The organism is Empedobacter falsenii, assembly GCF_013488205.1.
Classification (GTDB): domain Bacteria; phylum Bacteroidota; class Bacteroidia; order Flavobacteriales; family Weeksellaceae; genus Empedobacter; species Empedobacter falsenii_C.
In genome coordinates this window covers 1,796,274-1,911,616 of sequence record NZ_CP040908.1, presented here as the reverse complement: position 1 = coordinate 1,911,616, position 115,343 = coordinate 1,796,274, and the positions used below count along the sequence as shown (strand labels likewise).

At 30.6% G+C, this 115,343-nt stretch carries 111 protein-coding genes and 2 riboswitches (2 of these 113 cut by a window edge); of the genes, 47 read left to right on the top strand and 64 right to left on the bottom strand.

Going from position 1 to position 115,343, the window contains the following annotated elements:
• Together FH779_RS08870 and FH779_RS08865 are read left to right on the top strand one after the other, a co-directional pair.
• Positions 1-419: the 3' portion of an antitoxin Xre/MbcA/ParS toxin-binding domain-containing protein gene (locus FH779_RS08870; protein WP_038334185.1), read on the top strand. Its footprint begins 16 nt before the window's first position; the window shows 419 of its 435 coding nt (coding positions 17-435); the start codon falls outside the window, past its left edge; it ends in the stop codon at positions 417-419.
• Positions 420-421: 2 nt separating this feature from the next.
• Complete coding sequence (locus FH779_RS08865) at positions 422-874, top strand: RES family NAD+ phosphorylase (RefSeq protein WP_180904386.1); 453 nt, start codon at positions 422-424, stop codon at positions 872-874.
• Positions 875-932: 58 nt separating this feature from the next.
• Here FH779_RS08865 and FH779_RS08860 read toward each other — a convergent pair whose 3' ends face one another.
• From FH779_RS08860 to FH779_RS08850, 3 genes are all read right to left on the bottom strand, one after another.
• Positions 933-3,335, bottom strand: coding sequence for a heavy metal translocating P-type ATPase (locus tag FH779_RS08860; RefSeq protein WP_180904385.1), 2,403 nt, complete (start codon positions 3,333-3,335; stop codon positions 933-935).
• Positions 3,336-3,437: 102 nt separating this feature from the next.
• On the bottom strand, positions 3,438-4,760 hold the full coding sequence (locus tag FH779_RS08855; RefSeq protein WP_180904384.1) for a sensor histidine kinase: 1,323 nt from the start codon (positions 4,758-4,760) through the stop codon (positions 3,438-3,440).
• Complete coding sequence (locus FH779_RS08850) at positions 4,760-6,106, bottom strand: sigma-54-dependent transcriptional regulator (protein WP_180906826.1); 1,347 nt, start codon at positions 6,104-6,106, stop codon at positions 4,760-4,762. The genes FH779_RS08855 and FH779_RS08850 overlap by 1 nt, the downstream gene beginning before the upstream one ends.
• A 191-nt stretch (positions 6,107-6,297) precedes the next feature.
• Here FH779_RS08850 and FH779_RS08845 point away from each other — a divergent pair, with 191 nt between their 5' ends.
• The 6 genes from FH779_RS08845 to FH779_RS08820 are packed head-to-tail and all read left to right on the top strand — an operon-like array spanning position 6,298 to position 15,229.
• A complete protein-coding gene (locus tag FH779_RS08845) occupies positions 6,298-7,539 on the top strand; it encodes an efflux RND transporter periplasmic adaptor subunit (protein ID WP_180904383.1) in 1,242 nt (413 codons plus the stop codon).
• 4 nt (positions 7,540-7,543) lie between these two features.
• Positions 7,544-8,254 (top strand): ABC transporter ATP-binding protein, encoded by a 711-nt coding sequence (locus tag FH779_RS08840; RefSeq protein ID WP_180904382.1) that lies wholly within the window; start codon positions 7,544-7,546, stop codon positions 8,252-8,254.
• 11 nt (positions 8,255-8,265) lie between these two features.
• Complete coding sequence (locus tag FH779_RS08835) at positions 8,266-9,084, top strand: GIN domain-containing protein (RefSeq protein ID WP_180904381.1); 819 nt, start codon at positions 8,266-8,268, stop codon at positions 9,082-9,084.
• A 22-nt stretch (positions 9,085-9,106) separates the two neighbouring features.
• Positions 9,107-11,527: an ABC transporter permease gene (locus tag FH779_RS08830; RefSeq protein WP_180904380.1), complete on the top strand. Its 2,421-nt coding sequence runs from the start codon at positions 9,107-9,109 to the stop codon at positions 11,525-11,527.
• A 2-nt stretch (positions 11,528-11,529) separates the two neighbouring features.
• A complete protein-coding gene (locus FH779_RS08825) occupies positions 11,530-13,929 on the top strand; it encodes an ABC transporter permease (protein ID WP_180904379.1) in 2,400 nt (799 codons plus the stop codon).
• Between the two features lie 10 nt (positions 13,930-13,939).
• Positions 13,940-15,229: a TolC family protein gene (locus FH779_RS08820; RefSeq protein WP_180904378.1), complete on the top strand. Its 1,290-nt coding sequence runs from the start codon at positions 13,940-13,942 to the stop codon at positions 15,227-15,229.
• A 57-nt stretch (positions 15,230-15,286) separates the two neighbouring features.
• Here the strand turns inward: FH779_RS08820 and FH779_RS08815 are convergent, their stop codons facing one another.
• The 4 genes from FH779_RS08815 to FH779_RS08800 are packed head-to-tail and all read right to left on the bottom strand — an operon-like array spanning position 15,287 to position 22,110.
• Positions 15,287-16,435, bottom strand: coding sequence for a cytochrome-c peroxidase (locus FH779_RS08815; RefSeq protein WP_180906825.1), 1,149 nt, complete (start codon positions 16,433-16,435; stop codon positions 15,287-15,289).
• A gap of 7 nt (positions 16,436-16,442) precedes the next feature.
• Positions 16,443-18,041, bottom strand: coding sequence for a DUF6850 family outer membrane beta-barrel protein (locus FH779_RS08810; protein WP_180904377.1), 1,599 nt, complete (start codon positions 18,039-18,041; stop codon positions 16,443-16,445).
• A gap of 13 nt (positions 18,042-18,054) precedes the next feature.
• Positions 18,055-19,383 carry a DUF4876 domain-containing protein gene (locus FH779_RS08805; RefSeq protein WP_180904376.1) on the bottom strand — a complete coding sequence of 443 codons (1,329 nt, stop codon included), beginning with the start codon at positions 19,381-19,383 and terminating at the stop codon, positions 18,055-18,057.
• A gap of 27 nt (positions 19,384-19,410) precedes the next feature.
• The gene (locus FH779_RS08800) at positions 19,411-22,110 is read right to left on the bottom strand and encodes a TonB-dependent receptor (RefSeq protein ID WP_180904375.1); all 2,700 of its coding nucleotides are present in this window, start codon (positions 22,108-22,110) and stop codon (positions 19,411-19,413) included.
• 166 nt (positions 22,111-22,276) lie between these two features.
• On the opposite strand from FH779_RS08800, the gene FH779_RS08795 reads away from it, so the two are divergent.
• Complete coding sequence (locus FH779_RS08795) at positions 22,277-22,672, top strand: NUDIX domain-containing protein (RefSeq protein ID WP_180904374.1); 396 nt, start codon at positions 22,277-22,279, stop codon at positions 22,670-22,672.
• 255 nt (positions 22,673-22,927) lie between these two features.
• On the opposite strand, the gene ffh is transcribed toward FH779_RS08795, so the two are convergent.
• On the bottom strand, positions 22,928-24,289 hold the full coding sequence (gene ffh / locus FH779_RS08790) for a signal recognition particle protein (protein ID WP_038334138.1): 1,362 nt from the start codon (positions 24,287-24,289) through the stop codon (positions 22,928-22,930).
• A gap of 116 nt (positions 24,290-24,405) precedes the next feature.
• Between ffh and FH779_RS08785 the strand changes: the two genes are divergently transcribed.
• Positions 24,406-24,768 carry a hypothetical protein gene (locus tag FH779_RS08785; protein WP_180904373.1) on the top strand — a complete coding sequence of 121 codons (363 nt, stop codon included), beginning with the start codon at positions 24,406-24,408 and terminating at the stop codon, positions 24,766-24,768.
• Positions 24,769-24,822: 54 nt separating this feature from the next.
• Here FH779_RS08785 and hemB read toward each other — a convergent pair whose 3' ends face one another.
• Complete coding sequence (gene hemB / locus FH779_RS08780; protein ID WP_038334133.1) at positions 24,823-25,818, bottom strand: porphobilinogen synthase; 996 nt, start codon at positions 25,816-25,818, stop codon at positions 24,823-24,825.
• Between the two features lie 252 nt (positions 25,819-26,070).
• Between hemB and trmD the strand changes: the two genes are divergently transcribed.
• Both trmD and FH779_RS08770 read left to right on the top strand, forming a co-directional pair.
• Positions 26,071-26,757, top strand: a complete 687-nt coding sequence (gene trmD / locus FH779_RS08775; RefSeq protein ID WP_115000229.1) for a tRNA (guanosine(37)-N1)-methyltransferase TrmD — start codon at positions 26,071-26,073, stop codon at positions 26,755-26,757.
• Positions 26,758-26,829: 72 nt separating this feature from the next.
• Positions 26,830-27,939, top strand: a complete 1,110-nt coding sequence (locus FH779_RS08770) for a DUF6438 domain-containing protein (protein WP_180904372.1) — start codon at positions 26,830-26,832, stop codon at positions 27,937-27,939.
• A gap of 36 nt (positions 27,940-27,975) precedes the next feature.
• Here the strand turns inward: FH779_RS08770 and FH779_RS08765 are convergent, their stop codons facing one another.
• The 3 genes from FH779_RS08765 to FH779_RS08755 all read right to left on the bottom strand — a co-directional run bounded on the left by FH779_RS08765 (position 27,976) and on the right by FH779_RS08755 (position 29,949).
• The gene (locus FH779_RS08765; protein WP_125349375.1) at positions 27,976-28,761 is read right to left on the bottom strand and encodes an alpha/beta fold hydrolase; all 786 of its coding nucleotides are present in this window, start codon (positions 28,759-28,761) and stop codon (positions 27,976-27,978) included.
• 76 nt (positions 28,762-28,837) lie between these two features.
• Positions 28,838-29,539: a peptide deformylase gene (gene def, locus FH779_RS08760; protein ID WP_180904371.1), complete on the bottom strand. Its 702-nt coding sequence runs from the start codon at positions 29,537-29,539 to the stop codon at positions 28,838-28,840.
• A complete protein-coding gene (locus tag FH779_RS08755) occupies positions 29,536-29,949 on the bottom strand; it encodes a DoxX family protein (RefSeq protein ID WP_180904370.1) in 414 nt (137 codons plus the stop codon). The genes def and FH779_RS08755 overlap by 4 nt, the downstream gene beginning before the upstream one ends.
• 122 nt (positions 29,950-30,071) lie before the next feature.
• On the opposite strand from FH779_RS08755, the gene FH779_RS08750 reads away from it, so the two are divergent.
• The 4 genes from FH779_RS08750 to FH779_RS08735 all read left to right on the top strand — a co-directional run bounded on the left by FH779_RS08750 (position 30,072) and on the right by FH779_RS08735 (position 33,512).
• On the top strand, positions 30,072-30,887 hold the full coding sequence (locus FH779_RS08750; protein ID WP_180904369.1) for a hypothetical protein: 816 nt from the start codon (positions 30,072-30,074) through the stop codon (positions 30,885-30,887).
• A gap of 96 nt (positions 30,888-30,983) precedes the next feature.
• Entirely contained in the window at positions 30,984-31,412 is a 429-nt protein-coding gene (locus FH779_RS08745; RefSeq protein WP_038335800.1) for a hypothetical protein, read from the top strand.
• Positions 31,413-31,485: 73 nt separating this feature from the next.
• On the top strand, positions 31,486-32,751 hold the full coding sequence (locus FH779_RS08740; protein WP_180904368.1) for a putative DNA modification/repair radical SAM protein: 1,266 nt from the start codon (positions 31,486-31,488) through the stop codon (positions 32,749-32,751).
• Positions 32,751-33,512 carry a TIGR03915 family putative DNA repair protein gene (locus FH779_RS08735; RefSeq protein WP_180904367.1) on the top strand — a complete coding sequence of 254 codons (762 nt, stop codon included), beginning with the start codon at positions 32,751-32,753 and terminating at the stop codon, positions 33,510-33,512. Before FH779_RS08740 ends, FH779_RS08735 begins: the two co-directional genes overlap by 1 nt.
• Before the next feature lie 35 nt (positions 33,513-33,547).
• On the opposite strand, the gene ctlX is transcribed toward FH779_RS08735, so the two are convergent.
• The 6 genes from ctlX to FH779_RS08705 form a co-directional block, all read right to left on the bottom strand.
• Entirely contained in the window at positions 33,548-34,486 is a 939-nt protein-coding gene (gene ctlX / locus FH779_RS08730; RefSeq protein ID WP_038335795.1) for a citrulline utilization hydrolase CtlX, read from the bottom strand.
• Position 34,487: 1 nt separating this feature from the next.
• Positions 34,488-35,402 (bottom strand): dimethylarginine dimethylaminohydrolase family protein, encoded by a 915-nt coding sequence (locus tag FH779_RS08725; protein WP_180904366.1) that lies wholly within the window; start codon positions 35,400-35,402, stop codon positions 34,488-34,490.
• Positions 35,403-35,480: 78 nt separating this feature from the next.
• Entirely contained in the window at positions 35,481-36,458 is a 978-nt protein-coding gene (locus tag FH779_RS08720; RefSeq protein WP_180904365.1) for an amidohydrolase family protein, read from the bottom strand.
• A gap of 127 nt (positions 36,459-36,585) precedes the next feature.
• Entirely contained in the window at positions 36,586-36,885 is a 300-nt protein-coding gene (locus tag FH779_RS08715; RefSeq protein WP_180904364.1) for a hypothetical protein, read from the bottom strand.
• A 39-nt stretch (positions 36,886-36,924) separates the two neighbouring features.
• The gene (locus FH779_RS08710; RefSeq protein ID WP_180904363.1) at positions 36,925-37,194 is read right to left on the bottom strand and encodes a hypothetical protein; all 270 of its coding nucleotides are present in this window, start codon (positions 37,192-37,194) and stop codon (positions 36,925-36,927) included.
• 43 nt (positions 37,195-37,237) lie between these two features.
• On the bottom strand, positions 37,238-39,472 hold the full coding sequence (locus tag FH779_RS08705; protein ID WP_180904362.1) for a RelA/SpoT family protein: 2,235 nt from the start codon (positions 39,470-39,472) through the stop codon (positions 37,238-37,240).
• Between the two features lie 361 nt (positions 39,473-39,833).
• Between FH779_RS08705 and FH779_RS08700 the strand changes: the two genes are divergently transcribed.
• From FH779_RS08700 to FH779_RS08695, 3 genes are all read left to right on the top strand, one after another.
• Complete coding sequence (locus tag FH779_RS08700; RefSeq protein ID WP_317168995.1) at positions 39,834-41,363, top strand: AMP-binding protein; 1,530 nt, start codon at positions 39,834-39,836, stop codon at positions 41,361-41,363.
• A gap of 42 nt (positions 41,364-41,405) precedes the next feature.
• On the top strand, positions 41,406-41,741 hold the full coding sequence (locus FH779_RS17680; RefSeq protein WP_317168994.1) for an AMP-binding enzyme: 336 nt from the start codon (positions 41,406-41,408) through the stop codon (positions 41,739-41,741).
• A gap of 95 nt (positions 41,742-41,836) precedes the next feature.
• On the top strand, positions 41,837-43,708 hold the full coding sequence (locus FH779_RS08695) for an Nramp family divalent metal transporter (RefSeq protein WP_180906767.1): 1,872 nt from the start codon (positions 41,837-41,839) through the stop codon (positions 43,706-43,708).
• Between the two features lie 6 nt (positions 43,709-43,714).
• Here the strand turns inward: FH779_RS08695 and FH779_RS08690 are convergent, their stop codons facing one another.
• The 4 genes from FH779_RS08690 to recG all read right to left on the bottom strand — a co-directional run bounded on the left by FH779_RS08690 (position 43,715) and on the right by recG (position 48,507).
• On the bottom strand, positions 43,715-44,233 hold the full coding sequence (locus tag FH779_RS08690; RefSeq protein ID WP_180906766.1) for an ankyrin repeat domain-containing protein: 519 nt from the start codon (positions 44,231-44,233) through the stop codon (positions 43,715-43,717).
• A 61-nt stretch (positions 44,234-44,294) separates the two neighbouring features.
• Positions 44,295-45,818: a catalase gene (locus FH779_RS08685; RefSeq protein WP_180906765.1), complete on the bottom strand. Its 1,524-nt coding sequence runs from the start codon at positions 45,816-45,818 to the stop codon at positions 44,295-44,297.
• A gap of 240 nt (positions 45,819-46,058) precedes the next feature.
• Positions 46,059-46,223, bottom strand: a complete 165-nt coding sequence (locus FH779_RS08680; protein ID WP_180906764.1) for a hypothetical protein — start codon at positions 46,221-46,223, stop codon at positions 46,059-46,061.
• 178 nt (positions 46,224-46,401) lie between these two features.
• A complete protein-coding gene (gene recG, locus FH779_RS08675; protein WP_180906763.1) occupies positions 46,402-48,507 on the bottom strand; it encodes an ATP-dependent DNA helicase RecG in 2,106 nt (701 codons plus the stop codon).
• 111 nt (positions 48,508-48,618) lie between these two features.
• On the opposite strand from recG, the gene FH779_RS08670 reads away from it, so the two are divergent.
• Together FH779_RS08670 and FH779_RS08665 are read left to right on the top strand one after the other, a co-directional pair.
• A complete protein-coding gene (locus tag FH779_RS08670; RefSeq protein WP_180906762.1) occupies positions 48,619-49,212 on the top strand; it encodes a thioredoxin family protein in 594 nt (197 codons plus the stop codon).
• Positions 49,213-49,282: 70 nt separating this feature from the next.
• Positions 49,283-49,843 carry a TlpA family protein disulfide reductase gene (locus tag FH779_RS08665; protein ID WP_180906761.1) on the top strand — a complete coding sequence of 187 codons (561 nt, stop codon included), beginning with the start codon at positions 49,283-49,285 and terminating at the stop codon, positions 49,841-49,843.
• Positions 49,844-49,921: 78 nt separating this feature from the next.
• Here FH779_RS08665 and FH779_RS08660 read toward each other — a convergent pair whose 3' ends face one another.
• Entirely contained in the window at positions 49,922-50,473 is a 552-nt protein-coding gene (locus FH779_RS08660; RefSeq protein ID WP_180906760.1) for a DUF1697 domain-containing protein, read from the bottom strand.
• A gap of 139 nt (positions 50,474-50,612) precedes the next feature.
• Here FH779_RS08660 and FH779_RS08655 point away from each other — a divergent pair, with 139 nt between their 5' ends.
• A complete protein-coding gene (locus FH779_RS08655; protein ID WP_180906759.1) occupies positions 50,613-51,185 on the top strand; it encodes a TMEM175 family protein in 573 nt (190 codons plus the stop codon).
• Here FH779_RS08655 and FH779_RS08650 read toward each other — a convergent pair whose 3' ends face one another.
• The 3 genes from FH779_RS08650 to FH779_RS08640 form a co-directional block, all read right to left on the bottom strand.
• Positions 51,186-52,250 (bottom strand): NAD(P)H-dependent flavin oxidoreductase, encoded by a 1,065-nt coding sequence (locus FH779_RS08650; protein WP_180906758.1) that lies wholly within the window; start codon positions 52,248-52,250, stop codon positions 51,186-51,188.
• Positions 52,251-52,256: 6 nt separating this feature from the next.
• A complete protein-coding gene (locus FH779_RS08645; RefSeq protein ID WP_180906757.1) occupies positions 52,257-52,556 on the bottom strand; it encodes a DUF3861 domain-containing protein in 300 nt (99 codons plus the stop codon).
• A gap of 128 nt (positions 52,557-52,684) precedes the next feature.
• Complete coding sequence (locus FH779_RS08640; protein ID WP_180906756.1) at positions 52,685-53,434, bottom strand: GLPGLI family protein; 750 nt, start codon at positions 53,432-53,434, stop codon at positions 52,685-52,687.
• A gap of 192 nt (positions 53,435-53,626) precedes the next feature.
• On the opposite strand from FH779_RS08640, the gene FH779_RS08635 reads away from it, so the two are divergent.
• Positions 53,627-54,076, top strand: coding sequence for a hypothetical protein (locus FH779_RS08635; protein WP_180906755.1), 450 nt, complete (start codon positions 53,627-53,629; stop codon positions 54,074-54,076).
• On the opposite strand, the gene FH779_RS08630 is transcribed toward FH779_RS08635, so the two are convergent.
• Positions 54,073-54,519: a hypothetical protein gene (locus FH779_RS08630; protein WP_180906754.1), complete on the bottom strand. Its 447-nt coding sequence runs from the start codon at positions 54,517-54,519 to the stop codon at positions 54,073-54,075. The two genes, FH779_RS08635 and FH779_RS08630, sit on opposite strands and share 4 nt — an antisense overlap.
• A gap of 23 nt (positions 54,520-54,542) precedes the next feature.
• On the bottom strand, positions 54,543-55,025 hold the full coding sequence (locus FH779_RS08625) for a hypothetical protein (protein WP_052217819.1): 483 nt from the start codon (positions 55,023-55,025) through the stop codon (positions 54,543-54,545).
• A gap of 175 nt (positions 55,026-55,200) precedes the next feature.
• Here FH779_RS08625 and FH779_RS08620 point away from each other — a divergent pair, with 175 nt between their 5' ends.
• Both FH779_RS08620 and FH779_RS08615 read left to right on the top strand, forming a co-directional pair.
• Positions 55,201-55,752 (top strand): YfiT family bacillithiol transferase, encoded by a 552-nt coding sequence (locus FH779_RS08620; protein ID WP_180906753.1) that lies wholly within the window; start codon positions 55,201-55,203, stop codon positions 55,750-55,752.
• Between the two features lie 3 nt (positions 55,753-55,755).
• Complete coding sequence (locus FH779_RS08615; protein ID WP_180906752.1) at positions 55,756-56,100, top strand: hypothetical protein; 345 nt, start codon at positions 55,756-55,758, stop codon at positions 56,098-56,100.
• A gap of 60 nt (positions 56,101-56,160) precedes the next feature.
• On the opposite strand, the gene FH779_RS08610 is transcribed toward FH779_RS08615, so the two are convergent.
• Positions 56,161-56,382, bottom strand: a complete 222-nt coding sequence (locus FH779_RS08610) for a heavy-metal-associated domain-containing protein (protein ID WP_180906751.1) — start codon at positions 56,380-56,382, stop codon at positions 56,161-56,163.
• 149 nt (positions 56,383-56,531) lie between these two features.
• Between FH779_RS08610 and FH779_RS08605 the strand changes: the two genes are divergently transcribed.
• Entirely contained in the window at positions 56,532-57,854 is a 1,323-nt protein-coding gene (locus FH779_RS08605) for a solute carrier family 23 protein (protein ID WP_180906750.1), read from the top strand.
• 107 nt (positions 57,855-57,961) lie between these two features.
• On the opposite strand, the gene FH779_RS08600 is transcribed toward FH779_RS08605, so the two are convergent.
• Positions 57,962-59,011, bottom strand: a complete 1,050-nt coding sequence (locus FH779_RS08600) for a 2Fe-2S iron-sulfur cluster-binding protein (protein WP_038335761.1) — start codon at positions 59,009-59,011, stop codon at positions 57,962-57,964.
• 99 nt (positions 59,012-59,110) lie between these two features.
• Between FH779_RS08600 and FH779_RS08595 the strand changes: the two genes are divergently transcribed.
• Together FH779_RS08595 and FH779_RS08590 are read left to right on the top strand one after the other, a co-directional pair.
• Positions 59,111-59,476 (top strand): methylglyoxal synthase, encoded by a 366-nt coding sequence (locus FH779_RS08595; RefSeq protein WP_038335760.1) that lies wholly within the window; start codon positions 59,111-59,113, stop codon positions 59,474-59,476.
• A 110-nt stretch (positions 59,477-59,586) separates the two neighbouring features.
• Complete coding sequence (locus tag FH779_RS08590; protein WP_052217816.1) at positions 59,587-59,961, top strand: hypothetical protein; 375 nt, start codon at positions 59,587-59,589, stop codon at positions 59,959-59,961.
• Between the two features lie 53 nt (positions 59,962-60,014).
• On the opposite strand, the gene FH779_RS08585 is transcribed toward FH779_RS08590, so the two are convergent.
• The 3 genes from FH779_RS08585 to FH779_RS08575 all read right to left on the bottom strand — a co-directional run bounded on the left by FH779_RS08585 (position 60,015) and on the right by FH779_RS08575 (position 61,658).
• Positions 60,015-60,446: a DUF3592 domain-containing protein gene (locus FH779_RS08585; protein ID WP_152606146.1), complete on the bottom strand. Its 432-nt coding sequence runs from the start codon at positions 60,444-60,446 to the stop codon at positions 60,015-60,017.
• Positions 60,447-60,540: 94 nt separating this feature from the next.
• On the bottom strand, positions 60,541-61,197 hold the full coding sequence (locus FH779_RS08580; protein ID WP_038335757.1) for an NAD(P)-dependent oxidoreductase: 657 nt from the start codon (positions 61,195-61,197) through the stop codon (positions 60,541-60,543).
• A gap of 53 nt (positions 61,198-61,250) precedes the next feature.
• A complete protein-coding gene (locus tag FH779_RS08575; protein WP_038335755.1) occupies positions 61,251-61,658 on the bottom strand; it encodes an RrF2 family transcriptional regulator in 408 nt (135 codons plus the stop codon).
• A 108-nt stretch (positions 61,659-61,766) separates the two neighbouring features.
• Between FH779_RS08575 and FH779_RS08570 the strand changes: the two genes are divergently transcribed.
• From FH779_RS08570 to FH779_RS08560, 3 genes are all read left to right on the top strand, one after another.
• Entirely contained in the window at positions 61,767-62,342 is a 576-nt protein-coding gene (locus FH779_RS08570; protein WP_038335750.1) for a Crp/Fnr family transcriptional regulator, read from the top strand.
• Positions 62,335-62,934 carry a hypothetical protein gene (locus FH779_RS08565; protein ID WP_038335749.1) on the top strand — a complete coding sequence of 200 codons (600 nt, stop codon included), beginning with the start codon at positions 62,335-62,337 and terminating at the stop codon, positions 62,932-62,934. Before FH779_RS08570 ends, FH779_RS08565 begins: the two co-directional genes overlap by 8 nt.
• Positions 62,935-63,014: 80 nt before the next feature.
• Entirely contained in the window at positions 63,015-63,770 is a 756-nt protein-coding gene (locus FH779_RS08560) for a DUF4241 domain-containing protein (protein WP_038335748.1), read from the top strand.
• 311 nt (positions 63,771-64,081) lie between these two features.
• On the opposite strand, the gene FH779_RS08555 is transcribed toward FH779_RS08560, so the two are convergent.
• The 4 genes from FH779_RS08555 to FH779_RS08540 all read right to left on the bottom strand — a co-directional run bounded on the left by FH779_RS08555 (position 64,082) and on the right by FH779_RS08540 (position 69,455).
• A complete protein-coding gene (locus FH779_RS08555; protein WP_180906749.1) occupies positions 64,082-66,148 on the bottom strand; it encodes a protein-disulfide reductase DsbD family protein in 2,067 nt (688 codons plus the stop codon).
• Positions 66,142-67,449 carry a tRNA lysidine(34) synthetase TilS gene (gene tilS, locus FH779_RS08550; RefSeq protein WP_180906748.1) on the bottom strand — a complete coding sequence of 436 codons (1,308 nt, stop codon included), beginning with the start codon at positions 67,447-67,449 and terminating at the stop codon, positions 66,142-66,144. Before tilS ends, FH779_RS08555 begins: the two co-directional genes overlap by 7 nt.
• Before the next feature lie 111 nt (positions 67,450-67,560).
• Positions 67,561-67,968: an RrF2 family transcriptional regulator gene (locus FH779_RS08545; RefSeq protein WP_038334449.1), complete on the bottom strand. Its 408-nt coding sequence runs from the start codon at positions 67,966-67,968 to the stop codon at positions 67,561-67,563.
• A gap of 77 nt (positions 67,969-68,045) precedes the next feature.
• The gene (locus FH779_RS08540; protein ID WP_180906747.1) at positions 68,046-69,455 is read right to left on the bottom strand and encodes an aldehyde dehydrogenase family protein; all 1,410 of its coding nucleotides are present in this window, start codon (positions 69,453-69,455) and stop codon (positions 68,046-68,048) included.
• A 63-nt stretch (positions 69,456-69,518) separates the two neighbouring features.
• Between FH779_RS08540 and FH779_RS08535 the strand changes: the two genes are divergently transcribed.
• A complete protein-coding gene (locus FH779_RS08535; RefSeq protein ID WP_180906746.1) occupies positions 69,519-69,953 on the top strand; it encodes a hypothetical protein in 435 nt (144 codons plus the stop codon).
• A gap of 4 nt (positions 69,954-69,957) precedes the next feature.
• Here FH779_RS08535 and FH779_RS08530 read toward each other — a convergent pair whose 3' ends face one another.
• Positions 69,958-70,596, bottom strand: coding sequence for a LysE family transporter (locus FH779_RS08530; protein WP_180906745.1), 639 nt, complete (start codon positions 70,594-70,596; stop codon positions 69,958-69,960).
• 142 nt (positions 70,597-70,738) lie between these two features.
• Between FH779_RS08530 and FH779_RS08525 the strand changes: the two genes are divergently transcribed.
• The gene (locus FH779_RS08525) at positions 70,739-71,566 is read left to right on the top strand and encodes a hypothetical protein (RefSeq protein ID WP_180906744.1); all 828 of its coding nucleotides are present in this window, start codon (positions 70,739-70,741) and stop codon (positions 71,564-71,566) included.
• Positions 71,567-71,617: 51 nt separating this feature from the next.
• On the opposite strand, the gene FH779_RS08520 is transcribed toward FH779_RS08525, so the two are convergent.
• On the bottom strand, positions 71,618-74,239 hold the full coding sequence (locus FH779_RS08520; RefSeq protein WP_180906743.1) for a valine--tRNA ligase: 2,622 nt from the start codon (positions 74,237-74,239) through the stop codon (positions 71,618-71,620).
• Positions 74,240-74,409: 170 nt separating this feature from the next.
• Here FH779_RS08520 and FH779_RS08515 point away from each other — a divergent pair, with 170 nt between their 5' ends.
• A complete protein-coding gene (locus FH779_RS08515; protein WP_038334454.1) occupies positions 74,410-74,775 on the top strand; it encodes a DUF1573 domain-containing protein in 366 nt (121 codons plus the stop codon).
• A gap of 12 nt (positions 74,776-74,787) precedes the next feature.
• Here FH779_RS08515 and FH779_RS08510 read toward each other — a convergent pair whose 3' ends face one another.
• Together FH779_RS08510 and FH779_RS08505 are read right to left on the bottom strand one after the other, a co-directional pair.
• Positions 74,788-76,380, bottom strand: a complete 1,593-nt coding sequence (locus tag FH779_RS08510) for an LIC_10190 family membrane protein (protein ID WP_180906742.1) — start codon at positions 76,378-76,380, stop codon at positions 74,788-74,790.
• Positions 76,381-76,385: 5 nt separating this feature from the next.
• Positions 76,386-77,042: a metal-dependent transcriptional regulator gene (locus FH779_RS08505; RefSeq protein ID WP_180906741.1), complete on the bottom strand. Its 657-nt coding sequence runs from the start codon at positions 77,040-77,042 to the stop codon at positions 76,386-76,388.
• 106 nt (positions 77,043-77,148) lie between these two features.
• Here FH779_RS08505 and FH779_RS08500 point away from each other — a divergent pair, with 106 nt between their 5' ends.
• Entirely contained in the window at positions 77,149-79,203 is a 2,055-nt protein-coding gene (locus FH779_RS08500) for a TonB-dependent receptor plug domain-containing protein (RefSeq protein ID WP_180906740.1), read from the top strand.
• Between the two features lie 140 nt (positions 79,204-79,343).
• On the top strand, positions 79,344-79,649 hold the full coding sequence (locus FH779_RS08495) for a hypothetical protein (RefSeq protein ID WP_244958050.1): 306 nt from the start codon (positions 79,344-79,346) through the stop codon (positions 79,647-79,649).
• A gap of 56 nt (positions 79,650-79,705) precedes the next feature.
• Here the strand turns inward: FH779_RS08495 and FH779_RS08490 are convergent, their stop codons facing one another.
• Positions 79,706-80,887: a homoserine dehydrogenase gene (locus tag FH779_RS08490; protein ID WP_180906738.1), complete on the bottom strand. Its 1,182-nt coding sequence runs from the start codon at positions 80,885-80,887 to the stop codon at positions 79,706-79,708.
• A 126-nt stretch (positions 80,888-81,013) separates the two neighbouring features.
• Positions 81,014-81,112: riboswitch (SAM riboswitch) on the bottom strand.
• A 445-nt stretch (positions 81,113-81,557) separates the two neighbouring features.
• A riboswitch (SAM riboswitch) is annotated at positions 81,558-81,656 on the top strand.
• Positions 81,657-81,699: 43 nt separating this feature from the next.
• Here FH779_RS08490 and FH779_RS08485 point away from each other — a divergent pair.
• The 3 genes from FH779_RS08485 (at position 81,700) to metF (ending at position 86,664) form a co-directional block, all read left to right on the top strand.
• A complete protein-coding gene (locus tag FH779_RS08485; protein WP_180906737.1) occupies positions 81,700-82,698 on the top strand; it encodes a homocysteine S-methyltransferase family protein in 999 nt (332 codons plus the stop codon).
• Positions 82,686-85,349, top strand: a complete 2,664-nt coding sequence (gene metH / locus FH779_RS08480) for a methionine synthase (protein ID WP_180906736.1) — start codon at positions 82,686-82,688, stop codon at positions 85,347-85,349. Before FH779_RS08485 ends, metH begins: the two co-directional genes overlap by 13 nt.
• 358 nt (positions 85,350-85,707) lie before the next feature.
• Entirely contained in the window at positions 85,708-86,664 is a 957-nt protein-coding gene (gene metF / locus FH779_RS08475) for a methylenetetrahydrofolate reductase [NAD(P)H] (protein WP_180906735.1), read from the top strand.
• Positions 86,665-86,724: 60 nt separating this feature from the next.
• Here metF and FH779_RS08470 read toward each other — a convergent pair whose 3' ends face one another.
• The 4 genes from FH779_RS08470 to FH779_RS08455 all read right to left on the bottom strand — a co-directional run bounded on the left by FH779_RS08470 (position 86,725) and on the right by FH779_RS08455 (position 89,970).
• Entirely contained in the window at positions 86,725-87,135 is a 411-nt protein-coding gene (locus tag FH779_RS08470; protein ID WP_180906734.1) for a hypothetical protein, read from the bottom strand.
• The gene (locus tag FH779_RS08465; RefSeq protein ID WP_180906733.1) at positions 87,101-87,559 is read right to left on the bottom strand and encodes a hypothetical protein; all 459 of its coding nucleotides are present in this window, start codon (positions 87,557-87,559) and stop codon (positions 87,101-87,103) included. Before FH779_RS08465 ends, FH779_RS08470 begins: the two co-directional genes overlap by 35 nt.
• A gap of 173 nt (positions 87,560-87,732) precedes the next feature.
• On the bottom strand, positions 87,733-88,947 hold the full coding sequence (locus tag FH779_RS08460; RefSeq protein ID WP_180906732.1) for an MFS transporter: 1,215 nt from the start codon (positions 88,945-88,947) through the stop codon (positions 87,733-87,735).
• Positions 88,948-89,034: 87 nt separating this feature from the next.
• Entirely contained in the window at positions 89,035-89,970 is a 936-nt protein-coding gene (locus tag FH779_RS08455; RefSeq protein ID WP_317169030.1) for a helix-turn-helix domain-containing protein, read from the bottom strand.
• Between the two features lie 287 nt (positions 89,971-90,257).
• Between FH779_RS08455 and FH779_RS17675 the strand changes: the two genes are divergently transcribed.
• On the top strand, positions 90,258-90,608 hold the full coding sequence (locus FH779_RS17675) for a class I SAM-dependent methyltransferase (protein WP_317169029.1): 351 nt from the start codon (positions 90,258-90,260) through the stop codon (positions 90,606-90,608).
• A complete protein-coding gene (locus tag FH779_RS17670; protein WP_317169028.1) occupies positions 90,539-91,024 on the top strand; it encodes a hypothetical protein in 486 nt (161 codons plus the stop codon). The genes FH779_RS17675 and FH779_RS17670 overlap by 70 nt, the downstream gene beginning before the upstream one ends.
• A 46-nt stretch (positions 91,025-91,070) precedes the next feature.
• Here the strand turns inward: FH779_RS17670 and FH779_RS08445 are convergent, their stop codons facing one another.
• From FH779_RS08445 to FH779_RS08435, 3 genes are read right to left on the bottom strand one after another with little or no spacing between them, the layout of a single operon-like run.
• Entirely contained in the window at positions 91,071-92,258 is a 1,188-nt protein-coding gene (locus FH779_RS08445) for an aspartate aminotransferase family protein (protein ID WP_180906731.1), read from the bottom strand.
• Position 92,259: 1 nt separating this feature from the next.
• The gene (locus tag FH779_RS08440) at positions 92,260-92,817 is read right to left on the bottom strand and encodes a hypothetical protein (protein WP_180906730.1); all 558 of its coding nucleotides are present in this window, start codon (positions 92,815-92,817) and stop codon (positions 92,260-92,262) included.
• Positions 92,818-92,856: 39 nt separating this feature from the next.
• Positions 92,857-94,530 carry an OstA-like protein gene (locus tag FH779_RS08435; RefSeq protein WP_244958049.1) on the bottom strand — a complete coding sequence of 558 codons (1,674 nt, stop codon included), beginning with the start codon at positions 94,528-94,530 and terminating at the stop codon, positions 92,857-92,859.
• A gap of 244 nt (positions 94,531-94,774) precedes the next feature.
• On the opposite strand from FH779_RS08435, the gene FH779_RS08430 reads away from it, so the two are divergent.
• The gene (locus tag FH779_RS08430; protein ID WP_180906729.1) at positions 94,775-95,695 is read left to right on the top strand and encodes a Dyp-type peroxidase; all 921 of its coding nucleotides are present in this window, start codon (positions 94,775-94,777) and stop codon (positions 95,693-95,695) included.
• Between the two features lie 61 nt (positions 95,696-95,756).
• On the opposite strand, the gene FH779_RS08425 is transcribed toward FH779_RS08430, so the two are convergent.
• Positions 95,757-96,209: a Fur family transcriptional regulator gene (locus tag FH779_RS08425; protein ID WP_038331681.1), complete on the bottom strand. Its 453-nt coding sequence runs from the start codon at positions 96,207-96,209 to the stop codon at positions 95,757-95,759.
• A 195-nt stretch (positions 96,210-96,404) separates the two neighbouring features.
• Between FH779_RS08425 and FH779_RS08420 the strand changes: the two genes are divergently transcribed.
• Both FH779_RS08420 and FH779_RS08415 read left to right on the top strand, forming a co-directional pair.
• A complete protein-coding gene (locus FH779_RS08420) occupies positions 96,405-98,747 on the top strand; it encodes an ATP-dependent helicase (RefSeq protein ID WP_180906728.1) in 2,343 nt (780 codons plus the stop codon).
• Positions 98,748-98,980: 233 nt separating this feature from the next.
• Positions 98,981-100,444, top strand: a complete 1,464-nt coding sequence (locus FH779_RS08415) for an alanine/glycine:cation symporter family protein (protein WP_180906727.1) — start codon at positions 98,981-98,983, stop codon at positions 100,442-100,444.
• A gap of 52 nt (positions 100,445-100,496) precedes the next feature.
• On the opposite strand, the gene FH779_RS08410 is transcribed toward FH779_RS08415, so the two are convergent.
• From FH779_RS08410 to FH779_RS08360, 11 genes are all read right to left on the bottom strand, one after another.
• Entirely contained in the window at positions 100,497-101,015 is a 519-nt protein-coding gene (locus FH779_RS08410) for a YceI family protein (protein ID WP_180906726.1), read from the bottom strand.
• Between the two features lie 37 nt (positions 101,016-101,052).
• A complete protein-coding gene (gene ygiD, locus FH779_RS08405) occupies positions 101,053-101,871 on the bottom strand; it encodes a 4,5-DOPA-extradiol-dioxygenase (RefSeq protein ID WP_244958048.1) in 819 nt (272 codons plus the stop codon).
• A gap of 27 nt (positions 101,872-101,898) precedes the next feature.
• Positions 101,899-102,471 carry a YceI family protein gene (locus tag FH779_RS08400; RefSeq protein ID WP_180906725.1) on the bottom strand — a complete coding sequence of 191 codons (573 nt, stop codon included), beginning with the start codon at positions 102,469-102,471 and terminating at the stop codon, positions 101,899-101,901.
• A 216-nt stretch (positions 102,472-102,687) separates the two neighbouring features.
• A complete protein-coding gene (locus FH779_RS08395; protein WP_125350083.1) occupies positions 102,688-102,987 on the bottom strand; it encodes a hypothetical protein in 300 nt (99 codons plus the stop codon).
• A 6-nt stretch (positions 102,988-102,993) separates the two neighbouring features.
• A complete protein-coding gene (gene map, locus FH779_RS08390) occupies positions 102,994-103,755 on the bottom strand; it encodes a type I methionyl aminopeptidase (RefSeq protein ID WP_180906724.1) in 762 nt (253 codons plus the stop codon).
• 136 nt (positions 103,756-103,891) lie between these two features.
• The gene (locus FH779_RS08385) at positions 103,892-104,149 is read right to left on the bottom strand and encodes a Txe/YoeB family addiction module toxin (protein ID WP_180906723.1); all 258 of its coding nucleotides are present in this window, start codon (positions 104,147-104,149) and stop codon (positions 103,892-103,894) included.
• Positions 104,150-104,368: a type II toxin-antitoxin system Phd/YefM family antitoxin gene (locus FH779_RS08380; protein WP_244958055.1), complete on the bottom strand. Its 219-nt coding sequence runs from the start codon at positions 104,366-104,368 to the stop codon at positions 104,150-104,152.
• Between the two features lie 155 nt (positions 104,369-104,523).
• A complete protein-coding gene (locus FH779_RS08375; protein WP_180906722.1) occupies positions 104,524-104,820 on the bottom strand; it encodes a Dabb family protein in 297 nt (98 codons plus the stop codon).
• Positions 104,821-104,833: 13 nt separating this feature from the next.
• Complete coding sequence (locus FH779_RS08370) at positions 104,834-106,141, bottom strand: DEAD/DEAH box helicase (protein WP_180906721.1); 1,308 nt, start codon at positions 106,139-106,141, stop codon at positions 104,834-104,836.
• Between the two features lie 27 nt (positions 106,142-106,168).
• The gene (locus FH779_RS08365; protein WP_180906720.1) at positions 106,169-106,702 is read right to left on the bottom strand and encodes an STM3941 family protein; all 534 of its coding nucleotides are present in this window, start codon (positions 106,700-106,702) and stop codon (positions 106,169-106,171) included.
• 85 nt (positions 106,703-106,787) lie between these two features.
• Entirely contained in the window at positions 106,788-108,551 is a 1,764-nt protein-coding gene (locus FH779_RS08360) for an AMP-dependent synthetase/ligase (protein ID WP_180906719.1), read from the bottom strand.
• A 121-nt stretch (positions 108,552-108,672) separates the two neighbouring features.
• Between FH779_RS08360 and FH779_RS08355 the strand changes: the two genes are divergently transcribed.
• Complete coding sequence (locus FH779_RS08355; protein ID WP_180906718.1) at positions 108,673-109,059, top strand: hypothetical protein; 387 nt, start codon at positions 108,673-108,675, stop codon at positions 109,057-109,059.
• Between the two features lie 36 nt (positions 109,060-109,095).
• Here FH779_RS08355 and FH779_RS08350 read toward each other — a convergent pair whose 3' ends face one another.
• From FH779_RS08350 to FH779_RS08340, 3 genes are all read right to left on the bottom strand, one after another.
• On the bottom strand, positions 109,096-110,871 hold the full coding sequence (locus FH779_RS08350) for an AMP-dependent synthetase/ligase (protein ID WP_180906717.1): 1,776 nt from the start codon (positions 110,869-110,871) through the stop codon (positions 109,096-109,098).
• 130 nt (positions 110,872-111,001) lie between these two features.
• Positions 111,002-112,768 carry an AMP-dependent synthetase/ligase gene (locus FH779_RS08345; RefSeq protein ID WP_180906716.1) on the bottom strand — a complete coding sequence of 589 codons (1,767 nt, stop codon included), beginning with the start codon at positions 112,766-112,768 and terminating at the stop codon, positions 111,002-111,004.
• Between the two features lie 105 nt (positions 112,769-112,873).
• On the bottom strand, positions 112,874-113,527 hold the full coding sequence (locus FH779_RS08340) for a class I SAM-dependent methyltransferase (protein ID WP_180906715.1): 654 nt from the start codon (positions 113,525-113,527) through the stop codon (positions 112,874-112,876).
• Between the two features lie 107 nt (positions 113,528-113,634).
• Here FH779_RS08340 and FH779_RS08335 point away from each other — a divergent pair, with 107 nt between their 5' ends.
• Both FH779_RS08335 and FH779_RS08330 read left to right on the top strand, forming a co-directional pair.
• Positions 113,635-114,216 carry a DUF6642 family protein gene (locus FH779_RS08335; protein ID WP_180906714.1) on the top strand — a complete coding sequence of 194 codons (582 nt, stop codon included), beginning with the start codon at positions 113,635-113,637 and terminating at the stop codon, positions 114,214-114,216.
• Between the two features lie 64 nt (positions 114,217-114,280).
• Positions 114,281-115,343 carry the 5' portion of an alkaline phosphatase gene (locus FH779_RS08330; RefSeq protein WP_180906713.1) on the top strand. Its footprint extends 338 nt past the window's final position, so the window shows 1,063 of its 1,401 coding nt (coding positions 1-1,063); its start codon is at positions 114,281-114,283; the stop codon falls past the right edge of the window.

The window sequence follows — 115,343 nt, the reverse complement described above, 5'->3', positions numbered from 1 at the left end:
TAAAAAAATACGAACAAATCATAAATGAAATCCCTGAAGTAAGAGATTTTACGAGTGTTTATTTTTACGTAAATCGTTATAATATTGATCAAAAATACATTCAATATCTTGATGAATTATCAACGCTAAAAGACGAAATAATCTCAAGTTGGTTAAATATCACAACGCGTACCTACAGAAATTACAAAACAAAAGATGTATCTCTTAAAGACAATACAAAAGAGCATATTGTTTTATTGATTTCTTTATACAAGCACGGTTTGGAGGTTTTCAATACAAAAGATGATTTTGAGAAATGGTTAACAACGCCTAATGTTTTGTTAGATAAAAAATCGCCAGCAGATTTTCTTGATACAGTTTCAGGTCTCAAATTTATCGATAATCGTTTGACTGCGATAGAATACGGAGAAAACGTCTAACAATGTTAGTTTACAATATTCGTAAAGCGAAATATTCAAAATCATTACAAGCTTCTGGAGTTGCCAACAGATGGAATAAAAATGATGAATTTGTTATTTATGCAGGAAGTTCTCGCGCGCTTTCAACCTTAGAATTGGTGGTGCATAGAAGTTCTATTAGCATTGATAACTCGTACAAATTATTAGTGATAGAAATTGATTGCGAAGAAGATGAAATTTATGAAATTAAAAAGTCTAAATTACCTAGGAATTGGCAATCTGTAGAGGCTTATCCCGAGTTACAAGAGATTGGTTCTGCTTGGTATCAGGATTTTAAATATTTGGTTATCAAAGTTCCATCGTCAATCATTCCAAAAGAATATAATTATTTAATCAATACAAAACATCCTGATTTTTCTTCAAAGGTTAAAATCAAAGAATTAGAAGATTATAATTGGGATGATCGTTTGTTATAAAACACAAAAAAATCGACTAAATATTTAGCCGATTTTTTTATGAATATTTTAAAGTTTTTTAAATCTTTTTATACTTTAACAATAAACTATTTGTTACAACACTTACACTACTCAAAGCCATTGCAGCACCAGCAATCATAGGATCTAACAAAAATCCATTAATTGGATAAAGTACTCCAGCAGCGATTGGAATTCCGATTACATTGTAAATAAATGCCCAGAATAAATTTTGATGAATTGTTTTGACCGTTTGCGTAGATAAATTAATTGCATGATCTATTTTTGTCAAATCTCCTCCAATCAACGTAACTTCTGCCACATCAATCGCAATATCAGAACCATTACCCATTGCAATCGAAACATCTGCCTGAGCCAACGCTGCACTATCATTAATTCCATCACCAACCATTGCAACAACTTTTCCTTTTTGTTGCAAATCTTTGATAATATTCATTTTATCATTTGGTAAAGCATTTGCGACCACTTGATCAATTCCGACTTGTTTTGCAATTGCATTTGCCGAAAACTCGTTGTCACCAGTTACCATCCAAACTTCAATTCCTTTTTCATGAAAAGCTTTAATAGCTTCAACAGAAGTTGCTTTTATTTCATCAGAAATTCCAATTAATCCCAAAACTTTTTCATCATTTCCAAAGAAAGAAGTGGTATAATTTTTAGTCGAAAAATCTTGAATAGCTTGTTCAACCTTTTCATCAATCTGAATATTTAATTCATTTATCCAACTTGTTTTTCCAACATAATAAACTTTATCTAAAATATTAGCTTTCAAACCTTTTCCAGATACATCTTCAATTTTTAGTTCAGGTAAAATATCTTGCTCTCCAATATGTTCTGTAATCGCTTTTGCTAAAGGATGTTGCGAATTATTTTCGATTGTATAAAGTACATTTTTAGCAGAATCATCAAACCAAATCAATTCTTGTACTTTCGGTTTTCCTTCGGTAATTGTTCCTGTTTTATCTAAAATAATTGTATCAATTTTCTTCGCTAATTCTAAACTTTCGGCATTTTTGATCAAAATTCCTTGTTCAGCACCTTTTCCCATTCCAACCATAATTGCAGTTGGGGTTGCTAAACCAAGCGCACAAGGACAAGCAATAACCAAAACGGTAATCATCGATAAAAGCGCCATTGTAAAAGCATTTTCTTGACCTACAACTAACCAAGTAATGAACGTTAGAATTGCAATAATAATTACAATCGGGACAAAAACACCTGCAATTTTGTCTACCAATTGTTGAACTGGCGCTTTACTTCCTTGTGCATTTTTAACCGATTGAATAATTTGAGCCAAAAGTGTATCATTCCCTACTTTCAAGGCTTTATATTGAATAGGAGAGTTTTGGTTTAAAGTTCCTGAAAAAACATTCGCATCAATTCCTTTTTCGACTGGAATTGGTTCTCCTGTCAATGAACTTTCATCGATAAAAGATTCTCCCGAAACAATAATTCCATCAACCGCAATTTTATCTCCAGGTTTTGCAACAATCAAATCACCAATTTGTACATCTTCAATTTTCACTTCAACCTGATTTCCATCTATTACAACTAATACAGTATTAGGTTGTAATCCGATTAATTTCTTGATCGCTTCGGAAGTATTTCCTTTCGCACGTTCTTCCATCAATTTACCAATCAAGATAAAAACGATGATTAAACCAGCAGCTTCAAAATAAGGATGCGCGTGCAAACCTTTGCTGTGCCAATATTCTGGAAATAATGTATTGAAAACACTAAAAATATAAGCAACACTAGTGCTTAGCGCGACTAAAGTGTCCATATTAGCCGATTTATTTTTCAATTGTTTCCAAGCACCTACGAAAAATTGTTGTCCAAAAATGAAAAGAATTGGCGTAGAAAATGCCCACATAATGTAATTTCCGTAAGGCATATCCATAAAAAACATTCCAACAATAAATAAAGGAACTCCAAAAATTAAAGCCCAAATTACTCTATTTTTCAGCGTTTTGTATTTTTCTTCGTGAAGTTGTTCTATTTCTTCATCTTGATTTTTAGACTCATCAATCACCAAATCATATCCAACTTCTACTAAAGCATTTTTCAAATTTTCTGGAGAAACAAGAGTAGGAATATACTCGATTTTTCCCATTCCATTTCCATAATTCACTTCTGCATTTACGACACCCAATTGACGATTAAGATTCGCTTGAGAACTACTCGCACACGAAGCACACGTCATATTGAGAACGGGATAAGATTTTTCGACAGAATCTATTTTGAAGTTATTTTGCTTTAAAGTTTCATAGATTTTAGGGGAAACTTTCCATAATTTTTTTGCCGAAACGTTAATCGTTTTAGCATCTAAATTCACAGTATATTCATCAAGATTTTCTATTTCAGAAAGTAATTTATTGATGAGTTCAACATCTTTTTCTGAATTCAAATTGATAATCGGTATAGTAAGTGTTTGTGCATTCATAACAGTAATTTTCTAGGACAAATTTCCAAAGATTATGGCGAGAAAGTATTATATAATTAGAAGTTAAAGTTACACTTTTTACCAATTGTTCAGCTTCTTCAGTTACTTTAAAATTATATTAAAACGTTTTACACCATCATTTTGTTGATAATACAAATAACCTTTGTGCGCTTCTATAATGTTTTTGGAAAGTGTTAAGCCAATTCCTGCACCATCTTTTCGAGTTGTATAAAAAGGTAAAAATATTTTGGAAATGATTTCTTCATCAATCAATTGTCCAGAATCTTGAATAATAATTTGCAATCGATTATCAGTTTGTTTCGATGAAATTTCAATAGATTTAGTTTCTACATTTTCTAATGAATAAATCGCATTTTTGATTAAGTTAATCAAAACTTGTTCAAATAAGATACGATCAATTTCAACTTCAATATTTTGTGGAATTAAATTCTGAAAAACAATATTTTTTTGATGAAATTCAGCCGAAAAAGATTGTTCAATTCCTTGGACAATTTCATATAAATTTTGAGTTGATTTAACAGGGTTTGGTAACATGGTCAATTGGCGATATTGCTCTACAAATGTCTGTAAATGCTGACTTCTATTCATAATTGTGTCTAAACTCAAACGAATATCATCATAATCATTCTTATCTAAATTGTCAGTTTCAAAATAAGTTTTTGTGGTATTTGCTAATGAATAAATCGGCGTCAAAGAATTGATAATTTCATGCGCAATGACTTTCATAATATTCATCCAAGCCTCTTTTTCAGTGGAATCAATCACACGTTGAATCGAATCGATAAAAATAATCGCATATTCATCATGCGCAATCAACGTTTTTGTGTTCTGAATCAGATAAGTTTGTCGCTCTTCATCATTAATTTGTATGTCAATTGTACTTTTAAAATCATCAAATTCTTTATTTTCTAAAGTTTCACAAAACTGTGGAATCAATTTTTTTAGATAATTCCACGAACTTGATTTTGGAACGCTAAATATTAGTTGAAAATGATGATTGATAAATATAATTTTTCGATCATTTTCTTCTTTTTTAAGAATCAAAAAACCAAACGGAACGGCATTCAATAATTGATGATAAATGATTTCTTTAGACGAATTTAAAACGTGTTCTTCTTTAATTTTATGATATAATTTTAATGCAGAATTGTCTTTTTTATATTGATTTTGATTAATATTTAAGCTAAAGTCATTGTACAATAAAGCATCTATAATTTTCTGATTTTTAGAAAGATAATTTTTAGAAAAATGAATTATTTCCGTAATCGAAACAATTGTAATAATACATACAAATGTAAATGAAAACCAATAATTTTTGATTCCAATAAAAGCCAACATAAACAAAACAAATGCTAAAAAAAGTATTCTGAATACTAACTGAAAAATAAGAGAATTGCGTTTCATTATTTATAATTCGTAATGTTATATTTTTCTAATTTTCGATATAAAGCAGCACGAGAAACACCTAAATTTTCGGCTGTTTTACTAATATTTCCTTCAAAAAAATGTAAACGTTCTACAATTTTATTTCGCTCTATTTCGTTCAAATTATTTGAATTATCTGTAATTTTTTGAGGAATAAATGTTGTGAAACCTAAATTTTCAATCGTAATTTCATTTTCTTCAGCCAAAATAACCGCACGTTCAATTCTATTTTGCAATTCTCGAATGTTTCCGTTCCAATCGTAGTTTTCTAATTGATACAAAATTTGTTCATTAATAACTGGTTTTTCGACCTCATATTTATCAGCATAAAGTTCTAAAAAATAATCAATCAAAGGTTTAATATCTTCTTTTCGTTCACTAAGATTCGGCATTGTAACCGAAATTGTATTGATTCGATAATATAAATCTTCTCTAAAATGACCTTCTTTTACTGAATTTTCAAGATTCACATTCGTAGCAACAATTATACGAACATCAACTTTTCTTGGTGAACTTTCTCCCAAACGAATAATTTCTTTATTCTGAATGACTTGCAAAAGTTTTGCTTGCAAATGATTTGGTAAATTTCCAATTTCATCTAAAAAAATCGTTCCATTATTTGCAGCTTCAAATCGACCAATTGTATCTTCTTTCGCATCGGTAAACGCACCTTTTTTATATCCAAACAACTCACTTTCAAATAAATTCTCATTCAAAGAACCTAAATCAACATGAATAAATTTTTCATTATTTCGAGTAGAATTTTCGTGAATTGATTTTGCCAAAATTGATTTACCTGTTCCATTTTCACCTAAAATTAAGATTGTTGCATCAGTTTTTGCAATTTTATTGGTGATTTTATACACTTTTTCGATACTCGGAGAATTTCCATAAAAAAACTTATTTTCTTTCGATTCTTTTATTTGCTTCGATTTTCTACGCTGTTTTATCTCTTCTTTTATAAGATCAACCAACTTATCATTATCCCAAGGTTTTAAAATATAATCAATCGCACCCAATTTTAAACCTTCAACTGCAGTTTCTACACTTCCATAGGAAGTCATCAAAATTACTTTCGTTTTTGGTTGCGCATGTTGAATCTCTTTCAGCCAAAAAATTCCTTCTTTTCCATCTTCATAACCTGTTCTAAAATTCATGTCCATTAAAACAACATCAATTTCATTTTCTACCAAGATTTGTGGAATCTTTTTAGGATCAGAACAAGTGATAATAGTTTCGAATTGACGTTTCAAAAGTAGACGACTTGCAATTAATATTTCTTCTTGATCGTCTAAAATCAGTATAGTGGCTAAAGTTTTCTTCATATTCAGTTTTGTCATGTGTCCGTTTCTGAACAAATAAGTGTTCGCTTTCGGACAGTCTATTTTTTATATAATTTTTTAAAAGAATTGATTTCAACGCTTTAAGAAATTATAAATTTTAGGCACATTTATTACGTATTGATAATTAGTAAAATAACCATAAATAAACGGCTGTTTGGTAAATTTAATAAATAATGGATACGAAAATCAATCAAAAAAATAAAAAATATAAACGCCTCGGAATAATTGCTGCAACGACCATTATTTTAGGTGGTTCGAGTTTTTATTTGATGAATCCACCGCGAACTTTAACTGTAAGTGCAAATGAATTGATGATAAAAGACGTTTCTGAAGATTATTTTGAAGATTTTGTTGTTTTTCAGGCACAAATAGAACCAATTAATTCAATCTTTATCAATGTGATAGAAGGTGGTTCTGTTCAAGAAATATTTGTAGAAAATGGAGAAATGGTCACAAAAGGTTTGCCAATTGCACGATTATACAATCCGAATACGGAACTTAATTTTTTGACACAAGAAACGGCAATTATCGAGCAAATGAATCAATTAAATGTTGCAAAATTATCTATTCGGAATCAAGAATTGGATCTATCAAAGGATTTTGTAGGAATTGAACACGATTTTAATCAATCAAAATTAGATTATGAATTGAACCAAAAACTGTATGATAGGGAAGTGTTAGCGAAAAATGAATGGGAAAATACAAAGGAAAAAATGCGCTACCAGCAAGAACGAAAAGCAATTATTCAGAAAAGTTTGGTTAAGGAACGTGAATCAAATTCGATTCAATTAAAACAAATTAATGAAGCTTTATCTATCATGCAAAAAAGTTTGGTAACACTTCGAAAAAACAAACAAAATTTTTTGGTTCTAGCGCCTGAAACTGGTCGTTTAAGCTCTTTTGAAGCGACATTAGGACAATCAATAGAAGCAGGAAAAAGTATTGGAAAAGTGGATATTCTAAGCGGATATAAATTAGTTGCAATGGTAGATGAATATTATTTGGATCGAATACAGGAAAATCAATATGGACAAATCGAAATTAAAGGAAAAATCATAAAAGTAAAAGTGACTAAGATTTCTCCAGAAATAAAAAGTGGAAAATTTAAAACAGAATTAGAATTTATTGATAAAATTCCTGAAAATTTACAAGAAGGTTTATCCGTAGGAGTAAAGTTGATTTTATCCGAAAAAGAAAAGAAATTAGTTATTCCGAAAGGATCCTTTTATACAACGACACAAGGGAAGTGGATTTTTGTTATCAATAACGATAAAGCAATACGTAGAAAAATTGAATTAGGTAGAGAAAATCCGAGTGTTTACGAAGTGATTTCAGGATTAAAAACAAATGAAAAAGTAATTATTTCGAATTACGAAGATTATAAAGAAGTACAAGAATTAACAATAAAAAAATAACATCATGATTAAAATAGAAAACTTATCAAAAATATTTATTACAGAAGATGTTCAAACAAAAGCTTTGAATGGGATTAATTTAACAATCAATTCTGGAGAATTTATTTCCATCATGGGACCTTCGGGTTGTGGAAAATCTACATTATTGAATATTATTGGATTATTGGATTCTTTCAATGGAGGAAGTTATGCGTTGAATAATCTTGAAATGTCTAATGCAAACGAATCGAAACGTTCTCAAGTTAGAAAAGAAAATATAGGATTTATTTTCCAAAATTTCAACTTAATTGATGAATTATCAGTTTATGATAACATCGAATTGCCTTTGATTTATTCTAAAGTTTCGAGCTCAGAACGAAAAAAACGAGTACAAGAAATTGCAGAAAAATTAAATATTGTTCATCGTTTACAACATTATCCACAGCAACTTTCTGGTGGTCAACAACAACGTGTTGCAGTTGCAAGAGCCTTGGTGATTAATCCTAAAATAATTTTGGCTGATGAACCAACAGGAAATTTGGATAGTATCAATGGAAATGAAGTGATGGAGCTTTTGACCGATTTACATGCGCAAGGTTCTACAATTTTGATGGTAACGCATTCAGCTCATGACGCGGCTTATTCTGATAAAATTATTACCATGAAAGATGGTGAAATTCTTTCTGAAAAAATGAATCAGAAAAATGTAAATGTTTTTGAGAAAACTAAAATTTAAATTGACAAACCATGAAAAATTATATTCTTCTATTGTTCAATTTGACAACAATCTTATTGAATGCTCAAGTTACAGAATCAAGAAATATTGAAAATTTTAACGAAATTATAGGTAAATCAGGCGTAAATATCAATTATTATAACTCAGATTCTCCAAAAGTAATTGTCGAGACAGATAAAAAAGAAAATTTAAATTACATTATTACAAGTACAAAAAATAATGTTTTAGAAGTTTATATAGATACTAAAAACCAACCAAATGTTACAATTTCAAAGATTGATATAAGTGTTTATGGTATAGCTTTAGAAAAGATTTCGATGACTTCTGGCTCAAAAATTTCGTTTGAAGATAATTTTAAATCAAATGTATTGAGAATTAAAGAAACTTCAGGAGCACAAATCGTTTTTAAATCTCTAAAAACCGATCATTTAGAGATTGATTTGTCGTCTGGTGCTCAATTGAATGGAAATATCACCTCTAAAACTATAACTTCTAAAATGAGTTCTGGATCTATTTGGGAATCAAAAATCAATTCAGAAAATACAACGATTAATATCTCAAATGGAGCAATAGTTTCTTTAAAAGGAGAAACTAAACAATTAGATATAAAGGCGACAAGTGGATCCATTTCAGACTTGAAAAAACTGAATGCAACAAGAGCAAATTTGATAGCAAATAATGCTTCTTCAATTACAAGTTGGGTTTCAGAAAAACTTTTAGTAGATGCAAATACGGCTAGTAAAATTACGATAAAAGGTTTACCAACTGATATAACAATTCAGCGTGATAAGCTTTCTAAAGTTTTGAATGAAAATGGTGATTCTTATTAATTCGAAAAAAATAATATAATCGATGCTAAAAAATTGGTTTAAAATATATTTAAGAAATACGATCAAGAACAAAGGGTTTACATTTCTTACAATTCTTGGTTTAGCTATCGGAATTGCTGGTGTTATTTTTTCGACTTTATATTGGAAAGATGAAACGAGTTACGATAAATGGAATCCAAATATTGATCGCGTATTTGAAACATTAACTGTATTTCAAAAAGGTGGTGAAACTTGGCCTACAAGTGTTGAACCTTTGCCTCGTTACTTAAAAGAAAAATCAGATAAGATAGAAAGTTATTGCTGGTTTGAAGGTTGGTATGGACAAGAAACTTTTTACGTAGATAATAAAAAAGTTTATGTTACTGGAATTACTAGTACAGATCAGAATTTTTTTGATTTTATTCCATTCAAGTTTGTAAAAGGAAGTGTAGATGATTTTCGAAAAAATAGATATGGTGTTGCATTAGAAGAAAAAGAAGCAGCTAAAATTTTTGGTACTGAAAATCCTGTTGGAAAAACTTTGACAACTTTTGATGGTAGAAAAATGCCTATTTATGGAGTTTTTAAAACAAACAAGTATACTAGTTTTCAACCTAAAATGGTTATTTCAAATATCTATACGCGTTTAGAAGACACAAAAGATCAATGGGGTAATTATGGTTCTGGATTATTTATCAAATTAAAAAATACTGCTGATAAAGAAGAAGTTGAAAAATTAGGAACACAACTTTTTTATGAAAATAATACTTTAAAAAATGCAAAAAACGAAGGGATACCTGTAAAAGAATTTGTAAAGATTTATGAACCAGTAACAGTAAAGTTTCAATCATTAAACGACTCAAGATTAAATGCAAAATTTTCTCGATTACCAGAAGGAATGGGAAACAAACTATTCTTACAAATCAATTTAGGGTTATCTTATTTAATCTTAATCTTATCGATTATCAATTATATAAATCTTTCGACTGCACAAGCAATTAGAAGAGCGAAAGAAGTTGGAATAAGAAAAGTTGTTGGTGCTACAAAAAGAAATATTGTTTTACAATTTATCATAGAAACTACAATAACTACAGTTTTGTCATTTATTGTTGCATTAGCTTTTGTTGAAGTTTTTTTGCCTACATATAATCAATTAATTGATAAAAATTTAGAATTGTATATTACTTCGTTTATTCCATATTTGATTGTAATTTTTGTAATCGTAGTTGTTATTGCTGGAATTTTTCCTGCTATTTATGTTTCAAATTTTAAAGAACTGAACGTTTTAAAAGGTAATTTTTCAAGAAGTAAAAATGGAATTTGGTTACGAAATGGAATGTTGATTTTACAATTTTCAATTGCTACATTCTTTATTGTAGCAGGAACTCTTGTTATTCAACAAATGAATTACATTTCAAAAAAAGATTTAGGTTTCTCAGGTAATCAAGTAATCAGTATTCCATTTAAAAGACAAGATTTAGCTGATAAAAAGTTTGATTTTTATAACAGTTTCAAACAAGATTTACTAAAAATTAAAGGTGTACAAGCTGTAAATGCTACTGCATTCAAGTTTGGTTCTCTTGGAGCTATGTCTAATACAAGTTTTCGAGTAAAAGAAAAACAATTGGTGACAGATAATATGGGAATTGATTTTGGTTTTTTGGATATGATGAAAATTCAATTGAAAGAAGGAAGAGATTTAAATCCAATGATTTCGTCCGATACAATTTCGAATGTATTAATAAATGAAACCGCGAAAAAATATTTTGGAGAAACGTTGAAACTGAATGATGAATTTGAATGGAATGGACAAAAATTGAAGCTTATTGGTGTAACAAAAGATTTCAATTTAGGAGAACCGCAAAATAAAATACGACCAATGATGTTTTTCCATTTTAAAGTTGTTGATTGGTTATCGTACAATTTACAAGATGTTTTGGTTAAGGTAGATACTGATAATACAAAACAGACCATAGATAATATCGAGAAGTTTTGGAAAGCTAAAGTTGATCAAGATTATCCTTTCGAATATGAATTTGTAGACAAACAGTTTGCGCGTTCGTATGAAAATTACACAAAACAAGAAAAGATGTTCAAGATCTTAAATGTTATTGTGATAACAATCGCATTATTTGGATTGTTTGCGCTTTCGTCATACACAATCGAACGTAAATACAAAGAAATAGCCATTCGTAAAGTTTTAGGCGCAGAAACGTCTTCTTTACTACGAATTTTATCCAAACAATATATCTATTTCGCATTCATAGGTTTTGCTCTTGCGATTTTACCAAGTTATTTTCTGATGCAAAAATGGTTAGAAAACTTTGCTTATCGCATTGATATTTCAATCTGGATTTATGTATTTGCTTTCATTTTATTATTGAGTTTAACCTTAATTGTTGTTTTAATAAAAGCTTATTCTGCTACTCGAATCAATAGTTTAAATTATCTGAAATACGAATAAATATGCTTAATAATTGGCTTAAAATATATTTTAGAAATACAATCAAGAACAAAGGATTTACATTTCTTACGATTCTTGGCTTGGCAATCGGAATTGCTGGTGTCATTTTTTCGACCTTGTATTGGAAAGATGAAACGAGTTACGATCAATGGAATCCTGAAAAAGATAGAATTTTTGAATTAATCACATTTTTAAAACCTGACTTACAAATAGCTTCTACAACTGGTCCAATGGCGGAGTTGGTAAAAGAAAAATCGGATAAAATTGAAGAAACTTTGTTCTATCAACCTGGTTATTCATCAGAACTTTATATCATTAATCAGAAGAAAGAATTATTAAATAAAATTGCAATCACAGGGAATAATTTCTTCGATTTTTTTCCATTTGATTTTGTCCAAGGAAATAAAGAACAATTCAAGAATAATAGAAATGCAGTTGCGATTGAAGAGCAAGAAGCAAAACGAATTTTTGGAAATGAAAATCCTATCAATAAACAAATCAAAAATCTTAATGGAGAAATTTTAACCATTTATGGTGTTTATCAATTGAAAAATAATTCAGGGTTTTTACCTAAATATGTAATTTCTTCACCAAATCTCAATATTGATGATTGGAATAATTTTACCTATGCTTTATTGATTAAATTAAAAAATCCTAATGATAAAGAAGTTGTAGAAAAATCTATTAATAAGATTTATTATGAAAATATTGTACAGAGATATGCTAAATTAAGAGGAATTTCTGTCGATGAATACATTAAAACATCGGGGTTAACGAAAGGATATTTACAACCAATAACAGATAGTCGTTTGAAAGCAGAAGTGACAGGATTTCCAGAAGACAAAGGAAATCTTAATTTCCTGAAAATTAATCTGGGTTTGTCAATTCTAATTTTATTGCTTTCAATTATCAATTACATCAATCTTTCGACAGCACAAACTATTCGTCGCGCGAAAGAGGTTGGAATCCGAAAAGTTTTAGGAGCTTCAAAGCAAAATGTCATTTGGCAATTTTTGTTCGAAACTGCGATTACAACGTTTTTTTCTGTTCTTTTAGCACTTACATTGGTAGAAATAGGATTGTCAAGTTATAATATATTGATTAATAAAAATTTATCAATTAATCTCATTGAATTTGTTCCTTATCTAGTTTTAATTTTTTTAATCGTTATTCTTTTTGCCGGTATTTTTCCTGCGATTTATGTTTCAAATTTTAAAGAATTGAATGTTTTGAAAGGGAATTTCTCAAGAAGCAAAAATGGAATTTGGATTAGAAATTTGATGTTAATTATTCAGTTTACAATTGCTACTTTCTTTATTGTTGCTGGAAGTTTAGTGACAGAACAAGTAAATTATATGAGTAAAAAAGATCTTGGTTTTTCTGGTGATCAAATTATAAATCTTACGTTGAGAAGATATGATTTAGGAGAAAAACGTTTAGATTTTTATAAAGTAATCAAACAAGATTTATTGAAGATAAAAGGAGTGAAAAATGTAAATGCTACAGCATTTAAGTTTGGAAATAATGCAATGAATTCTTCTACAATGAGATTTCAGGATAAAAGTATTCAAATTCAAAATGTTCCAGTTGATTACAATTTCTTATCAATGATGAAAGTTAAGCTGAAAAACGGAAGAGATTTCAATTCAAAAATCACTTCAGATATGGTTAATAACATCATTTTGAACGAAACAGCGATGAATGAATTAGGAAATTTATCAATTGGAGATCAAGTTGATTGGAACGAATATAAGTTTAATATTATTGGAGTTGTAAAAGATTTCAATATTGGTAGTCCAGAAAATAAAATTCCTCCAATGATGCTTATCAACGTAAATACAGTCGATTGGTTGCAAAATAATCTTAGTCAAATTTATATCAAAGTTGATGCAGAAAATACAAGCGAAACAATTGCTGCAATCGAGAAGTTTTGGAAAGCCAAAGTTGATCAAGATTATCCGTTCGAATATGAATTTATCGACAAACAGTTTGCACGTTCGTATGAAAATTACACAAAACAAGAAAAAATGTTCAAGATATTGAATGTTATTGTGATAACAATCGCATTATTTGGATTGTTTGCACTTTCTTCATACACAATCGAACGTAAATACAAAGAAATCGCCATTCGAAAAGTTTTAGGCGCAGAAACATCTTCTTTACTACGAATTTTATCAAAACAATACATCTATTTCGCATTTATAGGTTTTGCACTTGCAATTTTACCAAGTTATTTTTTGATGCAAAAATGGTTAGAAAACTTTGCTTATCGCATTGATATCTCAATCTGGATTTATGTGTTTGCTTTTGTTTTATTATTGAGTTTAACCTTAATTGTTGTTTTAATAAAAGCTTATTCTGCTACTCGAATCAATAGTTTAAATTACCTGAAATACGAATAATTCTCTGTTTATGAATGCTAAATATTTTTTATTAATGGTTGTGCTTTTCTCATTTTTGGGAAAAGCGCAAAACCTAACGTTAGAAGATTGTTTGAATTTAGGGAGAGAAAATCAACCTGATTTTAAAATTCAGTCGATAAAAATTGATCAAAAAGTGAAAACAAAACGTTCTTTTGCTTCGCAATTTTTACCAACTATTGATGCTTCAGTTTCTCATGCATATAATTTTGGTTCATCAATTGACCCTTCAACTAACACAAGAGAACCTTCTAATATTCAATCAGATAATTTATCAATTAATGCTCAAATTAATTTGTTTGATTTTTCTAAATTAAATCAAACAACAATTCAAAACTATGATATCGAATTAGAAAAACTTGAATTGAAAACAATTCAAAATCAATATGATTTGTTGGTTTTAGAAAAATATATGGCGGTTTTGGCTTTGCAAGAATGGCAAAATGTTTTGAAATCTCAAATGGAAAATTCTCAGATACAATTTGTTCGAATTTCGAAAGAAGTAAAAGAAGGGAAGCGTCCGAAAAGTGATTTTTATGATATTCAAGTTATCGTTCTTCAAGAACAAAATGATTTAGAAAAATCTAAACATGATGAAATTATAAGTAAAACTGAATTGATTCAATTACTGAATATTACAAGTGTTTCACCAGAAAATATGGTGTTACAACAACCTTTATTAGATGAAATAAATCTGAATGAATTCAATTTTTCAACTTATCCATCTATTGAAAAATTTGAGTTGAATACAAAGAAAATCAATGAAGAATATAAGCAGTTATTTGGGAAATATGTACCAAGTTTATTTTTAAATTATTCATACGGAACTTTTTATGCGCAGAAAATTAAGAGTTTAGCAGATACAAATTTTCAATTTGGAAATCAATTAAAAGACAACAAAAGCCAATATATTGGATTGAATCTTTCTATTCCGATTTATTCGAGAGGAAATACAGCGCAACAACGTGAATTGAAAAAAATTGAATTGCAATTGAATGAAGCGCAAAAAAATAAAGAAGAAAAACGTTTAAATGATTTGGTCAATCTTGAATTAAAAAAACTGAATTTATTGGAAGATTTGACGAAATCTTTAATTGAAATTGTAAAAGCTTCTGAACAATCTTTTCAAACTACAGAAACAAAATATAAGTTTGATAAAGTTGATGCTTCGGTTTACAAATCGTCTAAAAATCAAGTATTGCAATCAAAATACAATGAACTCAATAATAATTTGAGTCAAGTATTTATTCAAAATCAATTAAAAATTTTAGTTGATAATTAAACTATCCAGAACAAAAAACGACTCAATAAATTGAGTCGTTTTGCTATTTATAAGTTGTTATTTATTTGGTAATTGCGGTGGACGCATTTTGTATTGATTCTGTTTCAAACTCATCAAAAAAGCTTCTAACGCATCCATTTCCGAAGCAGTTAAATTCAATTTCTGAACTAACTCTGTTGTTTTTGGAAATAATGAATCATTTTTCTGTTTTTCATTTGGTTGAAAATGAAACATTCCGGCATTGTACATATTGATTACGCCACGAATTGTAGGGAAAAGTCCGTTGTGCATATAAGGTGCATTTTGAGGAACTTCTCGTAATGAAGGTGTTTTGAATTCACCAACATTTTTAGCCAATTTAGTTGTATTGTATAAACCTAAATCTTCGTATTCTCGACCATAATATGTCAAACCAATATTATGAAATTTATTATCCGAAAAATACGCTGTATTATGACAATTGATGCAACGCGCTTTTGTGCGGAAAAGATGTAAACCTTCAATTTCTTGATCAGTTAATTCATCCGATTTTCCTGCAATAAATTTATCAAATCTATTTTTTGGAGATAAAATTGTACGTTCAAAGGTTGCAATCGCTTTTGTAATACGGTCATTCGTTACTTTTTCGTCTCCAAAAGCGGCTTTAAATAATTCTTTGTAACCATTAATTTCAGCAATTCTTTTTGTTGCAAAATCAATGTGATGATTCATTTCTTTTTTATCACGTATCGGAAATTCAGCTTGTTCTTCCAATGTTTTTGCACGACCATCCCAAAACATTACTTTTGAGTAAGCAACATTCATCAAACTCGGCGAATTACGCGCTCCCAATTGACGATCTTCACCATAAGGCACACGACGACCATCGCCCCAATTCAACTCAGGATCGTGGCAATTTGCACAAGAAATTTGATTTGAATTTGATAAACGAGGATCAAAAAATAAGGATTTTCCTAACTCAGCTTTCTCTTTAGAATATGGATTATCTTTAGGAAAAGGAACTTCGCCTAATGTACCAATATCTTCAAAACCATCTTTCAAAACACTTTCGTCCACAGTTGGTTTTGGCCATTTTGACTGATCTCCGCTACTATACAATGTACGTAATTCGGTAACTGTATAACCTTGATCGATTATTTTGTTACTGTTAAACGCATAAAATAGAGTAGTCGCACCAAATGCAACGATTGGAAGCATTTTTTTCATCTTCATTCTAATAATTTAATTGAATTCCGAAATTCATTAAATACGTATTATCTGTATTGATTTCGGAAAAATTGCTCTTATTTGTTGCAAATATACCTTTTAACTGCGTATATAGTTCGATAGTTTTGTAGTTTTTTACCGGTAAAATATAACGAATGGACGTTGAAGCATCAAAATGATTGGTTGTATTGTACGCATAATCATAAGCCGCAACATTGTTGTAAAAAGTATCTTCGTTGATTCCAGTCATTTTTGTATAATCAAAATAAGAATCCAACAATGCATAATAATTAAAAGCTAAACCGACATTTAATTTCGAATTATTCTTCAACATCAAATCTTTATTTCCATAAATACCAACATCCAACGATTTAATTTTCATGTCGTAAATCGCTAAAGCATCATAATATTTGTTCTGATTATAGCTTGTTTTGAAACCAAGAAAATAATTCATTTTTGTAAGATCACGATTTGCTAAATTAACATCTAAAATTAGATTTTGTAAGCGATTTTGATAATTCATTCCGCCAATAGAAACATCGTAATTTTCGCCATCTTTTCTCGAAAAATCTAAACGTGCATTGATTGTATTGTTATCAAATTTTGTCATAAAATTCGCATAAGCAAAATGCTCGTTGGTATCCCAAACATAGATAAAGAACTTATCTTCTTTGGTTTTGCTATCATACATTCGCTGTTGATTTTCTTGGTAATTGTAACCTAAAATCAACCTTGTATTGTCTGAACTAAATTGATATCCACCACCGATTTTTGAAATGATATTTCGTGTAAAATATTCGTAGATTGTTTTTTCGTTATTAATTGAATTTCTCAATGGGTTATTAATTTCGCGACCATAACCTGCCATGTAACGCAAATAGGTACTCGAATTTTCTTCTACATCTTGATTTCTACCTTTATACTTTAGACTATAATCTTTATCTTTTCGACCATATGCACCCAAAACAAAAATCTGATGTCCATCAAAAATTTGATAACCAACTTGAATTTCTCCAACCAATTGATTGTTTTTAATCTCTGGACGAGGATCTAATTTACGCGCCATTTTGTTGACATTCAATTCGGCTTTAGCAGCTAATGTTAAGTTTCCAAAATTTTTCGAAACTCCACCACGAATCAAATATTGTTGATTATCCCAATCTGCTGCACGCGGAACGTAGAAATATTGAGGAGAAAGCACTTGTTGTTCATCTGTACGCTCGTCAGAAAGATTCCATGATAAATTTTTTTCATTGAATTTCTGTAGGTCAATCATTCCAAAAATTCTAAAACCATTTTCTGTTGTGTACAAACCTTCGCTCAAAAAACCATAACGATTTGTTTCTTCGGCTGTTTGTTTACGCGCAAATTGATTGTTTTTATGACTGAAATAAATTCCAGTATGCGTATAATCTTTAATCGGTAAAGAATGTGTCGCAACAGGTAATTGCCAATTTAAATCCTTTATAACTTGTTCAGCTTCGTTAGAAGTTACTTTTATCGAATCATTTTCTTGTGCAAATGATGTACTTCCGAAAAGTAAACACGCAAAAGAAACAATTTTCAACAATTTGTTATCGTATGTTGTTAAATCAATTGATTTCATGTTTTTTTAATTTCTATTGCGCAAAAATCTTTGGTTCAGCTTTGATGTTTACAAAATCGTTTGTAGAATTGTTTGTATCCTTCAAAATTATACGACCATTAATTGTTTTTTGAGTTTTACGAATAATGGATGTTGATGTATAAGAACCCGCTGTTAAATAAGCATAACCAGCATCTTGTTTATTTTGTAGTTTTTTAGGAACCAATTTAGTTCCCATATCTTGAGTTGTTTCTACAGCATCTAAAATAAAATCATTCGGCAATTGTAAATATTGATACGTTGTTTTATTTGACGGATTTTTTACCTTACCAAAACCATTTATTTCATTTTCATCAGCTCTAAAAAGAATATAAGCTTGACGACCTAAATTGTCTAATAATAAATCTTTATTTCCATTTGCCCACCACACAATATCTAAATCGGGAACAGCAGGATTTTGAATATCATACGAATATTGAGAACCTAAATAACTCGTCATATTTACCTCAAAATCGGCGTTTGATAAGTCGACCGTTAACTCTGGTTTTAGAATTTCGATCACTTTACCATTTGCATCGGTATAATTTCCTTTATGATTTATCGCCGTTTGCGCAATTGTTATACTTTGACCTGGTTGAACTGGATAAGTCGTTCCATTTCCTGGAATACGAACCGCATTCGAAACATAAACATAGCCCGTATTCGCTTCAGCACCTTTTGTATTTCCTTCACCTTTGGACCAATCTAATTGCCCATTTGCTTGAGAATATGATTGAGATTCGACTGTATTAGCACCAAATAATTGCGCAAAAATTAAACCATCTGCATAAATTACTTCATTCGAATTGTTGTAAATCTCAATAAATTGATCTCTAAACAAAGCGCCTTCTTTGATATCAGAACCTCCGTAATAGATTTGTTTTAAAATTAAACCACCAATTATTTTAGCCGAATTCAACTCGATAGCAATTGAAATATTTGAAGAATTTACACTCACATTTTGCGCAGATCCATTAAATTCAATATTATCTTCTGTTCCAGCATCATATCCAAATAAAGTTTCAAACTCTGTTGGAGTCAAGGAAAAACTAACATTCACTGAATATGTTCCTGGAATTAATTGAGGAAAAACCGCTTCACCATTACTGTTGGTAACTGCTTCATACGTCATTCCTGTTTGTGTATTTTTAAGAATTGTTTTCGCATTTACAGGTAATTTTGAAGCATCAAAATCACTATCAAAAGTAACCTTTGTTGTAAATGTAACGGGTTGAACCGCTGAATTTCCAAAATCATCATCAGAACAAGAATTAAATAATAAACTTGCTAAAATAGGAGTGAGAAGTATATATTTTTTTAACATAATAATCTTTTTTGAAATTGTTTAGAATTAGAAAGTATATTCAATTTTACCTCCCAATGAAAATTTTGCTATTTTTGAAACAATTCTTTCACCAGAATCGTTGATATAAGTAGGTTTTAAGCCTAAAACATTTGTTGTATAAACAGATACTTTGAATCCATTTAAGAAATCTTTGGAAATACGTAAATGGAAATTATGCAATGAATTTTGTAATTCTGCTAATGTTTTTTGTGGCGCTTTAATCAAATGTCCGTACAAATCTGTATTTCCTTGATCTTCGACAGGAATTGCATGATAAACAGAATTTTCATCCAAATATCCTATTGGATTTCTATTGTTGTATTTATCATGATTTTGAATAAAAATGTGTTCTGTACGAAGAGATAAAATCAATCCAACTTTTTTCAAATGATAATTAAAATTTGTTCCAAACATTAAAGCTTCATCATTCGATTTTGGATTATAATAGACAGCATATTTTTCTTTTGCTAAAACATTTGTAGAAGCTTCATATTCATAAACAGGCTTATTATTTGTTGTTTTTGTGTACGAACCATTCACCGAAATATCTAAATTTAAAGGTTTGATTCGGTTAAAATTCATAAACATTTCGATACCTTTATCCTTCGATTCTAAGTTATTTTCTAAAGTATTATAAATAATTTGATAAGCTTCTTTTCCAGTTACAGAATAGGTTGGAGTAGAAGTAGACGTGTCCACACTAATTGTAGAACCTTCTAAAGTTGCTGCATGATAAACTTTTGAAATACCATCTTTCAATTGATTATAATATCCTGTTACATTTAATGATCCGAAAGGCAAATTAACATCAAAACCTATTTCTGAATTGTAAGATCTACTTGGTTTCAAATTTAAATTATTTCCTTCCAAAAGAAACGTTTCAATCCAGCCATATTGTTTATTATTGACATAATAAATTCCGTCTCCCAACAAACGATCATAAATTCGATCACCTGTAAATAACTGATTTAACGAAGGTGCTTTAGAAGCAATTCCGTATCCACCACGAATTCTAAACACTTTATTGAACGCGTAAGATGTATTTATACGCGGTTGAAATGTGTTATTTCCATATTGATTATCAAATCTAAAACCTAAATCTAATTTGAAAACATTATCATTTTCGCCAAACTTCACAATTCTATCTTCTGCGTAAACAGACAATTGCCATTGAGTTTTGGTGTTTTTGAAATTATAATCACGATAACCCAAACCTCCTTTTGCACCGCTTAATGTATAATAGTTAGGCGTTGTATTTTCGTCTGTATATGTTCCACGACCTTTATTAGAACTTGATCGAGAAGATAAACCAACAGAAAAGGTATGGTTCCAATTGTTTTTAGATTCGTAATTTTTTACACCTTCTATATTCAAGAAAGTAGACATGGGAATTCCTTCTACATTTTTGACAAACCTATATTGATTTGGTAAAAATATCGCATCAGAAATTCCATTTTCCGTAGAAGTTGTAACTGCAGCAGTTGCTACATTATTCCAACGTTCTTCTTTCGAATTTTGCTTTTCATAACTTATGTTTGCATCAACATTTAAAGCGTCAATCCAATCTTTTTTCAAGTTCCATTTCAGATTATTAGATAATCGAATTGAGAACTTATCATTCTTTATTTTAGGATCCGAAATATCATCTGGATCATATTTTATTTTATCATTATTGATTGCAAAACTTCCTTCTAAAGTATTAACCAACGTATTGATTTTGTTCGATGATTTCCACGCTGCATTTGTCGTAATACGATTATAGGATTTCAAATTATCTCGAACATCTTCATTAGAAGCCAAATAATTACCCGACAAACTCAAGAAATTTCTATCATTAAGCTTGAAACCTTTTGATACATTATATTCTGTCGTCGCATCTAACATCGAAATAGAAGCGCGTAGGGGAGTTGCACCAACTTTAGAATTGATGATGATTAATCCTGAAGTTAAATCTCCATATTTTGCAGGAGCAATTCCTTGAATAATCTTTACTTCATCGATATTAGCTGTTGTAATTTGACGCAAATCGACACCATAACTTGGATTGTTAAAATCATTGAAACCACCACCAGATAAAGAAGTAAACGCTTGCATATTTTCGTTGTTCGAAATTGGAATATCATTGACTACAATCGACGTCCCAAATGCTTTATTCTGAAAATAATCTTTACGATCATTATTTGTATTACTCGACAAACTTCCTGATAATCCCAAATTATTTGAAGAAATCGCAGTTCTAAAAACAACATTTTTGAATTCGTTGTTGTTAAAATCCATTGTAACTTGTCCTGGTAATTGTTGCAAAACTTCGTTTAACGAAAACGCTTGCACATTTTCTATCGCTTCTTTACCAAGCGTAATTTCTGAATATTCTTTTTTCTTTTTCGGGAAAATATTAACCTGTTCTAATCGTAAAGTTTGATTATAAAGAATAATCGAAACGTTATTCTCTGAAGAATCTACAACAATTTCTTGTGTTTCTTTTCCTTTTTGAGAAAAAGACAAATTAGTATTCTCGTTCGTTAATTCGATTGTAAAAATTCCGTCAGAATTAGTTTGTGTCCATCTTTTACTTTGTGGATCTTGAACCTGTACGTTAGATAATTTTTTACCATTTTCGTCGGTTACAGTTCCGGTAATAATTCGTTGTGCATTTACAAAACCAAATGTACCCAATAGTGAGAGCGCTAATAAACCTTTTTTCATCAATAAGAAAATTGTGGTGCAAATTTATTTTAAATTAATCTAAATAGCAATAGAATAAAAATCATATTTTAATAAAACATTAAATATTAATCAAAAGAAGTAATGTTATCGGATCTAAGATTATGTTAAATAGAAAATGATTAAATTTATACAAAGATGAAAAGAAGTGTATAAAGAATATTTAGTTCCAATTTCCATAAAAGGAATAATTAGAATAAATGGTAAATATTTATTGGTTAAGAATAATCGAAATGAATGGGAATTACCTGGAGGAAGATTAGAACCAAATGAATTGCCAGAAGAAACTCTTGAACGTGAAATTTATGAAGAATTAAATATAAAGTTTAAAGTTTCAAAAATTGTTGATTCTTGGGTTTTTGAGGTTGTTCCAAATAAAACTGTATTTATTGTAGCATATTTAATTGATGCAAATAGTATTGAACATTCAAATTTTGGATTATTTAATCTAGAAGAATTAGAACATATGGATATTCCGAAAGGATATCTAAATTCTATAAAAAATATATATATAGGAGATTGTTTACTTTCCTACTTAACATAATAAAGATTATTAACATTAATATTTCATAGAAATAATAATGTTATAATATATATTATGTTAAATTGAATAATAAAGTCTACCTATTTATGATAATCAATAAGCTTTTGGTGAAACTGGTTTTTATAATTTGCAAACATTAAAAAATAATAATAATCTAGCTTATCATATATTGTTCATATTATATTGAATCTATATTTAGTTTGAAATAAAAAAACCTCCAATAATTTGGAGGTTTTTAGTTATATATAATTGTTATTACATTTTTGGCATTCCTGGGAATCCACCTGCTGGCATATTTTTAGACATTGTTTCCATCATCTTTTTACCATTTGCAGAATTCATAAATTTCATCATTTTACCCATTTCAGAGAATTGTTTCAATAATTGATTCACTTCTTGTAAAGATGTTCCTGAACCAGCTGCAATTCTTTTCTTACGAGAATTATCGATAATATTTGGATTTTGACGCTCTTTTTTTGTCATTGAGTGAATAATCGCTTCAACACCTTTAAAAGCATTGTCGTCAATATCTACATCTTTCAACGCTTTTCCTGCACCAGGAATCATTCCAACCAAATCTTTCATATTACCCATACGTTTGATTTGTTGAATTTGTTTTAAGAAATCATCAAAATCGAAGCTATTTTTTGCAATTTTCTTTTGTAAACGTTTTGCTTCTTCTTCGTCAAATTGTTCTTGAGCACGCTCTACTAACGAAACAACGTCACCCATTCCCAAAATACGATCTGCCATACGTTCTGGATAGAAAACATCTAAAGCTTCCATTTTCTCACCAGTTGAAATAAATTTGATTGGCTTGTCAACAACAGTTCTAATCGTTAATGCAGCTCCACCACGTGTATCACCGTCTAATTTTGTTAAAACAACTCCATTATAATTCAATACTTCATTGAAGGCTTTTGCAGTATTCACCGCATCTTGCCCTGTCATAGAATCTACAACAAATAAAGTTTCGGTAGGATTAACTGTTTGGTGAACGCGACGAATTTCATCCATCATTTGTTCGTCAATCGCTAAACGACCAGCTGTATCGACGATAATTACATTATTTCCGTTTTGTTTTGCTTGTGCAATTGCTGATTGAGCTATTTCTACAGGATTTTTGTTTTCTAAATCAGCATAAACATCCACACCAATTTGCTCTCCTAAAACTTGCAACTGATTGATGGCAGCTGGACGATAAACGTCACCAGCAACTAATAATACTTTTTTGTTTTTCTTAGTTTTTAGGAAATTAGCTAATTTACCAGAAAAAGTTGTTTTACCAGAACCTTGTAAACCAGCAATTAAAATAATTGTAGGATTATCGTCTACTTTCAGTTCAGTAACCTCACCTCCCATTAATTTTGCTAATTCATCATGAACAATTTTTACCATTAATTGTCCAGGATTAAGCGATGTAATTACGTTTTCACCTAAAGCTTTTTCTTTTACTGTATTTGTAAAATCTTTTGCAACTTTATAACTAACATCGGCATCAACAAGGGCTCTACGCACTTCTTTTACGGTTTCTGCAACGTTAATTTCTGTAATTTGTCCTTTTCCTTTTAAGGTATGTAATGCTTTATCTAATTTATCCTGAAGATTTTGAAACATTTTGAGTCAATTTTAGGACACAAATATAAAAAAATTATACCGAATAATATAAAATCACACAACAAGGGTTTTAATTAAGTTATAATGATTAACTTGTGTGCTCAAATTTTGGTTGAATGAAAAAAGGTTTAGTACTATTTTTATTCTTTGTTACTGGGGTGGTTTTCAGTCAAACAAAGAATAATAAAACTTATTATTTTTTTTCCATCGCTTATGGACAAGATAATGAAGTTTATGTAACAGATGTTTATGAAGCAAGCATCGATAACAAAGATATCTATGGCAAACTGGCAGATAGATATACAAAGTTTCAGAATTATTTATTAAAAAATGGAACGATTAGTTCTTTAAAAGAAATTCAAACGGGTTACGAAAAGAATTATCAGAAAAAAGAACAAGCAGAAGCTGAACAAAAATACTTTCTATCTACATTAGAAAAACAACAATTTACAGCGAAAATGATTAATTATTCGCTTTAAAACACAAAAAACCACTTCAAATGAAGTGGTTTTTTATTTCTATTTTGAACTAATTTATTGATCATTTAATAATCGCGCAGCTTCTTTTGCAAAGTAAGTTGAAATCAGGTCTGCTCCAGCTCTTTTGAAACAAGTTAAAGACTCTAAAATAACTTTATCATTATCTAACCAACCTTTTTCTACAGCAGCTTTTATCATCGCATATTCACCTGAAACCTGATAAACAGAAACTGGAACTTGTAAATTATCTTTCACTAGTTTCACAATATCTAAATAAGCCATTCCTGGTTTTACCATCAAAATATCTGCACCTTCTTCTACATCTGCAATTGCTTCGCGCAACGCTTCTTGTGAATTATGGTAATCCATTTGATAGGTTTTTTTATCTTTCGGAATTTCTTGAGAATCAACTGGTGCAGAATCTAAAGCAGTACGGAAAGGTCCATAAAAAGACGATGCATATTTCGCAGCATACGTCATAATTCCTACATTATGAAAACCGTTTTCCTCCAACGCAGCACGCATCGCTCCTATTCGACCGTCCATCATATCAGAAGGAGCAACAAAATCGGCACCTGCTTCTGCATGAGATAACGTCATTTTTACCAAAGCATCAACAGTTTCATCATTAATAACTTCTCCATTTTTGATGATTCCATCGTGACCATAAATTGAATATGGATCTAAGGCAACATCAGGCATTACAATCATTTCTGGAACAGCATCTTTAATCGCTTTGATTGTATTTTGCATCAATCCGTTTGGATTCCAAGCCTCTTTACCTGTGTTATCTTTTAAATTATCACTAACTTTACAATATATGTTAACTGATTTTATACCTAAATCCCAAATTTCTTTTACTTCTTTTACAGTATTGTCAAGAGATTGGCGATAAATACCTGGCATTGCAGCAATTTCTTCCTTCACACCTTCTCCTTCAGCCATAAAAATTGGTAAAATAAAATCGTTTGGTGACAAATGATTTTCGCGAATCATACTACGAATTGATTCATTTTTGCGTAGTCGTCTATGTCTGTTATATAAAAACATTTGATTAAAATTTTAGACAAATTTACTCGATTTCATTTGAATAAGGCTAATGAATAATATCAATTATATTTATTAATTTTAAAAGAAAATCAATCATTTGAATAATCACTTAAAATATTTATCATTCATTATATTATTTGGATTAATTTCTTGCAAAATCACAAGAAGAATTTATTAATTCTGTTAAAACAATCAAATTCAAAAAATAGATTTAAACTTGCGCAAACGTAGCTAAACAAATATCTTTGTAGCATGCGAATAGATATTATCACTGTTTTACCCGAATTATTAGTTAGTCCATTTTCTGCCTCGATTATGAAACGTGCGCAAGACAAAGGTTTAGCTGAAATTCATGTTCACGATTTGAGAGATTTTGGAAAAGGACGTTATCGTCATGTAGATGATTATCCGTACGGAGGAACTTCTGGAATGGTGATTATGTGCGAGCCTTTGGACAAAATGATTTCGAAATTGAAAGATGAACGTACGTATGATGAAATTATTTATTTGACGCCAGATGGTGAAACGTTGAATCAAACAATTGCGAATGATTTATCGTTGAAAGGAAATCTTATGATGATTTGTGGACATTACAAAGGTATCGATCAACGTATTCGAGATATGTATGTTACAAGAGAAATTTCGATTGGTGATTATGTACTTTCGGGTGGTGAATTTGGTGCAATTATTTTGGCTGATTCTATTATTCGATTGTTACCTGGAGTAATTGGTGATGAGACTTCTGCCCTTTCAGATTCGTTTCAAGATGATTTGTTGGCGCCACCAATTTACACACGTCCAGCCGAATATAAAGGTCTTAAAGTTCCTGATGTTTTACTTTCTGGTAACTTTCCTAAAATAGAGGAATGGCTACATGAACAAGCAATTGAACGTACAAAAGAGCGTCGCCCAGATTTGTTGGAAAAAAGATCAAAATAAACTAAAAAAGCTTCTAATTAGGAAGCTTTTTTTCATAAATAATTTATTGTATCTTAATTCAATATATTATTTATGAAATACATCTATTTTTTTATACTTATATTATCTTTTAATTCTTGTAAAAATAATTCCGAAGCTGACAATAAATTATTAGAACAAATACAAGGTGTCTGGTCAACTAAAATGGTAGTTTTAGATCCAGTTATTTATAAATTCGATCAGGATTCAATATATAATAATAAAGGATATTATGATGGTATCTATGAAACTTATGGAATTCGAGAGCATAAAAAATTTATACCTACTAAATTTTTAGGTAATTCAATCAAATTCTATGTAAGAGATTCAACAGTTCATTATTTTGATTCTATCAATAGACCAAAACCATTTTTTAAAATTTTATCAATAAATAAAGAAGAAATGGTTATCAAATATAATAATGATTCTAGTCTTGATACACTTGGAAGAAGAGATAATAATACCAAAACTCCATTAGATTATGATCAAATTATCTATACGACAAGTGGTTGTTATGGAAGTTGTAGTATAATAAATATCGCTATTCAAAAAAATGGAACTATTATTAGTGCTAATGAAGCTTTTAATGGAAAAAAGGGCGTTTTTGAAGGTAAATTAGATAAAAAATTTCATCAATTTTTAGAGCAGAAAATTAATGACGCAGAATTACTTTCATTAAAAGATAATTATGAAGAACAAATTACAGATCAATCAGAAGATTTGTTACTTGTCATAAAGAAGGATAAAATTATAAAATCGATACGTGTTTATGCTTATCCTATAAATTCTTCTTATTCGAGTTTGGAATTAGCTCTTATTTATTCAGGTTCTATAATGAATGATCAAAAGAAATACCATGAATCTGAATACTTCCCACTACTCAGTTTAATCAATATTAATGGAAAACAATTAAGCAAAGCACAAACTTTCTTATTTTGGACAGAATTAATGAAGCATCCTTCAAATAAAATATCAATAAAAAATCAACAAACTTATAAAACAGAATTTTATTACTATTATTTTGGTGAAGAATTAGGAGAAATTAATCCTTGTAAATTACTTACTATAAAAGGAAATGGTCAACAATTTGAATTAACTTTTGAAAATAATCAAAAACATTATTACGATTTAGGATATAATTTTATACAACGATATATAGACTAAAAAAAGCTTCCTAATTGGAAGCTTTTTTAATATTTTTTATTTAATTCGATGAATATATTCAATTACTTTATCGTTAAAAATTTGTGGTTGATCGACATTCACGACATGTCCACAATCTTCGATAACAATCAATTCTGAATGTTTAGTATGTGCTTTTGTTAATTCCTGAATCGAAGGCAAAAACATATGATCTTCTGCTCCCATCACATATAAAGTCGGAATATTCAATTCAACTTTTCGAAACCATTTTAGCAATGGATTTACATCCGCAGTAAGTTTAAACCATTTCAAAAATTCTTTTTGATACAATTTTTTCGCTTCATTGATAAATAATAACCTTGATTCCTTGTGCGTATTTTTTGGCATTATAGCGAAAGCAAAAATTCGATACAAGATCAAATAAGGCAACATATGTTTGAAAGTATTTCCAACATTAATCAAAAATTGACATTGAAAATTAATTTTCATAATTGCACCTCCCATCACCATTGATTTGAATCGCTCCGAATAATCTTCTGCCAATTGTCGAATTACAATCGTTCCCAAAGACATCCCAACAAAATGCGTTTTATCAATATTTAAATGATCTAAAACATCAATGACATCTTTTGAAACCGATTTGAAAGTATAACGTTTTTCGAAAAGCGCTTTCAAGTTTTTCTTAGAACGTCCGTGTCCTCTCAAATCCATTAACAAAACATTAAAATGTTTGCGAAATTCACGCAATTGTTTGAACCAAATCGTAGAACTTCCTCCTGCTCCATGAACAAAAGTAACCCATTCTGTACTCGTTGGATGATTATATGTAGTGTATGCTAACAATTTTCTAAATAAGTTTTTCGCAAAATTAAACTAAAAACTATGCCAAACATAATAATTACTAGGTTTTAAGAAATTTTTAATCTTCATCATCGTCGTCATCTATAAAAGAACCAGTCTTTTTCAAGTAAAAAACATCGTTCATTACTTCTGCTTTCACATAATTTAGCTCTTCTTGCTCTTTCATTCGATCCGTAAATAACGTTCCTGTTAAATGATCGTATTCGTGCTGAAAAATAACCGCTGTAAAACCTTCTACCGTTTCATCATGAAAATTTCCATCCAAATCATAATACTCCAATCGAAGAACCAAGCTTCTAAACACTTTTCCGAAAATATCAGGAATCGACAAACAACCTTCGCGACCGTGACGAACAATGTCCGAATACCAAGTAATTTTTGGATTGATAATAAACTCAAAAGGTTCACCTTCTTTATCAAAACGTTGTACCCAAACCGCGTTGCGATTAATCCCAATTTGTGGAGCTGCAATTCCAACACCTTTACTTGCTTCGTCTTGTACAGTCGCATACATACGATCGGCCAATAATTTGATTAACGGATCTTTTGGATCAATATCAATAGAAGTTGATTTTAAGATTTTTGTATCTGCATCCGAAGTCGTTAATAAAACACGAAAAGGATCATAGGAATTCTTTTCTTTTATTAATGTCGTTTCTGTCTTTGTTAATGGCGTATAAACAATGTTTTTCATATTTTTTGATTGAGCAAATAATGCAGAAGAACAAATCAATAAGCTATAGGTTAATGTTTTTATCATTTTTTAAGGATCAATTTGTCTAAAGAATATTTTCCTGCGCCTGATAAAAATATAACTAAATAATTGATTAAATAGAATAATCCCAATTCTTTTTTACCAAAATCATGATCTGCATGCACGATAAATACAGCAACTAACATCGTAATGATAAGTGGAATAACGGCTAAACGAGTAAATAATCCGACCAAAACTAAAAAAGCACAAAGAATTTCTGCAAAAACCGTTAAACCCAAAGATATTTCTGGTCCAAGTCCAATTGGATCACCAAATTCAAAATTACCATTGATTAATTTTTGCAATTTTCCGAATCCATGTGTAAACATAAATCCACCAGCAGCTAAACGTACTAATAACAATGACAAATCGATAAATGCAGGTTGATTACCTAAAAGTTTAAATTTTGTGCTCATTTTTTTATTTTTTTTCAAATATAAGTTCTAGTTTTTACGTTCACCTTTAAATAGATCAAGAAATTTACATTTTTGGATTAATTTTGGTTAATCTTTCTATTCAAGAATAAAAAATACAACATATGTTAAAAAACATTGCCTTAATTACCATATTATTTTCAGGTTTTGCATTTGCTCAAAAATCTGAATTACAACAAAATGATGTTTTAGGAAATCCAACTTTTATCGAAGAATCGATGCAAAAAGCACGTATTCGCATGAAGTTTATCGAAGGTTATGAAACCGAATATTACACAAAATCAACGTATAATAAAGATGGAAATCCAACAAAACGTGATTATTTTGATGAAGCTGGAAATAAAACTTTTGCTGAAACATTTAATTACAATGAATCAAATAAATTGATTTCGAGAGAAATGAAAAACAATGACGAAAGTTTAGTTTTCAATTTTGATTACGAATATACAACAGATGGTTATATCGTGACGAAAAGCGAAAATGATGTCAATGTTTCTAAAACGGAATATAAATTAGATCAAAATCAGAATGTAACTTACGAAAGAGAAACTAATTTATTGGAAGATTCGGATGTTTTTATAGAGAAAACGTTTCAATATCAAAATGGATTTTTAGTCAAAACATTGGTGAAATATAATCAAGGAACTTATACGTTGAATTATAAAAATGACGCAAAAGGCAATCCAATAGAGGAAACTTATGTAGACAAAGACAATAAACAAGTCAATAAATATGTTCGAAAATTTGATGAAAACAATAATATTATCGAAGAAACAGTGCTTGATGAAACAGGAAAAGTAAAGAATATTTCCACGATTAAATATCAATACGATAATCACAAAAATTGGATCAAACGAACACAATTCGTCAAAGATATTGATCAACCAATTTCAAATACAACAAGAACAATACGTTATTAGAAATACAAGAGCCAAGTTAATTTGGCTCTTTTTTATTTGATTATTTAACTAAATGTTTTTAAATTTATTCAAATCAATTATTTAACTTCATCTATTATGATCAATAATGTGCAAGAATTTAATCGACTTTTTCAGTTATATCAAAAAGATAATCGTTTCAATTTGTACATAAATGATTATCCTAAAAATGAATTTTTGATTCAATTTTATTCAGATGAAATTGAAGATTTAAATTTGGAATATGTTGATATTAATTCAAATTCTATCAAAAAAATACATGATTATCGTGCAAAATTAAGTGATTTTTTTCAACCCGAAGAACTTCCAACATTAGAGATTAAATCAATTTCAGGTTATTTTAGTCATTTTGATTTCTATTTTATGACCAATGAAAAAACCTTTTTATTTAACTATATTCACCGCGATTTTTTGTCTCAATTAATTGATATTCTTCTTGCTGAATTAGATTGTAATTTTATCAGCCGATTAAAGACTGAACTTTTAATCAATTTAGAATATGATTAATTTTTTTGTTAAACTTTTTTCAGCGACATTGTTTGACTTTTAAAAGAATTCTTTTTGCATAAAGCAAAGTAAAATGAATTTTGATCGAATTAATGAAAAGTTGAGCATCTTAGCAGATGCAGCGAAGTATGATGTTTCGTGTTCATCGAGCGGAAGTAAAAGACAAAACCAAAACAAAGGCTTAGGAAATGCATCTATGTCGGGGATTTGCCATTCGTTTACAGAAGATGGTCGATGCGTTTCTTTACTCAAAATTCTATTAACGAATCATTGTATTTATGATTGTGCTTTTTGCGTTTCTCGAAAAAGTAATGATGTAAAACGTGCTGCTTTTACAGTGCAAGAAGTGGTTGATTTAACGATTAATTTTTATCGTCGAAATTATATTGAAGGTTTATTCTTAAGTTCTGGAATTTTCAAAAATACTGATTTCACGATGGAACGCTTGCTTTTGATTGCGAAAAAGTTACGTCTTGAAGAGAATTTTAATGGATATATTCATCTCAAAACGATTCCTGGAGCGAGTGATGAATTATTGAAAGAAGCTGGTTTATATGCTGATCGAATGTCCATAAATCTCGAAATGCCAACAGAAGAAGGACTTAAATTAGTTGCACCAGAAAAATCACACGAAGATGTAAAAAAACCTTTAGGATTTATTCATCAACAACGAGTTGAGTTTAATGCTGAACGAAAATTAATCAAATCTACTCCAACCTTTGTTCCTGCTGGGCAATCTACACAAATGGTAATTGGTGCAACGCCCGAAAATGATATGCAAATTATGTATACAGCAAATCAATATTACAATGATTTCCAGTTGAAACGTGTATATTATTCAGGTTTTATTCCAATCAATCACAATGATAATATGTTTCCGTCTATCGGAACTCAACCACCTTTGTTACGAGAGAATAGACTGTATCAAACAGATTGGTTAATGCGTTTTTATCAATTTGATGTTACGGAGATTCTTAATCAACAAAATCCTCATTTGGATACTGATATCGATCCAAAATTGAGCTATGCTTTACGAAATTTACATCTTTATCCGATTGATATTAATACAGCCGATTATCATTTAATTCTACGAATTCCGGGAATTGGTGTTCAATCTGCGAAGAAAATTGTTACAGCTCGAAAATTTGGAAAAATCTATTCTTATCAATTAAAACATCTTGGAATTGCTTACAATAGAGCAAAATTTTTCATGACGTGTGCAGATGATCAATTTCAACAAAAAGATTTGCTTGGTTCGCAAATTAAAAATAGAATTTTGAGTTTTAGTAAAAGTAAATATCTTAAAAATCAGCCAAATCAATTAAATCTTTTTGACTAGTGGAAATTTATGTTTTTGATAATAGTTTTGAAGGTTTTTTAACGCTGATTTTTGATTATTATGTTAGAAAACCGAAGCAAATAAAAGTAGTTTCTGAAAGAGATTTTTTACCGTCGATGTTTGATGAAGTTTATACTGTGATTACAGATGAAGCAAAAGCAAAAAGAGTACATAAAAAACTAAAAGACAAACTAAATAAAACCAGTTACAAAGCTGTACAAGCTGTTTTCTTGTCAGAAGAACCTAAAGCTTATGAAAAGCTGTTTTATTATTGTTGTTTAATTATAAATGAAACAGCTGCAGTTCAATTAAATTATGGAAATGATTATGTTTTTTATGTCATGAAAATGTATCGATCAGTTCATAGAGAAAAGCATCATCATGAAGCATTTATCCGTTTTGAAAAGATTAATCAAGATTTATTTTTTGCGAAAACTGATCCAAAATATAATGTTTTACCTTTAATTATTAATCATTTCAGAAAAAGATATGCTGACCAGAATTGGATTATTTACGATACGATTCGAAAATATGGAATTTATTATGAAAAATCTTTTGGAAATATTCAACAAATACAATTAAATTTTACACCAAAATCTTCAACTACTCCAACTGAATACATTGATGTAAATGAGAATTTGTACCAAGAATTATGGAAATCTTATTTTAATTCGACAACAATCGAAGCAAGAAAAAATTCGAAGTTACAAATCCAAATGATGCCTAAACGTTTTTGGAAACACTTAACAGAATATAACTAAAAAAGGCTACGAAATTCGTAACCTTTTGCATATTATTACTTTTTTGGTAAGAAAACTTCCGCCATCATACAACGAGCACTTCCTCCTCCTAATTTTTCAATCAAATCTATCTTAACAGGTAAGATTGGATTATAAGCCTCAATTTTAGAAATTTGTTCTTGATTAAGTGAATTATAAGCCGTTTGCGACATTACCAAATATGATTGTCCTAAACCGCCAACTTGCAACATATTCCCAGCAAATTGATGCATTTGTGCTTCTGTAATTGCAATTATTTCTTTTCCAGCTTCTAACAAATACTCACAAACCGCTTTCTTTTCTTTTTTATCATCTATAGAATCCAAACAAATAATCGCATATTTATCTGCAATACACATCATTACATTGGTATGATAAATAGGTTTGCGTTCTCCATTTACAGTTTGATTCGCATGAAAAATAACTGGTGTATATTCTAATTCCTCACAAAATTCAATCAATAAATCTTCGTCAGTTCGTTGAGAAATACATGCATAAGCCAATTCATGTTCACGATCAAGAATAATACTTCCTGTTCCTTCCAAGAAAATTTCGTCTTCTTCTGCCGATGTAAAATCAATCACATCATCTATATGAAAACCTTTTTCTTCCAACAAACTCAACACATCTTCCTCACGACGCTCTTCTCTTCTATTTTTTGCAAACATAGGATATAACACAACATTTCCGTTATCGTGAAAAGAAATCCAATTGTTTGGGAAGATTGAATCTGGCGTATGTGGCGAAGCAGTATCTTTGATCGTGATAACATTTACACCTTTTGAACGCAAAGCAGAAACCATTCCTTGAAATTCTTCTAATGCTTCTTTCTGAATATCTTCTTGAGAGTCTGTTGTTTCCGTTTGGAAATAATTGTTAACAGCCGTTTCTGGATTGTAATAAAAAGCTGTTGGCTCAACCATTAAAATAGTTGAAGTATATTGTTTTTGTTTCATGTTATTTTCTAATTAATGGCATTGTAGAACATCTTAATAAACCTCCCATTTTAGAGACTTCGCGATAATTAATTCGTTCCACTTTTATGTTCCATACATTTTCTAAATGATCATTTAAACGCGTAAAATTTTTCTCAGAAACAACAACTTCAGGAGAAATTGAAAACACATTAGGATTCATCCAATACATTTCTTCTTTTGTCACTTCGAATAAATTTTCTTTCCCAAAAATATCGACAATTTGCTGATATTCATTCCCAAATAAAAAGCCGTCTTTATAAATAATTGCTTTGTCTTTCCCAACAGGATTGAATGTACAATCTAAATGTAAAATTCCTTCATATGGATTTTCATCATTCTTTTTTAATTCAAAATCCAAGACTTTTTTATTGGGAAATTTGGCTTTGATATACTCTACAAATTCAACATTTGTACGTCCTGTTTTATAATTTTTGAAATCAGCTTGTTTGTACGTTCCAACAAAAATATAATCGTTATACAAAATCACATCACCACCTTCTACATAAACTTCTTCTGGTAAAGCATTGATTTTATTTCCTTTGAATTGACGTTTTATTTCGCGATAGGCTTGTAATTCTTCTAAACGATCTGGAATAATATTAGAGATAAAGAATTCATCATCAATTACAAAACCGACATCACGAGAAAAAACTTGATTACAATCTTCGATCAATGTTGGACGTAAAACTTCAACATTATATTTCTTCAAAACTTGTTCAAATTCTGACATTTCCGCAATCAAATCTTCTTCTTTTGGATAATCGTTATTCTTTACGGTTTCATAAGATTTGGCATCGAACGTCTGATCAAGTGTAGGATTAGCTCCGTTAGATTCTGCTCGACCCAAGACTACAGTTTGCAGTTGAGCCGTTTCATTCTGTACATTTAATCGCATAATTTATTGTGGTTTTTAATTTTGTGTTCCAAAAAAAATCCCGCAATTGCGAGATTTAATTTTGTATAAATATACATTTTATTTTTGAATTCCTAAAGCTTTCAAGCCATTTACTGTTGCAATATTCGAAAGTTGTTCCACATCATAAAAGTGGCAAGACTCTAGCATTACACGCAGTTCTGTTAATAAATGACCATCAGAAAAAGGTTTATAAATATCATTAATATTATCTGTTCCGAAAGCAACATTAATTCCTCTTGGAATCATTTCATCTACTGGCGTTACTGAATTGTGCGAAGGCGCCAAACGCTCTGTACGATTATGATCAATCCATGCAGTTGGACAAGAAACAATGTGCATATCTGCTTTTTTGATTAAATCATATAATTCGTAACGATATTTTCTTGGATGAGCTGCTACAGAAATTGAGTGAACCGCAGAAACTTTTCCTTGCATTCCGTGTTCGATCGTTTTCAATGCTAATTGCTCCGTTTCTTTTTCTTCGTCTGTATTAAATTGATCAACATGAACGTGAACCAATTTATTTTTTGATTTTGCAGTTGATAATAAAATATCTAAATGCTCATCTTCTCTACCGAAATCTTTTGCAGGTAAACCTCCGATAATATCCACAAAGTCAGAAGACATATCAAACCATTCGCGCGCTTTAGGATCAATAACTCCTTTCAACACTTGGTTTGCAAAACGCATTTCGATGTCTTTTCCATAATTATCTTTTAAGCGTTGAGCCGCTTGTATACTACGATCTTCAATTACTTCGTCTGCATCAATAAAAGAACCAATTGCTTGACAACCTTGCTCTAACATGAAATTAATTGCTTTTTCCATGCGGAAATAAATATCATCAACAGATGAATTGCGTTTCATATCATCAACTAAATGCCATTTTTCTTTTAGGTAAGAATTAGATAATGCGAAAGTGTCCGAAGTCAATGAATAAGCTCTGTCTAAGTGTGAATGCGTATTAACCCAACCTCCTTTTTCGTTGATTTTTTCAAGTACTTCTTCAATTGGATTATAGTTTTGTTTGTTCATCGTGAGTTTGTTTGTTTTCGGGATGTAAAATTAACAAGATTATTCAAGAGAAATGAAGCGATATTATCAAAAAGATTTCTGTAACTTTGTGCCTTTGTTAGTAACTTCAGCGAATAAAAAAGTCCAACTAAATGTTGGACTTTTTTGTTTGTTTATTTTTTTTAAGAAAAAGTTCTATTTTACCATCTGGATATTTTGAATTAGGCTTTGTAAACTTTACATGATCTACTAAATCCATATTTATTGCAATAAAACTTGCATAATCAACATCTTTTCCGTCAATTGAATAACCTATTTTTAAATCTTTTTTTGGTTTACAAATGATTAATTTAGAATTTTTAATTCCAGGAATTGTGTCATTCAAAGTTTTAGATTGTGCAAAACTCAACATTGGGAGAAATACAAAAGCTAATAATAGTTTTTTCATATCATTAATATTTGTTCCATGATTTCTCAAACTTTTATGTTATGATTCTTTCTCTTTTTTGGAAACAATATCAATTTTCCCGTTTGGATATTTTTTGTCTGTTTTGATAACAGTAATATATTTAATATCATCTGAATTCATTTTAGTAAAAATACTTTTATCTACTCTTTCTCCATCTAGAAAAACTGCGGGATCATTTGATTCTTTAATAACCGAACTATCAAAAATTCCTTTACGTGGAGATTCATTTACATCTTGTGCAAAACTCAACATTGGAAGAAATACAAAAGCTAATAATAGTTTTTTCATAAATAGTTAATTTATATAAAGTTAAACAAATATTTTATATAAACTAATTTTTATATGTTCGTTTTACAGATTGAATTCCTTCAATATTCTTCAATTCCATCATGATTTTTTCTAATTCGGCTTTATTTTTAACAGAAACCGTAATCTTTCCATCAAAAATACCAGCATCCTCAGATAAATTAATACTATGCATGTTTAACGAGTTATTTTTTGAAATAACTAACGTAATATCACTCACCATTCCAGCGCGATCCAATCCTTGCAGCTCAATCAACGCTTTGAACTCTTGTTGAGAAGAATCAATCCATTTTGCTTTTATAATTCTGTACGCATAATTTGCTTGCAAAGAAACTGAATTTGGACAATCTACTTTATGTACTTTTATTCCTTTTGAAACTGTGATAAAACCATATACTTTGTCACCCGGAATTGGATTACAACAACTCGCTAATTCGTAATCTAAACGTTCTTCATCATTCCCAAAAACAAGACTATCTAATTTAGTTTTGTCGACAGAAATATCATCTTTTTTAGTCGTATTGAATGTTGATTTTCTGAAACGGTTAATCAATCCAGTAAAGCCTGTATTTCGTTCTGCAAATTTTCGTAAATCATTATTGTCAATAATTCCCATTGCAACATTATAAAATACATCTTGACTCGAACTTAACTTAAAGTATTGCTGTAACTGATTAATCGTATTTTCACTAAAATCAACCTTTAAATGTCTTAATTTACGTTGAATAATTTCTTTTCCATCTTCTGCAACTTTACGTTTATCTGAGTTTAAAGAAGCTTTAATTTTACTTCTCGCTTTACTCGTCACAACATATTCTAACCACTCTAATTTTGGTTTTTGTTGCGTTGAAGTAATGATTTCTACTTGATCTCCACTTTGTAATTGATGCGACAATGGATACAATTTTCCATTCACTTTCGCCCCCAAACAATGGTCACCAACATTGGTGTGAATAGAGTAAGCAAAATCCAACGAACTCGCTCCTTTTGGCAACGAATGCAAGTCTCCTTTTGGTGTAAAAACATAAATCTCTTTGGAATACAAATTGAATTTGAAATTATCCATAAATTCAATCGCATCCTTGGTATCTTCTTGCTCCAACATTTCACGAACTTGATGAATCCATTCATCAACTTTCGTTTCATCGTCTGATACATTTTCTTTGTATTTATAATGCGCAGCGATACCCATTTCAGCAACTTCATCCATTCTTTCGGAACGAATTTGTACTTCCACCCAACGCGCTTGTGGTCCCATAACCGTTACATGAAGCGATTCATAACCCGTTGTTTTTGGTTGAGAAATCCAGTCGCGCATACGTTTTGGATTTGGAATAAATAAATCCGTCACCAACGAATAAATTTTCCAAGCTAAGAATTTTTCATTCTTTTTATCCGAACGATAAATTACACGAATCGCAAATAAATCGAACACTTCCTCGAAAGGAATTCCTTGATTAACCGTTTTTCGATAAATTGAATTGATTGATTTTGAACGACCTTTTATCTCAAATTCTAAACCTTCGGCTTCAAGTTTTTCTGAAATAGTCTTACAGAAATCATCAATGTATTTTTTTCTTTCGGCTTCTGTTTCTGTTAGTTTGTGTTCAATATTAAAATACGCATCTGGTTTAGTGTATTTCAAACTCAAATCTTCCAATTCTGATTTGATGTTATACAATCCCATTCTGTGAGCCAAAGGCGCATATATAAAAATGGTTTCGGATGCTATTTTTAACTGTTTATCCTCACGCATACTTTCTAACGTACGCATATTGTGTAAACGATCTGCAATTTTGATCAAAATCACACGAACATCTTCAGATAAAGTCAGTAATAATTTTTTATAATTTTCTGATTGTATCGAAACATCTTGTTTATTTAAGACAGCAATTTTTGTTAATCCATCTATAATTTTTGCAATCTTTTTTCCAAAAAGTTTCTCAATATCTTCTAACGTATATTCTGTATCTTCTACTACATCATGCATTAAAGCCGCAGAAATTGATGTAGCGCCAAGCCCAATTTCGTCAGCAACAATTTTGGCAACAGCAATCGGATGATAAATATATGGTTCGCCTGTTTTTCTGCGCTGATCTTTGTGCGCATCAACAGCCAAATCAAAAGCTTTACGAATCAGCTTTTTATCTTCATCTGATAAAGTGACATATGTATTTTGAAGCATCTCTTTATAACGTCTCGTTATCTCAATGTTCTCTCTCTCTAATTGTTCGTCTGTAATAACATGAGGCGTATCCATCTTTCTTATGTTTTTGTTGATTTAGAAAAAAGCTTTAATTCCCTTTATTTAACTGCTTTCTTCGAAGGATTAAATATACAATATTTTATTTTTTATAGACTATAATATTCAACTGATTTTATCGTGTATTTTAAGTCTTTATTTTTAATCAATCTAATTTGTAACGTACTTTTTACACTATTAATTTAACAATAAAAGTTGATTAATACAATCTGATTTTATCAATTTACAATTAAATACTGCTTTTTATTGTATAGTTGATAAATAATTAACTGTCCTAAAACAAACATTTTAAACTTTATTATTAATTCTAAACATTTTTCTAACTTAACAAAACAAATAAAACACAACACACACATAAATGGATTACAAAACTTTATACTCAAAAAGTATTGAAGAACCTGAACTTTTTTGGAAAGAAGAAGCGCAGAAATTAGCATGGTCAACTTACCCTGAACAAATCTTGAAACAAAATGAAAACGGATATTATTCGTGGTTTATTGACGGAAAAATAAACATGAGCCGTTTGGCTTTGGAGGAAAATATAAAAGCTGGACGTGGAGAACAATTTGCTTTAATTTACGATTCTCCTGTTACAGAAGTTGTTCAAAAAATTACATACAATCAGCTTTTAGAAAAAGTGAGTCGTTTTGCTGGAGGTCTTATATCGTTAGGATTATCAAAAGGTGATACAGCAATTATTTATATGCCAATGATTCCAGAAGCAATTGTTGCGATGCTTGCTTGTGCGAGAATTGGTGTAATACATTCTGTTGTTTTTGGAGGTTTTGCTGCTCCAGAATTAGCTATTCGTATTGATGATGCTCAACCTGATGTAATTATTTCTGCATCTTATGGAGTAGAAATTAATCGTCAAATTAACTATAAACCATTGATTGATGAAGCGATTGAATTAACACTTTACAAGCCAAAAAACATTATCATTTTTGAGCGACCAAATCACACCGATGATTTATCAGCAGATAACGTTCATACCTATGGTGAAATGTATCAACATCAACCTGTAGAACCTATCGAAGTTCCGAGTACGCATCCATTATATATTTTATATACTTCCGGAACAACTTCTACGCCTAAAGGCGTTGTACGCGATACTGGAGGTTATGCAACTGCTCTGAATTCGACAATGAAATATTTTTACGATTTAGAACCAGGTGATACAATTCTTACTGCAAGCGATATTGGTTGGGTTGTTGGGCATTCTTATATCGTTTATGCGCCGTTAATTTATGGTATTACAACGGTTATTTATGAAGGAAAACCGATCAAAACTCCTGATGCAGGTGCTTTTTGGAGAATGGTTGAAGAACATAAAATCAAAAATATTTTTACAGCTCCAACAGCAATTAGAGCAATTCGAAAAGAAGATCCAGAAGGAAAATTATTCCAAAAATATGATACATCAAGTCTGAAACGTTTATTCTTAGCAGGAGAACGTTGTGATACATCTACTTATTATTGGTTAAAAGAAATTTCAAAATTACCAGTTATCGATCATTGGTGGCAAACAGAAAGCGGTTGGCCAATGTTAGGAATTTGTGCTGGAGTCGAAAATATAATGCCTGAACCTGGTGCAGCTGGATTGCCTGTTTTTGGCTATAATATTAAAATTGTTGACGACGAAGGTCAAGAAAATGATAGGCGAGAAGAAGGTTCTATTGTTATTCAACTTCCACTTCCTCCAGGTTGTATGACAAGTTTATGGCGAAATGAACACCGATTTATAAAAGGTTATTTTCAACAATTTCCAAATCATTATTTGACTGGTGATGGAGGTTTTAAAGACGAAAATGGTTTTGTATTTATTACAGGTCGAACGGATGATATTATTAATGTTGCTGGTCATCGATTAAGTACTGCAACAATGTAAGAATTAGTTTCTTCTCATCCTGATATTACTGAATGTGCGGTTGTGGGAATTAAAGATGAATTGAAAGGCCAAATTCCAATAGGGTTGATTGTTACAAAAGAAAATGCATCGAAATCGGAAGAAGAAATCGAAAAAGATTTGATTGCTTTATTACGCAAAGAAATTGGCGGAATTGCTTGTTTCAAAACATCTATAATAGTTAGCCGATTACCAAAAACGCGAAGCGGAAAAATATTACGCAAAACTTTATCTCAAATTGCAGACGGAACACCATTCACAATTCCTTCTACAATTGATGATCCTACAGTTTTAGATGAATTAATTCACGAATTTTCAAGAAGAAATGTTGGCGTAGCTTTTACAACTTCGTCAATATAATCCATTTATTCATTCACTATTTCTAAAGCAGTATTCTTAGGATTACTGCTTTTTTTGTTCATTTTTACATAAATTTGAATTAGAAATATCATTCAATGCCAAATCAATCAAAATCATTAGAAGATGTGCACGAAAGTGTTCAAATCAAAAAAGGAAAGTTTAGAAAAATCCTAAGTTTTTTTGGACCAGCCTACTTAATAAGCGTTGGTTATATGGATCCGGGGAACTGGGCAACCGATTTAGCGGGCGGTAGTCAATTTGGTTATACTTTGATTTGGGTTTTGTTGATGAGTAACATAATGGCTTTGTTATTACAAAGTTTGTGTACACGTTTGGGAATTGTTCGACGAAAAGATTTGGCGCAATGTAACCGAGAAACCTATCCGAAAGGAATGAATCTTGTTCTGTATATTTTAGCCGAAATAGCCATTGCAGCCTGTGATCTAGCAGAGATTTTAGGTATGGCAATTGGTCTAAATTTACTTTTTGGAATTGATTTAATTTATGGTGTTTTAATCAGTTTCTTAGACACTTTCCTTCTACTTTATCTTCAAAAATTAGGTATGCGCAAAATGGAACTTTTCATTGTTGGTTTAATCACGATGATTGGTTTATGTTTTTTGACGGAAATGTTTTTAGCAAAACCAGATTTTGGAGAAGTTGCAAAAGGATTTATTCCATCTATTCCAAATAGCGCTGCATTGTACATCAGTATTGGGATTATTGGAGCAACTGTAATGCCACATAATCTTTATTTACATTCTGCACTCGTCCAAACGCGGCAAATAAAACGCGATGATTTTTCAATCAAAAAAGCACTCAAATATAACTTTTGGGATAGTGCAATTGCTCTAAATTTAGCTTTTTTTGTCAATGCTGCAATCTTAATTTTAGCTTCATCCGTATTCCATAAAAACGGCTATCACGATGTTGCTGAACTTAGCGATGCTTATAGATTATTAGGTACAACTTTAGGAACAGATTTGGCTCCAAAATTATTTGCAGTTGCTCTAATTTTAGCTGGACAAAGTTCAACAGTTACAGGAACTTTAGCAGGACAAATTGTGATGGAAGGATATTTACATTTGCGTATTAATCCTGTTTTGAGAAGAATTTTAACTCGATTATTAGCCGTTGTTCCAGCTGTTGTGGTTATTCTTATTTTTGGCGAAAAAGAAGTTGGATCTTTATTGATTTTCAGTCAAGTTATTCTAAGTATGCAATTGGCTTTTGCAGTAATTCCATTGATTCATTTTGTGAGTGATAAAGCGAAAATGGGGAATTTTGCAATCAATACAACAACCAAATTTTTTGCATGGACAATCGCTTTTATTATTTCATTTCTGAATGCGCAATTAGTGTATGAAGAGGTGAATAAATGGATGGCAAATAGTGAATCTTATACTTTAAACATTTTTCTTGTAGCATTAGAAATCGGACTTTTAGTATTATTGTTGCTGACATTTTTTATTCCAATTATGTTGAAGAAAAATGAAGAAAATCAAAAAGAAATTCATGAACCATTTGAGAAGTTTACGTTAGAAGAAATCTCAAATCAACATTTCAAAAAGATTGTGGTTGCGTTAGATTTTTCGAAAACGGATCGAAAAGTTATCAATTATGCGACGCAATTAGCGACTACTGAATCTACCATTATTTTGGTTCATATTGTTGAAAGTGCTTCTGCAAAATATACGGGAGAGCGTACGAATGATGAAGAATCTTTATCAGATTTGAAACGTTTGGAACAATATGCAGAAATCATTCGTCCTTTGTTTAATGAAACTAAAATCGAACTAGGTTACAATAATCGAATCAATTCGATTGCTGAAATTTGTAAACGAAATCAAGCAGATTTGTTGATTGTTGGTTCGCACGGACACCAAGGTTTTATGGATTTTATTTTTGGCGAAACGATTAATAAATTAAGACATCGCGTTAATATTCCGGTGTTTATTGCGAAATAATAAAAATTATTTGATCGATAATAACTCGATCATTTCTTTATTTTCTTGTAAAATAGCATGATCTAAAGCAGTTTTACCATTATTATCTTTAATGTTTAAATCTGCACCAGCTTCAATTAATTTTTTGGCAATTTCGTTTTGACCAAATGTTACTGCAAAAATCAAAGCAGAAGCTCCATTAAAATTCACTTGATTGACATCAGCTTTATTCGCAATTAGTAAATTTGCCATTTCAAGAAATCCTCTAAAAGCTGCACCCATCAACGCATTATTTCCAGATAAATCTTGCGCATTAGGATTTGCTCCTTTTGATAATAATACTTTCGCAGCGTCTGAACTGTTATTATAAATCGCTAAAATTAAAGGTGTAAATCCACGTTGATTTGCTTCATTTACATGTTTTCCATTCGAAATTAATTCTTCTATTTGCTTCACATTATTTTCTCTCGCCGCACTAAACAAATCTTGTGCATAAATTGAAGAAAAACTGAATAGAAATAAGGCTAAAAATATATACTTTTTCATGATAATATTGATTTTATGAAAGTCATGGAGCCAAACTCAATCGACTCCAATCCAATAGAAATTATTTTGGTAAATATTGCTTTACATCGCTCATAGAAGTATTTGTAGCCTTCATCAAACGTGTTCCATATTCTGTATTTGCTTGGTAAAAATGTGCAATCATTTTATGAACAATTACTTTATTTTTAACCGAATTTAAAGCTCCAGATAAATTTTTGATTAAGTTATCTTGATCTTTTTTAGAGAATGATTTGTACAAATCTCCAGCTTGTACAAAGTTATTTTCTTTATCAATGACATGCTGAGTTGTTATAGCTCCTGCAGGAAAAACAGATTTTGAATACTTGAATTTTGCATTATCTACAACCTCAGGAAGATTAGTTGAAGGTTGATAATTTACATCACCTTTTTGCTCACGGATCGACATATAACCGTCTTGATTATATGTTTTTACACTATTTTTTGGTGCATTAACAGGAATTTGTTGGAAATTACCCGTTAAACGATGACGTTGTGTATCAGAATAGGAAAACAAACGACCTTGTAACAATTTATCTTCAGAAGCTTCAATTCCTGGAACCAACGTAGCTGGAGCAAATGCTGCTTGCTCAACTTGTTGAAAATAATTCGTTGGATTCTCATTCAATGTCATTGTTCCAACTTTAACTAACTTTACAACAGATTCTGGCCAAATTTTCGTTACATCAACAGGATTGAAATCTAATTTATCAAAATCTTCTCGTTTCAATAATTGAACATATAAATCCCATTTCGGAAAGTTTCCTTTGTCGATTTCATTACGTAAATCTAATGTTGCATGTTCTATTTCAGTCGATTGAATTTTATTCGCTTCTTCTTGTGTTAAATTTTTCGTTTCTTGTTGAGGAACCCATTTGTATTTCACATAAGTTACTTCACCTTTTGCATTTACCCATTTGTAAGCATGTACACCATTTCCTTCCATTTGACGAAAATTTGCAGGAATTCCATAATCTGAAAACAACCACGTTAACATATGCGTAGACTCTGGTAAATTAGAGAAAAAATCAAATACACGATTTGGATCAGATGCGCCATTTGTTACAGGAGATGGCCTGAAAGCATGCACCATATCTGGGAATTTGATCGCATCTCGAATAAAGAAAACAGGTAAATTGTTTCCAACTAAATCGTAATTTCCTAGTTCTGTGTAAAATTTAACAGCAAATCCACGTGGATCACGATAAGTTTCTGGCGAACCTTGTTGATGCGTTACAGTTGAAAAACGTACAAATAATGGTGTTTTTTTACCAGCTGTTGACAAGAAATCAGCCATTGTCACATCAGAAAAATCTTTATCAGCTACAAATTCTCCGAAAGCTCCAGCTCCACGCGCATGAACAACACGTTCTGGAATACGTTCGCGATCAAATGCTGCTAATTTTTCAATTAAATGAATGTCCTCCAACAAAACTTGTCCGTTATTTCCGATTGTTTTAGAATTTTGATTATCTCCAACTGGAGCGCCTGTGTTTGTTGTTAATTGTTGGGCAAATCCAATCGTAGAAAGGAATGCTAAACTTAATACTAAACTTCTTTTGATCATAATTATAGTTTTATTCTTTATTTATCATTTTAAGACAGAGCAAAACTAAATCTGTTATAATTATAAATCAAATCTATAAAATCTATTAGATATAATTAATTTTTATAATAATTATAACCCAATCCTTTACAAGGAAGAAAAAGGTGATATATTATTTCGCAATAAATGAATAAATAAAAATGATGAAGAATTTTAGAAATAAAAAAAAACCACTTATTTAGCGGTTTTGAGAGATATTATTTAATTTTTTCTAAATCGTTGAAAAGACATAGAAGGTTTAATTTTTATCGATTCATTAGCTATTAATACCATTAAATTCAAATGCTGATTGAACATCCATAGTGAATTTCCTTCAACCTCTACTCCTTGTGGAGTTCTGATAAGTTCTAAATTTATGTACATCATAATCTATAATTTTTTGGTTGACGCTAATATTGTGTTAAAAATAATTTTTAATGTTAATTTCATTTAACACAACTGATAAAATTAAAAGTTTCTAATAAAATTCAGTATTTTGTATTTGTTTTTTAATAAACATAAATTATACCAAAAAATATACAAATGGTTTCCTTCATGTTAAATTTTAAGAAATTTGACTCCAACCAACTTTATCTTTATGATTTTCAATAAAATATTTTTTTGTTGGCTCATAAATCGAAGAAGAAAGTGTCGGATCTTGTGAAAGAATAGCTTCTACACATTTTCTTGCAGCATACAAAACTTCTTTGTCTTTCGCTAAATCAGCAATTTTAAGATTGAGAACTCCACTTTGTTGCGTTCCCATCATATCACCAGGACCGCGCAATTCCAAGTCAACTTCTGCTACCTGAAAACCATCATTAGTTTCACACATTGTCTGAATTCTACGTTTCGAAACTTCATTCAATTTCCCTCCCGTCATCAAAATACAATACGATTGTTCCGCTCCACGACCTACGCGGCCACGAAGTTGATGCAATTGAGAAAGTCCAAAACGTTCAGAATTTTCAATAATCATCACCGACGCATTTGGGACATTAACACCTACTTCTATCACAGTTGTCGCCACCAAAATTTGAGTTTCATTATTTTTGAAACGATTCATTTCAAATTCTTTATCCGCAGGTTTTTGACGACCATGCACAATACTTATCGCATATTCTGACAACGGAAAAGCACGAGAAATACTCTCGTAACCATCCATCAAATCTTTCAATTCTAACTTTGCTGATTCTTCAATCAGTGGATAAACCACATAAATTTGACGACCTTTCGCAATCTCATCTTTCATAAATTTGAAAACGCTTAAACGATGCGCATCTGTTTTATGAAGTGTTTTGATAGGTTTTCGTCCTTTTGGCAATTCATCAATCACCGAAACATCCAAATCGCCATACATTGTCATCGAAAGTGTACGTGGAATTGGCGTGGCTGTCATCACTAAAATATGTGGTGGAAGTTTAGCTTTTCTCCAAAATTTAGCACGTTGAGCGACTCCAAAACGATGCTGTTCATCAATAATAGCTAATCCCAAATTCTGAAAAATCACATTATCTTCTAACAAAGCATGCGTCCCGATAATTATTTTAAGGTTTCCATTTTCAAGGTTTTCTAAAATTGGTTGACGTTTTTTCTTTGTCACCGAACCAGTCAATAATTCAACTGAAACATCCAAACCATTCAGCAATTCTGTAATGCTTTCGTAATGTTGTTGTGCAAGAATTTCGGTTGGCGCAATTAAAGCCGCCTGAAAACCATTGTCAACTGCAATCAACATCGTTAACAACGCAACCATCGTTTTTCCAGAACCAACATCACCTTGCAACAAACGATTCATTTGCGCAGGTTGACGAAGATCAAAACGAATTTCTTTTATCACTCTTTTTTGTGCATTTGTCAATTCAAAAGGTAAATATTCATTGTAAAATGTATTGAAATAATGACCAATTTCTGGAAAAGGATTACTTCTATTCTTTTGTTTATTGACTGCTTTTTGAGAGAGATTAGCAAGATTTAGAAAGAAAAATTCTTCAAATTTTAGACGTCGAATTGCCGCATTTAATTCTGTTACATCTTTTGGAAAATGAATTGCTTTTAAGGCTTCATTTCTTCCAACTAATTTATAATGATCGAGAACATTTAATGGTAAATTCTCAGGAATATCATTATTTTCAGCAAAAAGATTCATCATCATTTTCTGAAGAACACGATTCGTTATTCCTTTTTTTGTCAACTTTTCGGTACTCGGATAAACTGGAAATAATCCAAGCGGAATATTTTTAGCATCTTCAACTAATTCAATTTCAGGATGTGTGATACTGAAATTATTATTGAATACATTTGGTTTTCCGTAAATGACAACTTCTTTGAAAAGATCATTTCTCAATTTCTCCTTTTGCCAAGAAGAAACTTTGAACCAAACCAATTCTAAAGTTCCTGTCCCATCTTGAAATTTCCCAACCAAACGTTTTACTTTTCCTTGATTAATTTCTTCTAAACTAACAATTTTACCTTTCAATTGAATTTCGGCAGCTGTTGAAGAAATTTCAGAAATTTTATAGAATTTTGATTTATCAACATAACGAAAAGGAAAATGTTGTATCAAATCTTCGTATCTAAAAATTCTGAATTCACTTTGCAATGTTTTAGCACGCTCAGGTCCAGCACCTTTTAAATATTCTATTGTTTTTTTTAATGGATTTTGATACATTTTTCTACTTTCGAAAGTCGCAATTTACCAATTTTTAACGACAAACAATGTCATCATTGTTACAAAATAAGCTCGTAGAATTGCATTATATTTGTAACAAATTAGAATCAAATGAATTTAACAGAATACATCAACAAAGGTTTATCATACGAAGATTATATCACACGCGTTGAAGATGATTTGGAAAACGAAATCGAAAACGATGATCCGAAAGAATATGTACAATATTATGCTTTGGGATTGCAACGCATGAACAGAATTTTTAAAACATTCAAATTAAATCCTGCGCAAGAAACACGCGTTAAATCAACTTCAAATAATTTAAAATTATTAGTCATTACAGAAGGTTGGTGTGGAGATGCATCTCAAATTTTACCTGTTGTAGAGAAATTGGCAAATGCGCTTCAAGTTTCGACGCATTATGTTTTACGTGATGAGAACTTGGAGTTGATGGAAAAATACAAAACAAATGGAGCGGCTTCTATTCCAATTATTATTGGAGTGAATGAAGAAAATGAAGAAGCTTTCCGTTTTGGTCCTCGTCCACAAGCTGGAATGGAAATGTTGGCGCGTTTCAAAAGTAATCCTGATACGTATTCGGCAGATGATTTTCACGAAGATTTACAAAAATATTACAACAACAATAAAGGTGAAGACATTGTAAATGAAATTTTAGATTTGATTGACGAAAACATCGGTAATTAATCATTTTTTTCAATTTGTTCAACTTGTTATTTGTTCGCATCTTTGTGTAAGATTTTATTGAAAAAGAAAAATGAAAGGAAATAAGCAAATTATTTTTGCCATCGTTGTAGTTGTCGCTTTAGTCGCTATTATGTTTACGCCAATTGGGACATTTTTTAAAGGTAAAATGGAAGACAATAGCCACGTTGCAGGCTCTGATATAGAATTAACAGAAAGTGATTATGATATTGATTTAATTGGTCATAACGGCGCTGCGAATACAAACTTGATTGATTTCAAGAAAAGTGGTGAAGTTGTTTTCCTAAATTTTTGGGGAAGCTGGTGTCCTCCTTGTGTTGCAGAAATGCCAACAATTCAGAAATTGTATGAAGCAAAAGGACAAAAAGTAAAATTTGTATTGATTGCAATTCAGGATAAACCAACGGTTTTTAATCCGTTTTTGCAAAAAAATAATTATACAATGCCAGTTTACGAGCCAAATAGTCCAATTTCAAATAATATGTTACCAAAGGTTTTTCCAACAACATATATTTTAAATAAGAAAGGTGAAGTTGTGTTGAAAGAAACAAAAACAAGAGATTGGAATGATAAAGAAATTAATGATTTATTAGATAAATTAATCGCTGAATAATTTTATTCAAAAACATAAAAAAGCCGTTATTAATTGATTAATAACGGTTTTTTTTATATCTGTAAGTTAACTCTCTTTTTAATTTTCTCTCATCAACGCTAATTGCAATAAAGCAGTTGTTGTATTTTGATTACGGGTTGTAGCACTTACATTTAGTAATTTTTCGAAAAAATTATTGGTCAATTTTGTTTTTCCATAACCAGAAGGACAATATAAATAAACAACATCATCAGCAACAAAATATTGTTCATCTTCAGTTTTTGAACTTTCAACTTTTTCAGTATTTATTTCCTCAGGTTTATTTGCCAAAAACGTATAATGCAAAAACTCTTTATCAATGCTCAAATCCTTTAAGAATGGATTATTTTCAATAATGTTTTTTAATTTTTCGATGGTAAGAATCAAAACTGGAACTTCAAAAGATAGACTTTCAACAATTTTATCGTGAATTAAATCTCCAATTTCTTTGATATCAGTCAAATTTGTCGAAAAAACCGCATTACCACTTTGCACATAAGTCGTCACATTTTCCAGTCTAAGTTCCTCCAAAAGTTTGGTCAAAACATCCATTTTGATGATTTTTTTACCACTTACATTTATACCTCTCAGGATTGCAATAAAAGTATTCATAAAACTATCTCTATTTACGAGAAACTTTGTTTAAAATTATGAAAATAAATATAATAGAAATTTTAAAACAAATCCCTAATTGTTACAATAATTTTGATAAATTAGCATCATTCTGAATAATAAAAAACTAATAAAACCTATGACTACAAATAGATTAGAAGCTTTTAGCGACGGCGTTCTTGCTATTATTATTACCATTATGGTTTTGGATTTGAAAGTTCCTCTTGGAGATGATATCATGAGTTTGAAACCTTATATCCCAAAATTTCTGAATTATTTGTTCAGTTTTATTTATGTTGGAATTTATTGGAACAATCATCATCATCTTTTTCAGGCAATTGAAAAAGTAAACGGCGGAATTTTATGGAGTAATTTACATCTACTTTTTTGGTTGTCTTTGCTACCTGTTTCGACTGGTTGGATGGGCGAAAATTACGACTCAACTTTTCCTGTTGCTTTTTATGGATTTGTCCTATTTATGAGTAGTGTAGCATTTATGATTATTGAAAAAATTGCTATAAAACAAGAAGGAAAGGAATCTGTTATTGGAAAATCTCTGAGTAGAAGTTTAAAAGAAAAGACCTCTAGTATTGGTTATTTAGTTGGAATCGGAATTTCATTTATAAAACCCGAAATTGGTATTATTATTTATGCTTTAATCGCTTTATTATGGCTGATTCCAGATAGAAGAATTGAAAAATCGATGCGATAATTATTGATAATCCTCTACAGAATCAATTAATTTTTGAAGAAGATTTGATGTAGAATCTTCTTCAAAATTTTTAAAAGATTGTCCTAACCATAAATTTGTAAACGCTGTATTTTTTTTTGATTTAGAAGCGTTTCTCAACGCATTTGTTAATTTATTTTGATAAGGATAAGGTAAAACAAACTCAGAATTTTCAAACAAACGAATAAATTCATTCTCAATTCCTCGTGCATATCTTCCAGAAAAACTTTTTGTCAAGATAATTTCATTTTCTTTCACATTTTTTAATCGCTCTTTTTCGAACGATTTTAAAGCACTTTCATTGGAACACAAAAACAAACTACCAATCTGAAAAGCGTATGCACCCAGCTGTTTAGCCGCCAAAAGTGTTTTCGCATCATAAATTCCACCAGCAAAAATCAACGGCTTTTTCACAACATCTTTTACTTGCGAAAACAATGAAAAGCCACCAATTTGAGGCAAAATATCTGGATTGAAAGTTCCACGATGTCCACCAGCTTCAATTCCTTGTACACAAATCACATCAATATTTGATTTTTCCAATTGTATCGCTTCATCCAGCGTTGTACAAGTCCCTATTAATGTTACGTTATGTTCTTTAAGACGATTAATAGAATCATCATCCAAATTACCAAAAGTAAAGCTCAAAATTTTACATTTTTCTTGTAAAATTACGTCTATTTGCTCCTTATAACCATTTGGTTTTACAGCTTCAATTTCAGGAAAAACAACTTCAAAGTTTTGTTGATGCGAAAGCTCAATTAACTTATTTTTTATTGCGTTATACCTTTGCTTTAATTCTGGTGTGATTTCAGGAATATCGTTTGCAAAAATATTGACAGCAAAAGGTTTATTCGTTATTTTTTTTGTTTGATAGATTCGCTTCAACGAATTCTCTGCATCCAAATCGGCAATTGGCAAAGAACCTAAACAGTTACAATTACTTGCTGCAGCAACCATTTCTGATGTCGTTACTCCAAACATTGGCGCTTGAATAATCGGATATTTTACGCCAAATAATGCTGTTAATTCATTTTGCCAAACCATCTTTTATTACTTTAAATTTTCTTTCAATTTAGGCATAAAAGCTTTAATCGCAGGAATTAAATCCTCAAAAATTGGATTGTTTTTATTCTTCATTACCACTTCCAAAAATAACTTCAAACCTATTGCAAATTCCACTGATTGATTTTCATTTTCGAACGGATTTTTAGATTTTATCATTTCAATAATCTTAAAAATCTCATCATGATTCATAAAATCTAAAACAATTGGAGCTTGTAATGGCGCATCTTTGTCTAATAATTCGGTCTGTTCTAATGTTAATTTGTAGTGATTTCCTTTCTTTGTCATAAATCTAATTTTTCCAAAAGTAACAGATTAGAATTATCAAAAATTAAAATGATTATTCGTTTAATTGATTGATTAAATCAATAATATTTATTCAAAAAAAGAGCCACATTTCTGCAACTCTTCTATTGTTATTTATCAACTCCTTGATTTACTTGCTTATGACGTTCATTCATTGCTTTCATTTCCGCCATAAATTCTTTGTCTGTCACAACTTTTCCCTTTGTTGGCAAAGTAATCACAACATCTTTATCTAAAATTTCGATTTCTTTCATCGTAAAAACAGCCTTGAATTCATCTGTTGACATTTCTGCTTTCACAATCAAACCTGGTAAATTAGCATAACGATAAGGACCATCTCTATAAGGCAAACTCGTTGTATACCATGCAATCACCTCTTTTCCATCCTCGTCTATTCCAATTGCTTTTGTTGCATTATAACCTGCTATTTCTGTTTTTTCTTTTGTTATTTTCCATTGATAATCAAAGATTTTATCCTTAATCAAAAAGGTTTTCACACCAAAATCTTTCACATTATAAAATTCATTTTTTTCATAATCTTTATATTGTGGATTTGCTTCTGCAGCAATAATCATCTGCGCAATAGAATTATCATTGGATTGATTGTTATCAATTTTAATTTCAGGTTTGAAAGAAGACATTTTTCCATTACTTTCCAATACAAATTTCACCGAAATTCCGCGATCTATTTCACTTTTGAAACTCGCATGATACGCAGCAGGAATACTACTTTTGACTTTATCAAAATCTAAAATAAAATCTGTGTTGTAGATTACTTTTATGTTCTCCTTTTTAGCTTGTGCAAACGAAGCAATACAAGAAATAGTTGTAAAACATACCGAAAATATAAGTTTTTTCATGTTATAATAATTTATGGTTTTGTTAGTTTCAAAAGTAAAGAATCAAATGAGATGAATTTGTTAAATATGACACAATAAATCATATCATATTCATAAAATATAATTAGAAAATTTAACAATTTCCTAAAGTTGAGAATTATATAAATTGAAGGAATAAATATTACATTTAAAATATATTGACGACCAAAATTTATGAAATTACAAAAAGGAATTACAGGTTTTGACACCACTCCTAATTACACAATAGAAGATTTAGAGAAAATTCTGAAAGGAATCAAATATCCATTTACCAAGACAGAAGTTGTTCTGAAAGTGAATGATTCATCTAACTTTTATCAAATTAAAATTAATTATCAAAAGACAAAACAAGATTTTTATTTGATTGTAAATTCTACTTATTTAATTTTTGCTTGTGTTGAAAAAAATAGATGTTTCGATTTGAAATTTATTGACTTTCCTGTTGAATTAATTTCACAATTAAAAGCCGAAGTAAATTCAAGTTTGATCCTTCTAAATCCAAAAGAATTAAACAAAAAAGTAGAAGTTTCTGATTTAGAATTATTAGGAGAATCAGAAATAAAACAAATTAATTATTGGAAAAGTAAAACATTGGGAGAGATAGTTTTCAATTGCTTTGATTAAACTTTACGTTTAATAATTCTATTACGTTTTCTTTTCTTGAAAATAATTCGAATTAGACGATAACCATAGGTCACCTTTTTATTTTTTGTAATAATTGGGAATGCCATTGTACACATCAATGAGATGCAAGCAGTTGTACCTAACGCACCTCCATAACCATTGAAAACTTTGCTTGTATAATGCAATAAAACTGCAAATAAAATTGGAGAAAAAACCAACGAAAAATAACTGATACTTATGGTTGATGATACCATTCCAATGAAAGTTCCACCGATTACATACAACGGAATATTTTTGGTATAAAACTCAGGTAAAATTGTCGGAAAGAAATAAAAAAATCCGCCAACAATCATCGCAATCATTGCAGAAGCACGAACTGGACCTTGTTTGAAACGAATATTTAATTCGTACGTTGTTAATGAAGCTATTATTGAACACATCATTAATATTAAAAATTCAGTAATCATTAGCCAATAATTAATTTAAACAACAACATACTCAATAAAACTCCGATAAATGCTAACGTTCCCAGCTTTCCTCCTACACCAACAAATAAAGATTTTGTAGCAAAAAATAACAAGGCTGTAAAAACTCCAGCCGTAATAATCATCCAATAAACATACTGAAAATCAAGCGAAGTCATTCCAATGAAAGCACCACAATATATAGGTCCTGCAATTTGTTTTAGATATTCTGAACGAGGATTAAACTTCGTTAAAAATGAACCTAAAGTTCCGATAATTCCAGCTGAAAAAACGCCTCCTAAACCAAGTTGATTATTGATTAAATACGTTATAATTGCAGCTATAGGAATCCATAAAACTAATGTTTTTCGATCAAATGAATATTCGTGATGATGCAACGGAAATTTGCGGTAAACAATTAGCAATAAAGCACAAATCGCAACAATAATATATGGCACAACATAATGTTCTATTCGCTCGTTCATTATCGCAAATAGAAACAAAAACTGAATTACGAAAATAATCAGTATGGTAACAAATTTTATGATGCGTTTGGTTTGCACAATTATTTTTTGAAGTTGCAAAGTTAGTGACTCGTTCTAACAAAATAGAATAATTTTTATCAGTAAAGTTGTAAAATTTATTAAATTTAAGAACAATATGAAAACACTAGAAAATTTAAAATATCCGATCGGTAAATTTGAAATTCCAGCATCATTTAATAAAGAATCTATTGAACAATGGATTTCAACAATTCGTGAATTTCCACAAAAAATTCAGAATGAAATTACCTCTCTTTCAGAAGCTGAATTAGAACAACAATATCGTCCAGAAGGCTGGACAATTAGACAAGTTGTGCATCATTGTGCAGATAGCCATATGAATAGTTTTATTCGTTTTAAACTGGCTTTAACCGAAGATGTTCCGACAATAAAACCTTACGAGGAAAATATTTGGGCTGAATTAGAAGATTCTAAAAATCTTGACGTCAACATTTCAGTCAATTTGCTATTTGCGCTGCATCAACGTTGGGTTGTTTTGTTAAATTCGTTTGTTGAAAGCGATTGGGAGAAAAAATTTCGTCATCCAGAAACAAATCAATTGATTGATTTAAAAACAAATCTTGCGATTTATGCTTGGCATTGCAATCATCATTTGGCGCACATACAGCAAGCTAAAAAAGTTAATGTATCTTTACAAAATATTTTATAACCCATGAAATACATCAATTATTTTCTATTATTTTTATCTACAATCATTAGTGTTTTTCTGTTTTTTGTAAGCGCTAATCAAATTGAACTTGTTCCGAATAAAAATGAAGGTTATAAAGGTGAACAAATTATGCTGATTGAAAAATCGAATGATATACAGTTTGTGAAAAATATAGCAGAAACTTCAATAGATAAATATGATATAATGTACAACCAATTATCAGATTTTGCAGCAAAAATGAATACGTGGATTATTTTATTATTTATTCTTCAACTTTCTATGGGCGTGCTTTTCTTTCTACAATTTCGAAAAAATAAAATAAAAAATCTCAAGTCAATTCAAGATTAACTTGAGATTATATTGACTTAAATTATCACAAAAAATAAGTCATTCTACCTAAAAAAATATCTATTCTTCAATTAATTCAGCTGAAAAACCAACTTTCTCAATTGTATCAATAATTTCTTCGTCTGTTGCTTGATTAATTTTTACAGACAAAACTTTATCAGGATTATCAGTATCAACTTCCCAAGCTTCTAAACCATCTAACTTATCTAAAAAAGGTTTCACTTTGCTCACGCAACCACTACAATTTATATTTGTTTTGAATTTTAATTCTTTTGTTTCCATAATTCATTGATTTTTGTCTTACAAATTTCGCAAGAATAGCTACAAAATCATTTACAAGATTTCGCTAAATAGTTATATGATTTCTGTACTTATTAATCGTTTTGAGCTACTTTTGTATTCAAACAAAACAATTTCAATTTCTTTTAAAAATGAGTCAACAAAATGACCAAAATATTGTCTTAGCTATCGACGAAAAACCGAAGTTAGGACAAGGTATATTATTAAGTATACAGCATCTTTTTGCGATGTTTGGCGCAACAGTTTTAGTTCCTGCTTTGACAGGAATGTCACCAGCAATTGCATTAATTTCGAGCGGAATCGGAACTTTAGTTTTCATCTTAATTACACGAGGAAAAGTCCCTTCTTACCTTGGTTCTTCATTTGCTTTTATCAATCCAATTATCGCAATGAAAGCTTTAGAAGCAAACCCAGAAAGTGGAATAGCGACAGGAAGTTTCTTGGTAGGAAGTTTTTTAGTTGGAGTTACCTATTCATTGGTCGCACTATTTATCGCAACTGCTGGAACAAAATGGTTAATGAAACTTTTACCTCCTATTGTTGTTGGTCCAGTAATTATGGTAATTGGGCTAGGATTAGCTTCTACAGCAATCAAAATGGTGACAAATAATCCTTCAGGCGAATATGATTTAACCTATGTTACAATTGGTTTTGTTACGTTAATTATCACGATAATTACAGCAATTTTCAGTAAAGGTTTTTTGAGTGTAATTCCAGTTTTGGTCGGAATTATTGGTGGATATATTTTTGCAATTACAATGGGTGTTGTTGATTTAAATCCTGTTATAGAAGCAAAATGGTTTATGATTCCAGATTTTACGGTTCCTTTTGTAGATTATACGCCTACATTATCTTGGTATGTTATTTTCTTAATGATTCCGGTTGCAATTGTACCAATCGCTGAACATATCGGACATCAATTAGTTTTGAGTAAAGTCGTGAATAGAGATTTAATTGAAGATCCAGGTTTAGACCGATCTATGTTAGGTGACGGAATTGCAACAATGATTGCCGCTTGTTTAGGTGGGCCTCCAAACACGACGTATGGCGAGAATATTGGTGTTTTAGCTATTACAAGAGCTTTTAGTATTTATGTATTTATTGGAGCAGCTTGTTTTGCTATTTTATTTGGATTTTGTGGTAAAGTTTCAGCATTATTAAGTACAATTCCAACACCAGTTATGGGTGGCGTTTCTATTTTATTATTCGGAATTATTGCTTCGAGTGGTTTGAGAATGTTAATTGAAAATAAAGTTGATTTTAAGATAAAACGAAACCTAATCATTTCATCTGTTATCCTAATTATAGGAATTGGTGGTGCGGCAATTCACATCAGAGATTTATTTTCTTTAGAAGGAATGGCTTTGGCATCTATAATTGGAGTTGCTTTAAATTTAATTCTTCCGGGAAGAGAATTTGTCTCGTTCAAGGAAATGTTTGATGAGGAAAATTAAATAAAGATTTAGATGATAAAATTCTAATTCAAAGCGAACAAATATAAATCAAAAAGGCGAGCTGAATTCAGCTCGCCTTTTTGATTTAAAATATATTGTTCTTAAACTTAAACTTCATCAAAATCAATTGCTAAAGTAGCTGTTTTTGGACGAGAAATACACGCTAACGTCATTCCTTCTTCGTAATCAGAATCCGTTAATACATAGTTGTCTCCAATATGCACTTCGCCTTCTGTTATCTTACACATGCAAGACGAACAAACACCACCTTTACACGAGTAAGGCGCATCAATACCAGCGTCTAACATTGTATCAATCAAGTTTTTTCCTCTATCCCAAGTCACTTCAGAAGTTTCGCCATCAAGCGTTACAGTAACTTGAACCGTTTGAGGTCCTTCGTCATGTTTTGTAAAAATATCTTCTGTTTTCACTGAAGGATTAAACATTTCGAAATGAATATGTTTCTCGATAATTCCCGCTTCGTTGATTTTCTTCGCTAAAGTCAAAATCATTTGTTCTGGTCCACAAACCATTGCTTCATCTACTTCGTTGATATCAATAATTTGATTCAAGATTAAATCAAATTTCTTCTCATCAATTCGTCCATTGTAAATGAAATTCTCCTGATCTTGGCGCGTATAAAAATGATGAATGAAAACATTGTTTGGATATTTTTGTTTTAATTCTGTCAAACGCTCTTTGAACATGATTGAGTTCTCGTCTCTATTTACATAAAAAATATGAAAATTTACCCATTCTTCAGTCTGCAATGTAAACTCCAACATACTCATAATTGGCGTGATTCCACTACCCGCTGTAAAAGCTAATAACGTACGTTTTTCGTTTGGTTTTGTAGGAATAGAAAAACGTCCACTTGGCGTAGAAACTTCTAATTGATCACCAACTTTTAGTTCATTTACTAAATAAGAAGAAATCTTTCCATTTGGTTGAGATTTAACCCCAATGCTCCATTTTTTATCTTTAGGAGATTCACATAAAGAGTAATCTCTTCGTTCTCCATTAATATTAAGAGTGATATATTGTCCAGGTAAAAAATTGTATTCTTCGTGTAATTCCTCAGGAACATCAAACGAAATTTGAACAGCATCAGCCGTTAATTTTACAATTTCTTTTACCGTTAATAAATTAAATTTCATAGTCGTATACTATTTATAATTCTGAAAACAACTCGTTATTTAAGATTGTTCTGCTAACTTTGTACAAAAGTAATATTTTAGATTAAATAGAAAAAATATATGGAAATAGCATTGATCGCTCATGATGGAAAAAAAGCTGAAATGGTCAATTTTTTAATGAAACATAAAGAAGCTTTAAACAATAATAATATCACATTTATCGCAACAGGAACGACAGGAAAGTATGCGGAGCAAACTGGACTAAAAGTTACGCGCTATCTATCTGGTCCTCTTGGTGGTGACGCGCAAATTGCTGCTCGAGTTGTAGAAGGAAAAACAGATATGGTTTTCTTTTTTAGAGATCCGATGGGAAAACATCCGCACGAACCAGATGTAAATATGTTATTGAGACTGTGCGATGTACACAATATTCCATTAGCTACAAACCCAGCGACAGCAGAAATGTTATTGGATCATTTAAAATAATTTTTCTTAAGCTAATCTTAAGTTTATTCTTATTGTTTTGGATGATAATTTGTTTAATATTGAATAGAAATTTTAACTGAATATAAATAACAATTCAAAACAAAATCACTATGAATTTAATTAAAAAAACAGCTATCGCGCTTAGCTTATTTGCTTTTACTGGATCATCTGTAGCATTTGCTCAAACAAAAACTCCAACAAAAGCAACTAAGACAGAAACAGTAAAAACAACAACTAAAGCATCAGCAGATAAAAAAGGAACAGATGCTAAAAAGGATGTAAAAGTAACCACAACTAAGAAAACTGAAGTTACCCCTAAAGGTACAACTGATAAAAAAGTAGTTTCAGAAAAAAAAGTGGAGAAAACGACTGTAGCTAAAACTACCACTGCAGGTACTTACAATGGGCACAAAGTTTATGTAGGACCAAAAGGTGGAAAATACTACATCAATGACAATGGAAATAAAACGTATATCAAACAATAGTTTTTATCCGAATAAAAATAATAAAGGCTGTCTTATTTGTTAGGACAGCCTTTTTAAATTACATTTTTATAATAAATATTTTCTGGATTTTGAGGATCGATTAAAATATCAACCTCTTTTCCTTTCTTTAGATTCTCACTTGCGTTAACATCTCCAAAATATTCAAATTCTGTATAATAAATTTTTTCAGTATTTGGATGTTTATAAAAAACTTCAACTATATAGTCTGGCAAATGATTTTCTCCTAATAAACCTCTTTTTATTTCAATAATATGTGCTTTTACTTTTACTCCTTTATTTACTAATCTTGAATGATTTAGGTAGTCAAATAAATTGACAAAACCTAAATATCCCATAAACAAACTACAGAACAGAAAAACTACTCCAAGCAGTTGATTAAAAAATACACCAAGATTTAGAAAAGAGCATATTAGAACAAATCCTAAACTTAGAATTAAACATCCTATTGCGATTGACAATTTCATTATTCTTGTATTTGCTATCTGTTTTTCACAAACCGTACCAAAAACAAAAAATTGTCCTATAAAAATAATTTTATTATAAATTTATTCAAACACCTTAATAAGCTGCTGTAAATCTACTTTTTATATGATTGGCATTTTCAATTTCATCTGCAATCACCACTGCAACATCTTCCACAGACAAAATACTACGACCTTCTGCATTGAAAACAGGTACATCATTCCCTAAACGATACGTACCTTTTCGCTCTCCAGAAGTTCCTTGATGCATTTCTGGCGCTGGAGAAAACATTGTCCAATCCAACTCATTATCTTGTTTCAAGATATTATAATAATCTCTCGCAGCCAAAGCGCCTTGTTTTATTTGCTCAGGAAAATCTGGCGCGTCTACAATTTGCAGTTCTTTTTTATCATTCACATACAGACTTCCCGCTCCACCAACAACAATCAAACGTTTTACACCAGCCAATTTAGTTGCTTCTTCAATTGCTTTTGCGCCTTTCAAATAATCTTCATAAATATTTGGATTTGTCCAACCTGCATTAAAAGCACTTACAACCACATCAGCACCTTTCAAATCTGTCGCCAAAGCTTGCACATCGTTTACATCTAATGCCACTTTAGCTACGTTTTTACTATCCAAAACGTTGTCTGTATTTCGCGCAAATGCTTTGATAGATTGATTTCTGTTTACCAATTCTTCTACAATATGTGAGCCTACAAAACCTGTTGCTCCAATTACTGCTACTCTCATTTTATTTAATTTTATATTGTAATTAATTTTGTTACATTTAAAGATAAAAAATTTTACTGAAATTCATCACAAAATTGCTTTAAAGTTTTATGATTTAACGACTTAATCAACTCTGATTCAGCATCATCAAATAATTTTTCAAGATTGTTATTCATTTGTTTACCAACTGGACATTCTGGATTGGTATGATTCATTCTTCCAAAAACATTTTCTTGATTGACAATTTTATAGACATCGCCTAACAAAATATCAGCAGAATCTTTAACTAAGTAAATTCCTCCTTCTTTCCCTTTTTTCGAATCGATGAAACCTGCTTCTTTCAAGAATTTAATCTCACGACGAACCACAACAGGATTCACATTAATACTTCCCGCAATAAAATCAGAAGTTATTAATTGTCCCTTGAATTTTTCAGTCAAAACTAAAATATGAATCGCCGTTGCAAATCTTAAATTATTCATTTCTCTATATCGATGGGACAAATTTAGTACAAATTTTTTAATTGTAACAAATATTGATACAATTTTATTGATTAATTTCTCTTAAATTTGTTGCATACTCCTATACATATGGAAAATTATAAAAAACATTTATCAAATATTATTGATCTGACAGAAGAACAATGGGCAGAAATTGAAAAATTTTTGGTGGTAAAACACATCAAAAAGAATGAATTTATTTTAGAACCTGGCGAATATTCCGAAGATTATTTTTTTGTTGAATCTGGCGTTATTCGTTCTTATACAATAGATGAAAATGGAAAAGAACATGTCTTGCAATTTGGTACAGAAAATTGGATTGTAAGTGATAGAAATAGTGCTTTTTGTAAGCAACAATCAAAATTTTATATTCAAGCAATAGAAGATTCTACCGTTATTTTATTGAATGAAAAATTGAATGATTTAATCACTCGATTAAATCCAAATTATTTAGCTGCTCAAAATAAATTAATTCAAAATCATGTGCGTAGTTTACAAGATCGTATTAATTTGTTACTTGGTGCATCTGCAAAGACTCGTTATTTAGAATTTATGCGTCTTTATCCCAACCAACTCTCTCGCATACCGCAATGGATGATCGCTTCATATTTAGGCATCACACCCGAAAGTTTAAGTAGAGTTCGTAAAGAAATAGCACATGGATAGTTATAGTTTTGAAATTTTTGTACCAGAAAAACCTAAAAAAAATAATAAACAGATTGCAAAAGTCATCTTATCATTTCTCGCCGTTACTGTAATTAGTTTTGTGTTTTTGGAACTGAAAGTGTTCAAAAATCAAACGTATTATTACATTTTTATTGGGCTTTTAGCAACAGCTGTTGCTTATTGGAATGGTTATTTTAAGCGACCTTCGGCAGAATTGAAAGGTAATTTTGATGGAAAATTGACATTTACAAAAGATACAATTTCTGTAAAGGATCAAACTTTTTCAATCAACGATTTGTTTTCTATTGTCATTGATAATGAAGATTACAAAGGAAAAGCTGTAAAGGAATTTGGTGAGTTCGAAAATCCAGAAGGTTCGCACGGAATTAGTAATTTGATTACATTAAAAACAAAAGATAATCAATTTGTTGAAGCTTATTTTTTACAAAAATCGTTAAATGAATTTTCTAAAATCGAATCATTTTTAATTCAATATTACAAAAACAATTTACTTTCTGAAGATGATTTAATTTCGATCATGCATTTAGAATATGATATTGATAAGAACGAATTGAGAAAAAAATTAAGATAATTTAATTTTTCACTAACATATAAAAGTTGAGTTACTCTCATTATTTAATGTAATTTTGTACCACTTAAAAACAATAATTTATGCAACCAACAGCAGAATGGTTAAAAACTTGGGAATCTAAAAGAGAATTCACTTTAGCTCCTAATGATTTAGAAAAATATTTTACAGATAAAGAAATTGGAGGTGTAGAAATCGACCAAATCGAAATGGGAGAAGTTTCTTTACCATCAGGTAAAATCTTTGTAAATGATCCTTTGGGAGAATATTTATCAATGGATAAAGATCCTTATTTCCTTGAAACGCCAAAAGGTAATTTTCCTGTAACTGCAAGCATCGTAAAATTTGAAGACGATGGTGACGTTGAGAATTTGATTGGTTGTATCAAAGTTGCTTTTACAAACGAAAAACCTGTTCGTTACGAAGAAGCAATGAAAGGGATTGAGTTGATTGACGAATTACAAGAAGGAGAATATTTTGGTTTTTCTATCGAAAGTGGTTTAGCTACAATTGTTGATGCAGAAGCAAAAGATTCTTTTGTAAAATTTATTGATGAATTCGAAAGCAAAGGTGATGTAAATTTATACGATGATTATTTCAATGCATTATTCGTAGAGAACGCTAAAAATAACCCAAAATATCAGTCAGAAGAAGGAGATTGGATCAATTGGACAATTCCAAATACAGAATTCAAATCGCCAATTTTTCAAGCTGGTTTTGGAGAAGGAATCTACCCTGCTTACTTTGGTTACAATGAAAAAGGAGAAATTGTTGCATTTTATATTCAATTCATCGATGCTGAATTAGAAGATTCAGAAGATGATGACGAATGGTTGTAATTAATTTTTCGATCAAATAATATTTAAATCCTTCAAGAAATTGAGGGATTTTTTTGTTTAGAAATTTATAAGAACAATCAAATTCTTGGCTTCTATTTTAATAAAAAACTTGAAACTAAAACATATAGATTAAGTAACTATAATAAACTATTTTACACTAAAAGTCTAGAGAATAAAAATAGTTATGAATTTTCAAAATGAATATAAAATCTCTGAAAAGTTGAAAGATAATTGATATTTATTGAAACGAATTGAGTGAAACAAAAAACTCCCGCAAATGCGGGAGTTTTTATTTCTATATATAAAGATAATTATTTCGCTTTATACTTCGCGATTCCATCTTGTAACCATTTTAAGTAAACTTCTACATCAAGTTCAGCTTCTAAAGGTTTTGAGAAACGATTCAAATCTTTATCAACCAAAATATAATAAGGCTGTGCATTTGCATTAAAATGTTCAATTTCGAAAGAAGTCCATTTGTTACCTACTGTTTTCAAATTACGATCTAATGCTTTCGAAAATACTTTTTGATCTTCTGGTAATTCTTTTGCTTCGTCAACATATAACGAAACTAAAACAACATCTTCAGCCAAAATCTTCTTCACACGTTCATCACTCCAAACACGTTCTTCAACTTTACGACAGTTTGCACATGCATGTCCCGTGAAATCTAATAACATTGGTTTTCCAACTTTCGTTGCATAAGCCGCAGCCTGATCAAAATCTTTGAATGCAGGAATTCCATGAGGTCCAGCAACCATATTAGGATCATCAAATTTAGCTGTCGCTTGTCCACCACCTACACCTTCGTGGAAACCTCGTGGTGCTTCAGAATATGTCATTGGAGGTGTTAAACCACTTAATAATTTTAATGGTCCTCCCCATAAACCTGGAATCATGTAAATCGCAAATGATACTGAAATCAATGCAAATAACATTCTCGGAACACCGATTGTTTGTACAGGTGAATCTAATTCTAATCTAAATTTACCTAAAAGATATAATCCTAAGAAGATAAAAATTGCAATCCAAAATGCTAAGAAAATTTCTCTTGGTAGCCAGTTCATTTGCCAAACTAAATCAGCATTTGATAAAAATTTCAAGGCAAAAGCTAATTCAATAAATCCTAATGAAACTTTGATTGTATTTAACCATCCTCCAGATTTTGGCATTGAATTTAACCATCCTGGGAACATTGCAAATAATGTAAATGGAATCGCTAATGCTAAAGAGAATCCGAACATTCCTACGATTAACGAATAATAGTTCCCTCCTTGCGTCGCTTGAACTAATAACGAACCGATAATTGGTCCTGTACAAGAAAATGAAACTAATGCTAATGTGAATGCCATAAAGAAGATTCCGATTAATCCACCTTTATCAGCACCTTTATCAGCAGCATTTACCCACTTGCTTGGTAATGTCAATTCGAAAGCTCCGAAGAATGAAATTGCAAATACAATAAAAATCGCAAAGAATGCTAAATTCACCCACGGATTTGTTGACATTTCATTTAGGACTGATGGTCCAAAAATAACTGTCGCCAATAAACCTAATGCAACATAAATAACAATAATTGATAATCCATAAATAAATGCTTTACCAACTCCTTCTCCTTTCGATTTACTTTGTTTTGTAAACATACTTACTGTCAAAGGAATCATTGGGAAAATACAAGGCATTAATAACGCCGCTAATCCACCTAAAAATCCTAAAGAAAAGATTTTTAATAAACCATTATTTTTCTTTTCGTTATCTGCTAATAAAGAGTCGTCAACTTTTTTGATTGTATCTTGTGTTGCCGCAACAACCGCTATAGAACCCTCTTGAACAGAATCTTGCGTAATTTCAGTTACTGCAACTGTATCTTTTGCTTCTGTAGCATCTGCTGGCTTTGCCTCTTCTTTCGTTTCTTCAACTTTTGTAGAAGGCGTTAATTTTATCGTTCCACTTGTTTCATCTGGTGGCAAACAACGTTCAGCATCACACATCTGAAATTCTATTGTATACGATACATTTACAGGTTTATCACCTGAAACTTTCACTTTTTGAACAAATTTTACTTGATTTTCGTAATATTTTTCATCTTGTTCAAAAATTTGGCTGTATTTATCTATACGTTTTCCAACTTCTCGCGTACCTCCAACCAATTTTGCATTTGCAGCTGGTTTAAATGATGCACTTGCTGGAATTCCAATTCCTCCATCAGGATGTTTCATTGAATAAAGGTGCCAACCTTTATCAATTTTTCCTGTTACCTCGATTTCAAACTCATTTTGTCCAACCTCCTTCACCGAACTCGACCATTTTGCAGGACTAAATAATTGTGCGTTGACTAAAATTGGAAACAAAAAAAGTATCCAAAGTTTCTTTAACATACTGTAATGTTTAAAAAGTTTTTACTTGTTTCTGTCGTTTTGAAACGTTCATCCAAACGATGATTTACCACCCAAATAATTTGATCTTTTTGGTCACAAAGCAACCAAACCTTCTCTTTTTCTAACTTAGAAAGTTTCAAATCTTTCATAAACTTACTCAACAATTTTTTTTGACCTTTCATTCCAATTGGATAAAAGAAATCTCCCTCTTTTACTTTTCTAAGTTTAAGTGGAAACAAAATTGATGTAAAGTCTACTATTTCAGTAGCGTTTTCGTGTGGATTTATCGATTTCACGAACTTCAAATTTAACGAATTGATTTCAATTAACTCATCAAAAATCGTTAATTCATCTTCATTTTCTTCTTCTATTTTTTGCAACAACAAATTTTCTCGATTTTTAATTAATCGATAAGTTGCTGATTTTATTTCACTTCCCGTTTCTGCATCTAAAAATTTCAAAATTTCTTTGCTCGACGAAAATCCATATTTTTCGAACAAATAATGTAAAAATGTTTCTAATGGTTGAAGTTTTTTTAATGCAGAAATTTCAATTTCAATCGGATTATATCCTGAAAATAAGTCACTTCTAATTTCTTCAACTTTATTTTGTACAATTTGATAATTATCGTTGATATGATTTAAACTTGACAAAAAATTCTCATCAAATTGCGGATGAAGCTCTTTTAGTATTGGCGTAATGTGATGACGAATCTTATTTCTGGTATAATCATCCGTCGCATTCGTATAATCTTCTCGCCAATTAATTTCATTTGATTTTGCATATTCCAACAAATCATTTTTCGTAAGATTCAAAAGTGGACGAAAAATTTTTCCATTATCAATTTGCATTCCGACCAAACCTTTCAAACCTGTTCCACGAGAAAGATTAATCAAAAATGTTTCGATATTATCATCCAAATGATGCGCTGTCACCAAAACATCCAAACGATTTTGTTTTTGAACTTGCTTAAACCATTCATAACGCAAATTCCTGCAAGCCATTTCGACCGAATAATTTCCTGTTTTCTGATAAGCTGCAACATCAAAACGAACCGAATGAAACGGAATATTATATTTTCCGCAATATTCTCTCACAAACATTTCATCACCATTTGCGTCTTCTTCACGCAACTGAAAATTACAATGTCCTACCTGAAAATTTGCAGCAGTTTGACGAAATAAATCTAACAAAACCATGCTATCAATTCCTCCACTAATCGCCAATAAATAGCGATGCGTAGAAAAAGAATGTTGATCTAAAAGTTCTTTAAACTCTTCTTGTATAGATTTATTTTTCATGAAATGTAAATGTTCGAAATTAGGAAGAATTCTCGAAAAAAAGTTATACTTTTTCTCTTCACTTTTATAAAATTTCCCAATAAAAAAGCCTGAAAAACTCAGGCTAAAGATTTATTTTAAACTTTCTAAAGATTTATTTTCAAGAATTTCTAAAGTCGAATCTCTCAATTCAACCATCACTTTATTCAATGTGCAAACGCCTTCGTTAGGGCAATCATCACATTTTTCGTAGTAATTTTTACTTACACAAGGCAAAAGCGCGATCGGCCCTTCTAAAACACGAATCAAAGAAGCTAAACTGATATCTTTCGCATCGCGCGCCAAATAATATCCACCTCCTTTTCCTTGTTTCGAATTGACGAAGCCTAACTTTTTTAAATCCAATAAAATAGCTTCCAAGAATTTTTTAGGGATAACTTCTGTTTCAGAAATTTGCCCAATTAAAACTGGTTTGTTACTTTCTTGTCTGGCCAAATGAGCCATCGCTTTTAGTCCGTATTTTGTCTTTTTTGATAACAATTCTATAAGATTTAACTACAAAAATAACGTTGATTGTTGTATAAAACAAATATAAAATTAAATCGTTGAACCGAGATTTAAAAATATTTCATCAAAAAATCAATTACCTTTTGAGTTGTAGAATTATAGGGATAATTGAGAAATTTTGACGGCGATAAAAATCGATTGACTTTTAAAATAGGTTTCATATGCGAAAAATCTTTAAAGCCAGCATAACCTGTTGAAGCTCCAATTCCAGAATTATTAACTCCGCCAAAAGGCAAATTTGGATGTAAAACCTGCACCAATGTTTCGTTAATTACCACAGAACCAGATGAAGTTTCATTCTTAATTTTATTAATAAAAATAAAATTTTTCGAAAAGATATATAACGCTAAAGGCTTTTCTTTCTGACTAATAGATTCAATTACTTCATTTATTTCTTTAAATGTATAAATCGGAAAAATTGGTCCAAATATTTCTTCTTCATTGATTTTTGCATCAAATGGAATATCTGTCAATAAAGTTGGTTTAATGTACAATTCAGCTTCAATGTATTCATTTCCGAAAGGACAATTTGCACCATTTTCTATTGCATTTTCAATCAAGTTTTTTAATCGATTATAATTTTGAAGATTTACAATTCTTGCCAAATCTTTCGATTGTGAAGGATTTTTTCCAAAGACTTTTTCTATATGTTCAATAAACATATTTATAAATTGCTCTTGAAATTCTTTTTTAATCAAAATATAATCTGGCGCAATACATGTTTGACCAAAATTTATCAATTTTCCCCAAACTGCTTTTTCAACCACTTCTTGCATTGGAATTGTTCCATCAATAATCAAAGGCGACTTTCCTCCTAACTCCAACGTCACCGAAGAAAGATGCTTTGCTCCTGCTTGCATCACAATTTTACCCACTTTTGGCGAACCTGTGAAATGAATATGATCAAATTTTTTAGTTAACAAATAAGTCGTTTCTTCAATTTCTCCTTCGATAATCGCGACATGATTTTCTTCAAAAACTTCAGAAATAATTTTATTAAGAACTTTTGAAACATTCGGACAAAACTCCGAAGGTTTAAGAATTGTTGTATTTCCAGCCGAAATACAAGCAACTAAATGCACCAAACACAATTGAAAAGGATAATTCCAAGGCGAAATAATCAAACAATTTCCCAAAGCTTCCGGTTGAATTTGCGCTTTTGAACCGAAAAAAAGTAAATTATTTGAAACTGTTTTCGCTTTTGTCCAACGATTCAAATTCTTTCGAAATAATCGAATTTCAGCTAAAACAGGAAATATTTCGGTAGAATCAGATTCTATTTTAGATTTTCTTAAATCCAAAAACAATGCATCTTCTATTTCGGCACGATGATTTAGAATTGAATTTTCTAAGTTTTTCAGACTTTCTTTCCGCTGATAAACAGTAAGATGACGAATATTTACTTTATTCTCACATTGCTTATCATAAATCTCATCTATTTTCGTTTTAAAATCTGACACATGAAAAAATTTGAACGTTAATTTACTACTATTTTGAGTATTTTTAATCCCAAAAAGCAACAAATGAAAAATAATCTTACTTTGGTTGATAAATTAAATCACATCAAAAATTTATTTATTATTGGTAAAAGTGATGGCAATTTGAATGAAAAAGAGATTCAAATTATCTCTGATATTGCCAAATTTCATGAGCTTTCCGCCAAAGATGTAAGTTATATTTTGAACGAAAACACGAAGTTTTATTTTACGTTGCCTAAAACATTTACAGATCGACTTTCTTTGTTATACGACGCTGTTTTATTAATGGTTGTAGATTTGAATATTCATCAAAATGAAAAGGCAATTTGCATTGATTTAGCTAAAAAATTTGAGTTTAATCCACAAATTATTGATGAATTAATCGAGGATATTTTGAGTTATATTTTAGAAGGAAAAGAATGTGATGAAGTGATGGAATACTTGATTAAATACTCGCATCCAAAGCAAAATTTGAATTAAATTTTTATTGAAAAAGTTGATAAATCGTTAACAAAGAAATCACACTCGTCACTCCTCCTATTACATAGTTGATATTCTTTAAAATAAATGAATCTTCTTCCGATTTAGAGTTAAAAAATTTCAGATATAGACCAAAAATAATCATCGAACCAATAACAACTCCTAAAGCAAAAACTGAGCTGTTTGGCTGTCCAAAAACATTAACATTATACGAAACCAACGTTGCGCTTAAAAACACATAAAAAGGTATTGGAAAAACATTTATAGCAGATAACAATAATCCATAAATGAATTTATTTTTTTGTTTTACATCACCTTGTTGTTTTAGCTTTTTATTCTTCTTTTTTTGATCTTGTTTCTTCGCAAAAAAGAGAAAATAAATCGTAATAATTACAAAAACAGCTAATCCAACTTCCCTAAAAATTTTGGTAACTTCTTCATTAAAATCAATAAATTTTGCTAGAAAAATTGCTAAATAAACCTGAATTGCTATCGTTACCGCAGTTCCAGACATAAAAGTATATGCACTTTTTACTCCTTCTTGTTTCCCAATTTTCACCACCGTCATATTCAACAATCCAGGAATGGACGATCCAATAAAAGCTGTGAAAATTCCGATTAAAAGTAGTTCTAAATACTGCATTAATTCTTTTTAAAAAGGTTTGCAAATTTAATGAATTATAGTTTATGGTTTACTCAAAATAGAATAAGATTCATATCATAAAAGATCTTAATCCGATTTAATAGTTTAGCTTTTATATATTTGCAATTATTATAAAAATACTATGAAAACAAACTTTACAAAATTATTACTGCTATCAATTATTTCAACTTCTATTTTTACTTCTTGTAAAAATGATGATAATGGTGATCTAACTTCAAACAATGAAAAAAAGGTAATTAAAAAAATCAAATCTACTGGCTATGAATTTATAAATGGAACAGAAACACAGGATGTAAGCGAAGGAACCTTTATTTATGATAAAGATTACAAAAAATTACTAAATGTAAATTATACAAATGGAATGATTTCAACTTATAAGTATGATACAAATGATAATTTAATTACAGTAGAATACAATGGCGCTACAAATCCTCTTGAAAATAGCACATTAAATTTATTTTACAACGGAAATAAGTTAGCTTATACACAAACTGTTGAGTCTGGTACTATTACACAACGTAATGAATATTATTACAACAACTTAGGTAAGTTTAATAAAGAAATTGTTTGTAGCAACGGTAGTGCATGTAATGGAGATCAAAATGCAATTTATTCTTATACAAATAATAATATTACATCCGTTATTGACAAAACATTTGGAAGTTGGTTTAGTGATGGGATGAAAAATTTATATGAATTCGACAAATCAAATAGTCCTTACAAAAATTCTCAAGAAGTAATTAGAATTCTTCAAAATCAATTTATGCATTCTTATAGTGAAAATAATGTAGTTAAAGAAACGCAATATTGGAGTTTATCAAATGCAGAACCTAATAGAATTGTAACTTATACTTACACGTATGATAAAGATAATTTTCCTATTTTAATTGTAGGAAAAGATGAAAAGGGAAATAATTATTTTAAAGTAGAGTACGAATATTACAACTAAAAAAAACCACTTCAAATGAAGTGGTTTTTAAATTTTATTTTGATAAAAAAATTACAATGAAGCTAATTGTTCTTCAATTTGTGCAATTTTTTCTAAAGCATCTGCCTCTTTTTTGCGTTCTGCATTAATTACTTGTTCTGGCGCACCAGCAACAAATTTTTCGTTTGATAATTTTTTACGAACAGAATTTAAGAAACCTTGGTTGTAATCCAACTCTTTTTGTAATTTCTCGCGTTCAGCTTCAATATCGATATTATCAGACATCGGAACCATAAATTCTAGCGTCCCAACGCGAAAAGCAAAACCTTTTTCTGGTTTATCTCCTGTATTGAAATTAGAAACATTTCCTAATTTAGAGAAAACATCAACATAAATTTCGTTCGCAGCTTGATCTTCAGCAAAAACTTCTAAAGCTTCTTTTGGCGACATTCCTTTTTCTGAACGTAATCCACGAATTGCCGTAGTTGCTTCTTTTGTATTTTCGAAATTCTTGATAATTTCTTCGTTAAAAGATGTTACTTCTGGATATTTAGAAATAATCAAGGCTTCGTTTTCTGTTCTTTCTGCAATTAAGTGCCAAATTTCTTCTGTTAAGAAAGGCATAAATGGATGTAAAACTTTCAATACATTTTCTAAATAAGAAATAGTTACAGCATAAGTTTTTGCATCAATTGGCTCACCAAAAGTAGGTTTAATCGCTTCTAAATACCAAGAACAGAAATCATCCCAAATCAATTTATAAATCGCCATCAATGAATCAGATAAACGATATTGATCGTAATTATATTCGATATCTGCTAATGTTTGTTGGAATTTATTTTCGAACCATTCAACCGCTTTTGCTTGAGCAGAAGTTTGTACTAAATCTTCTTTAACTTCCCAACCTTTGATTAAACGGAAAGCATTCCAAATTTTATTGGCGAAATTACGTCCTTGTAAACACAAATCAACATCGAAAGGTAAATCATTCCCAGCAGGCGCCGTTAACAACATTCCCATACGCGTTGCATCTGCACCGTATTCGTTCATCAATTCGATTGGATCTGGTGAATTTCCTAACGATTTCGACATTTTACGTCCTTGTTTATCACGAACAATTCCTGTAAAATATACATTTTCGAAAGGTAATTCGTTGCGATACTCATATCCAGCCACAATCATACGCGCTACCCAGAAGAAAATAATATCTGGACCAGTTACTAAATCTTGTGTTGGATAATAATAATTGATTTCTTCATTTTCTGGCTCATTAATTCCGTTGAAAACAGAAATTGGCCATAACCAAGAAGAAAACCAAGTATCTAATGCATCTTCATCTTGACGTAAATCTTCAATAGTTAATGCAGCATTTCCTGTTTTTTCTTGTGCTAATGGTAAAGCTTCTTCTTTTGTTAAAGCCACAACGAAATCTTCGTTTCCATCACCATAGAAAAATGCAGGAATTTGGTGTCCCCACCATAATTGACGAGAAATGTTCCAATCTGTTACATTTTCCATCCAATTACGATACGTATTTTTAAATTTCGCAGGATGAAATTTAATCGTATCATTCATTACATTATCTAAAGCTGGTTTAGCTAAATCTGTCATTTTCAAGAACCATTGATTAGAGATTTTAGGCTCAATCACCGCTCCTGTTCTTTCAGATGTACCAACTTTATTATTATAATTTTCTACTTTTTCAAGTAAACCTTTTTCTTCTAATTCTTTTTCGATTTCTTTACGCGCTTTGAAACGGTCTAATCCAGCATAATTTAATCCTAAATCATTCAATTTTGCATCATCTGTAAAAATATCAATGAAATCTAAGTTATGTTTTTTACCTAATTCGTAATCGTTTACATCGTGCGCAGGCGTAACTTTAAGACATCCTGTACCAAATTCGATGTCAACATATTCGTCTTCGATAATATTTACTTTACGACCAACGATTGGAACAATAACTTGTTTTCCTTTCAACCATTCGTATCGCTCGTCATTTGGATTGATACAAACTGCAGAGTCACCAAAAATTGTTTCAGGACGAGTTGTCGCTACAACAATATATTGATCAGTTCCGTCAACTTGATATTTTAAATGATATAATTTTCCATTTTTATCAACATGAATAACTTCTTCGTCAGAAATATTTGTCTTCGCCTCTGGATCCCAGTTTACCATACGGTATCCACGGTAAATTAATCCCTTGTTATATAAATCAACAAAAACACGTTGAACAGATTCAGATAAATCTGGATCCATCGTAAATTTTGTACGATCCCAATCGCAAGAAGCTCCTAACTTTTTTAATTGATCTAAAATAATTCCACCATGCTTATGCGTCCAATCCCAAGCATGACTAAGAAATTCTTCACGACCAATATCAAATTTAGAAACACCTTCTTCTTTTAATTTCGCAACAACTTTCGCTTCCGTAGCAATCGAAGCATGGTCTGTACCTGGTACCCAACAAGCATTGAATCCACGCATACGTGCACGACGAATTAAAACGTCCTGAATCGTATTATTTAACATATGTCCCATGTGTAAGACCCCTGTTACATTTGGTGGTGGAATGACTATTGTGTAAGCTTTTCTTTCATCTGGAGTAGATTTAAAATACTTCTTCTCCATCCAGTATTCATACCATTTTCCTTCAACTTCCGTTGGCGTATATTTAGATGCGATTTCCATTATTTATATATGACTTAAAATAAATTTGGGCAAATTTACATAATCTGCCTTAAACTGCCTAGTATATTAAATATATATTATAAAATTGGAATGTTTTTTTAATAAATTCGAAAGTAATTTTATTTAAAGTAAAATTCTTTTGTACATTTGATTATAAATTAATTATCGTCATGAAAAAATTAATGTTTTTAGGTGCTTTTGCTTTAGGCGTTACAAGTTTATTTGCTCAAACACTTAGTTTAGAAAAAGAAGAAATTCAATTTGGAAATATAAAGTTGAATACTGAAGTAACAGCTAAGATGAAAGTAACCAACTCAGGTGATAAACCTTTAATCCTTAAAAGCGTTGTTGGATCTTGTGGATGTACAGTTCCAGAATATCCTACAACACCTATCGAACCAGGAAAATCTGCGGATATTACCGTTAAATATTCAAGTGGTTCTGTGACTGGAGATTTTAATAAATCCGTAACAATCACATCTAACGATCCGGTTTCTTCTCGAAAAATTTTCAGAATAAAAGGAAAAGCAGAATAATAGTAAAGCAAGTTATTTAACTTGCTTTTTTTGTTCTTCTTTCAAAATGTTTAAAATCTTCTCTCTTTTTCTGTCCATTTTTTCAAAATAAAAGCCTTTTCTTACATCAGTAGAATCGATTTGTTGTAGGTAAATTTGATATTGTAGAAATTTTTCTAATTTGGTTTTACTTATTTTTAAATTATTAATGTTCAATTCAGTTTCTTTATAATTTCCTGGAATTAAAATTTGATCAAAATTTATACTTCTCATATAAGAAAATGATTTAATATTTTTGAAATAATCACCTTTAAAAATAGAAAATATTAAAATAAATGAAGTAATATATACAAATATTAAACTTAATAATTCTGAATATTTATTGAATATTTTTGTGTTAACTAACTTAAACATAATTAATAAATCAATAATTAATACATCTAATAAAAATCTAAATTGATTAGAAAAAATTAATATTATTAATAATTTCACTATACAACAGAATATTAACGATTTTATAAAATAATTCTTTTTATAGAAGCCTATTAACAAATTGAAAATTGTTAAACAAATAATTAAAAGAAAAATTATTGTTCGAGAAGATGATTGAAAAAAAATAGCTTGAAAATATTCAGTTGTATTCATTCTTACTACTTCTTCAAAAGTAAACGAATCTTTAAGTGGAATAAATTTACCGTTCTGTGCAGATAATTCATATAAATGATGCGGTGAAGCCCATTTCAAACCTTTTATTGAAGAAAATTCTAAAGGAAACAAAGGATTTGCAGAAACAATAACTCCTTTACAACAAAATAATAAAGCAATAAAAATAAGTAAAAATAAATTCTTGTCTTTTAAATTTTTGTATTCTTTATTTCTTAAATATTCAATTCCAAAAAATAAAATTAATACAATACTTATTGGTTTAATTACAAATAAAATAGCAGCGTAAAAAAGGTAATCAGATGCTTTATTTTTATAACGTAAATATTCGTTGATTAATAGAATCGTAAGAACAAAAACAGGAAGATCTGGTGAAGGAGTATTTAGAAAAAATAAAAAAAGGAGATTAAAAATGAGAAGTTTTTTTTGCTTCAATTCGAAAACATAGAGATTGAAGATTAAAAATAAACAAAAATTTAATCGATAATAAATATCCAATGTTTCGTTAATAGAAGCTTGCAAAATATGCCAAAAACTATTTTGCGCCAAAACCCATTCAAAATTAGAAAGCCCTTTTACAAAACCAGCAAAATCAAGCCATTTTATTGTCGGAATATAATACCCGAAATGATCTAAAATAAAAGGATACGTAACGGCAACCAACAATCCAACAAAAATAAAAGCATAAAAATATCGTGATATATTTTTCAGTTTCAACAAACTTCGCTTCACTTCGTTTCTATGATAAATTAATGATAGAATCGCAATTGAAATTAATACTACTTCGTATGTAAAATTTAATGGAAGAAAAAATGCGACGAAAAAACTTATCAACCCAACACCTATCATTCCATTTATAACTGTAAACGATATAGTTGAATTTATTCGAGGGAAAATTTTTTGGAATAAAAATCCAAATCCTAAAAAATAGAAAATTAAGGCGATTGATAAAAAAAACTGCAAAACCATTATTTACCTAACAATCTTGAAGTTACATGATTACTAAATGATTCAATTTCATTTGATTTTAGAAATTTAACTTTCATTGTTCCATCAAAATCTTCGACTGAAATGATTTCAATTTCATCATTCAAATGAATATTTTTTGAATTCAAATATTTCAAAAATTCATCAGAAGAACCAATGACAGCACATATTTCTACTTTGTCACCTTCTTTAAATTCTGCCAACTTTTTGTAATTGATAATTTCTATTTTTCCGTTTTTATCTGGAATTGGAGAACCATGCGGATCGAATTTAGGAAAATTCAATAATTCGTCCATTTTATCGAAAAAAATTGAACTTTGAATATGTTCTATTTGCTCAGCAATTTCATGCACTTGCTCCCAGCCAAATCCCATTTTATCTACCAAAAACATCTCTGTCAATCGGTGTTTTCTTACAATCAAAGAAGCTTTTAAAATTCCTTTATCAGATAACCGAAGTGGTTTATACGATTCATAAATCACCAATTCTTTTTCAGCTAATTTTTTCATCATACTATTTACAGTAGGCATTTTTATTTCCAAATGCTTACTCAAATCCTTCACATTCACTTCTCCTTTTCCATTTTCAGAAAGATGAAATAATGCTTTTAGGTAATTTTCTTCGACCAATGAATTCATAGAAACAAATATAGTTGAAAATTAAGTAAAATTTAATAATTCATTTTTAATAATATTTTTGTTAGATTTGTCTAACTTTTTAATTTGATTATAAATTTCACTTGATATGAAAACAACATTTTATTTATTCATTGCTTTAACCTCCATTCTATCATATGCTCAGGAACAAAAAGATTCTATTTATGTAAAAGATCCTTCAGAAAATTTAGATGAGATTGTAGTTACAGGAACAATGAAAGCTGTGAGAAAGTCTGATAGTCCAGTTCCAATTGAAATCTATACACCGAAGTTTTTTCAAAAAAATCCAACACCTTCATTATTTGACGCTGTACAATTAATAAATGGTGTTCAACCGCAATTAAATTGTAACGTTTGCAACACAGGTGATATTCATATTAACGGAATGGAAGGTCCTTATACCATGATTTTAATTGATGGAATGCCAATTGTTTCTTCTCTATCTACAGTTTATGGTTTGAGCGGAATTCCGAATTCTTTGGTTGAACGAATAGAAGTCGTAAAAGGGCCAGCATCTTCCCTTTATGGAACAGAAGCTATGGGAGGTATAATTAATGTAATTACCAAATCTCCTAAATCTGCTCCAAAATTATCTTTGGATGCTTTTACAACTTCTTGGTTGGAAACCAATCTTGATGGTGGATACAAATATAATTTAGGAGAAAAGGTAAATGGTTTATTTGGCTTTAATTACTTTAAATATGGAAACAAGAAAGATAAAAATAACGACGGTTTTACAGATGTAACATTACAAGATCGCATCACGTTATTCAATAAATTTGATTTTGAACGTCAAGAAAATAGAACAGCATCGGTTGCTTTACGTTATTTATATGAAGATAGATGGGGAGGTCAAATGAATTGGAAAAGAAAACTACACAGAGGAAATGACGAAGTTTATGCAGAAAGCATTATGACAAATCGTTTTGAAGCGATAGGAATGTATCAATTACCTCTAAAAGAGAAAATAATGGCTCAATTTTCTTATAATTTTCATCAACAGAATTCATTTTATGGTACAGAATCGTATCAAGGAAAACAACAAGTTGTTTTTGCTCAAGCTTATTGGGATAAAATAATTGGACAACATAGTTTACTTTTAGGAACTTCATTCAAGTATACTTATTACGATGATAACACAAGAGGGACTGGAGAATATGATGAAGATAATAATCTAATCAAGAATAATCCAATGAACACACCGATTCCTGGTTTTTTTGTACAAGACGAATGGGCTTTGAATACTGAAAATAAACTTTTAATTGGTTATAGATTTGATTACGATAAAACACATAAAGGAATACACTCTCCAAGAGTAGCTTACAAATTTTCACCTTCATCTCATCATACTTTAAGAGCAAGTTTTGGTACAGGATTTCGTGTTGTGAATGTTTTCACAGAAGATCATCGTGCATTAAGTGGAGCTAGACAAGTAGTTTTTGAGAATGAATTAAAACCTGAAAAATCATATAATGGAAATATTAATTATGTGTTCAAACTACCAACTTCTTTTGCAGCTCTAAACTTTGATTTCACAACATTCTATTCTTATTTCACAAACAAAATTATTGCTGATACAGATACTGACGAAACAAAGATTATCTATGACAATTTAGATGGATACGCAATATCTCAAGGAGTTTCTTTAAACATAGATGCAACATTTGACTTTCCTCTAAAAATAATGCTTGGCGCAACCTATATGGATGTTTACAAAAAAGAAAATGGCGAAAAAGAAGTTCAATATCACGCACCGAAATGGTCTGGAAATTTCTTAGCAAGTTATGCATTCAAAAAAGGTTTTACTATTGATTTAACCGCCAATTATAATGACAAAATGAAATTACCTCGCGTAGAAAATGATTATCGACCTGAATATTCAAAGCCAACTTTTATTACCAATATTCAATTAAGTAAATTATTTAAAAATAATATTGAACTCTATGTTGGAGTAAAAAATATTTTTAATGTTTTACCAAAAGGCGATGTTATTGCTCGTTGGTGGGATCCATTCGGAGAACCTGGAAATGGTGTTACTCCTCCTAAAGGAAGAAACGATGTTATTTTTGAGCCAAATGATTACAGCTATACACCTATGCAGGGAACAAGAGGTTTTATAGGTGTTCGATACAATTTACGCTAATGAAAATCTGGTACTTCATATTCATTTTATCTTCATTGAATCTTCAAGCTCAGATTTCAATAGAAAAATTTAATTCAATTTTTAATGAAAATCCTAAACCAATTCTGCTTTATTTTTCTACCAATTGGTGTAGTTACTGCATGATTCAAAAGAAACAATTAGAAAAAGATGATGAATTACTTCAAATTCTGAACAACGACATTTATTTTATAGAATTTGACGCAGAAACGAATGAATCAATTATTTTTTTAAACAAAAAATATGAACCTAAATCGGATAAAAAAACTCACCCATTTTTAGAAGAATTTATTGATAAAAACGAACAAATTAGTTATCCATACTGGGTTTTAATCTCAAAAAATTTTAAAATTGAAATGACTTATGCTGGATTAATTAAAAATAAACCACTAAAACTTTTATTGAAAAAGTATTTACAAAAACCTTGATTTTTAGATTTACAAAAAAGCCTCAATTAATATTGAGGCTTTTTAATCACAAAAATTTACTCAAACGCAATTATCGAAAGTTTTGGATTTTCAATAATCTCTTTTTGTTTGAGCTTTTCTATATCAATCACACCAACAATGTGATTATAATTTTTACTTTGATAACGCTCTTCTATTTCATCAAAAATGTTTGAAACATCATCTGCTTGATTCTCAAAACCGATGTAAATTCTCTTTTTTCCTGTTTGATTAAAAACTCCTTCTTCTTTGTTTTCATATTTTCGAATCGAATATTGATAATCATATTTTAACGCAGAAATATCACTCAAAACGGCAGAAGAAGTTGGGAAACGCCCTGCTCCTTTTCCATACAAAAATTGTTCATCCGAAAGCGAACTTCCAATCAAAACACCATTATATTCGTTGTTTACAAGTGCAATTGTTTTATTTAATTCAACAAAAGTTGGTAAAACTGTTGATGTAATTTCACCTGTTTGATGATTAATTTTAGAATTCGCAATCAACTTTATAGTATAATTTTTTTCTTTCGCGTATTTAAAATCTTCCACTTTCAACGAAGTAATTCCTTTTCGAATAACTTGATCAACATCAATCTTTTTACCGAAAGCATGCAACGTAATAATTGCTAATTTACTCGACGCATCAAAACCTTCTACATCAGCCGTTGGATCAGCTTCTGCAAAACCACTTTCTTGCGCTGCTTTTAAGGCATCTTGATACGACTCATTTTCATTTGCCATTTTCGTCAAAATGTAATTTGTTGTTCCATTTACAATTCCAGAAACATAATTCAATAAGTCATTATCAAAATATTCTTCTAAATTTCTAATAATCGGAACTGATCCACAAACAGATGCTTCATAAAGAAAAGAAACATTATTTTTTGCTTGCAAATCCAATAATTCTTTGTGATGATCGGCAATCAATTTTTTATTTGCACTTACCACATGTTTTCCTTTATTGAACGCTTTTATAATGATATCATGCGCCGCATCAGCATCCGAAATTAACTCAACAACAACATTTATTTCATCATCATTTAAAATATCATCCGCATTAGTCGAAAATAATTCAGACGGAGCATTTCTAGGTTTAGAATTATCTTTAATCACAATTTTTTTAATTGCAGCATTCAATTGTGGTTTTTCTTCTAAAACCTTGTAAATTCCTTCTCCTACAACTCCAAATCCGAACAATCCGATATTTATTTTTTTCATGTATTCTTTTGTTTTAATAATTTTTTATCAGAGAAAAGTGAAGAAAAAAAATGGTTCAATCGCATAAAAACAATTGAACCATTTTGAATAAAGAATATTATTGAATGATTGGTTTACAGTAGTTTTTATTCATCTTTCCTATAAGGATGGATTTAGCACCTTGATTTGTTAATCAGGTTGCTAAAGTTTCTTTGGGCCATTTCCCTCCACTTTTCTTGATAAAATGTAAATTTTAATGAACTATTTCTGAGGACAAATTTAGGTGAAAGAATTCTATATATCCAAATTAATTTCATCTTTTTAATTTAATATTTTCCGTAATTAGTAATAAAAACACACAAATTATGAATTTTATTCTATAAATATCAATATGTAAAAATAATTTTCTAAAAAATACAATTAAAAGAAAAAACAAATCTTAATATTTTTTCAAGAAAACCTTTTTATATTAAAAATATTCTAAAAACGATTAGTTTTAACAATTGATTAAAATATTATTTCTTTAAAAATAGCATTTTAAAGAATAATTTTCTAAAATAAATTTCAAAAATGACCTATTAGAGATTTTGAACTATTTCAAACAAAAATTATTTCTATGAACCAAATTCTAAACTCGTTTTTTTCAATCTTGATTTTTTTATTTTCAATACTTTAAATAATTTTGCACATAGCTTTATAAAGAAAGATGGAGGGAATAGGCCCGTTGAAATCTTAGCAACCCAAAGTATAGTTGGGTGCTAAATCCTACTCAAATAGAGAAAGATAAGGACTCACCTCACACTTCTTCCCATAAAGCTTTTAAAATATTTAGAATGAAATTAGACGATATACTAAAAGAGCGTATTGTAATTTTAGATGGTGCGATGGGAACAATGATCCAAAAGCATAATTTACAAGAAGAAGATTATCGTGGAGAACGATTCAAGGATTTTCATACGTCTTTAAAAGGAAATAACGATTTATTGGTTTTAACGCAACCGCAAATTATCAAAGATATACACAGAGAATATTTGGCTGCTGGCGCGGATTTGATCGAAACAAATACGTTCAATGCCAATATTATTTCTATGGTTGATTATGATATGGTTGATTTGGTTGATGAATTAAATTACGAAGCCGTTCGTTTAGCGAAAGAAGCGTGTGAAGAGTTTTCTACGCCAGATAAACCTCGTTTTGTTGTTGGCTCTTTAGGTCCTACGAACAAAACTGCCTCTATTTCGCCACAAGTTAACGATCCAAGTTATCGCGATGTGGATTTTGATTTATTGGCAAATGTTTATTATCGTCAAGCAAAAACAATGTTAGAAGCTGGTGCCGATATTTTACTTGTTGAAACTATTTTTGATACTTTAAATGCAAAAGCTGCATTTTATGGAATTCAAGATGCGATAGAAAAAACAGGTATTAACGTTCCATTAATGGCTTCTGGTACAATTACAGATAAATCTGGACGTACGCTTTCTGGACAAACAACCGAAGCTTTCTTGATTTCATTAGAACATATTGATTTAATTTCAGTTGGATTAAATTGCGCTTTAGGTGCAACAGATTTGATTCCATATTTGGAAGTTTTAGCCGAAAAAGCTCCATTTTATGTGAGCGCATATCCAAATGCTGGTTTACCAAATGCTTTCGGTGGATACGATGAAACTCCTGAAATGATGCGAGATTTTATCAAACCCTTCTTGGATAAAAAATTGGTAAATATTTTAGGTGGATGTTGTGGAACTACACCAGATCATATCAAATTGATGGCAGATTTAGCAAAAGAATACGAACCTCGAAAAATTAATGTAGAATGTCAGGCGTAAAAATTCAACTTTCTGGATTAGAACCTTTAATTGTACGTGAAAATTCAAACTTTGTAAACGTTGGTGAACGTACAAATGTAACTGGTTCTAAAAAATTCTTGCGATTAATCAAAGAAGAAAAATTTGAAGAAGCACTTCAAGTTGCACGTGATCAAGTAGATGGTGGCGCGCAAATTATCGACATCAATATGGATGAAGGAATGCTTGATGGTGTTGCTTCTATGGTGAAATATTTACGTTTGATTGCTTCTGAACCCGATATTTCGAAAGTTCCAATTATGATTGATTCTTCGAAATGGGAAATTATCGAAGCTGGTCTAAAAAATGTTCAAGGTAAAGCGATTGTCAACTCAATCTCTTTAAAAGAAGGCGAAGAATTATTTATTGAACATGCCAAAAAAATTAAGCGTTATGGTGCTGCAACAGTCGTTATGGCGTTTGATGAAAAAGGTCAAGCAGATAATTATGAACGCCGAATAGAAATTGTAAAACGTTCGTATGATATTTTGGTGAATGAAGTAAATTTCAATCCAAGAGATATCATTTTTGATGTGAACATTTTCCCAGTTGCAACAGGAATGGACGAACATCGTCGAAATGCAATCGATTTTTTTGATGCAACTAAATGGATCAAAGAAAATCTTCCACATGCATTAGTTTCGGGTGGAGTTTCGAATGTTTCGTTTTCGTTCCGTGGAAATAATGCAGTTCGTGAAGCGATGCACACAGCGTTTTTATATCACGCCATCAAACACGGAATGGATATGGGAATCGTCAATCCAGAAATGATTGAGATTTATGATGATATTCCAAAAGATTTATTAGAACACGTTGAAGATGTTTTATTGGATCGACGTGATGATGCGACAGAGCGTTTGATTGATTTTGCTGAACATCTAAAAGGTGTTACAAAAGAGAAAAAGAAAGATGATGCTTGGCGTGAGTTACCATTAGAAAAACGTATTGAAATTTCTTTGGTTAAAGGAATTACAGAATTTATTGACGAAGATACTGCCGAAGCTTTAGAAAAAATTGGTTCTCCTTTACGTGTTATTGAAGGTCCTTTGATGGATGGAATGAACGTCGTTGGAGACCTTTTCGGAAGTGGAAAAATGTTCTTGCCTCAAGTAGTTAAATCAGCACGTGTGATGAAAAAATCGGTTGCTTATTTAACACCATTTTTAGAGGAAGAAAAACTTAGAAATAAAACAGATAAAGAACCTTCAAAAATCTTAATGGCGACTGTTAAAGGCGATGTTCACGATATTGGGAAAAATATTGTTTCTGTTGTTTTGAGTTGTAATGGTTTCGAAATAATAGATTTAGGTGTAATGGTTTCTTCTGAAACGATTTTAGATGAAGCGCAAAAAAATAATGTCGATGTGATTGGTCTTTCTGGGTTGATTACCCCTTCGTTAGATGAAATGGTGCATGTTGCTAGAGAAATGAAACGTCTTAATCTTGATATTCCATTGATGATTGGTGGCGCTACGACTTCTAAAGCGCATACAGCTGTTAAAATTGCACCAGAATACGATAAAGCAATTCATGTTTTAGATGCTTCTCGTTCGGTTACAATTTGTCAAAAATTGATTGGAAATCAACAAGCAGAATTACTTACAGAAACAACTACTGATTATACAAAAATTAGAGAAGGTTTCTTGAATCGTGCTGTATCAAAGGAATATCTATCGATTGAAGATGCTCGAAAAAATAAATTAAAAGTTGATTTTGAAGAAAATAAACCTTTTAAACCAAATAAATTAGGTGTTTTTACGCATCAAACAACAGTTTCTGAATTAAGAGATTTTATAGATTGGACTCCATTTTTCAAAACGTGGGATTTACACGGAAAGTTTCCAGCGATTTTAGATGATGAAATTGTTGGAACAAATGCCAAAGAATTATATGTTGATGCATTGTCGATGTTAAATAAAATCGAAACTGAAAATTTAGCAAAACCAAAAGCTGTTTTTGGGCTTTTCAAAGCGAATACGGTAAACGATGACACGATTGAATTGTTTGATGAAAATGATAACAAAATCGAAGAATTCTACACACTTCGTCAACAAGCAAAAAAATCGAAAGAGCAACCAAATATTTCGATTGCTGATTTTATTGCGCCAAAAGATTCAAATATTCAAGATTACATAGGTGCATTTGCTGTGACTGCAGGACAAGAAATTGAAGAGGTTGCCAAAGCTTACGAAACTAATTTAGATGATTACAATTCGATTATGGTAAAAGCAATTGCCGATCGTTTGGCTGAAGCTTATGCAGAATATTTGCATAAATATGTTCGTACAGAAGTTTGGGGTTATGCGAAAGATGAAACTTTATCAAATGACGAATTAATTTCAGAAAAATATAAAGGAATTCGCCCTGCTCCTGGTTATCCTGCGTGTCCTGACCATTTAGAAAAAGAAACGATTTTCAAGATTTTGGATGTAGAGAAAAATGCAGGAATTGAGTTAACAAGTTCGTTGGCGATGTACCCCGTTTCGTCTGTTTCAGGTTATTATTTTGGAAATCCAGAAGCAAAATATTTTGGAATTGGTAAAATAAAAATGGATCAGGTAGAAGATTTTGCACAACGTAAAAATATAGAACTTGATAAAGCTGAACGTTGGTTGAGTCCTAATTTAGCGTAAAAGAAAGCGTTAAGCAAAAATAAATTTTGTCATTCTGAATGAAGGGTAATCGAAATAAAGAATCTTAGATTCCTCGACAAGCTCAGAATGACAAGAAAAGCAAAGTCAGTCTGAACTCGTTTCAGAATTACACAAGTTTGGATGAAATGTAGAAATAAGTTCAGCATGATAACGAACGTAGAACAAAATTAAAAAATGCGTTAGGGATTGCAGTGAAAATCCTTTTTTGATGATTGAGCAAAGTCGAAATGAACAAAAAAGATTGCAACGAAAAGCCCTCCCGAAGGGAACGCCCTTATAAAAGAAATTATATAATCGAAATTCGAGATTCGAACTTCGCTAAACGATGAAATAAAGAATGAAAGTTACCGAACATATAGAACGCGCAAACGGAAAACCGTTGTTTTCTGTGGAAATTTTACCACCTTTGAAAGGGCAAGATGTCAATGCGACGTTCAAAACTTTAGATCCATTAGTTGAGTTAAATCCAGCTTTTATCGATGTAACTTATCATCGTCAAGAGTATATTTACAAACAGAAAGAAAACGGATTGTTGAAGCGATATCAAGTACGAAAACGTCCTGGTACAGTTGCGATTTGCGCTGCGATACAGAATCATTATAAGATAGATGCAATTCCGCATTTGATTTGTGGTGGATTTACAAAAGAGGATACAGAAGATGCATTGATTGATTTGAATTTCTTAGGAATTGATAATCTTTTGGTTTTGCGTGGAGATCCTATTAAATCGGAAAAATCTTTTGTGCCAGAAGTTGGAGGACATGCGCATGCATCGGAATTGATTGAGCAAATTACGGCTTTAAATACTGGAAATTATTTGGATGACGAACTACAAGAGTCTCATGCAATGGATTTTTGTATTGGTGTGGCGGGTTATCCTGAGAAGCATTTCGAATCGCCGAATCTTGCAATGGATTTGTATTATTTGAAAAAGAAAGTGGAATTGGGTGCAGATTATATCGTGACGCAAATGTTTTTCGATAATCAAAAATATTTTGATTTCGTGAAGAAATGTCGCGAAATGGATATTAATATTCCGATTATTCCAGGTATAAAACCTTTAACAACTTTCAATCAACTGACATCGATTCCGCAAAATTTCTATTTGGATTTGCCAGAAGCTTTGGCAATGGAAGTTTTGAAGTCGAAAGATAAGGAACGAATTAAGGAAATCGGGATTGAATGGTGCATTCAACAATGTAAAGAATTGATTGATTTTGGTGTTCCGGGATTACATTTCTATACGATGAGTAATTCGATAAATACAAAAAAAATCGCTGAGGCGGTTTATTAAATAGGAAAAATATGCTATCAAAAATCCGAGCGCTTACTCGGATTTTTGATAAAATAATATTTAATCATATGCTTTTTTTAATGCTTCTTCGATATTTAAAAAAGCTTCATTATTATTAAGATTATTTACTAACATCCATTTTTTAATATATTCTAACCCTTTATAGTTCTTAGTATTAATAATTTTCAGAAAAAAACTACAATCAATAATTTCTTCTTTAATTTCATTATTTTCAGTTATGCGAAATAAATTTAACAGAAAATCACCAGCATATAAAACTGAATCACCGTTAAATCTTGAAGAAATCCAACCTCCAAAACCATGCGGAATTGATTGTATTAATACATATTGATCAAATTCTGACCAATTTAGTACATCAAGACAAAGATCTTCCCAATCATTTTTAGAAAAATCATTTAAATCTTCTTGAATATACTCATTTCCTCCCCCCCATACTCCAAAAATCTCCATCAACATGTGTATTTTTCAATATATAATAATATATATCTTGAATTTTATAATTGTTAGTTTCGCTTTTTGAATGGGTTATATAATTACCTTCCCATTTACTAGAAATTAAATGTTGTAAATCTTTAGATAAAAATGAATAAAGCCTCACAAATATAGGTTGAGTATCATAATCCGTAGTATACATTCTATTTAAACCTTTTATTGTACAATTAATTAGTATTTTTATAGAGTAGTTTTTCCAGCCTGATAAATTATCCTTTAACTTATCAAAATCACTATCTGAAAAATCACTTAAATATTTATATATTTCAATTCCTCCTTTTGCTTCCCAAAAATGTTTATTTTTAAATCTATATTTTTTAATAAAATGGTATAGATTTTCTACAATATCAGTTTTATTTGATTTTAAAAAAAAGTTTAACATATTTTTAAATGATTAATAAAAAACTTAAAATAAAATTTTACAAAATTCAAGAATCTAAAAATTTCTTTTTTCAATTCTACTAGACAAAAAGCCTTTTCAAATTACAATAAAGTAAACAATAAACCAATATAAAAATCTATTCACAAAAAATCCGAGCAAATGCTCGGATTTAATTATACGATTATAGTTTTTTTTCGAGCTGATTTTTTCATTCGATACATAAGGTAAATAATTAGAGACAATAGAAATGAAAAGATAAAATATCGAATTGCTAATCCATTTTGACTATCAACTTTACCTGTGTTTGAGATAATAAAACTTGTAAGCGAAGTAATAATATACGTCATTCCTCCCATCAAACCACCAGCAACACCAGCATTTTTAGGAAAAGCCATCATATTTGAAGTAAAGAATGATGTGAATAAAATTCCTGAACAAATATGAATGAAAAAAGCAAAGAATAATAAAACAAATAGATTTTGAACAAAGAAACCTGTGATAATCAAAAGTGAAATCAAAATTAATTGTATAATAATAGTTAAAACTATACTTTCATTAAAATCAAGATGCATTCTTTTTTTTCCTACAAATCCGCCAATCATCCACGAAAAACCTAAAATTAAAGTTGAATAACCAATCACAACAGAATTAAAATGGTAAGTATTTTCAATTAAAAATGGACCAATAATATTGAAAATCATCACAATAGAATAAGCAACAGCTTGTATCATAATACCGACTATAAATAACTGATTTTTAAGCATCATTCTATACGTATCGATGACGTTTTTAAAATTTAATTTAGTTTTTTCAGTAATACTTTCTCCACTTAAAATCAATTCAAAAATTAAAATTAAAGCTGCATAAATTGCTAAAAAATAGAAATTTGCATGCCAATTAAACAATTTTTCTAAATATCCACCTAAAAACGGTGCTAAAATAGGTCCACATGACCAAACAATAGTAAAATAACCTAAATAATGTTTAGCCTTTTCCGGTGTATGAATATCGATAAAAAGTGCTCTGGTCGCAATGACAATAACCGCAACTGAAATTCCTTGAATAACACGCAGCAAACAAATCAACAAAATACTATCTGTACTCGCGATAACCAAACTTGTGATTAATACGACAAATAATGCTACAATTTTTGGATAATATCGTCCAATTGCATCCAAAATACTTCCAATAAACAATTGGGATAAACCGTAACTCAATAAAAAACAAGTCAAAGTTAATTGAATACTACTTTCTGGAACCATCAACGATTTTGCCATCGACGGAAATGACGGCAAATAGATATCTGTTACAAATCCCGAAATTGGAATCGAAAAGAAACCAAGTATACTTACAATTTTTTTTCTTTTTTCTGATGCTTCTCTCAACATAAATCATTTTTTACCATGCAAAAGTAAAATGAATGTGAAATTGAGGAATTAAAAAAGACAAATAAAAAATTACAAAAATCAAATAAATTAATTTTCTTGTTTAAATTTTAATGGAGAAGTTAAAGTATGTTTTTTAAAAAAATTATTAAAATGTGCTGGTTCTTCAAAACCTAATGTGTAACCAACTTGCGCAATATCCCAATCAGTATACAACAGCAAATTTTTGGCTTCTTCAACAATTTTCTGTTTAATAATCTGTGTCGTTGTTTGTTTAGTCACAGATTTCACCGATGAATTGAGATGATTTACATGAATATTTAATTTCGTTGCAAAATCAGCTGGTGTTTTCAAAATAAGTGGATGAGCAGGCGAATCGAGCGGAAATTGTTTGTTTAATAATTCATCAAACTTCTTATACAATCTCACATTTGAAGGCAATTCAACCGCATGTATTTCATCAACTTTTTGTTCTAAAACATAATGAAAAATAGCAGATAAATGATTACGAATACTAAAATATCTCAATTGATAATTGGATTGATTAAGACGATACATTTCCTGAAAATAAGACAAAATCAAAGGTAATTGTTCTTCCGAAATCTCAATGAAAGGAGAACTCCAATCTTTAAACAAAGATGTTTTTTTGAAGACATCAAACTCTTTATTTTCAGAAAAAAATTGTTGATTGAACAAACAAAAATAACCTTCTTGTAAACTTGATTTACATTCCCAAGTGTAAGAAATATGAGGAGATGGAAGAAATAAAACCGGCTTAGAAATATACCGTTCATTATTTCCATATTTAAAAATTCCTTCACCAATCAACAGACTTATTTTGTAATAATCTCGTCGACTATATGGACTTTTAAAACTACAATATTTGCGCAAAGAAATATTAAAATGCGCTTTATCGTGTTCAAAATTAGCAGAATTCATCAATTCGGCTTGTTCTAAACTAATTTTATTGTAATAATCTGCAATAGTTTCTAATTCTTGGCTCATCTCTATTCTTACAAAATTCAAATAAACAACATTTTAAAATAATTATATGTTAAAATCTATATTAATCATAAATACTATTCATTGTGCATTTTGATAATTTTAGCAATTAAACCGTCAATTCGAGTGAAATTCTTTTAGAATTTTGTATCGAGAATAAGGTTTTAGAAGATAAAATTCTATTCTCGATACAATTTTTATTCATTTCATTTCTAAAAATCACTCGAACTGACGAATTTTAATTCAAAATATACAACGGGTTAAATATTATAAAATTTCATTAACTTTAATCACATTAAAATTCAATAAAAATGCCTTGGAATCCCGAAATTTATAATCAATTTAAAAATATTCGTTATCAACCTTTTTATGATTTAGCGGATTTGATTTCTGCTGGTAATTTGAAAAATTGCGTCGATGTTGGTTGTGGAACTGGTGAACAAACAGTTATTCTTGCCAATAAATTTGAACATGCTAACTTTTTAGGAATTGATTCTTCGAAAGAAATGCTCGAAAAATCAAAAGAATTTGATTTAGCCAATCTTACATTTCAGCAAAAAACGATTGAAGAATTTGCAAATTCTGATTCAAATTGGGATTTAATTTTAGTAATGCAGCTTTGCAATGGTCAGATAATCATGAAGAATTATTTCCTAAGTTAATCTCTAAACTGAATGATAATGGACAATTTGCGGTGCAGATGCCTTGTCAAAAAGATAATGTATTGAATGTTATTTTGAGTCATTTGGCACAAGAAAAACCTTTTACAGATTATTTGAATAGTTTTCATCGAGATTCTCCTCTGTTGGCGATAGATGATTATGCGAAAATCATGTTTGATAATGGATTGAAAGATTTGAACATTAACATGAAAGTTTATCCAATTTACGGAAATGACGAAACAGAATTTTATAATTTTATATCTGGTTCTGCCTTGATTCCTTATATAGAGCGCTTAACTACTGAACAGCAAGAATTATTTACTACAGAATTCAAAACGAGAATTAAGAAATATTACAAAACTTTTCCTGCAATTTATTCCTTTAAGAGAATATTGTTGTATGGGAGAAAGAGTTAAATAAAAAAGAGAATCAATTATGATTCTCTTTTTTATTTATTAAAATTTAATCTAAATCGTCTAACACTGATTTTAAGATATTACAACCTTTTATAATATCTTCATCCGAAATATTAATTGGTGGTGTAATTCGTAAATTCTCGATACTATACATCAAAAAGAAAAGAATCAAACCTCTGTTCATACATTCTTGTTGAACGCGCAACGTATATTCTGGCGATGATAACTCAGGTGCTAACATCAAACCTTTTCCGTGAATTTTTTTAATTTTTGGATGCTGAAGATTTTCTCTGAATAATTGTTCTTTACGATCAATATCATCCATTAATTTTTCATCATCTATAACATTTAGTAGTTCCAAAGCCGCTGCTGCAATCACAGGATTTCCTCCGAAAGTCGTGATATGTCCCAATTGAGGATTTTGTTTCAACGAACTCATAATTTTATCAGAAGTCATAAACGCACCAACAGGCAAACCGCTCGCCATACCTTTTCCCATTGCCACAATATCTGGCACAACTTCAAAATGTTCGAAACCAAACAATTTTCCAGTACGTCCAAAACCTGGTTGAATTTCGTCCATAATCAATAATGCATCAACTTCATCGCAACGTTTTTTCAGCTTGATAAAGAAATCATTTTCTGGCAATCTAAAACCAGAAGCACCACGAATACTTTCTACAATAACACCAGCTGTTTCTTTGGTAATTTTTTGTAAATCTTCTTCGTTATTAAAGTCAATAAAATAAACTTCTGGTAACAATGGTCGGAAAGCAGCTTTCTTACGTTCATCACCCGAAACACTCAATGATCCATGTGTATTCCCGTGATAGGCATTACGAAAAGAAATCAATTGACGACGACCTGTAAAACGTTTCGCTAATTTAAGCGAAGCTTCAATCGCTTCTGTTCCAGAATTCACCAAATAAACTTGATCCAATCCTTCTGGTGTTAAATCAACCAATCGCTTACATAATTCAACTGGTTTTTCTTGCGCATATTCACCATAAACAGCGACATGCATATATTTGTTTACCTGATCTATAATCGCTTGATTGATGCGCGGATGGCTATGTCCAAGTGTATTCACCGAAACGCCAGCCACAAAATCAAGATAGGCTCTTCCATCCTTTCCATAGATATAAGAGCCTTTTGCGTAATCGACTTCAAAACCAGATGCAAAATTTGTTGTTTGCGCCTGATATTTGAAAAATCCTTCCTTTAATGTTCCCATTTTATTTTAATAAAAAAAGTACAGCTGCACCGCCCATTGCATATGCTGCAACAGTAAGAGCATCTGATTTACCTTTCGAAAATTTTCTTATTTTGAACGATGAAATATCATTTTTATGAAACTTCAATTCTTTTTCTGTTCCTTTTACAACAGCATATAAAGTATCAGCTTTCCATTGCTTCGCCTCTATTGTATATTCTTTTCCTTGCGCATCTACTTTATAAAATTGATCGGGTTTGATAACATCCGAAATTTTAATCGTAGAAGGATCTATCGCTACTTTCTCTTCTTTATTCTCTTGTTTTTTTGCTTTTAATGCAGCTAATTCTTCTTTACTTTCTGAAAGAGATGAACTAATTGCATTTTCATTCGGACTTTTACGTTCTCTTCTCAATTCAGCAATATCAGATCTGGAACGACTTCTTTCATTAGAATTAGTCGTTTGATTTTGATTATTACCTTTAGACATTTCCAATGCATACTCCTCAGGATCAAAAGCTTTATATGTATAACAACTTGATAATAACAGAATAGATAATATGATAGATGTAGTTTTCATTTATAGTTTTAGAAATTAAACGATTAATTTATGAAAAGATTATTTCGATTCGATAAAAATATCTCGCCAAGTGTTTAATCGTTCAGAAATTCGCCATTTAAAATCGGGCAAATAACGCATTTCTTCTGGAAATTTTGACAACGGATACATTTTTCCATCCGATTTTATACGACATGCAACCAATTCAACATCTTTTCCTACAACATCAACTTCTATAATTCCACAATACGAAATATTAACTCCGTAACGTTCTTTCACTTTCGTTTTTTGATCCGTATCATCCATGTACGTCAACGCGACAGCATTTTCTTCTACATTTATAAAATCAATTTTATCGTCCTGAAAAAGAACAGTCAAATATTTTCCTTTAATTTGATGATATTCATTTTCCACAAGCGAATCCACTTTAGCAATCACAAAAGCATTATTAAACACTTTCATCGAGTCTAATTTTTCTGTTTTCGCATTTGTATACGCTTCGATATAATCTCCTGTAACTTGGTTATCACCAGAAAATAAAATTGGATCTTTGTAAAATTGCATCAATCCTTTAGTTTGATTGTACACCAAAGAATCTGCTTTTCCGTTCGCATTCGATTTGTAAAAACGCGCTTTATGAAAAGCTTTCACCAATGAAGTCGAATCAACATCGTGACGTTTTACCGCCAACAACGTATCAGCACTTATGTAAAGCGAATCTTTATCAAACGCTTTCACAGCATACGCGTTCTTCGTTACAAAAGCCGAATCTAAGTATTTAAAAGCTTCTCCGTAATCACCTTTCAAAAATCTTTTTTCTAATGGATCATCCAAAAAAACATCGCCTTCACCTTTACCAAAACCTGTTTTATCGTTGAAATAAAGTTTTTTAGCCGTCAACGTTTTGTTTTGATAATAAACTTTTGAATTTCCTCTTAACCAAGCTTCACCTGTTTTTTTATTAAAATCTCCATCCGAAGTAATGATATATTGTGATGGATCATTTCGACGTGTAATTTTAGAATAATCGCGGAAAGTTGTAATTCCCGTAATATCATTCGTCGTCATTTTTCTCGAATAAATCGTATAATCTTTATTCGTAATAAAAACTTCTGAACCAAAATTTGCCGATTTAGACTTTACATTATACACAACATTTCGTCCTTCGACTAAAGTTCCATCAGAACCAATTGTTTTGTAAGTATCATTTACAATAATATTTCCTGTCAATCGTTCGTAAATCATTTTCTCAGAACTTATTTGTTGCGTAGGTATCTTCACTTCTACTTTCCCAATACCAGTCGCAATCTCGGTTGTACGATTATAATCCATATAATCTGCCGTAATACGAGAACTTGGATCAGTCAACACCACATCTTTGAAAGCTTTTGCAATTGTTGTGTTTCCGTCATACTCCATTTTATGCGCCGTAATTGTTTTGTCTTTGCTCACCAAACGTGCATTCGACCAAACAACAGCCAAGTTTTTATCACGATACAAAACCGCACTATCAGCTGTAATTACATCACCTTTATATTCAATAACAACATTACCTGTTAGAATTTGATTCCCTTCAAAACGATCTGTATAACGCTCAAGTAAATCAGCATTCTTCAACACAACTTTTTCTTTTTTAGGTTTCTGTTGCGCAAAAGCACTTATCGTTATAAAACATGAAAGTAAAAAAGCAACTTTCAAACCTGTTTTATTTTTATTTATATAATTAATTAACAATTACTTATTATTTTTATTTAATCTTTATTTCACTTCCGAAAAGTGTTAGCCAAAATTAGTATTATTTTTTTAGTCCTAAAAATTAATTATTACGTTAAAACGTGCTTGAATACTTAAAATTTTCATAATGTTTTAATCAATATGATTGATTTTTAAGTCTTAATTTGATTAAAAAAATAACTATTATTCATCAAATTCAATTTTAAAATTCTTAACTTCATATTCAATTTTTTAAATCTATTAAATGCCTCAATATCAAAATGTATTAGATAGTCCAAATACCAATACTATTTTTATGGTTTGGAATTTCAAGGAAAATACGACTTACAAAGATGCTTTCAAAAAGCTTTGTACTTTGGTTATCAATCTTAATCATTCAGCAAATACACGTTTTCCGAAAACGCAATCGAGCGTTATTTTAGGAATTAGCTACGATGCTTGGATAAAATTAGATTTACCAAAACCTTTGCCGAAAGAATTAAAACCTTTTGTTGCCATTAAAGGAGAAAAGCATGAAGCCGTTTCTACAAAGGGCGATATTCATTTTCATATCCGCTCTACGCAACAAAGTTATTGCGTTGATATCGTTTCTAATTTGACTGATTTATTAAATGATGTTGCGACTTGTCAAGAAGAAATTCATGGATTTAGATATTGGGATGGACGTAGTATTTTAGGTTTTGTTGATGGAACTGAAAATCCACAAGGTGACGAAAGAATAAATTTTGGTTTGATTGGCAATGAAGATTCTGCTTATACAAATGGGAGTTATTTATTTGTGCAAAAATACATTCATGATATGCAAGCTTGGAAAAATTTACCAATCTCTGAACAAGAAAAAGTAATTGGTAGATCTAAAGTTGATGATATCGAAATGAATGATGATGAAAAGCCTTCGAATTCGCATTCTGCATTAGCAAATGTTGGAGATGACAAAAAAATTGTTCGTGATAATATGCCTTTTGGAAATATGTCGACAAATGAAATGGGAACCTATTTTATCGCTTATGCCAGAAAGTTTAGCATTGTAGAAGAAATGTTAGAACGCATGTTTGTTGGTGAACCTGCCGGAAACTATGATCGAATATTAGATTTTAGTAAAGCTAAAACTGGAACTTTATTTTTTGTTCCTTCTTTTGATTTATTAGATCAATTTTCTAATTAAAAATAACAAAAAAGACCTTTTACGAAATTGTAAAAGGTCTTTTGATTTTATAAAATCAAGGTTATTTATTCTTACGAGTTCCGTAAAAATACAATGAATGATTATCAATTTTGATATCAAAAATATCTTCTATCGTTTGTTTAATAGATTGAATTCTTGGATCACAAAACTCCAATACTTCTCCTGTATCAGACAAAATAATATGGTCATGATTTTTGTCGAAATATGATTTTTCGTAATGCGCTTGTTGATCTCCAAACTGATGTTTACGCACCAATTTAGCTTCCATCAAAAGCTCGATAGTATTGTATAAAGTAGCACGACTAACGCGGTATTTCTTATTTTTCATTTTGATATACAACATATCAATATCAAAATGATCATCTGTAAAATAAATTTCCTCTAAAATAGCATAACGTTCAGGTGTCTTACGATGTCCATTGTCTTCCAAGAAATTCGTAAACACTTGCTTTACTATTTCGTAATTACTTGATTTTACTGATTCGTCTGTCATATAAAAAATTTGTGTAAATATACAGAATATTTCCTTATCAATGTAACGAAACAGCTTTCAATTCGTACGTTTTTTCTATCTCTTGATAATAAATCTTTATAATCAGATATAATTAACAATATGTCTATATAAGAAAACATATAATCTTTCAAAATTATTTTATCCTTTACACTACAAAGGTTAACTTTGCACACGATGGAAGAAAATTATTTAGAAAAACTGAACGAACCACAGCGTTTGGCTGTAGAAGCTACCGAAGGTCCAGTAATGGTGATTGCAGGTGCGGGTTCTGGAAAAACGAGAGTGTTAACTTATCGCATTGCTCATTTACTAAATAAAGGAGTTGATGCTTTCAATATATTGTCTTTAACATTTACCAATAAAGCTGCCCGAGAAATGAAAGAACGTATCGGACATGTAGTTGGTGAAGCGAATGCAAAAGCTCTTTGGATGGGTACCTTCCACTCTGTTTTTGCGCGTATTCTACGTGTTGAAGCTCCGCTTTTAGGTTATCCATCAGATTTTACAATTTACGATCAACAAGATGCAGTTTCGGTAATGACAAAGATTATTAACGAAATGCATTTGGATAAAGATATTTACAAAGCAAAACAAGTTTTGGGAAGAATTTCTCAATACAAAAATAACTTGATTACAGTTAGAGCTTATCATAACAATCAAGCTTTAATTGAAGCAGATAATGAAGCAATGCGACCTCGAATGGGTGATATTTATAGAGCTTATGTAGATCGTTGTTTCAAATCTGGTGCAATGGATTTTGATGATTTATTGTTACGTACCAACGAAATTTTGACGCGTTTTCCTGAGGTTTTAGCAAAATATCAAGAACGTTTCAAATATATTATGGTAGATGAGTACCAAGATACCAATCATTCTCAATATTTGATTGTAAAAGCATTGGCTTCTCGTTACGAAAACCTTTGTGTGGTTGGTGATGATGCGCAATCTATCTATGCTTTCCGTGGTGCAAATATTCGAAATATTTTATCATTCAAATCTGATTATCCTGATGCGAAATTGTATCCATTAGAACAAAATTATCGTTCGACGCAAATGATTGTGGAAGCTGCGAATCAGATTATCAAACAAAATCAAGATCAATTAGAAAAAAATGTTTGGACAGCGAATGAAACTGGAGAAAAAATAGCCGTTTATCGTGGACTTTCTGATGCTGATGAAGCACGCTATATTGCGACACAAATTTGGGAAAGACAGATCAATGAACATCTTCAACCAAAAGATTTTGCTATTCTTTATCGTACAAATGCTCAATCTCGTGCTTTAGAAGAAGCCTTGAGAAAAAGAGGAATTCAATACCGTGTTTATGGCGGAACCTCTTTCTATCAGCGTAAAGAGATTAAGGATATGGTTGGCTATATGAGATTATTGATTAATCAAAATGATGAAGAAGCTTTATTGCGAACAATCAATTATCCAGCACGTGGAATTGGTCAAACAACAATTTCTAAACTTTTGGTCGCGGCAGATCAACATCAAATTAGTTTATTTTCTTTGATTGAAAATATTGCAATATATGCTCCAACAATTGGTATAAATGCAGGAACAGCAAACAAACTGAATGATTTTGTGTTGATGATTAAGCGTTTCCAAGTCATGTTAAAATCGCATGATGTGTATGAAGTAACGATGGAAATGGCTAAAACGACTCAATTATTGAATGCGTTGAAAGAAGATTCTACACCAGAAGGTGTTTCTCGTTTAGAAAACGTTCAAGAGTTGTTAAACTCGATTCAAGGTTATGTTGAAGAACAACAACAATTAGACGAAGGAGACGCTTCTTTAGGAGGTTTTTTAGAAAATATTGCTTTAGCAACTGATGCGGATAACGAAGAAGATGACGATAACAAAGTAAATTTGATGACTGTTCACTTAGCAAAAGGTTTAGAATTCCCTGTTGTATTTATTGCAGGTTTAGAAGAAAATCTTTTCCCTTCTATGATGAGCGTTAACACACGTGCTGAATTAGAAGAAGAGCGTCGTTTATTTTATGTTGCCTTGACACGTGCCGAGAAAGTGGCTTATATGACCTATTCTGTTTCACGTTTTCGTTGGGGAAAAATTATCGATTGCGAACCATCTCGTTTCTTAGAAGAAATTGATGATAGTTTCTTAGAATGGAAAAATCTGAATATTTCTGCAAGAGCTTCAAACAATAGTGGATTATCGGCTGATTTATTTGGAGACGAACCAACACCGCAACAGTATCAACAACGAGAAAAATCGGTTGCACGACCTAATCCGAGAGCTCGTGTAGAACCAGCTCAACCAAGATCAAATTTCAAACCAGTAAATCAAACGAAAAGTAGTGCTTCATCAACAGCGAATGCTCAAGGTTTACAAGTTGGTCAAGTTGTCGTTCACGATCGTTTTGGACGAGGAATTGTGAAAGATTTGCAAGGAGAACCATCAGATATGAAAGCCATTATTCATTTTGATAATGCTGGAGAGAAAAAATTACTCTTAAATTTTGCTAAACTAAAAATCATTCGATCATAATAAAAAAAACAGAAAAAGGTTACAATAATTTGTAACCTTTTTTATTTATATTTTAATTAACTACATACCTGATATTAAACAAAAGGTTTAAATAAGATATCATCAAAATTTAGAATAAAATTCTTGTTATGATTTATTTTTTCGAATAAATAAACAGATTAAATCTTATAATTAAGATTTTTTTAGCATTTTAGCACCACAAATAAACACAAGAACAAAAATTTTATACTCAAATGGATGATATCATCAATCTAATAAGCAGCTACGTCTGGTCATATGCTTTAATTGGACTTTGCGCTTTAACAGGAATTTACTTCTCTATTCGCACCGGATTTTTACAAGTAGTTTATATAAAAGACATGGTTCGTTTGCTTTTTAGCGGCGAAAAATCGGACAAGGGAATCACACCTTTTCAAGCCTTTTCTTTAGCAATTTCTGGTCGTGTTGGAACAGGAAATATTGTAGGTGTAGCTACTGCAATTGCTATGGGAGGACCTGGAGCCGTTTTTTGGATGTGGTTTATCGCATTTTTAGGAAGTGCATCTGCATTCATAGAATCTGCATTAGGACAGGTCTACAAACAAGAAATTAATGGAGAATATCGCGGAGGTCCGTCGTATTACATCGAAAAAGGTTTAGGAATCAAATGGTACGCAGTTTTATTCGCAATCATTACAATTATGAGCTGTGGATTATTATTACCAGGCGTTCAGTCAAATAGTATTTCATCTGCTTTGAATAATGCTTTCGATATTCCTATGTATGATTTTGCCGGAATTCCAATTAACGTAGTAGGTTTTATAATTATTGGATTATTAGCTTTAATCATTTTTGGAGGCGTAAAACGTTTAGGACAAGCCTCAGAATTCATTGTTCCTTTTATGGCAGGTGCTTACATCTTAATGGCTATCATTATTATTGGGATGAATTTCGAACAAATTCCTTCTGTTTTAAGATTAATCTTTTCTTCAGCATTCAATCAAGAATCACTTTATAGTGGCGTTTTTGGTGCTGCAATTGCTTGGGGAATAAAACGTGGAATTTATTCTAACGAAGCTGGGCAAGGAACTGCTCCGCACGCAGCAGCAGCAGCGGAAGTTAATCACCCAGCTCAACAAGGTTTAGTACAAGCTTTTTCCGTTTACATTGATACTTTATTTGTGTGTACAGCAACCGCTTTTATGATTCTATTTACAGGAAAATACAATGTAAATCACCCTGAAAAAGTTGGAAATTTTATTACAGAAAATCTTCCTGGAATAGATTATACAGGATTTACACAAGCCGCTGTTTCAAGTGAATTTCCTGCTTTTGGAGATAGTTTTGTTGCAATTGCTTTGTTTTTCTTTGCTTTTACTACTATTATGGCTTATTACTATTATGCGGAAACTAATATTACATATATTTTCAAAGGTGAAAATACTAAAATATATGTTTGGATTTTACGCATTTGTTTCTTGGGTGCAACATATTATGGAACAATTAAAACTGCAGAAACAGCATGGGCTATTGGTGATATTGGTGTTGGATTAATGGCTTGGGTTAACATTATTGCTATTTTATTATTGAGTAATGTTGGTCTTAAAGTTTGGAAAGATTACAAAGACAAACGCAAAAAAGGAATCAAAAATCCTGATTTCAATCCGTTAGAAATCGGAATTAAAAATGCTACTTTTTGGGAGAACAAAAATAAATAATACAAAAAAGCCACTTCGTTGGAAGTGGCTTTTTTGCTATTAAAAATTATGATTATTGGGCTTGAGTAAACTCTAAATTCACCAATAATTTTACTTTATCCGAAACAACTAATCCTCCTGCTTCTGTTACTTGGCTCCATCCTAATCCGTAATCTTTACGATTGATTTCGCCTGAGAATTCGAAACCAGCTCTTTCTAATCCCCAAGGATCAGTAATAACTCCACCAAAATCTGCATTTAAAGTGATTGGTTTTTTCTCTCCACGGATTTCTAAAGTTCCCTCAATTTTTCCGTTTTGAATACCTGAAGTACTTTCAAATTTCATTTCTGGAAATTGTTCAGCAGCGAAAAAATCAGCTGATTTTAAATGTCCATCACGATCTGAATTTTTTGTATTGATTGAATCTACTTTTGCATCAAATTCAAATTTTGCATCAGAAAAATCGTTACTATTACTTTCTACACTAGCATTGAAATCATCAAAATTTCCTGTTACTGTAGAGATTACCATGTGTTTAACTTTAAATTGAACTTCTGAGTGAGAAGGGTCTAAATTCCATTTTGTTGCCATAATGTTTTGTTTTTATTTGTTATTTAAATTGATTTATTTATCCTATTTTGAATGATAACATTCCTAATGATCCATAAATTAATTTGTCATTAAAAAGTGTTACTTCCTCTTCTTTTCCTTGTAATGCTAAGGCGTAAATAGATGGCAAATAATGTTCCATAGATGGTACAGCAAGATTAAATGCGCTACCTTTTTGTACAAAATTGAACAATTCGTCGTGATGACCTGTTTGCACAATATTCTTGAATGTATCATTCACTTCATATGCCCAATCGTAACCAGCATTTGGCTCATTCCAATTTAACGCTCTCAAATTGTGCACAACATTCCCACTTCCTACTATTAATACACCTTTACTACGCAAAGCGTCTAATTCCTTCGCTAATTCGTAATGCTCTTTTGGCGTTTTATAAACATCCAAACTCAGTTCTATCATCGGAACATCTGCTTCTGGATACAAAAATTTAATCACACTCCAAGAACCGTGGTCAAATCCCCACATTTTGTCTAAATCGATTTCTGTTGTTTTAATTAAATTTTTGACCTTTGTAGCCAATTCTGGACTTCCTGGTGCTGGATATTCAACATCGAATAAAGCTTGCGGAAAACCATAAAAATCGTGAATCGTTTTCGGTTGTTCTAAAGCCATAACTTTAGTCCCTTTCGTTTCCCAATGTGCCGAAATACAAATAATCGCATTTGGTTTTGGGATTGTTTTTCCAATATTCTTCCAACCTTCTACAAAAATATTTTCTTCGATTGCGTTCATCGGAGAGCCATGTCCTAAAAATAAAACTGGCATTTTATCAGTTGTAGAAAAACTTGAAGTTATAGATTTTAACGTATTGAAATTCACGATTTTTACAGTATATTTTATTTATTATTATTTAGCTTTTGGAGCTGCAAATTCTAAGTTAGATGTTAAGGTAACAACATCACCTACAACAGCTTCTGGGAAATTACCACCGATATTAAAATCACTTCTTTTTACATTTCCTTTTACTGTAAATCCGTACGTTTTAACTCCGTTATTGTTAATACTTCCGTTGTAAACTAATTTTAACGCAACTGGTTTTGTTACTCCATTTAATGTTAAATCACCAACCATTTTAAATTGATTTCCTTTAACACGTGTAATTCCTTTTGAAGAGAATTCTAGTTTTGAATTTTTTGCTGCATTGAAAAAATCTGCTGATTTTAAATGATTATCACGTGCCTCTATTCCTGTATTGATTGAATTGATATCTGCAACTACATGAAATTTTGCATCGCTTAAATCTTCTTTTGTAAAGTTTAAATGAACATCAAAATTTTGGAATTGTCCTTCAACATCAGAAATTGTCATGTGAGAAACAGAAAAACCTAATTTTGAGTGCGCTTTATCATTTGTATAATTTTGAGCAAATGCAGACATTGAAGCTGCTGATAACATTAACGTGAATAATAATTTTTTCATAACGAATGATTATTTGATTGTTTTTAATTAATTATTTATTTTGATAGGACAAATTTAACTCAGTCATCAGCGAGATTTCATTGACATAAGATAAGAAATTAAAAAGCTTGATTTTTCATCTAATAAACGATCAAATTGTATCAATTAACATTCCAAAAAGTAAAGATTTTGAATTTGTTAGCAATAAAAAAAACACTTCAATAGAAGTGTTTAATATTATTTTACTGGACTAAAATACCAGTAGGTAGATGTTTTTTTATTCTCGATTTCCAAATATTCTGGAAATGCTTGCGGTAATAAATGTAATTCTTCCGATTTTTTCAAATCTGTTAGAATCTGACGTAAAGGATATCCTTTTTTACGATCGTGAGGAAAATATCCTTTTTCAATTAAGAAAGGCATCATATCCTTCGTTTTTACACGTTCCAACTTATTTTCTGTTAAATAAGCCTGAATATCTTCGCTCATTTTTTTGACCACTTCGCGATCTACTTTAATATATTCGTTTCTCTTCATATAATTTTACCAATTACCATTCATGTGCGTCAAAATCATAGGACCTTCAGAAGTGACCAAAACAGTATGCTCGTGTTGTGCAAAAACGCCAGGTGCATTTCCTATCATTGTCCAACCATCCGCTTGCTCAATTGCTTCATAAGAATTTTCTGAAATAAAAGTTTCTAACGCAATAACTGAATTTTTACGGAATCGACGTTTATCATCTGGATCTCTAAAATTCATCAAATCTAATGGTTCTTCATGCAACGAACGTCCTACTCCATGACCAGTTAAATTCTCGATCACATGATAATGATTTTTTTTTGCTTCTTTCTCAATAATTCCACCAATATCAGCGATTTTAACGCCAGATTTTACAGCTGCAATTGCTTTTTGAAGCGCAGAAATAGATGCATCAACAATTTTTTGATAACCATTCACATCTTCTCCAACAACAATAGAACCTCCATTATCAGCCCAAAAACCACCTAATTCTCCAGAAACATCAATATTAATTACATCTCCGTCTTTCAAAATTTTATCGACTCTTGGAATTCCGTGACAAATTTCTTCATTCACGCTTAAGCAAGTATAACCAGGAAATTGATACGTCTCGAAAGGAGCTGATTTGCAACCAAATTTGTGCATAATCTTCGCACCAAAATCGTCCAATTCTTTTGTTGACATTCCAGGTTTTACATAATCTTTCATCTCTTTAAGAGTAACGGCTACAGCTTCGCTGACTTTTTTCATTCCGATTAACTCTTCTTCTGTCTCTATAATCATTGCTTAAATTCTATTGATTTCCTTTTCAGAAATCATTTACAAATTTACGGGTATTTGTAACGATTATTTGCTTATTTTGATAGAAATTCGTGATTATTGTATAATAGATTATATTGTTGATTGATAAAGAAGTATATCAATCATAATGAAAACGACATTTCGCAATTTGAATTTCATTTTCTACAACACGATATATTAACCGATGTTCATGATCTATTCTTCTCGACCAAAATCCTGCATATCTGTGTTTCAAAGCTTCTGGTTTCCCCAGACCATCAAAAGGATTTCGAGCAATATCTTTAATCAATTCATTGATCTTTTTCAATTTAGATTTATCTGTTTTTTGCCAATACAAATAATATTCCCAAGATTCATCAACAAAAACGATTTTCATCTATTCTTCGATTAACTCTTTTGTAAACGTTTTGTGAGTTTTTAATTTCTCAATTGCAGCATCCAAACGCTCTTCATTTTTGCGAGAAGAAAGCTCGTGATTCGTAGCAATTAGCGAGTTATACTCTTCTAAAGACATAATAACAACACCAGAATTTTTTCCACGATTAATAATCAATGTTTCAAAATTATTCGTCACACGATCAAAATATTCTTTAATATCTTTTCTAAATTAAGAAATATTTGTTATCAACATATGTACAATATTTTGTACAAAAATAAGTATAATTAATTATAAATAAACTTGATTTATAAAGTTTTAGAAAATAAAAAAATCCGTCAAATGACGGATTTAAGTTTATATTTTTCTAACGATTAATCTGCATCATAGATTAATACTCGTTTTGCTAATTTATTTGGACCATTCAAAAACTCGATATGTTGTGGATGTTTTTGATAGGTTTCAAATTGTTCCATCGTTTCGAAAGCTGCAAACAAAGAAAACGAATACGAAGCGTCGATAACATCTCTTTCGATATTTGCAGGCGTTCCAACGTGAAAAAATGCTGATGGAGCAATTGGTTCTAGATCTTTCAAAGCTTGGTGAAATGTATTCACTTCAGCTTCTGTAGCGTCGTCTTTTAACCAAAATAATACGTGGTGTGCTAACATAAAATTCTATTTTTTAGTATGCAATTTGCATTTTTACTTTCTTATTTTTTACTTTTTGACCGTTCAATTTTTTCAATAAATCTGGAACTTTTTTACGATTAATCGCAACATACGAAGTTGTATCCTTTACCTCAATAATTCCGACATCGTTTTTTTCTAAACCTCCTTTTTTGAACAAAAATCCAACAATATCAACTTTGTTTACTTTGTCTTTTTTTCCTGCAGAAATATAAATCGTTTGGTAAGGTGTACGTTCTGGAATCTTATATGTTCCACCTAAATTTTCGACAGGTAAATTTTCATTTACAAACGGAAAATGTTCTTCATTGCTAATAATTAAATACACAAAACCTTTCGCATTCATACGTGCTGTACGTCCATTTCTGTGAATAAAAGCGGCTTCTTTTGCAGGTAATTGATAATGAATAATCGAATCTACTTCTGGAATATCCAAACCACGCGCAGCCAAATCTGTTGTAATTAAAACTCGAACCGAATCATTTCTGAATTTCAGTAACGCACGTTCGCGTTCGTCTTGTTCCATTCCACCATGAAAACTTTCACGCGCAATTCCTTTTTCATGCAACAAATTACTAATACGGTCGACAGCATCACGGTGATTACAGAAAATCAACATGCGTTTGCTTCCAATTTTGCAAATCAAATTAAATAAAGTATCCAATTTTTCTTCTGAAATGGTGTTAACCACTTTCATATGTAAATCAGGCTTTACCTCGATTTGTTTCAGATAACTCACAATTTTTTCGTCATTCAATCCAACAAATTCTGGAATATTTTCCATTTCTGTAGCAGAAGTCAAGATACGTTGTTTTAAGCCAGAAAGTTGCTCAACAATAAAGCTCATGTCTTCTTGAAAACCTAATTCTAAGGCTTTATCAAACTCATCCAAAATTAAAGTTTGAACAGTGGAAGGATCAAAATTTTCGTTACGCAAATGATACGCAATACGGCCTGGAGTCCCAATTAAAACAGCCGGAGCTTCTAACAAAGTATTTTGCTCAACTTTTGTATTATGTCCACCATAACAACACGTTACTTTATAATCAGATTTCATCGATTTGAAAACTGTTTCGATTTGTAAAGCTAACTCACGCGCAGGAACTAAAATTAAGGTTTGAACACCTTTTACATCTGGATTTAAATCTCTTAAAGTCGGAAATAAAAACGCCAATGTTTTACCAGAACCTGTTGGTGATAATAGAATTAAATCTCGTTGATTTTCGGACATTTTGAATGCTGAACGTTGCATTGCATTCATATCTTTGATGCCCAAATTTTTATAAAGTAAATCGATTTGCATACTGCAAAAATAGTCTATTCTTTCGAATTAATCATTTTTTGACGCTGTAGAAATCTTATAATCTTCCATAAATTCGTCAAAAAGATTCATGATTTCGAAGTGATTTTTATCTAATGTATTTGCGTCAAACGAAACAACAGCACCATATATTTTATTCCAAAATCTCATGCGCGCTTGTAGGAATTTTTGAGATTCATTATTGATAAACTTATCAGCATCAACAACTTTTACATTGATGACACGTTGACGAGGTAATTTCAGTTCTTCAATTTCCAAGATTTTTCCCCATTCAATATAATTCAAATGATCCGTAGGTTTGTAAACAATTCCTTTTTTATCAATCAATAAAATCAATTGTTTTTTCATCAATTTTTTGATTGAAACGATGATGAATAGTAAACTTGGAACAAATAAAACTCCGCTTAAAATTTTTGCAGTTTGCGGAGAATTAACTTGATTGGCGTTTAGAAATAAATAAATTGAACAAGCAAAAAATAAAAGACTACCGAATAATAATCCCCAATTGCTTGTTTGTTTTGCGTAAACTTTAACTGAATTCAATTGATTTTGTTTTTACAAAAATATAGATTTTAATCTTAATTAAAGGTTATAAAAAAGAGTCTCAAAAAACTGAGACTCTTATTAATTATCCAAAAATTTCTTGGTATTGTTTCTTGTATTTTTCTAAAATAATTTTACGTTTAAATTTTAACGTTGGCGTTAATTCTCCACCTTCTACGGTCATTTCATTTGGAATAATTGCAATCTTTTTGATTTGTTCCCAATGTCCAAAATGATTATTCAGTTGATTGATTTCATCTTCTAATTTCTTTTTGACAACATCACTTTTCTGAAATTCATCATGAGGAAGATTTACAATTTCAGAAGCATTTGACTGCGCCCATTTTTTGAGATTTGTATAACTCGGAACCACAAAAGCTCCAGGAAACTTCTCGCCTTCTCCAACAACCATCAATTGCTCGATGAATGGCGATTCTACCATTTTCATTTCGATTTGTTGTGGAACAATATATTTCCCTCCCGAAGTTTTGTACATTTCTTTTTTACGGTCAACAATTTTCAAGAATTTATTGTCTATCCATTCTCCAATATCACCCGTGTATAGCCAACCATCTTTGATTTCTTCGGCAGTTTTTTCTGGTAAATTATGATAACCCATCATCACAATATCACCTTTCACTAAAATTTCGCCATCATCAGCCAATTTTACTTCAACACCTTTCAACGGAGGTCCAACAGTTCCTATCTTTTTACCTCGACGAAAACAATTCACCGCAATTACTGGCGAAGCTTCTGTCAATCCATAACCTTCATAAATTGGAATTTCGGCAGCTAAAAATACGCGAACAATTCGTTGTTGAATCGCTGCACTTCCCGTTACAATGGCTTTTAATTCGCCACCAAGTCCTTCGTACCATTTGTGTAAAACTAATTTTCGGGCAATTGCTAATTTCAAATTATAAATTGTAGAACGCTGATCATCTTCTAACACAAACTCATCGCCAACTTTTACAGCCCAATCAAAAATAGATTTCTTAAAACCTGATAATTGAGCTCCCGTTTGCATGATTTTTTCATAAACTTTTTCAATCACACGAGGAACAGCCGTAATCATATGCGGTTTAATTTCTTTTAAATTATCGCCAATCTTCTCCATCGATTCTGCAAAATATATCGAAATCCCCATGTACACATACAAATACTGAATTGTTCGCTCATACGCATGACAAGCAGGAAGAAAGGTCAAAGCACGATCATAAGGATCAAGTGGTGTTGAATATTCGCAAGCCATAACATCTGCAATAATATTTTTGTGCGACAACATCACACCTTTCGGATTTCCCGTTGTTCCTGATGTATAGATTAAAAAAGCTAAATCTTCGTGCTTTACATTTGCGGCACGTTTGTCTATTTCTTCTTGTTGAATTGTTTTTCCTTTTTCGATTAAAACATTCCAACTTTCTGTATTTTCAAATTCATCAATCGAGTACAGTTGCTCTAATGAAGGCAATTTTGTTTTGAGTTGATTGATTCGCGTATACAAATCGAGATTACTTGTAAAACACAATTTTATAGCCGAATCGCTAAAAATATATTCGTAATCGCTGTCAGAAATATTCGGATAAATCGCTACCACAACAGCTCCGATTTGTTGTATCGCATAATCTATCATATTCCATTCGACACGATTTTCTGAGATTAGTCCCACTTTTTCACCTGGTTGAACTCCACAAGCGATCAATCCTTTTGAGATTGCATTAACATGTTCTAAAAAAGTTGTGGTTTTCATCGGTTTCCATTCTCCATTTTGTTTGGATACAAACATGGATAAATCAGGAAACTTCTCCAGCTGACGTTTTGGTAAATCAAAAATTCTGGTTGCTTCCATAGCGCACTTATAGTTTTGTAATTTTGAAAAGAATTCGTCGAAAATAGCGTAAAATGATGAGTTTTTCAAAAATTTTATCTTCAACTTAAAAAGAATTATTTTCGTCATAAATATTACAATTATGAAATATCTAATTTTATTTCTCTTATTATTTTACTCTTGCAGCTCTGATTTTAAAAAGTCTTATAAAATTGGAGATATTAAATTATATGAATTACAATGTTCTGGACACTATTATTTGAGCACTGATAATTGTGATTGTAAACATTTACCAACTAATTATTTTATTCCAAAAGGAGAAAATGATTCATTTTTTGAATTATTCTTAAAGAAGAACAAAGGAAAACTTCAAGTTAATTCACTTTATAATGAATTTGAAACTCATGGAAATATCAAAGAAAAAGTAGATTTTATTCTATATACCGATAACGCCTCTTTTAGTGATAGTATAAGAAAATTAAATTATACTGTGATTCGAGGATATTCTAATGGAAGAATGAATCCATAAAAAATCCCTCAATTCATGGTGAATTGAGGGACTTTTTTATTTATAAATTTCGTCGAATTCTTTCTGATATTTCTTTAGAATAACTTTACGTTTTAATTTTAAAGTTGGAGTTAATTCTTCACCTTCAATCGTAAATTCGTGCGTTAGAATTGCTGGTTTCTTAATCTGTTCCCAATTTCCAAAAAACTGATTTGCTTTACGAACTTCTTGATTAATTACTTTATGAACTTCTGTAGATGCTATAAATTCATCACGAGAAAGATTACTAATTTCAGGTGCATTTTCTTTTGCCCATTCTTTCAGATTTACATAATTCGGAACAATAAAAGCTGAAGCAAATTTTTGCGCATCACCAACAACCATTGCTTGTTCAATAAAATTTGATTCGACAAGCTTTGTTTCGATTGGTTGAGGAACAACATATTTCCCTCCAGAAATTTTAAACATTTCCTTTTTACGGTCAATAATTTTCAAGAAATGACCTTCTCCTTCTTCCCAAACTCCAATATCACCTGTGTGCAACCATCCATCAATAATGACCTCATCAGTCGCTTTCTGATTTTTATAATAACCCATCATCACATTAGGGCCTTGAACCAAAATTTCGCCATCTTCGGCTAATTTTACTTTGACATCTTTTATTGGCGAACCCACAGTTCCGATGCGAACACCTAATTTGTGCGGATTATTTACGGTAATTAAAGGCGATGTTTCCGTCATTCCATATCCTTCAAAAAATGGTAATCCAGCCGCCATAAAAACGCGCGCAATTTTACCTTGCAACGAAGCACTTCCTGAAATAATGTATTTGAAATTACCTCCTAACGCTTCATAAAATTTATTCAAAACTAATTTTCGAGCTAACGCTAACTTCACATTATACACCAAAGATCGTTTCTTCGCATCAGGTTCATATTGAGAAGCAATCTCAATCGCCCAATCAAAAACTTTTCGCTTTTTTCCTGTTAAAGCGCTACCTGTTTTCAGGATTTTCTCATAAACTTTTTCCATCACACGAGGAACAGCAGTCATGATATGAGGTTTTACTTCATTGATATTATCACCAATTTTTTCAAATCCTTCGGCAAAATAAACCGTTACACCAATATATAAATAGGTATAAATTACAGTTCTTTCGTATGTATGACAAGGCGGTAAAAAAGTCAAACCTCTTGTTCCTTCTTCTAACACGACAATTTCTTTAGCCGCAATAAAATTCGAAACCAAATTATTATGAGATAACATTACACCTTTCGGTTTTCCTGTTGTACCAGAGGTATAAATTAAAGTTGCTAAATCTGAATTTCGGACAATTGAACTAAGATTATTTACATATTCATCTGTAATTTCTTTTCCAATTTCTTTTAATTCTGACCAATTTCTAGAATCTGGGAACTCATTAATCGCAAAAACATATTCTAAACTATAAATTGTGCTAAACATATTATTGATACCTTCATACAAATTTTTTGTACTTACAATACACAATTGTATTTCTGCATCATTGAAAATAAATTGATATTCAAAATCTGTAATATTTGGATAAATCGCTACTACAACAGCACCAATTTGCTGAATTGCAAAATCAATCACATGCCATTCATAGCGGCTTTCACATACAAGTCCTACTCGATCGCCAGGTTTAACTCCCAAAGCTAATAAACCTTTAGAAATTTCTCTTGTTTGTTCAATAAATTCGGCTGGTTTTGTAAACTTCCATTCGCCATCAATTTTACTTGCAAACATATTATGATTGGGATAAAGTTCTTGTTGACGATAAGCTAAGTCAAAAATTCGTGTAGGATTATTCATTTTCTAAATACTAAACTTTATAAAAAAGAGTGCAAATTTGGTGCAAAATTTTCATAAATCAGTTTTATTTCACGAAAAAAGCAAGATTAATAAAAATCTTGCTTCATTGTTTTCTAAAAAATTGATGTTTTTATTGATAAATTCCGTCAATTTCTTTTTTATATTTTTCTGAAATGATTTTACGTTTCATTTTCAAAGTTGGCGTTAATTCTCCCGCTTCAATTGTGAATTCATAAGGCAATAAATGGAACTTTTTAATCTTTTCCCAATTTCCAAAATTGACATTTAATTTGTTGATTTCATTTCCTATCAATTCATAAATTTTTGGGTGCGTTAAAAACTCTTCACGAGGTAAATTAATCAATGAAGATTCATTTGCTTTTGCCCAATCAATGCAGTTTTCATATGAAGGAATAACCAAAGCAGCTGGGAATTTTCGTCCTTCTCCAACAACCATAATTTGTTCGACATAATTAGATTCTGAAAGAATTTTCTCAATTTGTTGCGGAACAACATATTTTCCTCCAGAAGTTTTGAACATTTCTTTTTTACGATCGATAATTTTTAAGAATTTATTATCAACCCATTCGCCAATATCGCCCGTATATAACCAACCATCTTTCAAAACTTCAGCAGTCGCTACAGGATTTTTATAATATCCTTGCATGATATTTTTTCCTTTTGCTAAGATTTCTCCGTCTTCAGCTAATTTAATTTCAATATCAATCAAAGGAATCCCTACAGTTCCTATTTTCATTCCACGTTTGATACAATTTACAGATAAACAAGGTCCAGCTTCTGTTAAACCATAACCTTCGTAAATTGGAATTCCGGCAGCTAAATACAATTTTAATAAACGAGTTTGTAAAGTTGCACTTCCCGAAGCAATTCCTTTTACATTACCACCAAGCGCTGCTTTCCATTTCGAAAAAATTAATTTTCGAGCAATGTTTAATTGAAATTTATACCAAGCCGAAAGCTTCGATTCATCTAAATCATACTGTTCTCCTAACGAAATTGCCCAAAAGAATAAAGCTCTTTTAACTCCTGTCAATTGTTCTCCAGTCGCCATGATTTTATCGTAAACTTTCTCTAAAACACGTGGAACAGCCGAAAAAATATGCGGTTGAACTTCTTTCATGTCTTGCCCTATCGTATCCATTGATTGCGCAAAATAAATTGGTAAGCCCATTTTGATGTACACATATTGAAAGACGCGTTCATACGCATGACAAGCAGGTAAAAAAGACAACGCTTTATCATACGCTTTTACAGGAAAAGAATATTCGGAACTATCAACATCAGCTAATAAATTTTCGTGAGAAAGCATCACACCTTTCGGATTTCCAGTTGTTCCAGAAGTATAAATAAGAGTTGCTAAATCAGTAGATTTTACATTGTCCATCTTTGTTTGTAAAACCTCATCAGAAATGGAAATTCCTTTCGAAATTAACTCAATCCAATTTGGTGTATGCGGATAAGTATTAAATGTATAAACTTGTTCAAGATTTGGAATACGATCTTTGATTCCTAATAATCGCTGATACAACGCATCATTGCTCACAAAACAAAGTTTGATTTCGGCATCATTTAGGATAAATTCGTAATCATTGCCCGAAATATTGGGATAAATTGCCACAACGACAGCTCCAATTTGCTGAATTGCAAAATCTACTAAATTCCATTCCAAACGATTTTCGCTAATCAACGCAACTTTATCATTTGGTTGAACACCATTTGCAATCAAACCTTTCGAAATATTATTTACTCGAATGATAAAATCTGTTGTCGAAATTCCCTTCCATTCTCCTTTTTCTTTGTAATTAAAAATCGAAATGTTAGGTGTATTTTTTTCTTGAAATCGAGGTAAATCGAATACTCTTTGTGGTTGTTTCATATTCTTGAAATAAGGATACAAATTTCTGTTAATTCTTTCTACTTTAGAAATTATTTGCTCATTCTTTTCTCAAAAAAATTAAGTTTATTATCAATAAAAATCATTTTACTTTTTTGCAATAATTATACTATACTCTCTTTCAACTTTTTCGCCAGCTTTGCTAATCACACTTTCCGAAAATGTTTTTGTATCTTCAATCGAAAATTTAGCAGATTTCAATAGTTTTATCACTTCATCTTCTGTGTACAAATTGAAGCCAAATTGAATGAAAGGCAATGTTTCCATAAATTCCTTTTTAGCAAAAGTAAGCGCAAATTTCCCGTTGAATTTCAAGACTCTATAAATTTCACTCAAGAAAAGTTTAGGATTTTTCCAAAAATAGATTGTATTCACCGTAAAAATTTTATCAAATCGTTTTTCATAAAAATGAATTCTTTCATCCATAATTATTTCAAACCTAATACTTGAATTCAAATAATCAGAATTGTTCATGATAGCACTATTTTTCATGACCTGTGAAAGTTCTAAACCAATATATTCTAAACCTTGTGCTTGATTCAATACATAAGGTAAATGCTTACAATTTCCATGACCTAACTCTAAAATTTGTTCTTGATTTTGTAATTGTAAATGATCTATTGTCATTTTTGTCATTCCAAAATTACTTTCACTCATTTGCTCACCAACTTCAATCCCTTCGTCTCCATTTGGACAACTCAATTGTTCCGCAAGGCTTTGTAAATCAATATTATTTTTCATTTAATTTATTTATATAGAATAATTCTAAATTAATAAATATTAATCATTATACGCGTGATTTTAATCATTTAAAAATTACATCTTACCTTTGAAAAATAGTAAAATAGATGAGAGATATTATACGAACTGAAGACGAAGATGATTTCAAACTGTTTTGTTTGGAATCTGTAGCAGATATTGAAGAGCAAAATGATTCGCAATTATTGGAATTTTTGGAACATTTGGCGCGAGAATTTCAGATTACAAATGTTTATAAAACGACTGATAGCTTTGAAGGCTTCGAGGAAAGTTTGACCAATCTTCTTTATCATGATAAATATTTTAGAGATTATAAAATCATTTATTTAGTTTTTGAAGGCGAAGGAAATCAAATTCAAATTGATGATTATTACTATAGTTTAGAAGAAGTTGCTGAGATCTTTCAAGGAAAATTAACTGATAAAATTGTTCATTTTGCGAATACAATGAATTTAAATTTGGAAGACGAAAGTTTTCAATATTTTATTGATGTGACGGGTGCAAAAGCTTTGTCGGGGTATGTAAATCCTTCTCCAATTTTGAGTACAATTTTGGATCAATATTATTTTTGTTTAGCGAAAGAAATTGATGACGAAGAAGAGCTTGTGCATGCGTTGTTTGATAAACATGCCAATATATGCCTGAAATTAGGTTTTAGATTGTATCATTAATAAGATTTAACAATAAGCTAAAATACTTTTCAGAAATAATCTATTCATTTACAAAAACAATAAAATGGATAGACGTAAATTTCTTAGAGGATCGGCATTAGTTTCTACTGGTTTAATTCTAAATCCTTTCGATTTATTTGCTCAAAATAAAATCAAACCTAATCTTTCTACAAATACTACAAAGAATATTATTTTTATGATAAGCGATGGAATGAGTTCTGGGACTCTTGCTATGGCTAATTTATACAACAAACAATTACACGGAAAAAATGGTAATTGGATTAATCTTTATGAAGAAAATAAAGTAAAAAGAGCTTTGATGGACACTGCTTCTGCAAGTTCTATTGTTACCGATTCTGCGGCTGCGAGTTCTGCTTTTGGAGGTGGAATTCGTGTAAAAAATGGTGTATTGAACATTGGTGCGAATGGAGAAAATCATGTTCCGATTTGGCAAAAATTCAAAAAAGCTGGTAAAAGAACGGGTTGTGTGACAACGGTTACGATTACTCATGCAACTCCTGCTGGTTTTTGTGTGAATTCTGCTAGTAGAAATGCTGAGCCAGAGATTGCTGAAAAATATGCCGAAATTGGTATTGATGTTTTATTAGGTGGCGGTGACGAATTTTTTAATTCAGCCAAAAGAGAAGACAAGAAAGATCTGTATACGGTTTATAAGAAAAAAGGTTATCAAATTGCGAAAACAAAGGAAGAATTAGCAAAATCTCAAAACAATATATCTTTATTGGGAATTTTCAATACTGGAGCAATTCCTTATGCAATTGACCATAAAAATCTCTCAAAAAATAAATCTATTCCTACGCTTGCAGAAATGACTAAGGTTGCGATTGATAATTTGAAAAGTCATCAAAATGGTTTTGTATTGCAAGTAGAAGCGGGAAAAGTAGATTGGGCAGCGCATGCGAATGATGTTGCAGGATTAATTAATGATCAACTTGCATTTGATGAAACTATCAAAACTGTAATGGATTTTGCTGAAAAGGATGGAAATACATTAGTTATCATCACAACTGATCACGGAAATGCAAATCCAGGAACAATTTATGGAGCTGATGTAAACAAAAATTTTGAAAGTATTGTTAATTATAGATATACCAACGAACATATTT

What these genes read in the sequence shown, in the direction of transcription:
- FH779_RS08865 (WP_180904386.1), top strand. Translation starts at nt 422, where the DNA reads ATGTTAGTTTACAATATTCGTAAAGCGAAATATTCAAAATCATTACAA.
- FH779_RS08860 (WP_180904385.1), bottom strand. Translation starts at nt 3,335, where the DNA reads ATGAATGCACAAACACTTACTATACCGATTATCAATTTGAATTCAGAA.
- FH779_RS08855 (WP_180904384.1), bottom strand. Translation starts at nt 4,760, where the DNA reads ATGAAACGCAATTCTCTTATTTTTCAGTTAGTATTCAGAATACTTTTT.
- FH779_RS08850 (WP_180906826.1), bottom strand. Translation starts at nt 6,106, where the DNA reads ATGAAGAAAACTTTAGCCACTATACTGATTTTAGACGATCAAGAAGAA.
- FH779_RS08845 (WP_180904383.1), top strand. Translation starts at nt 6,298, where the DNA reads ATGGATACGAAAATCAATCAAAAAAATAAAAAATATAAACGCCTCGGA.
- FH779_RS08840 (WP_180904382.1), top strand. Translation starts at nt 7,544, where the DNA reads ATGATTAAAATAGAAAACTTATCAAAAATATTTATTACAGAAGATGTT.
- FH779_RS08835 (WP_180904381.1), top strand. Translation starts at nt 8,266, where the DNA reads ATGAAAAATTATATTCTTCTATTGTTCAATTTGACAACAATCTTATTG.
- FH779_RS08830 (WP_180904380.1), top strand. Translation starts at nt 9,107, where the DNA reads ATGCTAAAAAATTGGTTTAAAATATATTTAAGAAATACGATCAAGAAC.
- FH779_RS08825 (WP_180904379.1), top strand. Translation starts at nt 11,530, where the DNA reads ATGCTTAATAATTGGCTTAAAATATATTTTAGAAATACAATCAAGAAC.
- FH779_RS08820 (WP_180904378.1), top strand. Translation starts at nt 13,940, where the DNA reads ATGAATGCTAAATATTTTTTATTAATGGTTGTGCTTTTCTCATTTTTG.
- FH779_RS08815 (WP_180906825.1), bottom strand. Translation starts at nt 16,435, where the DNA reads ATGAAAAAAATGCTTCCAATCGTTGCATTTGGTGCGACTACTCTATTT.
- FH779_RS08810 (WP_180904377.1), bottom strand. Translation starts at nt 18,041, where the DNA reads ATGAAATCAATTGATTTAACAACATACGATAACAAATTGTTGAAAATT.
- FH779_RS08805 (WP_180904376.1), bottom strand. Translation starts at nt 19,383, where the DNA reads ATGTTAAAAAAATATATACTTCTCACTCCTATTTTAGCAAGTTTATTA.
- FH779_RS08800 (WP_180904375.1), bottom strand. Translation starts at nt 22,110, where the DNA reads ATGAAAAAAGGTTTATTAGCGCTCTCACTATTGGGTACATTTGGTTTT.
- ffh (WP_038334138.1), bottom strand. Translation starts at nt 24,289, where the DNA reads ATGTTTCAAAATCTTCAGGATAAATTAGATAAAGCATTACATACCTTA.
- FH779_RS08785 (WP_180904373.1), top strand. Translation starts at nt 24,406, where the DNA reads ATGAAAAAAGGTTTAGTACTATTTTTATTCTTTGTTACTGGGGTGGTT.
- hemB (WP_038334133.1), bottom strand. Translation starts at nt 25,818, where the DNA reads ATGTTTTTATATAACAGACATAGACGACTACGCAAAAATGAATCAATT.
- trmD (WP_115000229.1), top strand. Translation starts at nt 26,071, where the DNA reads ATGCGAATAGATATTATCACTGTTTTACCCGAATTATTAGTTAGTCCA.
- FH779_RS08770 (WP_180904372.1), top strand. Translation starts at nt 26,830, where the DNA reads ATGAAATACATCTATTTTTTTATACTTATATTATCTTTTAATTCTTGT.
- def (WP_180904371.1), bottom strand. Translation starts at nt 29,539, where the DNA reads ATGATAAAAACATTAACCTATAGCTTATTGATTTGTTCTTCTGCATTA.
- FH779_RS08755 (WP_180904370.1), bottom strand. Translation starts at nt 29,949, where the DNA reads ATGAGCACAAAATTTAAACTTTTAGGTAATCAACCTGCATTTATCGAT.
- FH779_RS08750 (WP_180904369.1), top strand. Translation starts at nt 30,072, where the DNA reads ATGTTAAAAAACATTGCCTTAATTACCATATTATTTTCAGGTTTTGCA.
- FH779_RS08745 (WP_038335800.1), top strand. Translation starts at nt 30,984, where the DNA reads ATGATCAATAATGTGCAAGAATTTAATCGACTTTTTCAGTTATATCAA.
- FH779_RS08740 (WP_180904368.1), top strand. Translation starts at nt 31,486, where the DNA reads ATGAATTTTGATCGAATTAATGAAAAGTTGAGCATCTTAGCAGATGCA.
- ctlX (WP_038335795.1), bottom strand. Translation starts at nt 34,486, where the DNA reads ATGAAACAAAAACAATATACTTCAACTATTTTAATGGTTGAGCCAACA.
- FH779_RS08725 (WP_180904366.1), bottom strand. Translation starts at nt 35,402, where the DNA reads ATGCGATTAAATGTACAGAATGAAACGGCTCAACTGCAAACTGTAGTC.
- FH779_RS08720 (WP_180904365.1), bottom strand. Translation starts at nt 36,458, where the DNA reads ATGAACAAACAAAACTATAATCCAATTGAAGAAGTACTTGAAAAAATC.
- FH779_RS08715 (WP_180904364.1), bottom strand. Translation starts at nt 36,885, where the DNA reads ATGAAAAAACTATTATTAGCTTTTGTATTTCTCCCAATGTTGAGTTTT.
- FH779_RS08710 (WP_180904363.1), bottom strand. Translation starts at nt 37,194, where the DNA reads ATGAAAAAACTATTATTAGCTTTTGTATTTCTTCCAATGTTGAGTTTT.
- FH779_RS08705 (WP_180904362.1), bottom strand. Translation starts at nt 39,472, where the DNA reads ATGGATACGCCTCATGTTATTACAGACGAACAATTAGAGAGAGAGAAC.
- FH779_RS08700 (WP_317168995.1), top strand. Translation starts at nt 39,834, where the DNA reads ATGGATTACAAAACTTTATACTCAAAAAGTATTGAAGAACCTGAACTT.
- FH779_RS08695 (WP_180906767.1), top strand. Translation starts at nt 41,837, where the DNA reads ATGCCAAATCAATCAAAATCATTAGAAGATGTGCACGAAAGTGTTCAA.
- FH779_RS08690 (WP_180906766.1), bottom strand. Translation starts at nt 44,233, where the DNA reads ATGAAAAAGTATATATTTTTAGCCTTATTTCTATTCAGTTTTTCTTCA.
- FH779_RS08685 (WP_180906765.1), bottom strand. Translation starts at nt 45,818, where the DNA reads ATGATCAAAAGAAGTTTAGTATTAAGTTTAGCATTCCTTTCTACGATT.
- FH779_RS08680 (WP_180906764.1), bottom strand. Translation starts at nt 46,223, where the DNA reads ATGATGTACATAAATTTAGAACTTATCAGAACTCCACAAGGAGTAGAG.
- recG (WP_180906763.1), bottom strand. Translation starts at nt 48,507, where the DNA reads ATGTATCAAAATCCATTAAAAAAAACAATAGAATATTTAAAAGGTGCT.
- FH779_RS08670 (WP_180906762.1), top strand. Translation starts at nt 48,619, where the DNA reads ATGAATTTAACAGAATACATCAACAAAGGTTTATCATACGAAGATTAT.
- FH779_RS08665 (WP_180906761.1), top strand. Translation starts at nt 49,283, where the DNA reads ATGAAAGGAAATAAGCAAATTATTTTTGCCATCGTTGTAGTTGTCGCT.
- FH779_RS08660 (WP_180906760.1), bottom strand. Translation starts at nt 50,473, where the DNA reads ATGAATACTTTTATTGCAATCCTGAGAGGTATAAATGTAAGTGGTAAA.
- FH779_RS08655 (WP_180906759.1), top strand. Translation starts at nt 50,613, where the DNA reads ATGACTACAAATAGATTAGAAGCTTTTAGCGACGGCGTTCTTGCTATT.
- FH779_RS08650 (WP_180906758.1), bottom strand. Translation starts at nt 52,250, where the DNA reads ATGGTTTGGCAAAATGAATTAACAGCATTATTTGGCGTAAAATATCCG.
- FH779_RS08645 (WP_180906757.1), bottom strand. Translation starts at nt 52,556, where the DNA reads ATGACAAAGAAAGGAAATCACTACAAATTAACATTAGAACAGACCGAA.
- FH779_RS08640 (WP_180906756.1), bottom strand. Translation starts at nt 53,434, where the DNA reads ATGAAAAAACTTATATTTTCGGTATGTTTTACAACTATTTCTTGTATT.
- FH779_RS08635 (WP_180906755.1), top strand. Translation starts at nt 53,627, where the DNA reads ATGAAATTACAAAAAGGAATTACAGGTTTTGACACCACTCCTAATTAC.
- FH779_RS08630 (WP_180906754.1), bottom strand. Translation starts at nt 54,519, where the DNA reads ATGATGTGTTCAATAATAGCTTCATTAACAACGTACGAATTAAATATT.
- FH779_RS08625 (WP_052217819.1), bottom strand. Translation starts at nt 55,025, where the DNA reads ATGAACGAGCGAATAGAACATTATGTTGTGCCATATATTATTGTTGCG.
- FH779_RS08620 (WP_180906753.1), top strand. Translation starts at nt 55,201, where the DNA reads ATGAAAACACTAGAAAATTTAAAATATCCGATCGGTAAATTTGAAATT.
- FH779_RS08615 (WP_180906752.1), top strand. Translation starts at nt 55,756, where the DNA reads ATGAAATACATCAATTATTTTCTATTATTTTTATCTACAATCATTAGT.
- FH779_RS08610 (WP_180906751.1), bottom strand. Translation starts at nt 56,382, where the DNA reads ATGGAAACAAAAGAATTAAAATTCAAAACAAATATAAATTGTAGTGGT.
- FH779_RS08605 (WP_180906750.1), top strand. Translation starts at nt 56,532, where the DNA reads ATGAGTCAACAAAATGACCAAAATATTGTCTTAGCTATCGACGAAAAA.
- FH779_RS08600 (WP_038335761.1), bottom strand. Translation starts at nt 59,011, where the DNA reads ATGAAATTTAATTTATTAACGGTAAAAGAAATTGTAAAATTAACGGCT.
- FH779_RS08595 (WP_038335760.1), top strand. Translation starts at nt 59,111, where the DNA reads ATGGAAATAGCATTGATCGCTCATGATGGAAAAAAAGCTGAAATGGTC.
- FH779_RS08590 (WP_052217816.1), top strand. Translation starts at nt 59,587, where the DNA reads ATGAATTTAATTAAAAAAACAGCTATCGCGCTTAGCTTATTTGCTTTT.
- FH779_RS08585 (WP_152606146.1), bottom strand. Translation starts at nt 60,446, where the DNA reads ATGAAATTGTCAATCGCAATAGGATGTTTAATTCTAAGTTTAGGATTT.
- FH779_RS08580 (WP_038335757.1), bottom strand. Translation starts at nt 61,197, where the DNA reads ATGAGAGTAGCAGTAATTGGAGCAACAGGTTTTGTAGGCTCACATATT.
- FH779_RS08575 (WP_038335755.1), bottom strand. Translation starts at nt 61,658, where the DNA reads ATGAATAATTTAAGATTTGCAACGGCGATTCATATTTTAGTTTTGACT.
- FH779_RS08570 (WP_038335750.1), top strand. Translation starts at nt 61,767, where the DNA reads ATGGAAAATTATAAAAAACATTTATCAAATATTATTGATCTGACAGAA.
- FH779_RS08565 (WP_038335749.1), top strand. Translation starts at nt 62,335, where the DNA reads ATGGATAGTTATAGTTTTGAAATTTTTGTACCAGAAAAACCTAAAAAA.
- FH779_RS08560 (WP_038335748.1), top strand. Translation starts at nt 63,015, where the DNA reads ATGCAACCAACAGCAGAATGGTTAAAAACTTGGGAATCTAAAAGAGAA.
- FH779_RS08555 (WP_180906749.1), bottom strand. Translation starts at nt 66,148, where the DNA reads ATGTTAAAGAAACTTTGGATACTTTTTTTGTTTCCAATTTTAGTCAAC.
- tilS (WP_180906748.1), bottom strand. Translation starts at nt 67,449, where the DNA reads ATGAAAAATAAATCTATACAAGAAGAGTTTAAAGAACTTTTAGATCAA.
- FH779_RS08535 (WP_180906746.1), top strand. Translation starts at nt 69,519, where the DNA reads ATGAAAAATAATCTTACTTTGGTTGATAAATTAAATCACATCAAAAAT.
- FH779_RS08530 (WP_180906745.1), bottom strand. Translation starts at nt 70,596, where the DNA reads ATGCAGTATTTAGAACTACTTTTAATCGGAATTTTCACAGCTTTTATT.
- FH779_RS08525 (WP_180906744.1), top strand. Translation starts at nt 70,739, where the DNA reads ATGAAAACAAACTTTACAAAATTATTACTGCTATCAATTATTTCAACT.
- FH779_RS08520 (WP_180906743.1), bottom strand. Translation starts at nt 74,239, where the DNA reads ATGGAAATCGCATCTAAATATACGCCAACGGAAGTTGAAGGAAAATGG.
- FH779_RS08515 (WP_038334454.1), top strand. Translation starts at nt 74,410, where the DNA reads ATGAAAAAATTAATGTTTTTAGGTGCTTTTGCTTTAGGCGTTACAAGT.
- FH779_RS08505 (WP_180906741.1), bottom strand. Translation starts at nt 77,042, where the DNA reads ATGAATTCATTGGTCGAAGAAAATTACCTAAAAGCATTATTTCATCTT.
- FH779_RS08500 (WP_180906740.1), top strand. Translation starts at nt 77,149, where the DNA reads ATGAAAACAACATTTTATTTATTCATTGCTTTAACCTCCATTCTATCA.
- FH779_RS08495 (WP_244958050.1), top strand. Translation starts at nt 79,344, where the DNA reads ATGATTCAAAAGAAACAATTAGAAAAAGATGATGAATTACTTCAAATT.
- FH779_RS08490 (WP_180906738.1), bottom strand. Translation starts at nt 80,887, where the DNA reads ATGAAAAAAATAAATATCGGATTGTTCGGATTTGGAGTTGTAGGAGAA.
- FH779_RS08485 (WP_180906737.1), top strand. Translation starts at nt 81,700, where the DNA reads ATGAAATTAGACGATATACTAAAAGAGCGTATTGTAATTTTAGATGGT.
- metH (WP_180906736.1), top strand. Translation starts at nt 82,686, where the DNA reads ATGTCAGGCGTAAAAATTCAACTTTCTGGATTAGAACCTTTAATTGTA.
- metF (WP_180906735.1), top strand. Translation starts at nt 85,708, where the DNA reads ATGAAAGTTACCGAACATATAGAACGCGCAAACGGAAAACCGTTGTTT.
- FH779_RS08470 (WP_180906734.1), bottom strand. Translation starts at nt 87,135, where the DNA reads ATGGAGATTTTTGGAGTATGGGGGGGAGGAAATGAGTATATTCAAGAA.
- FH779_RS08465 (WP_180906733.1), bottom strand. Translation starts at nt 87,559, where the DNA reads ATGTTAAACTTTTTTTTAAAATCAAATAAAACTGATATTGTAGAAAAT.
- FH779_RS08460 (WP_180906732.1), bottom strand. Translation starts at nt 88,947, where the DNA reads ATGTTGAGAGAAGCATCAGAAAAAAGAAAAAAAATTGTAAGTATACTT.
- FH779_RS17675 (WP_317169029.1), top strand. Translation starts at nt 90,258, where the DNA reads ATGCCTTGGAATCCCGAAATTTATAATCAATTTAAAAATATTCGTTAT.
- FH779_RS08445 (WP_180906731.1), bottom strand. Translation starts at nt 92,258, where the DNA reads ATGGGAACATTAAAGGAAGGATTTTTCAAATATCAGGCGCAAACAACA.
- FH779_RS08440 (WP_180906730.1), bottom strand. Translation starts at nt 92,817, where the DNA reads ATGAAAACTACATCTATCATATTATCTATTCTGTTATTATCAAGTTGT.
- FH779_RS08430 (WP_180906729.1), top strand. Translation starts at nt 94,775, where the DNA reads ATGCCTCAATATCAAAATGTATTAGATAGTCCAAATACCAATACTATT.
- FH779_RS08425 (WP_038331681.1), bottom strand. Translation starts at nt 96,209, where the DNA reads ATGACAGACGAATCAGTAAAATCAAGTAATTACGAAATAGTAAAGCAA.
- FH779_RS08420 (WP_180906728.1), top strand. Translation starts at nt 96,405, where the DNA reads ATGGAAGAAAATTATTTAGAAAAACTGAACGAACCACAGCGTTTGGCT.
- FH779_RS08415 (WP_180906727.1), top strand. Translation starts at nt 98,981, where the DNA reads ATGGATGATATCATCAATCTAATAAGCAGCTACGTCTGGTCATATGCT.
- FH779_RS08410 (WP_180906726.1), bottom strand. Translation starts at nt 101,015, where the DNA reads ATGGCAACAAAATGGAATTTAGACCCTTCTCACTCAGAAGTTCAATTT.
- FH779_RS08400 (WP_180906725.1), bottom strand. Translation starts at nt 102,471, where the DNA reads ATGAAAAAATTATTATTCACGTTAATGTTATCAGCAGCTTCAATGTCT.
- FH779_RS08395 (WP_125350083.1), bottom strand. Translation starts at nt 102,987, where the DNA reads ATGAAGAGAAACGAATATATTAAAGTAGATCGCGAAGTGGTCAAAAAA.
- map (WP_180906724.1), bottom strand. Translation starts at nt 103,755, where the DNA reads ATGATTATAGAGACAGAAGAAGAGTTAATCGGAATGAAAAAAGTCAGC.
- FH779_RS08385 (WP_180906723.1), bottom strand. Translation starts at nt 104,149, where the DNA reads ATGAAAATCGTTTTTGTTGATGAATCTTGGGAATATTATTTGTATTGG.
- FH779_RS08375 (WP_180906722.1), bottom strand. Translation starts at nt 104,820, where the DNA reads ATGTTAGCACACCACGTATTATTTTGGTTAAAAGACGACGCTACAGAA.
- FH779_RS08370 (WP_180906721.1), bottom strand. Translation starts at nt 106,141, where the DNA reads ATGCAAATCGATTTACTTTATAAAAATTTGGGCATCAAAGATATGAAT.
- FH779_RS08360 (WP_180906719.1), bottom strand. Translation starts at nt 108,551, where the DNA reads ATGGAAGCAACCAGAATTTTTGATTTACCAAAACGTCAGCTGGAGAAG.
- FH779_RS08355 (WP_180906718.1), top strand. Translation starts at nt 108,673, where the DNA reads ATGAAATATCTAATTTTATTTCTCTTATTATTTTACTCTTGCAGCTCT.
- FH779_RS08350 (WP_180906717.1), bottom strand. Translation starts at nt 110,871, where the DNA reads ATGAATAATCCTACACGAATTTTTGACTTAGCTTATCGTCAACAAGAA.
- FH779_RS08345 (WP_180906716.1), bottom strand. Translation starts at nt 112,768, where the DNA reads ATGAAACAACCACAAAGAGTATTCGATTTACCTCGATTTCAAGAAAAA.
- FH779_RS08340 (WP_180906715.1), bottom strand. Translation starts at nt 113,527, where the DNA reads ATGAAAAATAATATTGATTTACAAAGCCTTGCGGAACAATTGAGTTGT.
- FH779_RS08335 (WP_180906714.1), top strand. Translation starts at nt 113,635, where the DNA reads ATGAGAGATATTATACGAACTGAAGACGAAGATGATTTCAAACTGTTT.